Origin of the sequence: Sphingomonas palmae (genome assembly GCF_900109565.1) — a bacterium.
Classification (GTDB): domain Bacteria; phylum Pseudomonadota; class Alphaproteobacteria; order Sphingomonadales; family Sphingomonadaceae; genus Sphingomonas; species Sphingomonas palmae.
The window spans coordinates 112,570-224,629 of sequence record NZ_FNZZ01000004.1 but is presented as its reverse complement, the minus strand read 5'-3'; the positions used below and the strand labels follow the sequence as shown (position 1 = coordinate 224,629).

Annotated in this window: 114 protein-coding genes and 1 tRNA gene (2 of these 115 running past the window's edge); 55 read left to right on the top strand and 60 right to left on the bottom strand. The window is 68.1% G+C overall.

Features of this window, described 5'->3' with window-relative positions:
* The 6 genes from BMW51_RS11230 to BMW51_RS11205 all read left to right on the top strand — a co-directional run.
* Positions 1-970: the 3' portion of a glycosyl transferase family protein gene (locus BMW51_RS11230; RefSeq protein ID WP_093006419.1), read on the top strand. 407 nt of this gene lie to the left of the window's left edge; 970 of the gene's 1,377 nt are visible here — the last part of the coding sequence; its start codon lies off the left edge, out of view; its stop codon occupies positions 968-970.
* Positions 967-2,043: a hypothetical protein gene (locus tag BMW51_RS11225; RefSeq protein WP_093006418.1), complete on the top strand. Its 1,077-nt coding sequence runs from the start codon at positions 967-969 to the stop codon at positions 2,041-2,043. Before BMW51_RS11230 ends, BMW51_RS11225 begins: the two co-directional genes overlap by 4 nt.
* Positions 2,044-2,109: 66 nt before the next feature.
* Positions 2,110-3,024 carry a sulfite exporter TauE/SafE family protein gene (locus tag BMW51_RS11220; protein ID WP_093006417.1) on the top strand — a complete coding sequence of 305 codons (915 nt, stop codon included), beginning with the start codon at positions 2,110-2,112 and terminating at the stop codon, positions 3,022-3,024.
* 50 nt (positions 3,025-3,074) lie between these two features.
* Positions 3,075-3,794, top strand: coding sequence for a TIGR02186 family protein (locus tag BMW51_RS11215; RefSeq protein ID WP_093006836.1), 720 nt, complete (start codon positions 3,075-3,077; stop codon positions 3,792-3,794).
* Positions 3,795-3,881: 87 nt separating this feature from the next.
* Positions 3,882-5,540 carry an ATP-binding protein gene (locus tag BMW51_RS11210; protein WP_093006416.1) on the top strand — a complete coding sequence of 553 codons (1,659 nt, stop codon included), beginning with the start codon at positions 3,882-3,884 and terminating at the stop codon, positions 5,538-5,540.
* A 655-nt stretch (positions 5,541-6,195) separates the two neighbouring features.
* A complete protein-coding gene (locus BMW51_RS11205) occupies positions 6,196-7,131 on the top strand; it encodes a ribose-phosphate pyrophosphokinase (protein ID WP_093006415.1) in 936 nt (311 codons plus the stop codon).
* Positions 7,132-7,393: 262 nt separating this feature from the next.
* On the opposite strand, the gene BMW51_RS11200 is transcribed toward BMW51_RS11205, so the two are convergent.
* Positions 7,394-7,720, bottom strand: a complete 327-nt coding sequence (locus BMW51_RS11200) for a PilZ domain-containing protein (RefSeq protein WP_245708449.1) — start codon at positions 7,718-7,720, stop codon at positions 7,394-7,396.
* A 24-nt stretch (positions 7,721-7,744) separates the two neighbouring features.
* Complete coding sequence (locus BMW51_RS11195) at positions 7,745-8,269, bottom strand: sterol desaturase family protein (RefSeq protein ID WP_093006414.1); 525 nt, start codon at positions 8,267-8,269, stop codon at positions 7,745-7,747.
* Positions 8,270-8,322: 53 nt separating this feature from the next.
* Here BMW51_RS11195 and BMW51_RS11190 point away from each other — a divergent pair, with 53 nt between their 5' ends.
* The 3 genes from BMW51_RS11190 to BMW51_RS11180 all read left to right on the top strand — a co-directional run bounded on the left by BMW51_RS11190 (position 8,323) and on the right by BMW51_RS11180 (position 12,418).
* Positions 8,323-9,924, top strand: coding sequence for a lysine--tRNA ligase (locus tag BMW51_RS11190; protein WP_093006413.1), 1,602 nt, complete (start codon positions 8,323-8,325; stop codon positions 9,922-9,924).
* A 156-nt stretch (positions 9,925-10,080) separates the two neighbouring features.
* Positions 10,081-11,277, top strand: coding sequence for an MFS transporter (locus tag BMW51_RS11185; RefSeq protein WP_093006412.1), 1,197 nt, complete (start codon positions 10,081-10,083; stop codon positions 11,275-11,277).
* A 136-nt stretch (positions 11,278-11,413) separates the two neighbouring features.
* On the top strand, positions 11,414-12,418 hold the full coding sequence (locus tag BMW51_RS11180) for a histone deacetylase family protein (protein WP_093006411.1): 1,005 nt from the start codon (positions 11,414-11,416) through the stop codon (positions 12,416-12,418).
* Between the two features lie 7 nt (positions 12,419-12,425).
* Here the strand turns inward: BMW51_RS11180 and BMW51_RS11175 are convergent, their stop codons facing one another.
* From BMW51_RS11175 to BMW51_RS11160, 5 genes are read right to left on the bottom strand one after another with little or no spacing between them, the layout of a single operon-like run.
* A complete protein-coding gene (locus tag BMW51_RS11175; RefSeq protein WP_093006410.1) occupies positions 12,426-12,704 on the bottom strand; it encodes an acylphosphatase in 279 nt (92 codons plus the stop codon).
* Complete coding sequence (locus BMW51_RS16120) at positions 12,701-12,847, bottom strand: hypothetical protein (RefSeq protein ID WP_177171637.1); 147 nt, start codon at positions 12,845-12,847, stop codon at positions 12,701-12,703. The genes BMW51_RS11175 and BMW51_RS16120 overlap by 4 nt, the downstream gene beginning before the upstream one ends.
* Positions 12,848-12,894: 47 nt before the next feature.
* Positions 12,895-13,545, bottom strand: coding sequence for a peptidylprolyl isomerase (locus BMW51_RS11170; RefSeq protein WP_093006409.1), 651 nt, complete (start codon positions 13,543-13,545; stop codon positions 12,895-12,897).
* Positions 13,546-13,582: 37 nt separating this feature from the next.
* Entirely contained in the window at positions 13,583-14,698 is a 1,116-nt protein-coding gene (locus BMW51_RS11165) for an alpha/beta fold hydrolase (RefSeq protein ID WP_093006408.1), read from the bottom strand.
* 42 nt (positions 14,699-14,740) lie between these two features.
* Positions 14,741-16,264, bottom strand: coding sequence for a peptide chain release factor 3 (locus tag BMW51_RS11160; RefSeq protein ID WP_093006407.1), 1,524 nt, complete (start codon positions 16,262-16,264; stop codon positions 14,741-14,743).
* Positions 16,265-16,394: 130 nt separating this feature from the next.
* Here BMW51_RS11160 and BMW51_RS11155 point away from each other — a divergent pair, with 130 nt between their 5' ends.
* The 3 genes from BMW51_RS11155 to BMW51_RS11145 are packed head-to-tail and all read left to right on the top strand — an operon-like array spanning position 16,395 to position 18,626.
* On the top strand, positions 16,395-16,574 hold the full coding sequence (locus BMW51_RS11155; protein WP_093006406.1) for a hypothetical protein: 180 nt from the start codon (positions 16,395-16,397) through the stop codon (positions 16,572-16,574).
* Complete coding sequence (locus BMW51_RS11150) at positions 16,559-17,578, top strand: ferritin-like domain-containing protein (protein WP_093006404.1); 1,020 nt, start codon at positions 16,559-16,561, stop codon at positions 17,576-17,578. Before BMW51_RS11155 ends, BMW51_RS11150 begins: the two co-directional genes overlap by 16 nt.
* 13 nt (positions 17,579-17,591) lie before the next feature.
* On the top strand, positions 17,592-18,626 hold the full coding sequence (locus tag BMW51_RS11145) for a ferritin-like domain-containing protein (RefSeq protein ID WP_093006402.1): 1,035 nt from the start codon (positions 17,592-17,594) through the stop codon (positions 18,624-18,626).
* A gap of 340 nt (positions 18,627-18,966) precedes the next feature.
* On the opposite strand, the gene BMW51_RS11140 is transcribed toward BMW51_RS11145, so the two are convergent.
* From BMW51_RS11140 to BMW51_RS11130, 3 genes are read right to left on the bottom strand one after another with little or no spacing between them, the layout of a single operon-like run.
* Positions 18,967-20,694, bottom strand: coding sequence for a flotillin family protein (locus tag BMW51_RS11140; protein ID WP_093006400.1), 1,728 nt, complete (start codon positions 20,692-20,694; stop codon positions 18,967-18,969).
* A gap of 31 nt (positions 20,695-20,725) precedes the next feature.
* On the bottom strand, positions 20,726-21,340 hold the full coding sequence (locus BMW51_RS11135; protein ID WP_093006398.1) for an OB-fold-containig protein: 615 nt from the start codon (positions 21,338-21,340) through the stop codon (positions 20,726-20,728).
* A 31-nt stretch (positions 21,341-21,371) separates the two neighbouring features.
* Entirely contained in the window at positions 21,372-22,784 is a 1,413-nt protein-coding gene (locus tag BMW51_RS11130) for a glycoside hydrolase family 47 protein (protein WP_245708447.1), read from the bottom strand.
* 140 nt (positions 22,785-22,924) lie between these two features.
* Between BMW51_RS11130 and BMW51_RS11125 the strand changes: the two genes are divergently transcribed.
* Positions 22,925-23,779 carry a serine hydrolase gene (locus BMW51_RS11125; protein ID WP_245708446.1) on the top strand — a complete coding sequence of 285 codons (855 nt, stop codon included), beginning with the start codon at positions 22,925-22,927 and terminating at the stop codon, positions 23,777-23,779.
* Positions 23,780-23,899: 120 nt separating this feature from the next.
* Here the strand turns inward: BMW51_RS11125 and BMW51_RS11120 are convergent.
* Positions 23,900-23,973, bottom strand: a tRNA-Gln gene (locus BMW51_RS11120).
* Between the two features lie 159 nt (positions 23,974-24,132).
* Here BMW51_RS11120 and BMW51_RS11115 point away from each other — a divergent pair.
* The 6 genes from BMW51_RS11115 to BMW51_RS11090 all read left to right on the top strand — a co-directional run bounded on the left by BMW51_RS11115 (position 24,133) and on the right by BMW51_RS11090 (position 29,628).
* The gene (locus tag BMW51_RS11115) at positions 24,133-25,170 is read left to right on the top strand and encodes a Ppx/GppA phosphatase family protein (RefSeq protein ID WP_177171655.1); all 1,038 of its coding nucleotides are present in this window, start codon (positions 24,133-24,135) and stop codon (positions 25,168-25,170) included.
* Positions 25,171-25,174: 4 nt separating this feature from the next.
* A complete protein-coding gene (locus BMW51_RS11110) occupies positions 25,175-25,876 on the top strand; it encodes an RlmE family RNA methyltransferase (protein WP_093006396.1) in 702 nt (233 codons plus the stop codon).
* 153 nt (positions 25,877-26,029) lie between these two features.
* Positions 26,030-28,114: a sensor histidine kinase gene (locus BMW51_RS11105; RefSeq protein WP_093006394.1), complete on the top strand. Its 2,085-nt coding sequence runs from the start codon at positions 26,030-26,032 to the stop codon at positions 28,112-28,114.
* Positions 28,111-28,422: a hypothetical protein gene (locus BMW51_RS11100; protein ID WP_093006392.1), complete on the top strand. Its 312-nt coding sequence runs from the start codon at positions 28,111-28,113 to the stop codon at positions 28,420-28,422. Before BMW51_RS11105 ends, BMW51_RS11100 begins: the two co-directional genes overlap by 4 nt.
* On the top strand, positions 28,419-29,135 hold the full coding sequence (locus tag BMW51_RS11095) for a Crp/Fnr family transcriptional regulator (RefSeq protein ID WP_093006390.1): 717 nt from the start codon (positions 28,419-28,421) through the stop codon (positions 29,133-29,135). Before BMW51_RS11100 ends, BMW51_RS11095 begins: the two co-directional genes overlap by 4 nt.
* 82 nt (positions 29,136-29,217) lie before the next feature.
* Positions 29,218-29,628: a hypothetical protein gene (locus tag BMW51_RS11090; RefSeq protein WP_093006388.1), complete on the top strand. Its 411-nt coding sequence runs from the start codon at positions 29,218-29,220 to the stop codon at positions 29,626-29,628.
* Positions 29,629-29,631: 3 nt separating this feature from the next.
* Here the strand turns inward: BMW51_RS11090 and BMW51_RS11085 are convergent, their stop codons facing one another.
* Positions 29,632-30,234: a TlpA family protein disulfide reductase gene (locus tag BMW51_RS11085; RefSeq protein WP_093006386.1), complete on the bottom strand. Its 603-nt coding sequence runs from the start codon at positions 30,232-30,234 to the stop codon at positions 29,632-29,634.
* A gap of 16 nt (positions 30,235-30,250) precedes the next feature.
* Here BMW51_RS11085 and argH point away from each other — a divergent pair, with 16 nt between their 5' ends.
* Genes argH through BMW51_RS11060 form a run of 5 tightly spaced genes read left to right on the top strand, consistent with a single transcriptional unit; the run spans position 30,251 to position 34,856 of the window.
* Positions 30,251-31,618: an argininosuccinate lyase gene (argH, locus tag BMW51_RS11080; protein ID WP_093006384.1), complete on the top strand. Its 1,368-nt coding sequence runs from the start codon at positions 30,251-30,253 to the stop codon at positions 31,616-31,618.
* A complete protein-coding gene (locus BMW51_RS11075; RefSeq protein WP_093006382.1) occupies positions 31,615-31,851 on the top strand; it encodes a hypothetical protein in 237 nt (78 codons plus the stop codon). Before argH ends, BMW51_RS11075 begins: the two co-directional genes overlap by 4 nt.
* Complete coding sequence (gene lysA, locus BMW51_RS11070) at positions 31,848-33,104, top strand: diaminopimelate decarboxylase (protein ID WP_093006380.1); 1,257 nt, start codon at positions 31,848-31,850, stop codon at positions 33,102-33,104. Before BMW51_RS11075 ends, lysA begins: the two co-directional genes overlap by 4 nt.
* 16 nt (positions 33,105-33,120) lie before the next feature.
* Positions 33,121-33,891, top strand: coding sequence for a precorrin-2 dehydrogenase/sirohydrochlorin ferrochelatase family protein (locus BMW51_RS11065; RefSeq protein ID WP_093006378.1), 771 nt, complete (start codon positions 33,121-33,123; stop codon positions 33,889-33,891).
* Entirely contained in the window at positions 33,888-34,856 is a 969-nt protein-coding gene (locus tag BMW51_RS11060) for a CorA family divalent cation transporter (protein ID WP_093006376.1), read from the top strand. The genes BMW51_RS11065 and BMW51_RS11060 overlap by 4 nt, the downstream gene beginning before the upstream one ends.
* Before the next feature lie 9 nt (positions 34,857-34,865).
* Here the strand turns inward: BMW51_RS11060 and BMW51_RS11055 are convergent, their stop codons facing one another.
* The 20 genes from BMW51_RS11055 to BMW51_RS10960 form a co-directional block, all read right to left on the bottom strand.
* Positions 34,866-35,879: an AI-2E family transporter gene (locus BMW51_RS11055; RefSeq protein WP_093006374.1), complete on the bottom strand. Its 1,014-nt coding sequence runs from the start codon at positions 35,877-35,879 to the stop codon at positions 34,866-34,868.
* Entirely contained in the window at positions 35,876-36,778 is a 903-nt protein-coding gene (locus BMW51_RS11050; RefSeq protein WP_093006372.1) for a YihY/virulence factor BrkB family protein, read from the bottom strand. Before BMW51_RS11050 ends, BMW51_RS11055 begins: the two co-directional genes overlap by 4 nt.
* A gap of 152 nt (positions 36,779-36,930) precedes the next feature.
* Positions 36,931-37,329 (bottom strand): flagellar export chaperone FliS, encoded by a 399-nt coding sequence (locus tag BMW51_RS11045; RefSeq protein ID WP_093006370.1) that lies wholly within the window; start codon positions 37,327-37,329, stop codon positions 36,931-36,933.
* A gap of 1 nt (position 37,330) precedes the next feature.
* Complete coding sequence (gene fliD / locus BMW51_RS11040; protein ID WP_093006368.1) at positions 37,331-38,863, bottom strand: flagellar filament capping protein FliD; 1,533 nt, start codon at positions 38,861-38,863, stop codon at positions 37,331-37,333.
* A 36-nt stretch (positions 38,864-38,899) separates the two neighbouring features.
* On the bottom strand, positions 38,900-40,024 hold the full coding sequence (locus BMW51_RS11035; protein WP_093006366.1) for an EscU/YscU/HrcU family type III secretion system export apparatus switch protein: 1,125 nt from the start codon (positions 40,022-40,024) through the stop codon (positions 38,900-38,902).
* Positions 40,024-40,797, bottom strand: coding sequence for a flagellar biosynthetic protein FliR (gene fliR, locus BMW51_RS11030; RefSeq protein WP_026326139.1), 774 nt, complete (start codon positions 40,795-40,797; stop codon positions 40,024-40,026). The genes BMW51_RS11035 and fliR overlap by 1 nt, the downstream gene beginning before the upstream one ends.
* Before the next feature lie 214 nt (positions 40,798-41,011).
* Positions 41,012-41,293, bottom strand: a complete 282-nt coding sequence (gene fliQ, locus BMW51_RS11025) for a flagellar biosynthesis protein FliQ (RefSeq protein WP_093006364.1) — start codon at positions 41,291-41,293, stop codon at positions 41,012-41,014.
* A gap of 43 nt (positions 41,294-41,336) precedes the next feature.
* Positions 41,337-42,233, bottom strand: coding sequence for a flagellar type III secretion system pore protein FliP (fliP, locus tag BMW51_RS11020; protein WP_093006362.1), 897 nt, complete (start codon positions 42,231-42,233; stop codon positions 41,337-41,339).
* Complete coding sequence (locus BMW51_RS11015) at positions 42,230-42,574, bottom strand: flagellar biosynthetic protein FliO (protein WP_093006361.1); 345 nt, start codon at positions 42,572-42,574, stop codon at positions 42,230-42,232. The genes fliP and BMW51_RS11015 overlap by 4 nt, the downstream gene beginning before the upstream one ends.
* Before the next feature lie 12 nt (positions 42,575-42,586).
* The gene (gene fliN / locus BMW51_RS11010; RefSeq protein ID WP_093006359.1) at positions 42,587-42,877 is read right to left on the bottom strand and encodes a flagellar motor switch protein FliN; all 291 of its coding nucleotides are present in this window, start codon (positions 42,875-42,877) and stop codon (positions 42,587-42,589) included.
* Entirely contained in the window at positions 42,874-43,836 is a 963-nt protein-coding gene (locus tag BMW51_RS11005; RefSeq protein WP_093006357.1) for a flagellar motor switch protein FliM, read from the bottom strand. Before BMW51_RS11005 ends, fliN begins: the two co-directional genes overlap by 4 nt.
* Before the next feature lie 6 nt (positions 43,837-43,842).
* Positions 43,843-44,481, bottom strand: a complete 639-nt coding sequence (locus BMW51_RS11000) for a flagellar basal body-associated FliL family protein (RefSeq protein WP_093006355.1) — start codon at positions 44,479-44,481, stop codon at positions 43,843-43,845.
* 14 nt (positions 44,482-44,495) lie between these two features.
* Positions 44,496-47,018 carry a flagellar hook-length control protein FliK gene (locus BMW51_RS10995; protein WP_093006353.1) on the bottom strand — a complete coding sequence of 841 codons (2,523 nt, stop codon included), beginning with the start codon at positions 47,016-47,018 and terminating at the stop codon, positions 44,496-44,498.
* 44 nt (positions 47,019-47,062) lie between these two features.
* Positions 47,063-47,488, bottom strand: coding sequence for a hypothetical protein (locus tag BMW51_RS10990; RefSeq protein ID WP_093006351.1), 426 nt, complete (start codon positions 47,486-47,488; stop codon positions 47,063-47,065).
* 2 nt (positions 47,489-47,490) lie between these two features.
* Positions 47,491-48,810: a FliI/YscN family ATPase gene (locus BMW51_RS10985; RefSeq protein WP_093006349.1), complete on the bottom strand. Its 1,320-nt coding sequence runs from the start codon at positions 48,808-48,810 to the stop codon at positions 47,491-47,493.
* Between the two features lie 15 nt (positions 48,811-48,825).
* The gene (locus BMW51_RS10980; protein ID WP_093006347.1) at positions 48,826-49,587 is read right to left on the bottom strand and encodes a FliH/SctL family protein; all 762 of its coding nucleotides are present in this window, start codon (positions 49,585-49,587) and stop codon (positions 48,826-48,828) included.
* Between the two features lie 37 nt (positions 49,588-49,624).
* The gene (gene fliG / locus BMW51_RS10975) at positions 49,625-50,647 is read right to left on the bottom strand and encodes a flagellar motor switch protein FliG (RefSeq protein WP_093006345.1); all 1,023 of its coding nucleotides are present in this window, start codon (positions 50,645-50,647) and stop codon (positions 49,625-49,627) included.
* Positions 50,644-52,341, bottom strand: coding sequence for a flagellar basal-body MS-ring/collar protein FliF (gene fliF, locus BMW51_RS10970; protein ID WP_093006343.1), 1,698 nt, complete (start codon positions 52,339-52,341; stop codon positions 50,644-50,646). Before fliF ends, fliG begins: the two co-directional genes overlap by 4 nt.
* A 1-nt stretch (position 52,342) precedes the next feature.
* Complete coding sequence (gene fliE / locus BMW51_RS10965; RefSeq protein ID WP_093006341.1) at positions 52,343-52,702, bottom strand: flagellar hook-basal body complex protein FliE; 360 nt, start codon at positions 52,700-52,702, stop codon at positions 52,343-52,345.
* Positions 52,699-53,997 (bottom strand): sigma-54 interaction domain-containing protein, encoded by a 1,299-nt coding sequence (locus tag BMW51_RS10960; protein ID WP_093006339.1) that lies wholly within the window; start codon positions 53,995-53,997, stop codon positions 52,699-52,701. Before BMW51_RS10960 ends, fliE begins: the two co-directional genes overlap by 4 nt.
* Positions 53,998-54,284: 287 nt before the next feature.
* Here BMW51_RS10960 and BMW51_RS10955 point away from each other — a divergent pair, with 287 nt between their 5' ends.
* A complete protein-coding gene (locus BMW51_RS10955) occupies positions 54,285-55,415 on the top strand; it encodes a flagellin N-terminal helical domain-containing protein (protein WP_093006337.1) in 1,131 nt (376 codons plus the stop codon).
* A gap of 287 nt (positions 55,416-55,702) precedes the next feature.
* Here the strand turns inward: BMW51_RS10955 and BMW51_RS16115 are convergent, their stop codons facing one another.
* The 9 genes from BMW51_RS16115 to BMW51_RS10915 all read right to left on the bottom strand — a co-directional run bounded on the left by BMW51_RS16115 (position 55,703) and on the right by BMW51_RS10915 (position 62,252).
* Complete coding sequence (locus BMW51_RS16115) at positions 55,703-55,879, bottom strand: hypothetical protein (RefSeq protein WP_177171636.1); 177 nt, start codon at positions 55,877-55,879, stop codon at positions 55,703-55,705.
* A 100-nt stretch (positions 55,880-55,979) separates the two neighbouring features.
* The gene (locus BMW51_RS10950) at positions 55,980-56,756 is read right to left on the bottom strand and encodes a sigma-70 family RNA polymerase sigma factor (RefSeq protein ID WP_093006335.1); all 777 of its coding nucleotides are present in this window, start codon (positions 56,754-56,756) and stop codon (positions 55,980-55,982) included.
* Positions 56,753-58,843, bottom strand: a complete 2,091-nt coding sequence (gene flhA / locus BMW51_RS10945; protein WP_093006333.1) for a flagellar biosynthesis protein FlhA — start codon at positions 58,841-58,843, stop codon at positions 56,753-56,755. The genes BMW51_RS10950 and flhA overlap by 4 nt, the downstream gene beginning before the upstream one ends.
* A 1-nt stretch (position 58,844) precedes the next feature.
* Positions 58,845-59,723: a lytic transglycosylase domain-containing protein gene (locus tag BMW51_RS10940; RefSeq protein WP_093006826.1), complete on the bottom strand. Its 879-nt coding sequence runs from the start codon at positions 59,721-59,723 to the stop codon at positions 58,845-58,847.
* 82 nt (positions 59,724-59,805) lie between these two features.
* Entirely contained in the window at positions 59,806-60,117 is a 312-nt protein-coding gene (locus BMW51_RS10935) for a flagellar protein FlgN (protein WP_093006332.1), read from the bottom strand.
* Positions 60,104-60,394, bottom strand: a complete 291-nt coding sequence (locus tag BMW51_RS10930) for a flagellar biosynthesis anti-sigma factor FlgM (RefSeq protein ID WP_093006330.1) — start codon at positions 60,392-60,394, stop codon at positions 60,104-60,106. The genes BMW51_RS10935 and BMW51_RS10930 overlap by 14 nt, the downstream gene beginning before the upstream one ends.
* 69 nt (positions 60,395-60,463) lie before the next feature.
* On the bottom strand, positions 60,464-60,973 hold the full coding sequence (locus tag BMW51_RS10925; protein WP_093006328.1) for a flagella basal body P-ring formation protein FlgA: 510 nt from the start codon (positions 60,971-60,973) through the stop codon (positions 60,464-60,466).
* Complete coding sequence (locus BMW51_RS10920; RefSeq protein WP_143051852.1) at positions 60,970-61,500, bottom strand: OmpA family protein; 531 nt, start codon at positions 61,498-61,500, stop codon at positions 60,970-60,972. Before BMW51_RS10920 ends, BMW51_RS10925 begins: the two co-directional genes overlap by 4 nt.
* An 8-nt stretch (positions 61,501-61,508) precedes the next feature.
* On the bottom strand, positions 61,509-62,252 hold the full coding sequence (locus BMW51_RS10915; RefSeq protein WP_425440988.1) for a MotA/TolQ/ExbB proton channel family protein: 744 nt from the start codon (positions 62,250-62,252) through the stop codon (positions 61,509-61,511).
* 166 nt (positions 62,253-62,418) lie between these two features.
* Here BMW51_RS10915 and flgB point away from each other — a divergent pair, with 166 nt between their 5' ends.
* The 15 genes from flgB (at position 62,419) to BMW51_RS10840 (ending at position 75,174) form a co-directional block, all read left to right on the top strand.
* Complete coding sequence (gene flgB / locus BMW51_RS10910) at positions 62,419-62,769, top strand: flagellar basal body rod protein FlgB (protein ID WP_093006324.1); 351 nt, start codon at positions 62,419-62,421, stop codon at positions 62,767-62,769.
* Between the two features lie 4 nt (positions 62,770-62,773).
* On the top strand, positions 62,774-63,181 hold the full coding sequence (gene flgC, locus BMW51_RS10905; RefSeq protein ID WP_019517543.1) for a flagellar basal body rod protein FlgC: 408 nt from the start codon (positions 62,774-62,776) through the stop codon (positions 63,179-63,181).
* 2 nt (positions 63,182-63,183) lie between these two features.
* Positions 63,184-63,849: a flagellar hook assembly protein FlgD gene (locus BMW51_RS10900; protein ID WP_093006322.1), complete on the top strand. Its 666-nt coding sequence runs from the start codon at positions 63,184-63,186 to the stop codon at positions 63,847-63,849.
* A 31-nt stretch (positions 63,850-63,880) separates the two neighbouring features.
* Complete coding sequence (locus BMW51_RS10895; protein ID WP_093006320.1) at positions 63,881-65,128, top strand: flagellar hook protein FlgE; 1,248 nt, start codon at positions 63,881-63,883, stop codon at positions 65,126-65,128.
* A 38-nt stretch (positions 65,129-65,166) separates the two neighbouring features.
* Complete coding sequence (locus BMW51_RS10890; RefSeq protein WP_093006318.1) at positions 65,167-65,919, top strand: flagellar basal body rod protein FlgF; 753 nt, start codon at positions 65,167-65,169, stop codon at positions 65,917-65,919.
* A gap of 60 nt (positions 65,920-65,979) precedes the next feature.
* The gene (gene flgG / locus BMW51_RS10885) at positions 65,980-66,768 is read left to right on the top strand and encodes a flagellar basal-body rod protein FlgG (protein ID WP_093006316.1); all 789 of its coding nucleotides are present in this window, start codon (positions 65,980-65,982) and stop codon (positions 66,766-66,768) included.
* Between the two features lie 14 nt (positions 66,769-66,782).
* Entirely contained in the window at positions 66,783-67,508 is a 726-nt protein-coding gene (locus tag BMW51_RS10880) for a flagellar basal body L-ring protein FlgH (RefSeq protein WP_093006314.1), read from the top strand.
* Positions 67,509-67,572: 64 nt separating this feature from the next.
* A complete protein-coding gene (locus BMW51_RS10875) occupies positions 67,573-68,697 on the top strand; it encodes a flagellar basal body P-ring protein FlgI (protein ID WP_093006312.1) in 1,125 nt (374 codons plus the stop codon).
* Positions 68,694-69,035, top strand: coding sequence for a rod-binding protein (locus tag BMW51_RS10870; protein ID WP_093006310.1), 342 nt, complete (start codon positions 68,694-68,696; stop codon positions 69,033-69,035). The genes BMW51_RS10875 and BMW51_RS10870 overlap by 4 nt, the downstream gene beginning before the upstream one ends.
* Positions 69,032-70,366: a flagellar hook-associated protein FlgK gene (gene flgK / locus BMW51_RS10865; protein WP_093006308.1), complete on the top strand. Its 1,335-nt coding sequence runs from the start codon at positions 69,032-69,034 to the stop codon at positions 70,364-70,366. Before BMW51_RS10870 ends, flgK begins: the two co-directional genes overlap by 4 nt.
* Positions 70,366-71,295 (top strand): flagellin N-terminal helical domain-containing protein, encoded by a 930-nt coding sequence (locus tag BMW51_RS10860; protein WP_093006306.1) that lies wholly within the window; start codon positions 70,366-70,368, stop codon positions 71,293-71,295. The genes flgK and BMW51_RS10860 overlap by 1 nt, the downstream gene beginning before the upstream one ends.
* A gap of 96 nt (positions 71,296-71,391) precedes the next feature.
* Positions 71,392-72,255: a flagellar motor stator protein MotA gene (gene motA, locus BMW51_RS10855; protein WP_019517553.1), complete on the top strand. Its 864-nt coding sequence runs from the start codon at positions 71,392-71,394 to the stop codon at positions 72,253-72,255.
* Position 72,256: 1 nt separating this feature from the next.
* Positions 72,257-73,162: a flagellar motor protein MotB gene (locus BMW51_RS10850; protein WP_093006304.1), complete on the top strand. Its 906-nt coding sequence runs from the start codon at positions 72,257-72,259 to the stop codon at positions 73,160-73,162.
* Positions 73,163-73,423: 261 nt separating this feature from the next.
* The gene (locus BMW51_RS16360; protein WP_093006302.1) at positions 73,424-74,245 is read left to right on the top strand and encodes a cold-shock protein; all 822 of its coding nucleotides are present in this window, start codon (positions 73,424-73,426) and stop codon (positions 74,243-74,245) included.
* Positions 74,246-74,334: 89 nt separating this feature from the next.
* Positions 74,335-75,174: a glutaminyl-peptide cyclotransferase gene (locus tag BMW51_RS10840; RefSeq protein WP_177171635.1), complete on the top strand. Its 840-nt coding sequence runs from the start codon at positions 74,335-74,337 to the stop codon at positions 75,172-75,174.
* Between the two features lie 138 nt (positions 75,175-75,312).
* Here the strand turns inward: BMW51_RS10840 and BMW51_RS10835 are convergent, their stop codons facing one another.
* The 4 genes from BMW51_RS10835 to BMW51_RS10820 all read right to left on the bottom strand — a co-directional run bounded on the left by BMW51_RS10835 (position 75,313) and on the right by BMW51_RS10820 (position 77,902).
* Positions 75,313-76,662, bottom strand: a complete 1,350-nt coding sequence (locus tag BMW51_RS10835) for an ammonium transporter (RefSeq protein WP_093006300.1) — start codon at positions 76,660-76,662, stop codon at positions 75,313-75,315.
* A 13-nt stretch (positions 76,663-76,675) separates the two neighbouring features.
* Positions 76,676-77,014, bottom strand: coding sequence for a P-II family nitrogen regulator (locus BMW51_RS10830; protein WP_093006298.1), 339 nt, complete (start codon positions 77,012-77,014; stop codon positions 76,676-76,678).
* Positions 77,015-77,156: 142 nt separating this feature from the next.
* The gene (locus BMW51_RS10825; RefSeq protein ID WP_093006296.1) at positions 77,157-77,357 is read right to left on the bottom strand and encodes a putative signal transducing protein; all 201 of its coding nucleotides are present in this window, start codon (positions 77,355-77,357) and stop codon (positions 77,157-77,159) included.
* Complete coding sequence (locus BMW51_RS10820) at positions 77,357-77,902, bottom strand: pyridoxamine 5'-phosphate oxidase family protein (RefSeq protein ID WP_245708444.1); 546 nt, start codon at positions 77,900-77,902, stop codon at positions 77,357-77,359. Before BMW51_RS10820 ends, BMW51_RS10825 begins: the two co-directional genes overlap by 1 nt.
* Positions 77,903-77,952: 50 nt before the next feature.
* Between BMW51_RS10820 and BMW51_RS10815 the strand changes: the two genes are divergently transcribed.
* A complete protein-coding gene (locus tag BMW51_RS10815) occupies positions 77,953-78,198 on the top strand; it encodes a type II toxin-antitoxin system CcdA family antitoxin (RefSeq protein ID WP_093006292.1) in 246 nt (81 codons plus the stop codon).
* Entirely contained in the window at positions 78,198-78,494 is a 297-nt protein-coding gene (locus BMW51_RS10810; RefSeq protein ID WP_093006290.1) for a CcdB family protein, read from the top strand. The genes BMW51_RS10815 and BMW51_RS10810 overlap by 1 nt, the downstream gene beginning before the upstream one ends.
* Positions 78,495-78,498: 4 nt before the next feature.
* Here the strand turns inward: BMW51_RS10810 and tldD are convergent, their stop codons facing one another.
* A complete protein-coding gene (gene tldD, locus BMW51_RS10805) occupies positions 78,499-79,926 on the bottom strand; it encodes a metalloprotease TldD (protein ID WP_093006288.1) in 1,428 nt (475 codons plus the stop codon).
* Positions 79,927-79,986: 60 nt separating this feature from the next.
* Complete coding sequence (locus tag BMW51_RS10800) at positions 79,987-80,229, bottom strand: zinc-finger domain-containing protein (protein ID WP_093006286.1); 243 nt, start codon at positions 80,227-80,229, stop codon at positions 79,987-79,989.
* A gap of 80 nt (positions 80,230-80,309) precedes the next feature.
* Between BMW51_RS10800 and BMW51_RS10795 the strand changes: the two genes are divergently transcribed.
* From BMW51_RS10795 to BMW51_RS10775, 5 genes are all read left to right on the top strand, one after another.
* Entirely contained in the window at positions 80,310-81,257 is a 948-nt protein-coding gene (locus BMW51_RS10795) for an ABC transporter ATP-binding protein (RefSeq protein ID WP_093006284.1), read from the top strand.
* A gap of 149 nt (positions 81,258-81,406) precedes the next feature.
* Complete coding sequence (gene nadB, locus BMW51_RS10790; protein ID WP_093006282.1) at positions 81,407-83,005, top strand: L-aspartate oxidase; 1,599 nt, start codon at positions 81,407-81,409, stop codon at positions 83,003-83,005.
* Positions 83,006-83,176: 171 nt separating this feature from the next.
* On the top strand, positions 83,177-84,322 hold the full coding sequence (locus BMW51_RS10785) for a serine hydrolase (RefSeq protein WP_093006280.1): 1,146 nt from the start codon (positions 83,177-83,179) through the stop codon (positions 84,320-84,322).
* Between the two features lie 98 nt (positions 84,323-84,420).
* Positions 84,421-87,204, top strand: coding sequence for a DNA polymerase I (gene polA, locus BMW51_RS10780; RefSeq protein WP_093006278.1), 2,784 nt, complete (start codon positions 84,421-84,423; stop codon positions 87,202-87,204).
* Positions 87,201-88,739: a lipopolysaccharide biosynthesis protein gene (locus BMW51_RS10775; protein WP_093006276.1), complete on the top strand. Its 1,539-nt coding sequence runs from the start codon at positions 87,201-87,203 to the stop codon at positions 88,737-88,739. Before polA ends, BMW51_RS10775 begins: the two co-directional genes overlap by 4 nt.
* 6 nt (positions 88,740-88,745) lie before the next feature.
* Here BMW51_RS10775 and purH read toward each other — a convergent pair whose 3' ends face one another.
* The 4 genes from purH to BMW51_RS10755 form a co-directional block, all read right to left on the bottom strand.
* Positions 88,746-90,317, bottom strand: coding sequence for a bifunctional phosphoribosylaminoimidazolecarboxamide formyltransferase/IMP cyclohydrolase (gene purH / locus BMW51_RS10770; protein WP_093006274.1), 1,572 nt, complete (start codon positions 90,315-90,317; stop codon positions 88,746-88,748).
* A 61-nt stretch (positions 90,318-90,378) separates the two neighbouring features.
* Positions 90,379-92,118 (bottom strand): heparinase II/III family protein, encoded by a 1,740-nt coding sequence (locus BMW51_RS10765; protein ID WP_093006272.1) that lies wholly within the window; start codon positions 92,116-92,118, stop codon positions 90,379-90,381.
* Positions 92,115-92,777 (bottom strand): ribulose-phosphate 3-epimerase, encoded by a 663-nt coding sequence (gene rpe, locus BMW51_RS10760; RefSeq protein WP_093006270.1) that lies wholly within the window; start codon positions 92,775-92,777, stop codon positions 92,115-92,117. Before rpe ends, BMW51_RS10765 begins: the two co-directional genes overlap by 4 nt.
* 25 nt (positions 92,778-92,802) lie before the next feature.
* Positions 92,803-94,074, bottom strand: a complete 1,272-nt coding sequence (locus BMW51_RS10755; protein ID WP_093006268.1) for an RsmB/NOP family class I SAM-dependent RNA methyltransferase — start codon at positions 94,072-94,074, stop codon at positions 92,803-92,805.
* A gap of 99 nt (positions 94,075-94,173) precedes the next feature.
* Between BMW51_RS10755 and BMW51_RS10750 the strand changes: the two genes are divergently transcribed.
* The 3 genes from BMW51_RS10750 to tal all read left to right on the top strand — a co-directional run bounded on the left by BMW51_RS10750 (position 94,174) and on the right by tal (position 97,728).
* Positions 94,174-94,335, top strand: coding sequence for a DUF1674 domain-containing protein (locus BMW51_RS10750; protein WP_093006820.1), 162 nt, complete (start codon positions 94,174-94,176; stop codon positions 94,333-94,335).
* 122 nt (positions 94,336-94,457) lie between these two features.
* Positions 94,458-96,536, top strand: a complete 2,079-nt coding sequence (gene tkt, locus BMW51_RS10745) for a transketolase (protein ID WP_093006266.1) — start codon at positions 94,458-94,460, stop codon at positions 96,534-96,536.
* A gap of 88 nt (positions 96,537-96,624) precedes the next feature.
* Positions 96,625-97,728, top strand: coding sequence for a transaldolase (gene tal, locus BMW51_RS10740; RefSeq protein WP_093006264.1), 1,104 nt, complete (start codon positions 96,625-96,627; stop codon positions 97,726-97,728).
* Positions 97,729-97,731: 3 nt separating this feature from the next.
* Here the strand turns inward: tal and wecB are convergent, their stop codons facing one another.
* From wecB to wecC, 3 genes are all read right to left on the bottom strand, one after another.
* Positions 97,732-98,895 carry a non-hydrolyzing UDP-N-acetylglucosamine 2-epimerase gene (gene wecB / locus BMW51_RS10735; protein ID WP_093006262.1) on the bottom strand — a complete coding sequence of 388 codons (1,164 nt, stop codon included), beginning with the start codon at positions 98,893-98,895 and terminating at the stop codon, positions 97,732-97,734.
* Positions 98,896-98,971: 76 nt separating this feature from the next.
* Complete coding sequence (locus BMW51_RS10730; RefSeq protein ID WP_093006260.1) at positions 98,972-99,976, bottom strand: GDP-mannose 4,6-dehydratase; 1,005 nt, start codon at positions 99,974-99,976, stop codon at positions 98,972-98,974.
* 58 nt (positions 99,977-100,034) lie between these two features.
* Positions 100,035-101,333 (bottom strand): UDP-N-acetyl-D-mannosamine dehydrogenase, encoded by a 1,299-nt coding sequence (gene wecC / locus BMW51_RS10725; RefSeq protein ID WP_093006258.1) that lies wholly within the window; start codon positions 101,331-101,333, stop codon positions 100,035-100,037.
* A gap of 469 nt (positions 101,334-101,802) precedes the next feature.
* Here wecC and BMW51_RS10720 point away from each other — a divergent pair, with 469 nt between their 5' ends.
* Entirely contained in the window at positions 101,803-103,563 is a 1,761-nt protein-coding gene (locus BMW51_RS10720; protein ID WP_093006256.1) for a DUF885 domain-containing protein, read from the top strand.
* A 138-nt stretch (positions 103,564-103,701) separates the two neighbouring features.
* Here the strand turns inward: BMW51_RS10720 and rpsD are convergent, their stop codons facing one another.
* Positions 103,702-104,316, bottom strand: a complete 615-nt coding sequence (gene rpsD / locus BMW51_RS10715; RefSeq protein ID WP_093006254.1) for a 30S ribosomal protein S4 — start codon at positions 104,314-104,316, stop codon at positions 103,702-103,704.
* A 225-nt stretch (positions 104,317-104,541) separates the two neighbouring features.
* Positions 104,542-104,751 carry a hypothetical protein gene (locus BMW51_RS10710; protein WP_093006252.1) on the bottom strand — a complete coding sequence of 70 codons (210 nt, stop codon included), beginning with the start codon at positions 104,749-104,751 and terminating at the stop codon, positions 104,542-104,544.
* Positions 104,752-104,874: 123 nt separating this feature from the next.
* Here BMW51_RS10710 and BMW51_RS10705 point away from each other — a divergent pair, with 123 nt between their 5' ends.
* The 3 genes from BMW51_RS10705 to BMW51_RS10695 are packed head-to-tail and all read left to right on the top strand — an operon-like array spanning position 104,875 to position 108,713.
* Positions 104,875-105,189, top strand: a complete 315-nt coding sequence (locus BMW51_RS10705; RefSeq protein WP_093006250.1) for a chorismate mutase — start codon at positions 104,875-104,877, stop codon at positions 105,187-105,189.
* 24 nt (positions 105,190-105,213) lie between these two features.
* Positions 105,214-107,673 carry a DegT/DnrJ/EryC1/StrS family aminotransferase gene (locus BMW51_RS10700; protein ID WP_093006248.1) on the top strand — a complete coding sequence of 820 codons (2,460 nt, stop codon included), beginning with the start codon at positions 105,214-105,216 and terminating at the stop codon, positions 107,671-107,673.
* The gene (locus tag BMW51_RS10695; RefSeq protein WP_093006246.1) at positions 107,670-108,713 is read left to right on the top strand and encodes a glycosyltransferase family 2 protein; all 1,044 of its coding nucleotides are present in this window, start codon (positions 107,670-107,672) and stop codon (positions 108,711-108,713) included. The genes BMW51_RS10700 and BMW51_RS10695 overlap by 4 nt, the downstream gene beginning before the upstream one ends.
* A 44-nt stretch (positions 108,714-108,757) precedes the next feature.
* Here BMW51_RS10695 and BMW51_RS10690 read toward each other — a convergent pair whose 3' ends face one another.
* Entirely contained in the window at positions 108,758-109,501 is a 744-nt protein-coding gene (locus BMW51_RS10690) for a murein L,D-transpeptidase catalytic domain family protein (RefSeq protein ID WP_245708439.1), read from the bottom strand.
* Between the two features lie 180 nt (positions 109,502-109,681).
* Between BMW51_RS10690 and BMW51_RS10685 the strand changes: the two genes are divergently transcribed.
* Complete coding sequence (locus BMW51_RS10685) at positions 109,682-110,305, top strand: L,D-transpeptidase family protein (protein ID WP_093006816.1); 624 nt, start codon at positions 109,682-109,684, stop codon at positions 110,303-110,305.
* Positions 110,306-110,344: 39 nt separating this feature from the next.
* On the opposite strand, the gene BMW51_RS10680 is transcribed toward BMW51_RS10685, so the two are convergent.
* The 3 genes from BMW51_RS10680 to kynU form a co-directional block, all read right to left on the bottom strand.
* The gene (locus tag BMW51_RS10680; RefSeq protein ID WP_177171633.1) at positions 110,345-111,010 is read right to left on the bottom strand and encodes an energy transducer TonB; all 666 of its coding nucleotides are present in this window, start codon (positions 111,008-111,010) and stop codon (positions 110,345-110,347) included.
* 117 nt (positions 111,011-111,127) lie between these two features.
* The gene (kynA, locus tag BMW51_RS10675; RefSeq protein WP_093006242.1) at positions 111,128-111,964 is read right to left on the bottom strand and encodes a tryptophan 2,3-dioxygenase; all 837 of its coding nucleotides are present in this window, start codon (positions 111,962-111,964) and stop codon (positions 111,128-111,130) included.
* Positions 111,961-112,060: the 3' portion of a kynureninase gene (gene kynU / locus BMW51_RS10670; protein WP_093006240.1), read on the bottom strand. Its footprint extends 1,106 nt past the window's final position; the window shows 100 of its 1,206 coding nt (coding positions 1,107-1,206); its start codon lies off the right edge, out of view; its stop codon occupies positions 111,961-111,963. The genes kynA and kynU overlap by 4 nt, the downstream gene beginning before the upstream one ends.

Genomic DNA, 112,060 nt, shown 5'->3' with positions numbered 1-112,060 from the left:
CAACACGCTATGGCGCGCGCTGGTCGTGGACGATGCCGCGGCGGGCACAACCACGCGCGCGGTCATCCTGCACGACGCGGAGGATGTGCTCCACCCGGCCGAACTGCGCGTGGTCGAGCATCATCTGGCAAGCCACGCGCTGGTGCAGCTGCCCGTCGTCCCGTTGATCGATCCCGCCTCGCCGATGGTGACCGGGCACTACGCCGATGAGTTCGCGCTGGCGCACGCGATCGCGCTGCCGGTGCGCACCGCGCTGGGCGCGGCGATGCCGCTCGCAGGGGTCGGCTGCGCGATCCGCCGCGATGCGCTCGACCGGCTGGCGGCGCAGACCGGCGATGCGCCGTTCGAGCCGGCGAGCCTGACCGAGGATTACGAGCTGGGCCTGCGCGTCGCCGAGTTGGGCCTTCGCAGCTGCTTCGTGCGCGTCCGCGATGCCTACGGCGCGCTGGTCGCGATTCGCGCCTTCTTTCCCGATACGATCCGCGCCGCCGTGGTGCAGAAGGCCCGCTGGATGACGGGCATCGCGCTCGCCGGCTGGGATCGTACCGGCTGGGGCGGAAGCAAGCGCGCGGCGGAGCTGTGGATGCGGATGCGCGATCGTCGCGCGCCGCTGGCGGTGCTGACGCTCGCCGCCGGTTACCTCGCACTCGTCGCCTGGAGTGCGTCGATGCTGGGGCACCTGCTGATCGGCGACGCGCCGCCGGGCGTGACCGATCTGCTCGCCGCCCTGCTGTCGATCAACGCGGTGCTGCTCGCGTGGCGGCTACTGGTGCGCGCGCGCGCGACCGCGCACGAACATGGCTGGCGCGAGGGAGTACGTTCGGTGCCGCGCGCGGTGCTGGGCAACATCATCGCGCTGCTCGCCGCCAGGCGCGCGGTGGTGCGCTACGCCGGAATGCTCGCGGGCCGTGCGCCGCGCTGGGACAAGACCGTGCACCGCTTCCCCGACGTGCTGCCGACCGCCGGGTGACCGCTACCGCGCCGGTAGCACGCGGCGTGGTGGCGCGCGGGTTCGGTGGCGACGGGCGACCGCTGCGGTTCCTGATGATCGTGGTGGGCGGCTGGACCGGCGCGCGGATCGCGCTGCTGTTGGGTGACCCAATGGCCGAGCGGACGGTGGCCGCGCGCGGCGGGCGGCCGGTCGGGACCGGTGCGGTCGCGACGTTCAGGCCGGCTTCACCTCTGATCCCAGTCGTGCGTCTGATCGCGCATGGCGGCGTTGCGCCTCGACCAACAATCACGCCGCGGGTGTGGCTGGCCACACCGTCTGATCGCGTTACTTTGGCAATTGATACGGCATCGATGCCGATTGCCGGCACCGTCCAAGCTGCTGCCCTTGTCCCGTCACCAATCGAGCATGCGCTCCCCACCGGCGATGATGCAGCGAGACCGGTCGCCCCAGCGCTCCCCGCGCGAACGCGCTGGTCGGGCAGCGCATGGGCGCTGGTGCGCGGCAGCGGCGACGCGGGCGGCGTGGCGACACCGCAGCTGGGCGGCGGACAGGTCGGTGCGCGGGTCGCGTACCGGCTGGATGCGCGCGGGCGGCTTGCCGCAGTCGCGCGCGTTGCCGCGGCACTCGGCACGCGGCAGCAGGAGGGGGCGTTTGGGATCGAGTGGCAATCGACGAGGTTGCCAGTCCGCATCGTCGCCGAACAGCGTGTCGGCATCTCCAATCTTCGCGGCGGACCCGCGCTCGGGTTGATCGGCGGAGTCAGCGCGCTGCCGCTCGGCGCCGGTTTTCACGCCGATGGCTACGTGCAGGCAGGCGTAGTCGCGCGTAGCCAAGCCGACGCGTACGTCGACGGCGCGTTGGTCGCGACCCGCACCATCGCTGCGCGTGGACGCACGCGCGTCGAACTCGGGCTGGGTGCGTGGGGCGCGGCACAGCGCGGCGCGGCGCGGCTGGATGTCGGCCCCTCGGCGGTGCTCGTGCTTCCGGTCGCGCGGCAGGCGTTGCGCATCGGCGTGCAGTGGCGTGAGCGGGTTGCCGGCCACGCGCGGCCGGGGTCGGGCGCGGTGCTGTCGCTCGGCGCCGACTTCTGACGGGCAGCTGCGTGAGCGGGCACGCACTGCTTTCGCGCAGCGTGCGAAACGACTAACCCTGCGAACATGGACGTCTACCTGCCGATCGCGAACCTGTCGGTGAACGCGCTGGTGATGATCGCGCTGGGGGCGGGTGTCGGGCTCTTGTCGGGCATGTTCGGGGTCGGCGGCGGGTTCCTGACCACGCCGCTGCTGATCGTCTACGGCATCCCGCCGACCGTCGCGGCGGCATCATCGGCGAGCCAGGTGACGGGTGCGAGCGTGTCGGGCGTGTTCGCGCATTTTCGCCGCGGCGGCGTCGACGTGAAGATGGGCACGATCCTGGTCGCGGGCGGTGTCGGCGGCACGATGGCGGGCGCGTTCGTGTTCCGGTTCCTGCAGGCATCGGGGCAGATCGATACGGTGATCGGCATCATCTACGTCGTGCTGCTCGGCTGGATCGGCACGCTGATGGCGACGGAGGCGATCCGCTCGATTCGCGTGCTGCACGGCGCGGCGGCACCGCGGCCCAGGCGGCGGCGGCACCATCCGCTGGTCGCCAGCCTGCCGTGGCGGACGCGCTTCTACGCCTCGGGGCTCTACATCTCGCCGCTCGCCCCGTTGCTGCTCGGCTTCGGGATCGGCATGCTGACGGTGCTGCTGGGTGTCGGCGGCGGGTTCATCCTGGTGCCCGCGATGATCTACCTGCTCGGCATGGCGACCGCGGTGGTCGTCGGCACCTCGCTGTTCCAGACATTGTTCGTGACTATGATCGCGACGATGGTTCACGCGACGACGACCAAGGCGGTCGACATCGTGCTTGCTGGACTGCTGCTGATCGGATCAGTCGTCGGCGCGCAGGTCGGTGCGCGCTTCGCCAATCGCGCGCGGCCCGAATATCTGCGCCTGGCACTCGCGGTCGTCGTGCTGCTGGTGTGCCTGCGCGTCGCACTCGGGCTGGCGTGGCGGCCGGATGAAATCTACACCGTCGAGTTATCGTGAGGCGCGCGCGTTTCGCATCTGTCGCATTGCTGCTCGCCGCGCCGCTGCTGATGGCGCAGGCGAAGCCGACGCTGGTCCCCGACGTGTCGCAGCGCGATATCGAGATCAAGTACAGCTTCACCGGCGCCGAGCTGCTGCTGTTCGGTGCGATCATCTATCCGGGCGGTCGCCTGCCCGAGCCGGGGCATCGCACCGATGTCGTGATCGTCCTGAAAGGCCCGGCGCAGTCGATCGTCATTCGCGAAAAGGAGAAGGTTGCCGGCATCTGGGTCAATGCGGAGGCGCTGCGCTATCGCTCGGCACCGTCCTTCTACGCGATCGCCTCGTCGCGCCCGATCGACAAGCTGGTCGATGAACGCACCCGCGCGATCTACGAACTGGGGCTGGGCAGCCTGCAACTCTCGCCGGCGTCGAACGCGCCCGCGGCGGTGCAGGACCGTTTCACCGCCGGGCTGGTCGAGCAGCGTCGCCGCACCGGGCTGTTCGTCGAGGCGCCGGGCGCGGTCGAGATTACCGGGGGCGTGCTCTACCGCGCGCGCCTGACCATCCCCGCGCGCGTGCCGACCGGGCGCTTCACCGCCGAAACCTTCCTGATCCGCGACGGGCGCGTGCTCGCCGCCGCGGTGCGCGACATCGACGTGCGCAAGACCGGGTTCGAACGCTTCGTGACCCGCGCCGCCGATCGCCACGCGATCCTCTACGGCCTGACCGCGGTCGCGCTGTCGGCGCTGCTCGGCTGGGGCGCGGGGCGAATCGCGCGCAGGACGTAAGCCACGGAGATCAGCTCCGTTTCGGACACGATCACGCAAAATTTACACTATCGGCTTACCACTGCTCGCCATGAACGGCGTGCCTGCATGAACGATCAACCCGCATCGCATTTCTTCGCTGCCGCGGTGGCGCAGGCGAGTGTCTGCGCGGCCGCGGAGCCGATCGGCTATGTGCTCGAGGTCGCGGGCGCGCGCAGCGAAATGGTGCTCGACCTCGCCGCGCTGACGCCGCTGTCGCAGCACGCCGACCCTGTGCTCGCAACCGCGGGGCAGGTCGGCGGACAGATCAAGGTGCGCGTCGGCTCGACCTGGCTGCTCGCCAGCATCCGCTCGCTCAAACTCGCACCCGGTGGCGCGGGGCAGGTCGTCGCCGCGGTCGACTTCGTCGGCGAGGGCGACGAGGAGCAGCTGACCGGCCGTTTGTACCAGTTTCGCCGCGGCGTCACCCGCTATCCCATGCCGGGCAGCGAGGTGTTCCCCGTCACCGGCGACGATCTGGCGCAGGTCTATGCCGCCGACGAGCGTGCGGTGGTCGAGGTCGGGCACGTCTACCCGACCGACAACGTCCGCGGCGCGCTCTACGTCGACGCGATGCTGGGCAAGCATTTCGCGCTGCTCGGCTCGACCGGTACCGGCAAGTCGACCTCGGCGGCGCTGATCCTGCACCGCATCTGCGCGCTGGCGCCGCAGGGCCATATCGTGATGATCGACCCGCACGGCGAGTATGGCGCGGCGTTCCGCGGCAACGGTGCGCTGTACGACGTCAACAACCTGCAGATGCCGTATTGGCTGATGAATTTCGAGGAGCATTGCGAGGTGCTGCTCACCTCCAGCGGTGCCGACCGGCAGGTCGACGCCGACATCCTCGCCAAATGCCTGCTCGCCGCGCGCGCCAAGGGGCGCTTGGGGCAGGAGATCCCCAAGCTGACCGTCGACGCACCGGTGCCGTATCTGCTCAGCGACCTCTTGCAGCTGATCCAGCAGGAGATGGGCAAGATGGACCGCGCCGGCTCAACCGCGCCTTACCTGCGATTGAAGACCAAGATCGAGGAGATCAAGGCCGACCCGCGCTTCGGCTTCATGTTCTCCGGCATGCTCGTCGCCGACACGATGGCGGCGTTCGTGTCGCGCATCTTTCGCCTGCCGGGCGACGGCAAGCCGATCTCGATCATCGACGTGTCGGGCGTGCCGAGCGAGATCACCGCGGTCGTGGTCGCGGTGCTGAGCCGGATGGTATTCGACTTCGCGATCTGGTCGCGCAACGAGCCGCAGCGCCCGATCCTGCTCGTCTGCGAGGAGGCGCACCGCTACGTGCCGTCCGACCGCGACCGGCAGAGCGCAGTGTCGCGCATCCTCGGCCGGATCGCCAAGGAAGGCCGCAAATACGGCGTTTCGCTCGGCCTCATCACGCAGCGCCCGTCGGACCTGGCCGAGGGCGTGCTGTCGCAGTGCGGTACGATCATCGCGATGCGGCTCAACAACGAGCGCGATCAGGCGTTCGTCCGCGCCGCGATGCCCGAAGGCGCGCGCGGCTTCCTCGATTCGATCCCGGCGCTCAGGAACCGCGAGTGCATCATCTGCGGCGAGGGCGTCTCGATCCCGATGCGCATCGCGCTCGACACGCTCGAGCCCGCGAAGCGTCCGGCGTCGGCGGACCCGAGCTTCACCGAGCTATGGCGCGAATCGGGCGACGAGGATCAGATCGTCCAGCGCACCATCCAACGCTGGCGCGCGCAGGGGCGGTGAACAGGTTGGTGGTCCGGGCGTGCTTGTCTAGCGGATAGCGAATGTCGGATGTAAGATGTCACCTGATAAAGCGCTATGTACAATAGTCAGAGGTAATAGCTTTCCTTCTTGGATCATAAAAGAAGACATAAAACGCGCATCCGGTTGCGCTTGCCGAGTACATAACCGGCAACTTATCGGCTGTAACTAGGTAGTCTCCGGGCGTAAATGTCCATTTATATCTAGTATCTACCTTGTCTCTTTCTCTGTTTTTCGTGGCCAGGAAAACTCCAATTATCTGCCTGCTGCCAGCTCGTGTAACTGAGCTGTAAAATCTTGCTCTCTCAAGCAAATGGACCTTTTGATTTTGGTAAGTTGAACGTCCAGCTACCTTGATTTTTATATCACGCATATCGTTGCGCGTAGGCGGTCTCGTTGCACTGGAGTTCGAATCTCGTAAGCCTTGGCTGACCTGGAGCGATGCGAATAGACCCGTTACTATGACTTGCCACATCCCGTCAGCGTAGCTGGTATGCGAATGATTGCAATTGCGCGATAGCAGACATCAACTGCCTCCATCTGCGCCAGATGGTTGGGCCGCCGCCAAGGTACCGCACGCACCCATTGCCATCGCGTCCACGGGGGCTAAAGCCGGCGCGCGAAAGGGTATTCGACCATGAAGCTGTTGACGGGCAATTCCAACCTGCCGCTCGCCACCGCGATCTCGGACTATCTCGAGGTGCCGCTGACCGAGGCGCTGGTGCGCCGCTTCGCCGACGAGGAGATCTTCGTCGAGATCATGGAAAATGTTCGCGGCGAGGACGTGTTCCTGCTCCAGTCGACCAGCTATCCCGCGAACGACAATCTAATGGAGCTGCTAATTATGATCGACGCGTGCAAGCGCGCGTCGGCCAAGCGGATCACCGCGGTGCTGCCTTATTTCGGCTACGCGCGGCAGGACCGCAAACCCGGGCCGCGCACGCCGATCTCAGCCAAGCTCGTCGCCAATCTGATCACCACCGCGGGCGCCAACCGAGTTTTGTCGGTCGACCTCCACGCCGGGCAGATCCAGGGCTTCTTCGACATCCCCACCGACAATCTCTTCGCCGCGCCGGTGATGAGCGCGGACATCCGCACGCGTTTTGGCGACAAGAACCTGATGGTGGTCTCGCCCGACGTCGGCGGTGTCGTGCGTGCGCGCGCCTTGTCGAAGCGGCTCGACAACGCCCCGCTCGCGATCGTCGATAAGCGGCGTGAGCGCGCGGGCGAATCGGAGGTGATGAACATCATCGGCGATGTTGAAGGGCGCTTCTGCGTGCTGATCGACGATATCGTCGATTCGGCCGGCACGCTCTGCAACGCGGCGGCGGCGCTGCGTGAGGCGGGGGCGGAGGATGTCGTCGCCTATGTCACGCACGGCGTGCTGTCGGGCGGCGCGGTGGCCCGCGTCGAGGGGTCGGCGCTGCGCGAGCTGGTGATCACCGATTCGATCGGCAACCACGAGTCGATCGGGAAGGCCGCGAAGATCCGCCACCTGACGATCGCGCCGTTGCTCGCCGAGGCGATCAAGCGGATTGCGGATGAGACGAGTGTCAGTAGCTTGTTTGACTGACGGCGGCAGGCGCGGCCACGTCCGCGCCGGTGCGCGCAGCGCAGCCGCCGGCACGGCCGGCGGACAGGCGCAAGCCTGATCCGACCGACGACGCGGGCTTTGCCCGCGTGGGCCTTCTTCTCGCTTACCCCACCGTGAGGTGCGCTTGAGAGAAGGGTAAAAAGAAACGCGGGCAAAGCCCGCGTCCTCGGCCAGGTTCGGCTGCGCCGCCCCGCAGGCAGGGCGAGCGGTTCGCTGCGCGAACAGCGCGACGCGGTCGCGCTTACCGCTCGCCGAGCGCCACGATATGCTCCAGCACCGCGGGGTGCAGCGGCTTCGAGAAAGCGCAGCCGTAACGGAACTTGTCCCGCCACGCGACCACCGCCTCTAGCGCGGCGAGGCCAGGCAGCGTCAGCCACACCGTCGTCCCCGGCCACAGCGTGAAACTCGTCTGCGCGCGAAAGCCAGTAGCCGACAGGTCGACCACGTCGATCTCGAATCGCGTGTTGCCGCGGTCGCGCAGGTGCGCCTTCATCTTCACCGCGCGACGCAGCGAGTGGCGATGTTCCTCCAACTCGGAAGGCGCGGGGATCGGGATGGCGGGTTCCATGCCGCCGTCATGCGCCGCTAAGGGTTAATCTTCGGCAAAGATCGACGCGTGCGGCACGGTCGACTGGCGCAATCCCTTGCGTCCGCGCCGCTTCAACTCGGCTTTCAGGTCCTCGGGGCGCGGCGCGACGATGAAGCCGAAGCTGACATTGCCTTCGCGCGTCTCGACCACGTGGTGCAATCGGTGCGCCTGCACGATCCGCTTCATGTACGCGCCCTTGGGCAGGTAGCGCGTCGGCACGCGGCGATGCACGATCACGTCGTGGAAACCGAAATAGATCATGCCGTAGGCAGCGACGCCTGCGCCGATCCACACGAACCCCGGCCACCAGCCGTAATGCAGCGCGCCATAGATCATCGCGATCGAGGGCACCGCAAAGATCACGGCGTAGAGATCGTTCAGTTCCCAATGCCCGTCGCGCGCACGGTGGTGGCTCTTGTGCAGGAACCAGCCGGGTCCGTGCATCACCCAGCGATGCATCGCGTAGGCGAAACCCTCCATCAGCACGACGGTGACGAGGAACAGGAGAAGCGCGGACCACCAAGCCATTGTGTTCGCGCATATAGCGCTCGCGCGACCTTATCGCTACGTCGCACCGCACCATGAACGACGAACTGCGAACCGCCGCCCTAGAGTCCAAGGCCTGGCCGTACGAGGAGGCACGCAAGCTCCTCAAACGCTATCCCAACGGCAAGCCCGGTGGCGAAGCGGTGCTGTTCGAAACCGGCTACGGTCCCTCGGGACTGCCGCATATCGGTACGTTCAACGAAGTGCTGCGCACGACAATGGTGCGCCAGGCATTCCATGCGCTGTCGGATCAACCCACGCGGCTGGTCGCATTCAGCGACGACATGGATGGCCTGCGCAAGGTGCCCGACAACGTGCCGAACGGCGCGATGCTGGCGGAGCACCTCGGCAAGCCGCTGACGCGCATCCCCGATCCGTTCGGCAAGTTCGACAACTTCGCCGCGCACAACAACGCGATGCTGCGCGAGTTTCTCGATCGTTTCGGGTTCGATTACGAGTTCGTCTCCTCGACCGATTACTACACGCAAGGCCGCTTCGACGAGGCGCTGAGGGGTGTGCTGCGCCACTATCAGGGCGTGATGGACGTGATGCTGCCGACGCTCCGCGCCGAGCGCCGCGCGACCTACTCGCCGATTCTGCCGATCAGCCAGGTGAGCGGCATCGTGCTCCAGGTGCCGGTCGAGGTGATCGACGCGGAGGCGGGGACGATCGCCTTCACCGATCCGGCAACGGGCGAGCGCGTCGAACAGAGCGCGCTCGGCGGCATGTCGAAGCTGCAGTGGAAGGTTGACTGGGCGATGCGCTGGGTCGCGCTCGGCGTCGATTACGAGATGGCGGGCAAGGACCTGATCGATTCGGTCACGCAGTCGTCCAAGATCGCGCGCGTGCTCGGCGGGCGCCCGCCCGAGGGCTTCAACTACGAGATGTTCCTCGACGAGAATGGCGAGAAGATTTCCAAGTCGAAGGGCAACGGTCTCAGCCTCGAGCAATGGCTGACCTACGGACCCGAGGAAAGCCTCGCCTTCTACGCCTACCGCGAGCCGAAGAAGGCCAAGCAGCTCCACATGGGCGTGATCCCGCGCGCGGTGGACGAATATTGGCAGTTCCGCGGCAATTACGCGGGTCAGGCGATCAAGGAACGGCTCGGCAACCCGGTCCACCACATCCACGATGGCAAGCTGCCCGAGGGCGAGCTGCCGGTCACGTTCGGGCTGCTGCTCAACCTCGTCGGCGTGATGGGCGAGGGCGCGACGCCCGATCAGGTCTGGGCCTATCTCGCCAATTACGTCCCCGACGCGTCGGCGGCGCGCTATCCCGAGCTCGACCGGCTGATCGGCCACGCGCTCGCCTATCACCGTGACTTCATCGCGCCAACGCTCAAGCGCCGCGCGCCCGAGGGCGTGGAGGTCGAGGCGTTGCAGCGCCTCGACGCCGCGCTCGCTGCGCTGCCGGCGGATGCGAGCGCGGAGGACATCCAGAACGAGGTCTACGAAATCGGCAAGACCGGCGGGTTCGACTCGCTGCGCGACTGGTTCAAGGCCTTGTACGAGACGCTGCTGGGATCGTCGCAGGGGCCGCGGATGGGCAGCTTCATCAAGCTGTACGGGGTGGAGAACAGCCGCAAACTAATCGGTGAGGCCGTAGGCGCGGCAACGTCCGCGCCGGTGCGCGCATAGCGGCGCGACGGCCGAGCCGGCCGGCGGGTCGGCACCAGCCGAACCCGTCCGACGACGCGGGCTTTGCCCGCGGCGGCCTCGCCACGAAAGAACTACGTCCTCAGCAAACCGCAGCTATCTTGCACCTCGTCGCCACAACCCGCATCTGATGCTGCAATGCAGCAACATACACCCACCTCAACGCTGAAACCCGCCGCGCCCGTCGGCGTCGTCCATCTGGCACTCGCGGTCGGCGGCTTCGCGATCGGCACGACCGAGTTCGCGGCAATGAGCCTAGAGCCCGATCTGGCGCGCGGGCTGGCGGTCGACGCGCCCGCGGTCGGACACCTGATCAGCGCCTATGCACTGGGCGTCGTCGTCGGTGCGCCGGTGCTCGCGGTGGCACTGGCCAAGCTGCCGCGCCGCACCGCGCTGATCATCCTGATGCTGATGTTCGCGGTCGGCAACGCGCTCTCGGCGATGGCACCGGGATACGACGCGATGCTCGCCTTCCGCTTTCTCGCCGGGCTGCCGCACGGCGCCTATTTCGGGGTCGCCGCGCTCGTCGCCGCGTCGTTGATGCCCGAGCGGCGCACGACCGCGATCGGGCGCGTGATGCTGGGGCTGACGGTCGCCACGATCGTCGGCGTGCCGCTCGCCAAGATGCTCGGGCAATGGCTCAGCTGGCGCTACGTCTTCGGCGTGGTCGCGGGGCTGGCGCTCACCACCGCCGCGCTGGTCGCCGCCTTCGCGCCGCACGACCGGCCCGACCGCGATGCCAGCCCGCTGCGCGAACTCGCCGCGCTGCGTAATGGGCAGGTGTGGCTGACGCTCGCGATCGGCGCGATCGGGTTCGGCGGACTGTTCGCGGTCTACACCTATCTCGCCTCGACGCTGACCGAGGTCACGGGCGCGTCGAACGCAGTCGTGCCGCTGGTGCTGGCGGTCTTCGGCGTCGGCATGACCGCGGGCAATCTGTTCGTGCCGCGTTTCGCCGACCGCGCGCTGATGCCGACCGCGGGCGTGCTGCTGCTATGGTCGGCCGCGGTGCTCGCACTCTATCCGTGGGCGAGCGGCAACCTCGCCGCGATCACCGCCTGCGTGTTCGCGATTGGCTGCGGCGGGGCGCTCGCCACCGTGCTCCAGACGCGGCTGATGGACGTGGCGGGCGGTGCGCAGGGTCTTGCCGCCGCGCTCAACCATTCCGCCTTCAACGTCGCCAACGCGATCGGCCCGTGGGCAGGTGGCCTCGCGATCGCGGGCGGCTACGGCTGGGCGTCGACCGGCTATGTCGGCAGTGCGCTGGCGCTCGGCGGACTCGCGATCTGGGCGCTAACGCTCGCGGTCGAGCGACGTCGGATAGCAGTCGCCTGAGACAGATGTCCTACGCGGCGCGTGCGTGGCATGGTGGTGCCATGACCCTCATTCGCCCCGCCGAACGTCGCACCCCTCGCGCACACATGCGTAGGGGTGTGACCTTAGTGACCTTCCAGCCGCGCGCAGCCCGCGCGTGAGGCGCTTCTTCTCGCCCGCGCAAGTCCGCCACGCGCCCGCGCAGGAACTGCACAACGGCGCCTTCACCGACTACGCCGAGAAGCCGTCGCGTGCGCAGGCGATCCTCGATGCGATCGGCGGCGCGGAGGAGCCACACGACCACGGTGTCCAGCCGATCGAGGCCGTGCACGATCCCGACTATCTCGCCTTCCTGCGCGACGCCGCGCACTTGTGGAAGGAAGCGGGGCGCGTCGGTGAGGCGATCCCCTACGCCTTCCCGATCGTCGGCCGCCGCCCGCTCGCGCTGTCACGAATCGACGCGTTGCTCGGCCGCTACGCGTTCGATGCGACCACGCCGCTGACGACACAGACCTGGGCGGCGGGATACGCCAGCGCGCAATCGGCGCTCGCCGCGACGCACGCGGTGATGGCGGGCGATCGCGCCGCTTTCGCGCTCTGCCGCCCGCCCGGCCACCATGCGGGGCGCGATTATTGCGGCGGTTACTGCCACATCAACGTGGCGGCAGTCGCAGCGCAGGCGGCGCGTGAGGCCGGCATTGCAAAGGTCGCGGTACTCGACATCGACTATCACCACGGCAACGGCACGCAGGATATCTTCTGGGAACGCGGCGACGTCTTCTACGCCTCAATCCACGCCGATCCGGCGACCGATTACCCTTTCTACTGGGGCCATGCCGATGAGGTCGGCGAGGGCGCGGGCGAGGGCACGACGCTCAACCTGCCCTTGCCGCAGGGCACGTGCCTCGACGCGTTCCGCGCCGCGCAAGGAGCGGCGCTGGAGGCGATCGCGCACTTCGGTGCCGAGCTGCTCCTCGTCAGCTTCGGCGCCGACACGTGGGAGGGCGATCCGATCAGCAGCTTTCGCCTGCGCACCGACGATTACCCGCTGCTCGCGCGCGACATCGCCTCGGCCGGGCTGCCGACCGCGATCGTGATGGAGGGCGGCTACGCGATCGACGCGCTGGGGCACAATGTCGCGGCGTTCCTGTCGGGGTTCTGACGCGCGGTCAGACGGTCGCGCGCTTCACGAAACCGTCGAGCCGATCGCCCGACACGTCCTCGCTAACCGCGACGTCGTCGACGCGCGACGCGGGCGAGCCCTGCCGCACCCGCGCGATCATCGCCTCGACCATCTCGGTCGCGCCCGCGACGACCATCTCGACCGAACCATCGGCGCGGTTGCGCACCCAGCCGTCGAGCCCGAGCGCGCGAGCCTGTCCGGCCGTCCAGTCGCGGAAGAACACGCCCTGCACCCGGCCGGTCACGACCAGCCGGCGGCGGATCACTCGACCTGGTCGCCGCTCGCGGGCTCGGGATAATCCTCGGGCTTGGTCTGGCCCTGGTTCTTCACCGCCTGCTCGTCCTCGACCGAGCGCACCTTGTCGTCGCGCTCGAAATCACCGCCGGGCTTGTTGGGTTGGTCGGGCATCGCATCGTCTCCTTCGCCCGCCTCAACGAGCCGTAGTCCGCGAAGGTTCAGCCATCACGCCGCCGCTCGATCAGCCACGGCCGCGGGCGTCCGGTGGGCTGCGGCTTGCCGTCGAGCCTGACCGCGCGGTTGACGCGCACCGGGCGCAGCATCAGCGTGCCGCGCATCTGCCCGCCGACCGGCTCGGCCAGGATGCGCCGCACCGTCGCCTGTCCGCCGACGACGCGACCGAAGGCGGCGTAGCCCGGATTGCTCGGGCTCCAGTCCATCGACGGCAGCGCGCCTACGGTAATGAAGAAATTGCCGTTGGCCGACCCCGGCGGCCCCATCCGCGCCATCGAGATTGTCATGTCGAGGTGCTTGATCCCGGTCTTCTTGGTCGATTCGTGCGGGATGGTGTCGAGGAAACGGCGCGCGTCGGTGCGGATGCCGCCCTGGATGAAGCCGTAGCGCGGGTCGCGCTTGTTCTTCGCGGTGCGGTAGAACGACACGCCGTCGAACCGCCCGTCGTCGACGTAGCGCAGGAAATTGGCGGTGGTCGCCGGCGCCTTCTTCGCCGCCAGCGCGATCACCATCGGGCCGTCCGCGGTTTCCAGCCGCACCCGCACCCACCCCGGCGTCGCACGATCGGCACGTTGCGCGGTAGCAGGGGCGACGAGCAGGGGCGTGAGCAGGGCGGCGGCGAGGAAGCGGATCATGGTCGCCGCGGTAGAAGTCGCGCCATCGTGCCGCAAGCTACTCGGTCCGCTTCAACAGTGCGGCGAGGTCGCCTTCCCAGAACTTCGCCCAGGTATGCGTACCGTGGCCGCGCGTCTCCGGCGTCTCCGCGATCAGCCGGAACGTGGCATCCTTCATCCGCTTCACGCCCTCCGCCGGGTAGGTGAACCCGCGCGGGTTGATGAAATCGTCGGCCGAGTTGATCCACACGGTCGGCGCGGTGATCGCCTCCAGCCGCGGCCACGGATCGTAGTTCCGCGACGCGTCGAGCTGGTAGATCAGGTCGTTGGCGTCGATCCCCTTGATCGACGCCGCCACCCGCTCGCGCGCGTAGGTCACCGCGGAGTCGCGCGTCGGGTAATTGGCCTGGATCCACAAGGGCGCGCCGCCCGCGACGAACAGCAGCGACGCCGCCCCGCGAATACCCTGCGCCGGCTCCGCGGTGTACTTGCCCGCCATCCACGCCGGATCGCTGGTGATCGCGTCGATCGCGAGCTGCCGCCACATGCGGTTCAATCCCGCGATCGGCACCACCTCGCACCCCAGCGGCATCAGCGCGCGCGCGAACGTCGGGTATGTCTCGCCCCAGACGAAGGCGTGCATGCACCCCATCGACGTGCCCATGATCAGCCGCATCCGCTTGATGCCCAGCCCTTGCGTCAGCAGCCGGTGCTGCGCCGCCACCATGTCGTCGTAATCGTATTTCGGGAATGCCATCCGCATGCCGTCAGAGGGCTTGGACGACCCGCCGTGCCCGATATTGTCGGGCAGGATGATCCAGTAGCGGCGGATGTCGAGCGGCTGGCCGGGGCCGTAGAGCCGGTCGGCGAACTGGGGTTGGAGGAACTGCTTGCCCGTGCCGCCGGTGCCGTGAAGCACCATCACCGCATTGTCGATCTCACCCGCGGCATTGCGGTGCGGGGTGCCGAGCGTCGTGTAATGGAGCCTGAGCGCGCGCAACCGCTCGCCCGAGCGGAAGGCGAAGTCGTGCAGCATGTAGTCGGCCTCGCGCGTCGGCCATCTGCCCGTGGTCGCCGGCGTGCTGGCGGCGCGGGTCGCGATCGGCGCGGCGGGTGTGGCCTGCGGTGATGGGGTCAGCGCCTGGACGGCGGCGAGCAGGAGCGAGAGCAGCATGGCGCCATGCTACACGCCCGCCGGGCAAGCACCAGTGGCGTCCTAACGTTCGCGCGTCGCGTTGAAGCGGACCTTGGGATAGCGATCGGCAACGTAGCCGATCTCCCACGCGCTTTTTGCCAGGAACACCGGATTGCCGTCGCGGTCCTTCGCCATCGCGCCGCGATTGAGGTCGGCGAAGGCTTTCAGGTCCGCCGCCTCGCCCGTCACCCAGCGCGCGGTGTCGAACGGCGCGGGTTCCAGCCCGGCGGCGACCTTGTACTCCGCCTCCAACCGGCTGATCAGCACCTCGAGCTGCAGCTGCCCGACGACGCCGACGATCCAGTTCGACCCGATCTCGGGATAAAAGACCTGCGTCACGCCCTCCTCGGCCATGTCGTCCAGCGCCTTGCGCAGCTGCTTGGTCTTGGTCGGGTCCTTGAGCGCGACGCGGCGCAGGATCTCGGGCGCGAAATTGGGCAGGCCGGTAAAGCGGATGTCGGCGCGTTCCGACAAGGTATCGCCGACGCGCAGCGTGCCGTGATTGGGGATGCCGATGATGTCACCGGGGAACGCCTCGTCCGCAACCTCCCGGTTCTGCGCGAAGAACAGGATCGGCGAGTGGACCGCGATCGGCTTGCCGTGGCCGGTCGGCGTCAGCTTCATGCCGCGCTTGAACGTGCCCGAGCACAGCCGCATGAATGCGATCCGGTCGCGGTGGTTGGGGTCCATGTTGGCCTGCACCTTGAAGACGAACCCGGTCACTTCGTCCGCGTTGGGCGCGATCGGCGCGGGCTCGGCCGGCTGCGGACGCGGAGGCGGCGCGTGGCGCGCGAGCGCGTCGATCAGCTCGGCAACGCCGAAGTCCTTCAACGCCGATCCGAAATAGACCGGGGTCAGGTCTCCGTTGCGGTATGCCTCGGCGTCGAAGGGTGCGTACCCCGCCTGCGCCAGCTCGACTTCCTCCGCGAACCGCTCGGGCAGCGTCACGTCGGTGTCGACCTTGCCCTGGAAATTGCGGCTGTCGCCCTCGGGTCGGCTGACGCCGCCCGTCTCCAGGTCGAGCACGCCCTCGAACTCGCCGCCCATGCCGATCGGCCAGCTCATCGGTGCCACGTCGAGCGCCAGGATGTCGGCGATCTCGTCGAGCAGCTCGAACACCGGGCGGCCTTCGCGGTCGACCTTGTTGACGAAGGTGATGATCGGCACGCTGCGCAGCCGGCACACCTCGAACAATTTGCGCGTCTGCGCCTCGATCCCGCGCGCCGCGTCGATGACCATGACCGCGGAATCGACCGCGGTCAGCGTGCGATAGGTATCCTCCGAGAAATCCTCGTGCCCCGGCGTGTCGAGCAGGTTGAAGGTGATCCCGTCCCGCTCGAATGTCATGACGGACGAGGTGACCGAGATGCCGCGCTGCTGCTCGATCTTCATCCAGTCCGAGCGCGCGCGCCGGTTCGCGCCGCGTGCCTTCACCTCGCCCGCCAGGTGGATCGCACCGCCGGCCACGAGCAGCTTCTCGGTCAGCGTCGTCTTGCCGGCGTCGGGGTGGGAGATGATCGCGAAAGTACGGCGGGGCGAAGTCATGGTGATCCTGGATGAACGTCACCGGCACGGTCGGCCTGACAGGCGGACGGACGCGGTGGTGAAGGCGCGCGCTTAGCAGCAACTCGGGGGCGAGAACAGCCGCGAGCAATCGCGGGCAAGAGCGCGATCAATGATCGAGATCAGTACAAAATATGGCGTTCTGACAGCGGTTTACGACCAGATCGGCGCCTCTTTCTCCTCTGCCCGCGCGTTGGGGCGGATGATCGGTGTCGTCCTGCCGCGGTCAAGCGTGATCGTGAGCGTGCGAGCCGGCGCAGGTGAGGAGACACCGAAATGGCCGATAGTGTAGAGTTGATCGAGGCGCTCGATCGACGCGTGAAACGTCGCGAGGAGCGGCGAGAGTTCTTCCGCCACGCGCTTAGCGTCGGTGCGCTGACCGCGGGCGGCGCGGCGATGATGGGCTTCTCGACGCAGGCGACGGCGCAGACCGCGGCGCCCAGCGACACCGACATCCTCAATTTCGCACTCAATCTCGAATATCTCGAGGCGCAATTCTACACCTATGCGGTGACGGGGGCGGGTCTTCCCGCCGCGCAATTGACCGGAACGGGCACGCAAGGTGCGGTGACGGGCGGGCGCCAGGCCAACCTGACCGATCGAACCGTGATCCAGTACGCGCGCGAGATCGCAGCGGACGAGGCCGCGCACGTCGCCTCGTTGCGCAGCGCGCTCGGCACGGTCGCGGTGGCGCAACCCGCAATCAACATATCGGGCGCGGCAGGCGGGCCCTTCACCGCGGCGGCGACCGCCGCGGGGATCGACTTGTCGGCGAGCGGCGGCGTGTTCGACCCTTATGCCAGCGACGATAATTTCCTGCTCGGCGCATACATCTTCGAGGACGTGGGCGTCACCGCCTATCAGGGCGCGTCGCCGCTGATCAGCAACGTTGACATCCTCGATGCGGCGGCGGGTATCCTGGCAGCCGAAGCATTTCACGCCGGGATCATCCGCGGTGCGCTCTACGCGCGCGGTGTCGCCACGCCCGCACTGCGCACCAACGCCGACAAGATTTCCGACGCGCGCGACACGCTCGACGGCAATCGCAACTCGGCCTCCGGTGCACTGCCGACGATCGTCGCCGACGACGATCAGGGTATCTCGCCCGTCACGATCAACGGGCAGACCGCGTCCAACTTCGTGCCGACCGATACGAACGGCCGCACGTTCAGCCGCACCCCCGAACAGGTGCATAACATCGTCTACCTGACCCGCAATCAGGTTACCGCCGGCGGCTTCTTCCCCAATGGCACCAACAACCCCAACCCGGCGCTGACGCGTTCGGGCGCGAACTGAGGGAGGCGTTCAGATGAGCAACGAAACCAGCTTCGTCGACATGATCGAGCGCACCGAGCATCAGCGCAGCGCCCGTCGCAACTTCATCCGCCTGTGCGGCGGCGCCGCGGTGATGACCGGCGGCCTGTCACTGCTCGCCGCGTGCGACGAGGACGACAATTACGCGCCGACGCCGCAACCGACCCCGACACCTACGCCCACATCGGGTACGGTGGCCGACAATGATGTCCTGAATTTCGCGCTCCAGCTCGAATATCTGGAGGCGAACTATTACGCTTACGCCACCACGGGTCAGGGGATCGCGGCCAGCCTGCAGACGGGTGCGGGCACGCAGGGCAGCGTGATCACCGGATCGGGCACGGGTGCGGCACGGCAGGTGAACTTCACCGACCAGGTGCTGGCACAATATGCGCGCGAGATCGCGGCCGACGAGATCGCGCACGTGACCTTTCTTCGCACCACGCTCGGCAGTGCGGCGGTCGCGCAACCGTCGATCAACCTGTCGGGGTCGGCGAGCGTGACGACGCCGGGCGGTACGGCCGTTGGCGCCTTTACCGCCGCGGCACGTGCGGCGGGCGTCATCGGCGCTAGCGACACGTTCGATCCCTTCGCTAGTGACGAGAACTTCCTGATCGGTTCGTACCTGCTGACCGACGTGGGCGTCACCGCCTATCGCGGCTCGGCGCGGTTGATCACCAACAAGGCCTATATCGAAGCGGCGGCAGGCATCCTGACGACCGAATGCTACCACGACGGCGTGATCCGCTCCGCCTTGTGGCAGCGCGGGCTTGCCGCGCCAACGATCTACACGCGCATCCAGCAGATCTCGGACGCGCGCGACGGTCTCGACGGCGCGACCGACACCGACCAGGGGATCGGCGATGCCAGCGCCGCCAACCTGGTGCCGACCAACTCGGACGGTCTGGTGCTCGGCCGCACGCCGCAGCAGGTGCTGAACGTCGTCTACCAGAACCGCACGGCGGTGAACGCGGGCGGCTTCTACCCGGCGGGCGTCAACGGCAACGTGCGGACCTCGGGCGCCAACTGAGTTAGCCCGCCTGAACCAATCGCGTCCGCGCTTACGCGCGGGCGCGGTTTCGCGTGAAAGCGCCCGCTCAGCCGCGCAACAATGCGGCGGCGAGCGCGATCATGCCGAACACCGCCACGAACAGCAGCACCAGCACGACCCGGATCGCGCGTTGAATCTTGGGATCATTGGCCACGCGCAAGGCTATCGACGCTCCAACGCGCGGGCTCAAGCGGCAAGTTCCGACGGTGGCGCCGGCACTCTGAACTAGCCGATCGCATTTGGACGCAAGCGACGTCTTGGTCAGAGCGAGCGGACGATGCAGGCAGCAAAGCGCCCGATCGGATGGAGCGAGCCCGACCTATGCGGCCTCGTTCACCACCCCCGCTGCTCCGTTCGGCGGTGCCTTCTTCGATGCGGCGCCAATCTCGCTGCCGGCGCGGGTGCCCGAGAGCATGCCGTTCAGCGAACCGCCCGCGATCCCGAGTTCGGCCATCAGCCCGTCGATCAGCGGCCCACCGACGCGGTAGCGCATCGCTGCGGCGACGGCGGCGTCGGCCAGATTGCCCTGTCCACCACCGGTTCCGGCATCGCCGCCGGGCGCGTCGCCATGCAGGCCGCGTGCGTCGACGATGCTGATACGGTCGATGTTCTCGATCGGCTTGCCCGCGGCAGCGATGATCGCGGGCAGCGCCTCCAGCATCGCCTTGCGGACGAGCAACGCGGTCTGCGCGTCGCTCAGGATATTGGTGGCTTCATTGATCGAGGCCTGACCCGCCGCGTCGACGCGGAACGCCGCCTCGCGTCCCTCGGCCCTCGCCTTTTCCGCATCGGCCTCGGCCGTCGCCTCGGTGCGCAACGCGCTGGCGCGAGCCTCGGCGGCTTCCTTTTCCGCGGAAGCGGCGACGGTGATCTGTACCGCTTCTTCCTGCGCGCGCTGCGTCGCGGCAATGACGGCGACGTTCTTGTTGCGGTTGGCGATCTCGGTCGCCTTGGCGGTGGCGACGCTTTCCTCCGCGCGGACAGCCAGCGCGCGTGCCTCGTTGGCCGCCGCCGTCGCGGTCGATTCCTCCTCCGACTTCTGCGCGGTCTGCACCGCGGTGGTGATGCGCGCGATCTCGATCGTGCGGTCGCGCTCGATCGTTGCGGTCTGGATCGCGCCGTCGCGCGCGATCGTCGCGGTCTTGATCACCTTGTCCGCCTCGGTCTGCGCGACCGTCTGCGCCTGCGTCGCGGTGATGCGCGCGATTTCGGCGAGGCGGGTCTGCTCCGCCTCGGCGGTCGCAATCGCGGTCGCCTGTTCGGCGCGGCGCGCGGACAAGGTCTGTTCCTGCAACAGCCGCGCCTGCTCGGCCGCCTGCGCGATCTCGAGTGACTGGTTGTTCGCCTCCAGGTTGCGCTGTTCGATCGCGACACGGTTGGTCGCGACGATGTCGTTGCGGGTCTTCTTGCGCTCCTCGATCGTGCGGGTGAGCACAGTCAGCCCTTCGGCATCGAAGGCGTTGTTCTCGTTGAAATGCTCGAACGCTGTCTGGTCGAAATGGGTGATCGACACCGATTCGAGATGAAAGCCGTTCATGTCGAGGTCGGTAAGCAGCGCTTCCTGCACCTTCTGGATGAAGTCGGCGCGATTGGCGTGAAGGTGCTCCATCGTCATCGTCGCGGCAACCGAACGCAGCGCGGAGACGAGCTTGCCGTCGAGCAGCGATTTGACCGCATCCGGATTGTTGACCGAATCGCCCAGCGTCTGCGCCGCCGCCGCGATCGACTCGGCATCGGGCTTCACCTTGATATGGAAAAGCCCGACCACGTCGACGCGCAGCTTGTCGAGCGTGATCAGCGCGTCCTTGTTGAGCCGCGATACCTCGAGCTTCACCGTCGTCAGGCGGACCTGCATCAGTTCGTGGAGGACCGGAATGACCATGATGCCGCCGTTCAGCACGACCTTTTCGCCGCTGAAGCCGGTGCGGATGAGCGCCACATCCTTGGTCGCGCGCCGGTAGAGGCGGGTCAGGATAATGCCGATGATGACGAAGGCGAGCAGGACGATGCCCGCGTAGATCAGCACGTTCAGAAGCGATGCAGGCATATGTCCCCCCGGTTAGCCTGCCGTTTGTCTATCAGATCGATTGAAGAAGCCTATCGTCTTCCGGCAGCACGAAGAACAGTTTTCCCTCGCGACGGACGAGCAGGGCACGCTCTCCGGCCTTGATGACCGTCCGGTCGTCGTGCGGCTCGACCATGACGATATGCGCCTGCCCGTGTTCGTCGACGACCTTTGCCCGCGCTGGCACGCCGCGCCGCGCCGCGCCCTCCAGGATCGTGCCGCGGCGACGCAGCAGATCGTCGGTCGAGATCACGCTCGTCTCGAACCCTGGCATGATGCGCGCCAGGCCATTCGCGACGACGGTGTTCAGCGCGCCACCCGCGATCAGCGCGCCGACCGCGGCCAGCGGCCAGCCGAGTGGCGCGCCCGTCAGCGCCGATGCACCCTGCTGGAGCGCGACCCCGACCAGGGTGAAACACCCGAGCAGCGATATGAGCCAGATCAGGATCGGCAACTCGCCGCTCAGCCCAAGCCAGTCAAGCACGCCGTCATGCCCCTCGATACCATCCGCGCCGACATCGAGATGGCCGAACCCCAGACCGATCGCCTCGATCAGTCCTATGCCGATCATGACGACGAACGCGATCGCGAAGGGCAGATAGGCCGGGGTCAGGAAGACGGCGAGCATCCGCTGCGACTATCATGCGCCCGGTACGATGTCAGGACGATCGGCGCCTTGCACCTTGTGCCTCATCGCGGCGGAAACCTTTGAGCACGTTGCCCTCGGTCGAGAGATAATTGTCGCGGTAGTCGAACCGCGGCGTGTCCGAGAACAGCAGATAATAATATTTCATCTGCTCGGACCACCAATAGCCCGGGCAGTGATCGGCCTGACGCTTAGGCGAGGCGGTCACGTCGGCGAGGTCGGTGTAGCCGAACGGCGCCCTGTTCCACCGTTTCATCGCTTCGAAATGCAGGCGACCAATCTCGCGCCAGCGTGGATCGCGGTCGATCAGCCACAGGTTGAATGCCGCGTCGACCAGCTCGGGCCGCAACGCGTTGGTGACCTGCGTCGGCTTCGCGGCGGCATAGTCATAGCCTTCGGGCAGGACGCCGTAGCGCGCCTGCACCTTCGCCCAGCTCTCCGTGTACGCAGCACCCTGCCGGAACGCGCCGCCTTGCCCCAGCAGGCCGCCGTAGAAGGAGGCGAGTTCGTCCTGCTCCGTGCTGACAACCGCTCCCGTCTCGAAATCGACGTCGGCGATCCACAAATTGCCGTCCTTCCACACCTGTTGGTGCTTCAGAATGGCGGCGGTGCACGTGTCGTACATCCGCTTGCACGCCGCATCGCCGAACAGCTGCCAACCGTCCCACAGATATTCGAAGAAGCTGTCGCAATAGGAGCCGACCGTAGCGGTGCGCGACTGCCATTCGCCGGTCAGCACGTTGATCTTGGTCGCGACCAGATCGAGCGGCGAGCGGCGCTCGAACACCGCCACCATCGCGCGGCGCGCGGCGGCGGTGTATCTCGGATCGCCGGTCAGCCGGCTGAGCGTCCCCCATTCGGGAAGATAGGTGGCGATGTCGGCGGGGCTGGTGACGGGCTCACGCGGTACGCCGGTTCTCAGATTGACGAAACGGTAGGGCATGCCGGTCGGCGTCGCGAACGCCGGGAGCAGCCGATCGGCCAGGTCGCGCGCCTTGGCGAGCAGGACCGCGTCGCCGCAGGCGAGATGCGCGGAGAGCAGCCCGCCGACCAGCCGGATCGAGGTCTCGAACACCGACACCTCGCCGTCCACGTCCGCGTCGAAGCTGGCCTTCACCCAATCGACACCGTCCTGGAACCGCGTGTCCAGGCCCATCAGCCACAAGGTGTCGAGCGCCTCGATCAGGCTGAGCCCGAGATGGTGCGTCTTGAGCGGAAAGCTGGAGAAGGTGCCGCTGACCGGCTTGATCTCGTCCTTGCCCCAGGCGCGCTGCCGATACTGGTCCCACGCCCATGCCATCTGCGACCTGACATCATCGGCCAGCGCGTGCCAGTCCGTGCCCGCGTTCGCTTCGGCCCTGCCGGAAACACCGGCGGCCACCAGCCCGGCGGGGATGCCTAGAATCGTTCGCCTGCTGATGTTCACGTGATCGCCCCTTTTCGATGCTTCATCATGACGGTGAGCGGCAGGGGCGTCCATCGCGGCGTTCCCGCGCGAACGCTTTCGCCAAACCGAAAACGAGCGGTTTGCTTGAGGTCGGCGCTCGCGGTAAATCGCGTCCGATCATGCGCTTCGCCCTGCTTCGCCTCCTCCTCGCCGGCATGGCCGCCAGCTTCCTCTTGCCGACACCCGCATCGGCCACCTCGGCCGATCTCGTGCGATTGGAAAGCGAGCTCAGGGCATTGGTGGGCGGGCGCTCGGGCGAATATGGCATCGCCGCGCTCGATCTGCGCGACGGGTCGAACGTCGCGGTGAACGGCCATCTACCCTTCGCAATGGCGAGTACCGTCAAGCTCGCGATCGCCGCCGTCTATTTGTCCGAGGTTGATGCCGGTCGCCGTACCCTCTCCAACATGGTCGCCGGCCGCCCAGCGAGCCGGGTAATGGAACTGATGATCGTGCGCAGCGACAATCAGGCCGCCGACCAGCTTCTCGCCGCGGTCGGCGGTCCCGTGGTCGTGCAGCAATGGCTCAACGCGCACGGCTTCTCCGGCATCCGCGTCGACCGGACCATCGCGCAATTGCTCCGCGAGCGCGGCCATCTGGCCGATGTGAAGGACGTCGCCACGCCCACCGCGATGGTCGCGTTCCTCAGCAGGCTGGAGGACGCGACGGTCCTGACCGCGCGTAGCGGTGCCTATCTGTTCGACCTGATGCGCCGCTGCGCGACCGGCACGCGGCGCATCCGCGCACTGCTGCCGCCGGGCACGACCGTGGAGGACAAGACGGGGACGCTCGACGGCGTCACCAACGATGTCGGGTTCATCACCATGCCCGACGGCCACCGCGTCGCGATCGCGATCTTCGCGCGCGGCGGTCGCGACCGTCAGCCCGGCATCGCCGCAGTCGCGCGCCTCGTCTACGACCGCTTCGCCGACAGCACGCGCAACGCGCTGTCTGTTTTTATGCAGCTGCGGTGATCGGAAGCGATCCGACGCGCTTCGGGTGATTTGCGCGAGCTTTCGAGCCGCGATGCCCCTGAACGCCTTGCCGTCAGTCTAGCGCGAAATGTGGAAAGCGCCTGTCACGCGACAGGGAATTGGATGCCCGACAAGGACTCGAACCTTGATTGACGGAGTCAGAGTCCGCTCTCTTACCATTAGAGGATCGGGCAACGAGGGCGCGTCTCTATGCCGGGTCTTCGCGACTGTCAACGCCCATTTTGCCATGCCGCTTGCCGTGCTCAACCCGCGCTGCTAGCCTGCGCTCCAAGCACCGGCGGATCGCTGTTCGAGCGGTTTCGTGACGGAAGAAAAAAGTGAGATTGACGGCAATGGTGGAAATTCCCGCCGAATTGCCGCGCCGGCGGGACTCCGCTCCCGCCCGTTCGGCAAGGCAGCAACCGGCGAACCCGCGCAGCGGCTTTGCACGGCATTACGCCGCGCTCGACCTTGGCACCAACAATTGCCGGCTGCTGATCGCGCGTCCGCAGGGCGAGGGGTTCGCGGTGGTCGACGCCTTCTCGCGCATCGTCCGGCTGGGTGAGGGGCTCGCCTCGTCGGGAAAGCTGTCGGACGAGGCGATCGAGCGCACGATCGCGGCGCTGAAGGTCTGTTCGGACAAGCTCCGCCGCCGCAACGTGACGCTGGCGCGCTCGGTCGCGACCGAGGCGTGCCGCCGCGCGTCGAACGGCCACGACTTCATCGCGCGTGCCTATGACGAGACGGGCATCCATCTCGACATCATCTCCGCTGAGGAAGAAGCGCGCTTAGCGGTGCTCGGCTGCCACGCGCTGCTCGAACCCGGAACCGGCCCCGCGCTGGTGTTCGATATTGGCGGTGGGTCGACCGAACTGGTGCTGATCGACACGCGCGGCACCGTGCCGACGGTCAAGGACTGGCATTCGGCACCCTGGGGTGTCGTGTCGCTGACCGAGAGCGCGGGCGGCGGCGACAGCGCAGCCGAGCGTGCGGCGAGCTACGCCCGGATGCGCGCGCTGGTGCGCGACAGCTTCGCCCCCTTCGCGGCGCGACTGCCCTCGCCCGGCGAGCGCCCCCGCCTGCTCGGCACCAGCGGCACCGTGACGACGCTGGCGAGCGTCCACCTCGAGCTGGAGCGATACGATCGCGCCAAGGTCGACGGGCTGATCGCGCCCGCCGCGGCGATGCGGCGGATCAGTCAGGATCTCGCCGGCATGTCGATCAGCGAACGCGCGCGGTTCCCGTGCATCGGCCGCGAGCGCGCCGATCTGGTGGTGGCGGGCTGCGCGATCCTCGAGGGCATCCTTGACCTGTGGCCGGCCGAGCGGCTGGGCATCGCCGATCGCGGCATTCGCGAGGGCATCCTGCGGCGATTGATGGAAGCACGCTGAGTTTATGTCGAGAGGAGGATCAGGCGGTCGCACCCGCGTCCGCACCGCGCGTGGGCGCAGCGCGCAGTCGACGCGCTGGCTGGAGCGCCAGCTGAACGACCCTTATGTCCGCAAGGCCAAGGCGGAAGGATATCGCAGCCGCGCGGCGTACAAGCTGCTCGAGCTCGACGAGCGGTTCGGTTTCCTGCGCGGGCAGAAGAAAATCATCGACCTCGGCATAGCGCCGGGCGGGTGGAGCCAGGTGGTCAAGCGCCGCACCCCCGCCGCGGCCGTGGTCGGGATCGACCTGCTGCCGGTCGACCCGATTGACGGCGTGACGATCCTGCAAATGGACTTCATGGACGATGCCGCGCCCGATCAATTGACCGAGGCGCTGGGCGGCGCCGCCGACCTCGTCCTGTCCGACATGGCGGCGAACACCGTCGGCCACCAGCAGACCGATCACCTGCGCACGATGGCACTGGTCGAGGCCGGGCTCGCCTTCGCGATCGACGTGCTGCGCCCGGGCGGCGCCTATGTCGCCAAGGTGTTCGCGGGCGGTGCCGATGCCGATCTGGTCGCGGAGATGAAGCGCAACTTCACCACCGTGAAGCACGCCAAGCCCCCCGCCAGCCGCAAGGATTCGTCCGAATGGTACGTGATCGCGCAGGGGTTCAAGGGACGCGCGGGCGCGGCCGAGCAGGTGACGGACGACGCCGACGCGTGACGCGCGTGCATCCGGTATGCGATTCGGGCGTTTGGTTCACGTTCTGATCGACTCTGCGACCGGTCCTTCGCGGTGATCGGTCCGGGCTTATCTGCGTAACCGCGCCGGAACAGCTGTCCGGTACCCAACCCGCTCGCTGAGGAGGGTGGCCGTATGAGGCCTGAAACGCTTAGTGAAGGTCAGGAGTCGGACGGTGCCGAGGCGCTCGCCGCGGCGCGGCTGGGAATCGCGCCGGCGCGGTTCAGCACCGCCAGCGACAAGGCCGGGCTCGACGCCTTGTGCCGCTTCGCCGCCGAAGCCTATCTCGACAACCCGCTGCCCGCAATGTTCAAGGAACGGTTGTTCGTGCGCCTGTCGCAGGCAGCCGGGGTGCGATACTGCCTGGTGCGTCACCTCAGCCGGTTGGTTGGCAACGGCTTCCCTGCCGGTGACCGCCACGTCGTTCCCGACGAGCCCGCGTCCGCGGCGGCATTGCTCGCGCGGCCGTTCTTCGACGAGGCCGATGTCGAGGCGCTGACCACCGCGATCCGCGTACAGGACTATTCGCCTGAACTGCCGCTTGTGGGATCGGAAGCTGAGGGCGTGTTGATCGACGCACTCGCCTGCACCTTCACCCATCCGCGCACCGCCGTGCCGGTGGCGGAGGCGCTGACCGACGCGGTCGGCGCGACCCGGTACGCGCAGATGGTGGCGCTGTTGTCCTACGTGCGCGCCGAGCATTTCTGGGCGCTGGCGCACGCGGAGCTGTCGTGCGCCGACGATCTGGCGCTGATCGAGCGCTGCTCCCCCGCGTTGGCGGCGCTGATCGATGGCGCGAGCGGCGCCTCGCAGCAGGCATCTGAAGCGCGACACGGTGAGACGCGCGCGCGCGGTGCGGACGAGCTGCAACGGCTGCTCGATTACACCGCGTTCGGCATCATGGCGCTGACCCGCGACGGTGTGCTGGTCGAGGCGAACGATCGCATGCTGACAAAGGTCGGGCGAGAGCGCGATGAGCTGATCGCCGGAACGCTCGACTGGGTCGGACTGATCGCGCCCGAGCACGCGGCGGAAAGCCGGCGCCATTTCACCGCCTTTGCCGCCACCGGCAAGGTGGGGCCGTTCGAGACGCAGTTCCTGCTGCCCGACGGTTCGCGCAAATGGGTGCTGATCGCGGGGCGCGAGCTGGTCGACGGAACGCTGGTCGCGTTCGCGATCGACGTCGACGCGGGCAAGCGCGCCGAGGCTGCGCTGGCGGAGAGCGAAGCGCGCCACCGCGCGCTCATCGAGGGTATTCCGCAGCTGGTCTGGCGCGCGGTTGACGGCGGCGAGTGGACCTGGTCGAGCCCGCAGTGGAGTGAATTCACCGGCCTGACCGCGCGCGACAGCTTGGGCTTCGGCTGGGAGGCAGCGGTGCATCCGAGCGACCGGGCGGCCGCGCGCGCGTTCTGGCAGACGGCGGAGCGGACCGGGCGGCTGGAGATGGAAAGCCGCATCCTCCACGCCGCAACCGGCGAGTATCGCTGGTTCGCGACCCGCGCGACCCCGGTGCGCGACGATGCGGGGGCGATCACCGAGTGGCTCGGCACCTCTACCGACGTTCACGATCTGCGCACGATGCAGGAACGCTACGTCCGGCTCGCCGCCGAATTGCAGCATCGCGCGCGCAACATCCTGTCGGTCATTCGCTCGGTGTTCATCCGCACGGCCGACACGACCGCGGATCGCGCGGACATGATCGACCATTTTCGAGGGCGGCTCGACGCACTGGCGCGCACGCAGGTGACCGCCACGCGCCATCCGGACGGCGTCGCCGACCTGGAGACGCTGGTGCGCGATGAATTGATTGGCGTCGGACTGGGCGATGCAGAGCGCGTGACGATTACCGGCCCGGACGTCGCGCTGCCGCTCGCGCTCTCCGAGCCGATGGGGCTGGCGGTACACGAGCTGACCACCAACGCGGTGAAGTTCGGCGCGCTGAAATCCAACGGCGGCACGCTCAATATCCGCTGGCGCTTTGACATGGATCATAGCGGCGCGCGAGCGCTGGATTTTACATGGCAGGAAAGCGGCGTTCCCGCGCTGGCAACCAACCCCAATCGCGACGGCTTCGGGCGTGAGGTAATCGAGCAGATGCTGCCCGAGCGACACGGCGCGACGACCAGCCTGTCGTTCCAGGGTGGCGGCGTGCAATGCTCGATCCGCCTGCCGCTGCCGCACGGCGAGGGGTTATATAGCGTGCTCGGAGGCGTGACATGAACGAATGGCTGATCGGGGCGCGCACGCAGATGGTAGAGGACGAGTTCCCGAGCGCGTCCGTACCGATGCGGCCTGTCACGCGGGCAAATGGGACCTTCGCCATTGACGTGAAGCCAACATTCGTCACCTCAGCGGCGATCGGTGGTCGCTTCGCCGCAACGCAGGTTCCGCATCGCTCCAACCTGCGTTATGCCCTTACGTCACGACCTGATCGTAGCCCCGCACCGGCGCGTTCGACCGGGCTGTATTCGCGAGCGTTCACGACCGATACGATTTCCGCAACGCGCGGGCAGGGAGGCACCATATGATCAACGCCCGCCGCAACAGCGAAGAAGGGTCGACCGCGCGCTCGCGCCTGTCGCGGCTCGCGCCGCTCGACGCGGACGCGGTGCGTCTGCTGGAGGAAGCAGCGCGCACATCCTACGCCTTGCGTGCGCGTCAGGAGCTCCTTTCAGCCGGAAGTTCGATCGAGGCGCCGCTCATCCTGCTCGACGGCTGGGCGGCGCGCGCGCGCATCCTGCCCGATGGGCGGCGGCAGATCGTCAGCCTGCTGGTACCCGGCGACGTCACGGGGGTGAGCGACCTGCCCGAACCGCTGTCGAGCGCGACGATTGTGGCGCTGACGCCGGTGCATGTCTGTGCCGCCCCGCCGCGCGGCGCATCGGCCGCGCTCGACCTCGCTTATGCCGTCAGCCGCGCACACGATGAGGCGTTCCTGCTCGCGCAGATCACGCGGCTTGGCCGGATGAACGCGCAGGAGCGGATCATGGACCTGCTGCTCGAACTGCGCGACCGCCTCGATCTCGCCGGGCTGGTTCGCGACAACAGCTTCGACGTGCCGTTGACGCAGGAAACCATGTCGGACGCGCTCGGCCTGACCCCGGTCCACGTCAACCGCATGCTCCAGGCCGCGCGCAAGGCGGGGGATCTGGTGTGGACGGGCAAGCGGATCACGCTCAGCGATCCGGCGCGCTCGGCGCGCGAGCTCGGCCGCGTACCGTTGCGCGTCCGCGCGGGCTGACGCGACGGTCGAACGGCGCGCGGTCGCGGAAACCCTTTCGGCCGCTCGACGATTGATGGAGGCACGAAGGAGTTCTCGCGTCATGCTCAAGCCCGCCATCCTCGCCGCGATCGGTGCCGTCGCGCTCGCCGGCTGTCAGGAACAGATCGACCGTCAGGCGGATCGCCAGGCCGATCGGATCGGCAATGCGATGGCGGATGACGTCAACGATGCCGCCGCCAACGTATCGGGCAGCCTCGACAATCTGAGCGACGCGATCCGTGGTCAGGCGAACCGCGTCGGCGCGCGCGCAGTCGACGAGGCAGCGAACCAGACCAGCCGCGCGGCGAACGACCTCGCCGATCAGATCCGCCGCCACGGCGACCGCGCGGTCGACGACATGGGCGCCGCGCTGCAGGGAGCAGGCGCCTCGCTGCGCGACCGCGACGCGCCACGCGAACCGGTCGACGATCGCGGCTACGACAACGCCAACGGCCGCGACGAGCGGCGCTGAACTTTAGACCTCGTTGAGCAACGCGCGCGATTCGGCGCTCGCCCAGTCGCGCTCGCCGATGACGCGCCACACCTCGCGCCCGCGCTTGTCGTACAGGATCGTGGTCGGCAAATTGGCGTTCAGCGCCAGGCTGAGTCCCAATTGCGGATCGTACATCGGCTCGATCGCCGACAGGTGACGGTCTGCGAAGAAGGCGCGCGCCTTTTTCGGGTCCATGTCCTCGCTCACTGCGACGACGCGGATCCGGCCTGAGGTGGCCTTCGCCGCGGCGTCGAGCGTCGGCATTTCCTTCACGCACGGCGCGCACCACGTTGCCCACAGATTGACCAGCGTCGGCTTGCCGCCGAACGCCTTGACCGTCAGCGGCTTGCCCGCGGCGTTCGCGAAAGCGGCGGCGGGAGCCGCCTCGCCCTTGTGGCTGCGGTCGACCGCGCCCGCCTTCGCCGCCGGTGCGGTCGAGGGCGGCGCTTCGTCGGCGCTCGGGGTGCTGACCTGCGCCGCTGTCTGATTCGCCGCCGCTTGCCCGTTATCGGATGCGGGCTTATCGCAGCCCGCGATCGTCGTCGCGATCCCGAGGAGAAGTACGATCGCCGAGCGCGCTGACATGAGTGGTTCCAATCAGATGTGGGGCGGTCGGTTCGCCGAAGGGCCTGCCGCCGTCATGCGCGAGATAAATGCCTCCATCCCCTTCGACAAGCGAATGTGGCGGCAGGATATCGCGGGCAGCCGCGCGCATGTCGCGATGCTGGGTGCGCAGGGCATCGTCGCTCCTGAGGACGCCGCCGCGATTGCCGCCGGGCTCGACCAGGTCGCCGCGGGCTACGAGGCCGACGGCGTGCCGGTCGATCTCGCGCTCGAGGACATTCACATGGCGACCGAGGCGCGGCTCGCCGACGCGATCGGCCCTGTCGCCGGCCGGCTCCACACCGCGCGTAGCCGCAACGACCAGGTCGCGACCGATTTCAAGCTCTGGGTGCGCGACGCGACCGATCAGGTGCTCGCCGCACTCTCCGCACTCGACACCGCACTGCTCGCGCGCGCGGAGGAGCACGCCGACAGCGTGATGCCGGGCTTCACCCACCTGCAATCGGCGCAGCCCGTCACGCTCGGCCATCACCTGATGGCGTATCACGAGATGATCGCGCGCGACGCGAGCCGTTTCGCCGACAATCGCGCGCGCGCCAACCTGTGTCCCTTGGGCTCCGCCGCGCTGGCGGGCACCGGCTTCCCGGTCGATCGTCACGCCACCGCCGCGGCACTCGGGTTCGACGCGCCGACGCGCAACTCGCTCGACGCGGTCAGCGACCGCGATTTCGCGCTCGACTACCTGATGGCGGCGAGCCAGTGCGCGCTCCACCTCTCGCGTCTGGCCGAAGAATTCGTGCTGTGGGCGTCGCAGCCGTTCGGCTTCGTCAGCCTGAGCGACCAATGGTCGACCGGCAGCTCGATCATGCCGCAGAAGCGCAACCCGGACGCCGCCGAGCTGGTGCGCGGCCATGCCGGGCGGATCACCGGCTGCCTCGTCAGCCTGATGGTGACGATGAAGGGCCTGCCGCTGGCCTATTCAAAGGACATGCAGGACGACAAGCCGCCGGTGTTCGAGGCGCACGACCTCCTCGGCCTGTGCCTGGCGGCGATGACCGGCATGGTCGAGAGCGTCACCTTCCGCACCGACCGGATGCGTGGCCTAGCGGAGAGCGGGTTCGCGACCGCGACCGACCTCGCCGACTGGCTGGTGCGCGAGGGCGACGTGCCGTTCCGCGAGGCGCACCACATCACCGGCCGCGCGGTCGCGCGCGCGGAAGCGCTCGGCGTCACGCTCGACCGCGTGCCGCTCGCCGATCTGCAGGCGATCGACGCGCGCATCGACGCGCGGGTGTTCGACGTATTGTCGGTCGATGCGTCGGTCGCCAGCCGCACCAGCTTCGGCGGCACTGCGCCCGCCAACGTGCGCGCCGCGATCCGGGCCGCGCGGGGAGAGAAGGCATGAAGGCTGTTCTGCTGATCGCTGCCGCGCTGCCGCTCGCGGCCTGCGGCTCGACCGAGGCGCTCAAACCCGCACCCGGCGCGTCGCTGCCCGTTGCGCCGCGCGGGGCGACCGAGAAACCGAGCGTCGCGCAACTGCTCACGCCGTCGGTGCAGGCGCGCCCGACCCGCAGCAACGAACTGTTGACCCAGTCCAAGCCCCGCAAGCCCGACGAGTTCGACCTGCCCCCGCAATGACCCAATTCCATTATTACAACGGCTCCTTGTGGTGCGAGGGCGTGCCGCTGTCGCGCATCGCGGACGAGGTCGGCTCGCCCGTCTACGTCTATTCCGCCGCGGCGTTTCGCGATCACGCGCGCACCTTTCGTGACGCTCTGTCGGGGGTGCCGCGCAAACACCTCGCCTACGCGATCAAGGCCAATCCGAATATCGCGGTGCTGCGCCTGCTAGCGGCCGAAGGGTACGGCGCGGACGTCGTCTCGGGCGGCGAGATGGCGCGCGCGCTCGCGGCGGGGATGCCGGCCGCCGACATCGTCTTCTCGGGCGTCGGCAAGACGCCGGCCGAGCTGACGCGCGGACTCGATGCCGGAATCGGGCAGTTCAACATCGAGTTGGAGGAGGAGGGCGTCGTCCTCGCCCGCCTCGCCGCCGCGCGCGGGGTGACCGCGCGCGCGGTGCTGCGCGTCAACCCGGACGTGGACGCGGGCACGCACGCCAAGATCTCGACCGGCCGCAAGGAGAACAAGTTCGGCGTGCCGATCGATCAGGCCGCGGCGATGTTCGCGCGGCTGTCGGCGCTGCCCGGGCTCGACCTCCAAGGCGTCGCGATCCACATCGGCAGCCAGTTGTTCGACCTCGCGCCGCTCGAAGCGGCGTACCTGCGCGTCAAGGCACTGGTCGACGAGCTGCGCAGCGCCGGCCACCGCATTACGCGCGTCGATCTCGGCGGCGGTCTCGGGGTCGCCTACAAGGCCGACGATCGACCGACGCCGCCGGCCGATTACGGCGCGATGGTGGAGCGGGTGACGCGCGGCTGGGATGTCGAGCTGATGTTCGAACCCGGCCGCGTCATCGCGGCGAACGCGGGCGTGCTGCTGACGCGCGTCATCTGGGTCAAGCCCGGTGTGGTGAACCCCTACGTCATCGTCGACGCGGCGATGAACGACCTCGCCCGACCCGCGCTCTACGACGCGTGGCACGATTTCGCCGCTGTCCAGCCTTCGGGCGAGCGCATGACCGCCAATATTGCCGGGCCGGTGTGCGAGACTGGCGACACCTTCGCGATGGCGCGCGAGATCGACCGCGTCGCGAGCGGCGATCTCGCCGTCTTCCACAGCGCGGGCGCGTATGGCGCGACGATGGCGTCGACCTACAACAGCCGCGCACTCGTGCCCGAGGTGCTGGTCGACGGCGATCGCTACGCCGTGGTCGCCGATCGTATCGCCGCTGAGACGATCCTGGCCGCCGAGCGCGTGCCCGAATGGCTGTGATCTTCGGAGCGTTTGGGTGAGCGACTGGCCCGCGCTGCCGATCTTCGTTCGCCTGTCCGGCCGCGCGGTCGTGCTGGTGGGCGAGGGTGAAGCCGCCGACGCCAAGCGCCGGCTGCTCGAACGCGCCGGCGCGGTAATCGTGGGGGAGGACCGTGCGGACGAAGCGCGGCTGGCGGTGGTCGCCGATAACGAGCCCGCCGCGCACCGGCTCAAGCAGCGCGGCCTGCTCGTCAACGTCGTCGACCGGCCGGCGCTGTGCGATTTCACGCTGCCCGCGATCGTCGACCGCGCGCCGGTGCTTGTCGCGGTCGGTACCGGCGGCGTGTCGGCCGGGCTCGCCGCCGCGGTGCGCCAGCGGCTGGAGGCGATCCTGCCCGCGGGGCTCGGACGGCTTGCCGAGGCGCTGCACGCCGCGCGCGATGCCTTGCGCGCGCGCTACCCCGACACGCCCGATCGCCGCCGCGCGATCGGCGCGGCGCTGGCATCGGGCGGCGCGCTCGATCCTTTGCGCGACCACGACAGCGGCGACGTGGTCGCGCGGATCACGGCTGGAGCCAGCGCCCGTGTCGAGCACGTCCGGCTGCGTTCGCGCGATCCCGACGACCTCACCCTTCGCGAGGCCCGCTGGCTGGCGCAGGCCGACCGCGTCACCCACCGTGACGATGTGCCGACGGCGGTGCTCGACCGCGCTCGTGCCGACGCCGTACGCGAGGGAACCGATGCCGTACCAGTCGATAGCGCGGACGGACTGACCGTCGATGTCGCCTGGCAGGAGGGTGCGGCGTGACCGGCTTCGCGTATCGGATCAGCGACGGCCACGCCGAGCCGGTCGAGGTCGGGGAAGCGCTCGGGTGCGGTGCGCCCTTCGTCTGGGTGCACCTGTCGACGACGACCGAGCACGCGCAGACGTGGCTGCGCGAGCGCGCCAGGCTGGAGCCGTTCACGGTCGACGCGCTGACCGCGAACGAGACGCGCCCGCGCTGCGAGAAGATGGGCGACAGCGCGTTCCTCAACCTGCGCGGCCGCACCGACGAGGAACTCGACTCCTCCGACATGCTCGCCTCGATCCGCATCTGGGCCGCGAAGGGTCGGGTCGTGTCGGTCACGCGCAAGAAGCTCGTTGCGCTGGGTGCCGTGATCGAGGAGGTGAAGACCGGCGCGATCCGCGACCCCGGCGACCTGCTGACCGCCTTCGCGACGGAGATCACGGAGGACCTCGATCCTGTCGTCGCCGACCTGGGCGACTGGCTCGACGATTGCGAGCAGAAGCTTGATGTAAAGCAGATCTTCGCGCTGCGCCGCGGCGTCACGCGCGTGCGATCGGAGGCGATCAATTATCGCCGATTCCTGAACCCGCAGCGGATTGCGCTGGAACGCCTCGCCACGCTGCCGGGCGACTGGCTGGGCGATGACGACCGCGCGCATCTGTCCGCCGCCGCCGACCGCGCCGCGCGCATGGCGGAGGAGGTCGAGGCGATCCGCGAACGCGCCAGCGTGGTGCACGAATCGCTCACCGACCTGCGCGCCGAACAGCTCGATTCGCGCAGCCTGGTGATCGCGATCGCGGCGATGGTGTTCCTGCCGCTGACCTTCATCACCGGGCTGTACGGCATGAACGTCGACGGATTGTGGTTCGCGCACGAACCCTGGGCGTTCGACGCGATCGTCGGGCTGTGCGTGGTGATCGCGGTCGGCACGACGCTGTTCTTCGTCCGCCACCGCTGGATCGGGCGCGGCACCGGCGCGGAGTGATCCGCGCGGTTACGACGACAGCAGCTTCGCGATCCAGCGGCTGCGCTCGAACTGGCTGCACACGATCGCGATTGCCGCGGTCAGCGGCACCGCGATCAGCGCGCCGGCGATCCCCCACACCCAGCTCCAGAACGTCATTGCGACGATGATCGCCAGCGGGGAGAGCGACAGCTGCTTGCCCTGCATGATCGGGTAGACGACGTTGCTGATCGTCAGCTGCAGCACCACGAACCCGGCGAATACCAGCGCGGGCATCTGCCATCCGCCGAACTGGATGAACGCGAAGATCACCGGCGGCACGATCCCGACGATGTTGCCGATCACCGGCACGAAATTGAGCAGGAAGTTGAGGATGCCCCAGACCAGTGCGAGCTCCAGCCCGGTCATCCATGACCAGGCGGCGGATGCGACACCGGTCAGGATGCTGGTCGCGAGCGTGGTGCCCAGATAGCGGCGGATCTGGCGCGAAATCTCCTCACCGACCTCCAGCATGTCGCGCCGCGCGTGACCGTCGAACATCTCGTACAGCTTGCGCCGGAGCCGCGGTACCTCAGGCAGGCCGAGCACCACGACGATGCCGATGAACCCGACATAGGTGACGAACGCGTACACGCCGCTCGCCAGCATCTGCAGCACGCCCATGATCCGCTGTCGGTCGATGGTGCCGTTCAAGGGCACTCCGTGCTCGGACGCTGCTCGCGCCATCCGCGCATAGGCCCCCTCAAGCGTGCTCCACTGCGACGACAGCGCCGTGAACACCTGCCCGATCGACAGGTACACCGCCGCCGCGAACGCGCCCAGGATGCCGACCAGCGCCAGCATCGTCAGCGTATAGGCGAGCCACGAGGGCATGAACTTCACCAGCCAATGTTTGAGCGGCCACAAGGCGGCAACGATGATCGCGGCGAAGGCGACCGGCATCACCACCGCGAACGCACCGCGCAGCGCGGCGATCAGCAGGATTGCGGTGATGATGCTGAGCAGCCGGTTGCGGTACCGGTTCTGTGTCGCAAGGTCGCTCATGTCCGTCCCATCCCCTCTCGTGCGCGGATCGCCTCGGCGTTCAATCGCGCGCCCAGCAGCAGCGTCCACGCGGACACCAGCAGCCACAGCATCAGCACCGCGACTGCCGACAGCGAGCCGTAGGTGTTGTCGAACCGCGCGACGTGCGAAACATAGCCGCGGAACGCGAGCGTCGCGGCCAGCCACATCGCCACGCCCGCGATCGTGCCCGGCAGCGCGCGTCGCCACGGCACCGGTCCCGATGCCGCAGCATAGCGGTAGATCAGGATCAGCGCGCCGCCCGCACCCAGCGTCATCGACCCGAACAGGATCGCGGTCGACACCAATTGTGCCCCCGGCAGGCCGTCGGGCACGTAGCTCTGCAACAGTGCGAGGACGGAGAGCGAAACCAGCGCGGTCAGCACGACGCCCGCGCAGCCGAGCACCAGCAGCGTCGACACGACCTGTCGTCGCCATCCGCGCCGCTCGCGCTCGTTCCAGTAAGCCAGGTTGATGCCGTGCAGCATCGAACGCCCCGCACGCCGCGCGCTGAACAACGCGACGCCGAGCGAGGCGACCAGCGTCACGATCCCGCGCTGGTCGAGCACCGGGGAGACGTGCAGGCTGCGCACCACGATCCGCTGCGCGTCGGGTGGCAGGATCGCGGTCAATTGCGCCAGATTGGCGGCAACCGTCGGCTGCGGCACGAACAGCCCGTAGGTCGCCGCGATCAGTCCGACCAGCGGAACGAGTGCCAGAAACGCCGCAAAGGCGATCGAACTCGCGGCAATGCCGAAATCGTCGCGCACTGCACTGCGGACAGTACGCGCCGCGATGACGACCCAGTGCGCGGCCACACGCATCGCGACATGATCGCGCATGCGGCGAAGCGCGCGCAGATCAGCGATGGCGGCTTCCATGCGCCTCCCGCGCACCGGACGAGCAGCGGTCAGGCTTCCGGTTCACGCCGCGCAGCGCACTGTTTGTCATCGGGGACGCATCTCACCGCGCTAACCGCGCGACGAGGCTCCGCGGTTCCCATTCGCATCGCCGATGCGAACGCGGGACCGGGTCAGGCGGCGCGCGCCTGTTTCCACGCCTGCGCGATCTCGTCCAATTCGTCGGCGACGTGGCGGAACGGCGCGCCCGAATGCCCGATGCTCGCATCGACGACGCGGCGCCGCGCCCCGGCGTAGATCCGCGCGAGCGTGGTCGACACTTCGCCGCCGCGCTCGAAATCCAAGCCGTTCTCCAGCGCGAACAGGATCGCGGTGGCGCGCGTCACACGCTCGCTCTTGACCGCGTAGCGTCCGTTCTCCGCCGCCCAGGCGGAGGTACGCAGCGCCGCGATCAGTTCCTCGTACAACAATTGGACGAGCGCGGGGCCGTCCGCGACCGCGGTGCGGCCGGCAAGATCGATCTCGCGGTACGTGCGCGCCGGATCGCGCAGCAGGGCGGAAGCATAGGCCATGTCAGTCCGCCTTCGACCACTGGTCGATCTGCTGCTGCATGAACGACTGCGTCGCCTTGTAGGCGGACACGCGCGCGTTCATGCTCGAGAATTGCTGCGTCAGCCGCGTTGTCATCGCGGTCGCCTGATCGGTCAGCTTGTCCTGCGCTTCGGTGACGCTCGCCTGCGATTTCAGGTAATTGCTGCTCGACGCGCCAAGTCCGTACAGCGAGCTCGTCGCGTTGAACTGGATCGACTGCATCGCGGCGAAGATGCCATTCGACGTGCCGTAGGAGAACATCGCCTCGATCGCGTCGGGGTTGGCAGTCATCGCGGTGTTGAGCGCGGTCGAGTCGACCTCCAGCAATCCCTCGCGCGTGGTGCGCACGCCGATCCCGCCGAGCGTGTTGGGCGTGCCCGGCGCGGCATTGCTGCTCAACGCGCGGCTCGTCAGCCCCTGCAGGTTGCGCAGCAGCGCCTTCGCCGCCGGATCGGCGCGCAGCGCGCCCGTGATCGGGTTGGTCTCGTCCTTGATGGTCTGGACGATGCCGTTGTAGGTATCGACCAGATCGTTGACCGCGTTGGTCAGCGCGGCAGTGGGGCGGGTCGCGGTCAGCGTCGTCGTGCCGACCGCGGTCAGCGTCAACTTAGCGCCCGCGATCAGATCGCTCACCTCGTTGGTCGCGCGCTCCACCGGCACGCCGTCCATCGTCAGCTGTGCGTTCTGCGACTTGCTCGAGATCGTCATGGCCGAGGAGTTGCTGGCGCCCACGCCCACGTCGAAGCTGGCGAGATCGCTGTCCTTGTCCGCGGCGGTCAGCGAGAATGCCTGCGCCGCACCGGTCGGGCCTTTCAGCGACAGGTACGCGCCGCCGTCGGCGTCGGTGACGACCGACGCGGTCACGCCCGAGTTCGCCGCGTTGATCGCCGCCGCGATGCCCGGCAGCGTGTTGTTGCTGGCGTCGATCTTGATCGAAAACGACTTGCCGCCCGACAAGTCGGTCATCTTCTCCGGACCCGGAGGCGTCTTGTCGTCGCCCGCCGGAACGTTGGCGTAGGTGGCGGTGCCGGTCGTCAGCGTCAGCGTGCCTGTCGCAAAGGTCTTGGTGCCGGGCGAGGGCACCTTGGTGCTGACCGCGGTCTGCGCGGTGGCGAGCTGGGTCACCTTGATCGTCGCGTTCAATCCGGCCAGCTTGCCCCCGGTCTGCACGCTCGCCGATAGTACGTTCGAGTTCGACACAACCGGCTGCGACGACAGTGTTCCGCCCTTAACCAGGTTTTCCAGCGCCTTGGTGAAATCGGTGATGTTGCTCTTGAGCGTCGAAACTGCCGAAATCTGCGACGAGATCGTGTCGAGCTTGCTCGACAACTGCCCCTTCTTGGCGGCGAATTGCGCCTCGACCAGCGAGGTGACCAGGCTGGTCGTGTCGACCCCCGACCCGGTGCCCAGCGAGGTCAGCAGCGAATTGGTCGCCGAAGTCACGACGTTCGCCGTCGACTTCGTCGCGGTAGGCGTGGGCGTCGGCGTGCTGCTGGTGTTGGCGATCGTGGTCATGGCTGTCCTGATGAAACGACCGCTGGGGCGCGATCTTTAGCGCTGCTGGATGCCGTTCTCGTCGAAGCGCGCGGTATCGGGCACGTCGATCGGCGGCTGCGTGCCGCCAGCCGCTGCGTTGACGCCGAACACGAACGCCAGCACGGTAGCGATCGCGAGGTAAAGGTCGTCGCGCACCTCCTGCCCCTCGCGGCTGGTGTAATAGACCGCGCGGGCAAGCGCCGGATATTCGAGCACCTGCAGGCCCCGCTCGCCCGCCAGCTCGCGGATCGCCAGCGCGGTCGCGCCGCGGCCCTTGGCGACCACCACCGGCACCTGATCGCGCCCGCGATCGTAGCGTAGCGCGACCGCGAAATGGGTCGGGTTGGTCAGCACGACATGCGCCTCGCCCACCGCCTTGCGCACACCGCCCGACAGCATCGCGCGCGCCTGCGCGCGCTGATGCCCCTTCATCTCGGCGTTGCCCTCGCTCTCCTTGTGCTCGTCCTTGACCTCCTGCTTGGTCATGCGCAGCTTGCCGAGCAGCTGGATGATCTGGAGCGGCACGTCGAGCATCGCGATCCCGACCAGCCCCATCGCCATTACCAGCAGCACACCGGTCAGCGTCGATCCCAGCGACGAGATCGCCTGGTTGATGTTGGAATAGGCAAGCCCGAAGCTCGACTTAGACACGCCCCACAGCATGTAGGCGCCGATGCTGCCGAGCAGGATGACCTTGAGCAGCGACTTGCCGAGCTCGGTCCAGCCGTTCATCCCGAAGATGCGTTTCAGCCCCGACGCCGGGTTGAGCCGCCCGCCCTTGGGTGCGAGCACCGAGGCGTTGAACGACAGGCTACCCAGAGCAGCCTGGCTGAGCACCGCCGCCGCCATCGTGATCGCGAACAGGGTAGCCAGCGCGGGCGCGAGCTTCCATCCCGCCTGCACTAGCGGGCGCCACGGCTGGAAATCCTCCACGTCGCCGCGATCGAAGGTGAAGCTCGCCGCCATCACCGCCTTGCACGCCGCGATCAGCTGGGGGCCGAAGAAGATCATCCACGCGACGCCCGCCAGCACGACGAGCGCCGTGGCCAGATCCTGCGACTTGAGAACGTCGCCCTTCTCTCGCGCGTCCTTCTTACGCTTGGCGGTTGGGGCTTCTGTCTTGTCGCCACCCTCCGACATCAGGCGAGCACCAGGCTCTGCGCCGCGGCGAGCGCTTCACGCACGATGACCTGCAGGTAATCGCCCATCGCCGGAAACGCGATCGCGATCGAGACGACGCCGACCGCGAGGCTCGCGGGCAGGCCGATCGCGAACAGGTTGAGCGCGGGCGCCGAGCGCGACAGCATCCCCATCACGAGGTTTAGGCACAGCAGCAGGAACCCCACCGGCAGCGCCAGCAGCAGTCCGGCCAGGAACGCGTAGCCGCCGAACAGCGCGATGTCGCGCATCTGCCCCGCCGCCAGCCACGCTGCACCCGGCGGCAGCGCGCGGTAGCTGCGCACGATCATGTCGACCAGCACCAGATGCCCGTCGAGCGACAGGAACAGCAAAGTCAGCATGATCGACAGGAACTGGCCGATCGCAGGGCTCGAGCGGCCCGAGTTGGGGTCGATCATGTTGGCGAACCCGATCCCCATCGCGCCGCCGATGATCTCACCCGCGATCAATGGCGCGGCGAACGCGATCTGGAGCACGAAGCCAAGCGCGAGCCCGACCAGCGCCTCCGCCACGACCGACAGGATGGTGGTGAGCGTGAAGATCTCCGCCGGCGGCTGGATTGCGTTGGTACCGAGCACCAGCACCGCGATCGCTCCCGACAGTGCGACGCGGACGGGCAGGGGGACCGAAACGTTGCCGAACACAGGCGCCGCGATCAGCGCCGCACCGACGCGCACCATCACGAACAGCAGCGCCCATAGCTGCGGTTCGATGGCGAGGCCGAAACCTAGCACCGCGCAGCTCGCGAGAGCGCGCGTGCCGCGCGCCACGCTAGCAAGCGCGGGCGGCAGGCGCGAAGCGCTTGTCCGACGACGCGGCTTTGCCGCGGCGTGATTACGACCGTGCGAAGAACCCCGTCGCGGCAAAGCCGCGTCGTCGGACGGGGCATCCGCCCCGCCGGCCGGGCTTGTGCCGGACGCGCGGGCGTGGCCGCGCTGGCACTGCGCCTCACCTCACTAAATCCGGGATACGCGCGAAGATCTCGGTCGTGAAATCGCTCAGCAACCCCAGGATCATCGCGCCGAAGATCATGATCGACACCGCGACCACGATCAGCTTGGGCACGAACGACAGGGTCTGCTCCTGTATCGAGGTCGCCGCCTGCACCATGCCGAGGATCAGCCCGGACAGCAGCGCCGGGATCAGGATCGGCGCGGCGGCGAGCGCGAGCACCCACATCGTCTGGTTGGCGATCGTGAGAAAATAATCGGCGTCGGCGAGGGGCTGCATCGGGTGTGTTCCGCGAGAAAGGTCGTGAAGGGAAGGGCGCGCGTCAGGTCGCGAACGAGTTGGCGAGGCTACCCATCGTCAGCGCCCAGCCGTCGACCAGCACGAACAGCAGCAGCTTGAACGGCAGCGAGATGATCGTCGGCGACAGCATCATCATGCCCAGCGCCATCAACACCGTTGCCACCACCAGGTCGATGACGATGAACGGCAGAAACACGAGAAAGCCGATCTGGAACGCGGTCTTGAGCTCGCTGGTCACGAACGCAGGGAGCAGCACCGAGTAGGGAATATCGCGCGGGCTAGCGTAGGGGCCCGATTTCGCCATCTCGGCGAACATCGTCACGTCCTTGACCCGCGTCTGCTTGGCCATGAAATCGTGCAGCGGCGCGCCCGCGGTCGAGATCAGCTGCGTGCCGTTCAGCCGGCCGGCGGCGTAGGGCTGGATCGCAGTCGTGTTGATCTGGTTCACCACCGGCGCCATCACGAAGAAGCTGAGGAACAGCGACAGACCGATCAGCACCTGATTGGGCGGGGTCTGCTGCAACCCCATCGCCTGCCTCAGGATCGACAGCACGATGATGATCCGCGTGAAGCTGGTCATCATCAGCACGATGCCGGGCAGCACCGTGAGCAGACCCATGATGATGAGGACCTGCAACGACAGCGACAGCGAACCGCCGCCCGGCGTCGCATTCGCATCGCCGCGCGACAGCTGCCCCAGCGCGCGGTCGATCGCGTCGCCGACACCCGGCGCGGGCGCCGCGGGTGCGCCAGTTGGCGGCGTAACCTGCGCGAAGGCGGGAACCGCGATGCACAACATGATGACGATGGCGGCGAGCGCCAGGACGAGGCGGACCCAGCCGTGCGAGGCCTGCGCGCGCGGTGCGACCGGCGCGATCAGCGCGGGGCCGCGCCCGGTGCGGGTAACGGTGATGCTCACGCGCGCGACCCTTTGGTCAGGCTGGCGAGCGCGTCGCGGAACGACGGCGTCGGAGCGGGCGCGGGCACGAAATCATCGGACGCCGACACGACGCCACCCTTGTCGACCAGCGTGACGCCGGTACGCGCGACCGAGACGAGCAGGCGACGACCCTCGAACTCGACCACCGCCAGCTTGACGCCGGGCGAGATCATCATCGTTTCGCGCACCGCGATCGTCCGCGTCGCGGCCGCGCCCGGCATCCGCGTCTCGAGCTTGCGCCACAGGTACAGCGAACCGATCATCAGCCCACATACCAGCGGCAAGAGCACGATCAGCTTGAGCACGTAGGTCCACATCATGGCGGGCGAGCCTCAGCCGCGCTTCTCGGGCGAGACGAGCTCGAGCAGCTTGACGCCGAACCGCTCGCCCACCGTCACCACCTCGCCGCGGCCGATCAGCGTGCCGTTGACGAACACGTCGAGCAATTCACCCGCCTGGCGGTCGAGCTCGATCACGCTGCCTTCGCTCAGTGCCAGCAGCTCGCGCAGCGCGAGCGTGGTCGATCCGATCTCGACCGTCAGCTTGACGTCGACGTCCTGCAGCAGCCGCAAATTGGCGGCGACGGCCGAGTCCACCGCGAAATCGGCGGTCATGTCGTTCATGCGATAGGTCCTTCAAGCTTGGAAATGCGGATCGCGGCGCGACCGTTGGAGGTGCCGACAGTGCCCGTGCCGATGCAGTTGCTGCCGACCACGATCGGCACGTCGTTGTTGAACGCGATCGGGATCACGTCGCCGGGTTTCAGGTCCATCAACCGGTGCAAGGGGAGCACCGGCTCGGCCAGCACCGAGCGGACGGGCATGCGCACCGTCATCGCGGCGCGGGTCAGCCCCATCTGCCACTCGGCGTCGGCCTCGGCGGGCTTGGCGACGACCTTGCCGGTCAGCACCTGGGTAAAGGGTTTCAGCGCGGTCACGGGATAGAGCAGGTCGACGAACACCGGCTTGGCATCCTCGCCGGCCACGCCGAAGCGGGTGACGACGACGACCTCGTCGCCTTCGATGCCCGACACATGCGCCGCATTGGTCTCGCAGCTGCCGACCGAGAAGGCCGCACGCGCGACCGGCTCCCACGTCAGCTCCAGCTGGTCGGCGATGCCCGCGCCCAGCCGCGTCACCAGCGCCTCGGCGGCGGGCGACAGGTCGGTCGCGGCCACCGGCGCGTTGCCGGTGCCGCCAAAGAAGATGTCGAGCAGCCCGACGACGAACGCGCCGTCGAACGCGCACAGCATGACGCGCCCGTCCATCCCCATCGGCAGCCACGCGGTCAGCGCGTCGCCGCGCTCCGCCCGGTAATCGGCGAAGCGGACGACTTCGAGCGGCTCGGCCCAGCAGCGCGCTTCGACCCGCATGTAGCCCTCGAACACTGGGCGCAGGTTGCGCGCCAGGCGAGCCGACAGGTGCTGCAGCGTATGAAGGTCGCCGAAGGGGTGGAGCTTGCTCTGCCCCAGCAGCCCCGCGTCCGCCTGGCCCGCGTCGCGCGTCCGCTCGCGCCGTTCGGACGCGGTACGACCGCCCTTGCGAGCGGCGGGTGATTCGGGGGTTGCGGGCCTGTTAACCATGCCCGTTCACTGAACAACGAAATTGGTAAAGTAGACGTTACTAACGCCGCCGAATCCTTCCTTTTGTTCGAGCACGCCATTGATCGCGGCGACCAGCCGGCGTGCCAGCTGCTGCTTGCCCTGGCTGGTGAACACCTGCTCCTCGGTCGTGTCGCCCAGCGCCATCAGCACCGCGGAGCGGATCGCGATGTCGTTGGTCTTCATGTGCTCGATGACCTTGTCGTCGTACGGCGTCGAGATCGCGACGCCGACCTGAACGAAGTGCGTCGAGTCCTGCAGGTTGGAGGTGAACTCCTTTTCCAGCGGGTAGTAATTGGACGCGAACTTGTCGCCCGCCATGCTCTCGGGCGTGGGAAGCCCGCCGTGGCTGCTGCTCGCGGCTTCCTCAGCCCCGCCGCCGTGGCCGCCTTCGCCCTCGCCGCCGGCGCCCGCGCGCTTCTGCTCGGACTTGGGCACCAGGTGCGGCTTGTTCGGATCTTCCTTCGCCGCGCCGTGTGCGCCGCCCGCCATGCCGCTGCTGGCGGCGTACAGCCCGGCCCCGACGCCGCCGCCGACCAGCACGCCGACGCCCAGCACGAGCCCCAGTATCTTTACCAGCTTGCCCTTCTTCTTGGGCGCGGGCGCGGCTTCTGCCTTGTCACTCATCGATCAGGTCCTTTTCAGGCAATGCGTTGGTCGGTGTCGTCCGTCGCGCCGTGCTCGGCGCTGCGCGGACGGGTGGGAAAGGAGGTGGCAGGCGCCTGCTGCCGCGGTGCGTCGCCGCCGCCGCTGCTGTTCCCGGGGCCGGGCTGCTGGCCCGCGCCGCCGGCGTTGCCGCCGCTCAGCTGCAGTTTCACGCCGCGCGCGTCGGCGAGCTCGGTCAATCGCGGCTGCGCCTCGGCGAGCAACTGACGCGTCTGCGCCTGCTCGGCGGTGATCTGCACCTGCACCTGATCGCCGTCGCGCTTCAGCGACACGTCGATCGTGCCCAGCATGTCCGGCGACAGCCGCAGGCGCGTGTCGTTCTCCGCCGCCATGTCGCGCAAGGTCACGATCCGCTCGATCATCGCCGCGGGCCAGTGCTCGTGCCGCAGGTCGAGCGCGCCCTGCTGCACCGCGCCCGCGGCGGCGATGCCAGGGATCGCGGGCGCGAGCGGCGCGGATACGGGCGCGGGATCGCGCGACTGGCGCGTGTCCTGCTCACCGAGCGCACGGTGGATCGCGGCGGCAAAGACCTGCGCGGCTGGCGCGCTGGTTGGACGTAGCGGCGCGGCGGGCAACTCGGGCGCGGGGCGTAGCGGTAGCGCAATCGGTGCTGCCTCGCGCGCAGTCGCGCCGGGTGCGGTCTCAAGGTGCGAACCCGACTGTTCGTTGGCAGCGGGCGTGGCGAGGGTGAAGGCGTTTGCGATCGGCACGGAAGCTGCGCTTGCGGCGGGTGCTTGGATCGGCGTGGCGAGCGACACTGCTGCGTCGCTCGACGGTGCGGGAGAGGGGATCGTCGGCGCGGTCGCCCCAATCGCCAGCGGCATCGACGAACCTGCCGCCTGATTAAGTATCGGCGAGACCCCATCAGGCGCGATCGTGGTCGAGCTCACGACGCCGCGCACGGTCCCCGTCGGTGCGGCTGCGGCGGGAGCATGCGACAGCACGGGCGAGAGCCCAATCGATCGATCGCCGGCACTGATCGCGGAAGCCATTTGGGACACTGCGGCGACCGGCAGCGGCACGCCGCCGATCAGCGACACGCGCGAGTCGGCGCCTGCGACGAGGGTCTTTCCGCTCGCCTGATCGCGTTCGTCACGTCGCAGAGCCGGGCGCGAGCCGCGAATGCGCGATGGTTCGGGCACAATGGCTGAACGAGACGCATCGGCGACGCTGCCGGCGGTGGCTGCCGCCGACGCGGGGGCTTGAACCACGCCGCGAATGCTCGCCTCCTCTGCACCGACGCGCAGCGATACCGCGGGCTCGCTCCCCTGCTGGGGAGTACCGACTGACAACGGCAACATCCTCGATGTCGCGCGAGGCGATGCAGTGCGACCTGCCACTGCGGCATCGGTAGGGGCGACCGTAGCGGGCGCAGCCCCGATCGCTGGAGAAGTTATGCCCGCTTCGCCCGACAACGGTGCGGCGGCGTTGCTGACCACGTCCGAAGGTCTGTCGTTCGGCTCCGACTTGAGGGTCGCGCCCGTCTGCGATGCCGGTTGCAGCAAGGCATGATCGGCGTTCGACGTGGCGGTATGAGCAAGCCCGGCACCGGGCAGCTCCGCTACCGCATCGAGAGAAGCGGACGCGGTCGGCCCACTGGTCGGAACGGTACGCGTGAACGTGTAGCTTTGGTGCTTCGGTGCCGTTGTGAGGGCAAAGGGCTCCGTCGCCTCATCCGCAACAACGGTGCGCGGCAGCGTTGCATGTGCCGGCTGTGGCGTAGCGGCAAGGGCGATGGATGCGCCTTCGTCGGCGGCCAGTGCAGGACGCACGAACGTGATCGGCCCCGATCGCGGAGCCGGAAGCGTCGCGTGCAACTCCTCAGGTTGCTCGATCGGAGCCGTCGACGCCTGACGCGGTGACAAGACGATCGGCATCGCCGCGGGTGGCATGATGGGCGGCGGCATCACGCCGGCGCGCTGATCGATGCCCAGCTGCTGCGGATCGCCGACTGCATCATCGTCAGCGGGTTGAGGCGCCGCATCGCTGGCCGAGGTGTCAGCGAGGACCGAGCCTTCGCGCGCGCCAGTCAATGCCGGCGTCGTAGCGTGGCGAAGAGCGGACGCAGCGATCGGTAGCGCAATCGCACTCGCTCCCACGTCCATCGATGTCGCAGGCTTGGTACCGGCTTGGCCCTCCGCATGCGGCAACACCGCCGACACGATTGTCGCACGCGCGGACGGGAGAAGCCTCGCACTTCCCGCCGTGAGCGGCGACGAGACCACCATCTCACGTGCGACCTGATCACTAGAATCACCAACCTCCGCCAACGTGGGGTCGAGCCAGGCGAGCGCGTCCGCGTCGACCGTGGCAACCGGCAGCGCATTGCCGCTGCCGGCGATTGCTTGCCGCCCGCTCGCAGCGGGAACAACCGCCACGTTCATCGCCTGCGCCACGCCGAGGTCAGGAAACGGCGCGAGCGTCGTCACCCCGATCGGCGCGGACGCGCCCGGTAGGGTGACGGCAGTGGTCGACAGCAGGCTGGCAATTGCGGTCATGGAGGCTACGTGAACTCACCGGCAAGAGGGTACCGGTGATGAGATCAGCAAGGATCGTGCCGGTTCTTCCGCGGCGTACCCGGCAGGTCCTGTAGTGCACGCAGCTCGGCCTCGATCAGCGCTTGCTGGCCGCGCTCGATCAGCTTCTCGATCGCGCTCTGGTCGCGCTTGGCCGATTGCGTCGCGGCGATGGTGCGCTCGGCCGCCTGCTCGGCGGTGCGGACGCGGTTATTAGCCGCCTCGGCGGAGCGGTGCAGCCGTTCACGATAGTGTGCGCTCGCCGCCAGTGCCATCGCGCCCGCCTCGATCCGCGTCGGCGCGACCGCGGCGGCGAGCTGCGCGATGCGGCCCGCCAGCGCCTGCTCGCTCGCCACCTGCTCGCGCGCGCGCGCCTCGTCGGCCTGTGCCAACCCCAGCTGCAGGGTGCGGACGCGGTGAACGCGCGCGAGGCGTTTGGGGTCGAGCGCCACGCTCAGGCGTCGCCGAACACGCCGGTCAACTCGGCGACCGCGTCGGCCAAATTGACCGACTGGTCGGTATCCTGCCGCACGAATTCCATCACCGCGGGATGATAGGCGATCGCGGCGTCGATCGCGGGATCGCTGCCCGACCGGTACGCGCCCATCAGCACCAGGTCGCGGTTCTGCTCGTAGGTCGCCAGATGCCGCCTGAGCGCGCGCGCCGCTGATAGGTGCGGCCGCTCGGCGATGTCGGTCATCACGCGGCTGACCGATTTGGAGATGTCGATCGCGGGATAGACGCCGGCCTCCGCCAGCGCGCGCGTCAGCACGATATGCCCGTCGAGGATCGACCGCGCCGAATCGACGACGGGGTCGTTGCCGTCGTCGCCGTCCGCCAGCACGGTGTAGATCGCGGTGATCGCGCCGCCGGTGTTGACGTCCGATCCCGCGCGTTCGATCAGATTGGGCAGCATCGCGATGGCGGACGGTGGATAGCCGCGCGCCGACGCCGGCTCGCCCAGCGCCAATCCGATCTCGCGCCCGGCGTGCGCGACGCGGGTGAGCGAGTCGATGATCAGCAGCACGTTCTTGCCCTCGGCACGGAACGCCTCGGCAATAGCAGTGGCGCGCAGTGCGCCGCGGATGCGCAGCACCGGCGAGTGGTTCGCCGGTACCGCGACCACGACCGAGCGCGCGCGCGCCTCGCCCGCGACCTTGGTCTCGAGGAAATCGGCGACCTCGCGGCTGCGTTCGCCGATCAGCCCGATGACGATCACGTCGGCCTGCGCCGCACGCACCATCATGCCGAGCAGCACCGACTTGCCCACGCCCGAACCGGCCATGATGCCGACGCGCTGCCCCTGACCGATCGTCAGGAGGCCGTTGATCGCGCGCACGCCGACGTCGAGCGGCTCGAGCACGCGTCCGCGGTCGAGCGGCGACTGCATGTGCCCCGCGAGCGGCCATTTGCCGGCGCCGCGGATCGGGCCCAGCCCGTCGATCGGCTTGCCCGCGCCATCGACGACGCGGCCGAGCAACGCCGCGCCCACCTCCGCCTCGCCCGCCGGCCCGCTCGGGCGCACCGGCGCCTGCGGCAGGAGGGGGGCAGGGCCGCCCAGGTTCATCATCAGCGTGCGGCCGTTGCGGAAACCGATCACTTCGGCCTCGACGTGGTCGCCGACCCGACAGACGGTCCCGACCGGCAGCGACAGGCCGACCGCCTCCATCAGCAACCCGTCGTAGGACGACAGCCGTCCCGACACGCGCGCGCGCGGCGCGAAATCGGCGTTGGCGATCGTGTCGAGATAATCGCCCGAGAAACGGTTGAGCATGAGTGTGTCGGCCGATCAGGCGTGGGTGGGGAGCGCGACGCGGTCGATCGCGGCGGTCAGCTGGTCGAGCCACATCGCCGGCCCGTCCTCGACGATCGTCGACGCGGCCTCCAGCACGAAGCTGCCGCGCGCCACCTGTTCGTCGCCGACCGCGAACACGGTCGCGGGCAGATGTCCGTCGAGCAGCGCCACGTCATCGGGGTGGACGCGCAGCATCGCCGACTCGCTCGCATCCGCCAACAGATCGGTCGCCGCCTCGACGCGTCGCGCCAGCAGCTCGGCGGAGACGCCCGCCTCACCGATCACGCGCGACACGAGCGTCATCACGGTCGCACGCAAACGTCCGGCGAGCAGGTCGCGGTCGAACCCGCCCGCCTGCGCCAGCGCGGCGGCGAGCCCGGTCAGCATCGCACCATCGCGCGCCGCAGTCGCCTCCATCTCGGCACGCGCCGCGGCGACGCCCTCGGCGTATCCCTGCTCGCGCGCGGTCTCGACGGGATCGATGAAGGGCGTCGGCTCGGCGTCTGCGTCCATCGGATCCCAGCCCGCGGTCGGATCAGTGTCGCGGTCTGCGGGTGAGAAGTGCTGCGGCGCGGGCGCGCCCGCCGGTGCGGGTGAGAAATGCTTCGGCCCGCCGCCGAACGCTTCCTCGATCCGCGCGATCAGCTCTGCGGGGGTAAAGCCGGAGGCGCGCGTCGCGTGCGCGTCGGCCAGCGCCATCGCGGCGGCGTCGCGGCGCGCGGGGAAACCGACGACGAAACCGCCAGCATCCGCCATCGATGACCTCGCTTCTTTTTGGGCGTTGAACACCAGCTCAGACATAATCGTCGTCGCCCGCGCCCATCTGGATCGTGCCGTCCTTGGCAAGGTTGCGTGCGACCTGGATCATCGCCTTCTGCGCTTCCAGCACGTCGGTCAGCTTCATCGGCCCGCGCGCTTCCATCTCGTCGCGGATGCCGTCTGCGGCGCGCGCGGACATGCAGCCGAGGAAGCGGTTGCGCGCGATCTCGTCGACGCCCTTCAGCGCGCGCGTCAGCACGTCGCCGTCGACGTTGCGGATCAGCGTGCCCAGGTTCTTGTCGTCCATGTCGAGCAGGTTGTCGAAGACGAACATCGCCTCCTCGATCTGCTTCGCGACATCGCGGTCGAGCTTGAACAGCTTGGGCATGACGCGCTGTTCGGTCGCCTTGCGCGCACCCTGCAGCAGCTTCGCCGCCTCGCGCGTGCCGCCCAGTTGCAACCCTTGCGCCGGACCGCGACCCGACCGCGTCGCGGTGCGGTTGGCGATCATCTGGCGCAGCGTCTCGACCGCCTCGGGCGTGATCGGGCCGAGCTTCGCAATCCGGTGCAGAATGTCGGGCTGCACCGCGTCGGGCAGCAGTTCGAGCACCTGGCTGCCGACCGCGGGATCGAGATTGGCGATCAGCACCGCGGCGATCTGCGGATGCTCCTTTTCCAGCATCTGTGCGATTTCGGGCGCGTCCAACCAGTCGAGCAGCTCGATCTCGCACGCGGCCTCGGCCGGCGTGATGCGCGCGAGCACGCTTTCCGCCTTCTCGGGGCCGAGCGCGCGATTCATGACCGCTGCGACGTGCGGGCGCGGATCGAACGCAATCCCGTTGCGCTCACGCGCGCGGCCGACGAAATCGTCGAGCACCAGCTCGACATCGTCCTCGCTCACATCGGCGACCGCGAACATCGCGCTGCCCAGGCGGCGGACTTCCTCCGGCTCCAGCTTCTGCAGGATCGCGGCGGCTTCTTCCTCGCCCACCAGCATCATCAGCACCGCGGCGCGCTCGACGCCCGTGAAGTGGCGCATCGGCAATTGCTCGCTCATGACTTCGCGTCCGCCATGATCATGTCACGCACCGCGAGCGCGGCGCGCGCGGGATTGTCGCGGGTGAACCCGCGAACCGCGCCGATCTTCTCCTCGTAGCTGCGGCTGGCGGCGATCTGCTCCAGGCTGACCGGCGGCGCGACGCTGATCGCGGGATTGCCGTCGGCATCGACCGCAGGCAGCGGATTGCCGTCCGCGTCGAGCGTGGCCGGCGCGGCGAGCGCGGGCGTCGCCTCCTCGCGCTTCTTCATCAGCACCTTGGCGATCGGACGCACGCCCAGCAGCAGGACGAGCAGCGCGATGACGATCGCAGTCAGGTTGCGCGCCAGCACGGGCAGCCAGCTGTTGTCGTACCACGCCGGGCCGTCCTTCGCCGCCTCATCGGCGCCGGCGAACTTGCGGCTGATAACGGTCACCTGATCCTGGCGATTGCCATCGAAGCCGACCGCCGACTTTACCAGGCTGTCGATCTGCCCCAACTCCATCGCGGTACGGCGACCCTTCTCGGGATCTCGCAGCAACACCGCGACGGAGAGGCGCTTGATGCTGCCTGGCGCCGCGCGCGTCACCGACACTTCCTTGCCGAGATCATAGGCGCGCTGGAACGAGTCGGACTGCTTGTTCGCGTCGGGGGCAGGGCCGCCCGCGACCGGTGCACCCGCGGGCGTGCCGGGGTTGCCGGTCGCCGGCTGCGGCGTCGACAGCTGCGACGCGGGCGGGGGCGTGTTGCTCAGCGCACCGGGGATACCGCCCGGCGCCTGCGTGTTCGCCTGATTGCCGGTCCAGTTGCCCGTCTCGGCGCGCAGCGCGCCCTGCTTCTCGTAGCTCTCGCGCGTCGCGCTGGTCTCGTCCATGTTGACGTCGGCCTGCACCTCCGCGGTGAAATTGCCCGCGCCGACCAGCGGGGTCAGCAGAGCGTTCAGCTGCTGGCGCACCTTGTCCTCGACCTGCCGCTGCACGCGCAGCCGCGCGTCGCCGCTGTCGTTTGCACCGTCGCCCGACTTGCTCAGCAACGCGCCGAGCTGATCGACCACCGTGACCGCGTCGGGCTTCATTCCCGGCACCGACGAGGCGACGAGGTTAACGATCGACGATACCTGCGCGTCCGACAACGACCGCCCGGCCTGCAATTTGATGACGACCGATGCCGAGGGTGCGGCATTGTCGCGCACGAACACGGTCGACTCGGGTACCGCCAGGTGGACGCGCGCTTCCGCAACCGCGTCGATCTCCTGGATCGAGCGGGCGAGTTCGGTCTCGCGCGCCTGGCGCAACCGCTCGCCCTCGACCGCGCGGCTGACGCCCATCGGCAATTGGTCGAGGATCGCGTAGCCGCCCGGTGCGGCCTTGGGCAGCCCCTGTCCCGCGAGCAGCAGCCGCGCCTTGGAATAATCCTCCTCGTTGACGGTCAGCGTACCCGCGCCGTCGTCGATATGGCTAGGGATATTGGCGGCAGTCAGCGCGCTCGTCACTGCCGCCTTGTCCGCGTCGGGGAGCCCCGCGAACAGCGTCTTCTGCGGCGGCGTCGACAAGGCCGACCAGGCGAGCCCGGCCGCGCCGATCAGCCCGACCATCAGCGCCATCGGGCCTGCGCGGCGGACCGCGGGCTGCGCGAGCGCGCCCTGGATCTGCCGCAGCGGGTTGGCGAACTTCTCGGGCACGAGGTTTGTGGAGGGCGCGAGTGCGTTGCTCATGTCAGACCGGCATGCTCATGATGTCCTTGTAGGCGGACAAGATCTTGTTCCTGACCTGCATCGTCGCCTCGAAGCCGACCGATGCCTCCTGACGCGCGAGCATCACCTTGGCGATGTCGATCGTCTCGCCGCGCTCATACTGCTCCGACAGCGCGCTCGCGCGCTGCTGGCCGTCGTTCACCTTGGCGAGCGCGTTCTGCATCGTGTCGGCGAAGCTGGTCGGCGCGGCCGCCGTCGCGCTGTCGACCGCGGGCGCCGCCGCGGCGGTGTTCGCGCGCTGCAACGCGCTGTTGCGCTCCAGGATCTGCGCGCGCAGCGCCATCACCCGGTCGACGCCGCCGACGCCCCCGATCGCGCTCATGCGCCGACGACCCGGAGCGTGGCGGAGGCGAGGTCGTCACCCTGCTCGCGCGCCTTGGCCAGGCGATAGCGCAGCGTGCGCTCGGAAATGCCGAGGCGCTTCGCCGTCTCGATCCGGCTTCCGCCGCACGCCGCCAGCGTTTCGCGGATCTTGGCGAACTCGGACAGCTGCACGACCTGTCCCAGCGTCGCGGGCTCGTCGACCTGCTCGACTGCGGGAAGCGAAATCGCGGCGGGTGCCGCGACCGGGCGATCGAACAGGATATGGCTCGCCTCGATCCGGTCGGCGTTGCCGGCGAACAGCAAAGCGCGCTGGATCACATTCTCCAGCTCGCGCACGTTGCCGGGCCAGTCGTGCGCCAAGAGCGCGGCGATCGCGTCATCCGACGGCCACGGCACCGTCGAGCGCGTGCCGGCGTGGCGCAGGATCATCGTCGCGGCGAGTGCGGGGATGTCCTGCGGCCGCTCGGCCAGCGCCTTGGTGGTCAGCGGGAACACCGACAGGCGGTAGTAGAGATCGGCGCGGAAGCGGCCCGCGGCGACCTCGGCCTGCAGGTCGCGGTTAGCGCAGGCGATGACGCGCACGTCGACCGGGACGGGCTGCGTCGCGCCGATCGGCACCACCTCGCGCTCCTGCAGCACACGCAAGAGCTTGGCCTGCAAGCCGATCGGCATCTCCGCAATCTCATCGAGCAGGATCGTGCCGCCGTGCGCCGCGCGAAAGAATCCGTCGCCCGCCGCGGTCGCGCCGGTGAAGCTGCCCTTGACGTGCCCGAACAGCATCGCCTCCAGCATTGTTTCCGGCAGCGCGGCGCAGTTGAGCGCGACGAACGGGCCGTTGGCCCTCGCGGAGTTCGCGTGGATCGTGCGCGCCAGCACTTCCTTGCCGGTGCCGGTCGGCCCGTTGATCAGGACGGTGATATCGGCTTCCGCGACACGCTCGGCGAGTGCCAGCAACGCCAGGCTCTCGGGGTCGGCGGCGGTCGGCAGCTCGGGCCCGCCGATCAGCGCGCGCGCGAACGCGTTGCCAACCGCAGCATCGCCGTGCGCGTAGCTGATCCGCGCCGGCTGCCCGTCGCGGAATGGCTGAACGCCGGGTGTCTCGCCCGCTTCCGGCCGCGCGACGATCAGCGTGCGCGAAGGCACCGCCATCGCCTCGCCCTCGGCGACCAGATGCCCGGCACCCGCCTGCGCGCGGCCACCCGGTAGCTCCACCGCGAACCCCTGCGCGCGCAAGGACGACACGAGCGTCAGATGCTCGTTCATCACTCTCGCCGACGGCACGATCGAACGCATGAAAATCGATTCCCTAGTTGATGACCTCCTTTTGCCGCCGAATTGGTTAACGCCGGGTATCGTTGCCGCCCGAGCGGCAGATATTTTCCGGGCGCGCCCACACGAGCACGCGCGGGGTGTATCTACACACGGGCAAGGGCGCGCGAGGCGGCGTGCCGACCGCGAAAGCCGCCCGAAATTTCTCGCGAAAAGTCGCTTAAGCCCGCCGCCGGGCGGTCGTTTGATGCGGTGACGGCCCGACGAAACGTGAAGCGGGCCCGGCAATCTCGATTGAAGGGGACTTCACCGTGACCGTAATCAACACCAACACCTCCGCCATGCGCGCCACCAACGCCTCGATGAGCGCGTCCGCTTCGCTGTCGACCGCGATGGAGCGCCTGTCGACCGGCAAGCGCATCAACTCGGCCAAGGACGACGCCGCCGGCCTCGCCATCTCGCAGTCGATGACCGCGCAGATCCGCGGCCTGAGCCAGGGGATCCGCAACGCCAACGACGGCATCAGCCTGGCGCAGACTGCCGACGGCGCGCTGAACGAAGTCAGCAACATGCTGCAGCGCGTTCGCGAACTGGCGGTGCAGTCGGCATCGGGTACCTACAGCGCCTCGGACCGTGACGCGCTCCAGGCCGAAGTGTCGGCGCTCGGCTCGCAGATCACCGACGTGATCAAGAACACGAAGTTCAACGGCGTCTCGCTGTTCGACTCGGCCGGTGGATCGAAGACCATCAACATCCAGACCGGTTCGGACAGCGGCAGCCAGATCGGCATCACGATCAAGGGTCTCGACGTTACGAGCCTCTCCAGCAGCCTTCGCGTCAACCTCGACTCAGGTAACAACGCTGATGTCGCGGCGGCAAAGACCGCAGTGACGGGCGCGCAGACGACCTACAACAACGATCTGAAGACCTATGCCGAAAAGCAGAAGGCTTACGACGATGCGTATGCGGCGGATCCGTCATCTGCGGCTACGACCACGGCGAAGGGTGAGCTGGATGACGCGCGCGAGGCGGTGTACGGTGCGGGCGATAAGAGCAGCGCGACCGCCGGCAACGCGAACTACATGGGCTCCGCGGCTGCTCTCGAAGTCGCACGCCGTGACCTTGAGACGACCTCGGCCTCGTTCAACGACGAAGCGGTAGCCAATACCAACAACACGATCGACACTGTCGACGCGGCGCTGACCGACCTAAGCGCGGTGCGCGGCGGGCTGGGTGCGGCGCAGAACCGCCTCACCTCGGTGGTCAACAACGCGACCTCGAACGTCACTAACCTGACGGACGCCAAGAGCCGGATCGAGGACGCGGACTTCTCGACCGAGTCGACCGCGCTCGCCAAGGCGCAGATCCTGTCGCAGGCATCGACCGCGATGCTGGCGCAGGCCAACCAGTCGGCGCAGGGTGTGCTCAAGCTGCTCGGCTAACCCCGAGCCAGCCTTCGGGTGAAACGAAGCCCCGGCGGTCACGCGGCCGCCGGGGCTTTCGCTTGTCTGCAGCACAAGCGGCGCTGTCCTACGCGCGCGCGGTACGCCAGGGCGCCACTCAGCTGCTCTTTAACATCGCTATATCCGCCCGCGCGCAGCCGCGCGCGCCCGCGCACATGCGTAGGGCTGTGACCTTCGGGACTTTCCGCGACCTTTCACGCGTGCCGCCGATGACGGACGCGGCAGTCAGTCAACTTGCCGCGACGACGCTCGTCTCGACCGGTTAGCTACTCGCCGCCCTGCACGGTCAGGTCGTCGGTATCCATGTCGGTGCCATCATCGTGCGCGGCCGTGTCGTCGTCGTCCTCGGCCGGGCGTCGCTCCGCCTCGTGGCCGAGCGGCACACCGCTCGCGTCCACGTCGCCGATCGGCTGCTCGGGGTCGGGGCTACGCTGGTCGGTCATCTGATCTCTCCTTCGCACGTTGAACGCACCGCGCGCGCAAAAGAAACCCCGCCGGCGCTTGGGGCGCGGGCGGGGCAGGTCGGGAGAAGTCAGGGCAGCGTCAGCGGCGCAGCATCGCCCTCTTGAGCTTGGCATGCGCGGCGGCCTTGATCTGGCACACGCGCGCGGCACCGACACCCAGCACCTGGCCGATCTCGTCCAGGTTCAGTTCCTCGACGTGGTAGAGCTGGATCACCAGCTGCTCGCGCTCGGGCAGGCTGGCGATCGCCGCGATCAGCGTGTCGCGCTGCTCGGCCTCGGCCAGTTGCGTGAAGGCGTCGGGCTCGTCGCTCGCGAACCACGGCTGGTCGTCGGCGTAGACCTCGTCGATCGACTCGTACTTGACCGCGTCGGCGCTGGCATAGTCGCTGCGCAGCTTCTCGACCGAAACGCCCAGCCGATCGGCCAGTTCGCGCTCGACCGGTGCGCGGCCGAGTTCGGTCGACAGCTGGTTGGTCGCACGCGCGAACTCGCGCCGGCGGCGGATCGCGCCGCGCGTCATTGCGGCGTGGCGGCGCAGCTCGTCGATCATGCTGCCGCGCAGCCGCGTGGTCAGATATTGCTTGAACGTCACCTGGCCGCGATCCTCGAACGACGCCGCCGCCTCGACCAGCGCGACCAGCCCGACCTGGATCAGATCCTCGACCTCGACCGCGGTCGAGACCGAGCCGTGGACGTGCCACGCGATCCGCCGGACGAGCGGCAGGTGCGCCTGCACCAGCGCCGCGTCGTCGCGCGCGCGTACGCGCGGACTATAGGTGAGCGGGCTGGAGGTGAGGGCAGGCGTCGCGACGGGCTGCGCGTCGGCAAACGTGCTCCGCATCGGCTCGGCGCTCATGCGGCGAGCGCCTGCTGATGGCCGACGTGCGCGGGCTGTGCCGCCCCGCCGATCACGGCGACGACCTCGACGGCCTTGTCCTCGGGTACTTCGAAGAAGCTCATGACAGGGGTATCCGGCAGAACGGTTCGGACGAGTTTGCGGACAGCCACGCGGATCGCGGGCTGGACGACGAGTGCGAAGGGCTTCGCCTCCGCGATCATCGGCTGCGCTGCGGCCTGCAGCGCGTCGACGATGCGGCGGCCGAGATCGGGCTCGATCACGTGACGGCGCGACGGGTCGGCGCGGACGGCCTGCCCGAGCAATTGCTCGAGCCCACCCTCCAGCGTCATGACGCGCAGCGGCTCGCGCACGCCCGCCAATTTCTGGATGATGAGGCCACCCAGCAGCGGCCGTGCCAGCTCGACGATCTCCTCGGCATTGGCGCTGTGCTGCGCCGAGGCCGAGATCGCGGCCGCAATGCGGCGGAATTCCTTCAAGGTGACGCCTTCGGCCAGCAGCGCGCGCAGCACCGCGGTCAGCGTGGTGAGCGGCAGCGGGTTGGGCGACAGCGACGCGACCAGCTGCGGCGAGCGTTCCTTCAATCCATCGAGCAGCGCCTGCACCTCGTCCGCACCCAGCAGGTCGGATGAATTCGCGCCGAGTGCGTGGTTCAGATGCGTCGCGATCACGGTGCCCGCGTCGACCACCAGATAGCCCTGACCGGTCGCGGCATCCGCGTCGCCAGGCGCGATCCAGGTCGCGTCAAGCCCGAAGGTCGGATCCTTCGCCTTCTTGCCCAGCAGCTCACCAAAACCCTGGCCGGTGTCGAGCGCGAGCATCTCGTCGGGCGACACCTGATCCTCGCCGACGCACACGCCGCCCAGCATCAGGCGATAGGTGTAGGGCGCGAGGTTGATGTCGTCGCGAACGCGGACCTGCGGCACGACGAAGCCGAGCTCTTTCGACAGCTGGCGCCGCACGCCGGTGATCCGCGCCATCAGCGGCGCACCGCGGCGCTCGTCGACCAGCGGGACGAGGCCGTAACCGATATCGAGGTTGACCATCATGCCCTCGGTCACCTCGTCCCAGCCGATCTTCGACAGATCGGGTGCCTCGGCGACGGGCGCGGGTTCGGCGGGGGCGGGGCGCTTGGCGATCTGGTGGAGCTTCCACGCGGCGAATCCGGCGATCGCGGCGATCGGCAGGATGACGAGGTGCGGCATGCCCGGAAGGATGCCGAGCAAAGTCAGGATCGCGGCGACCGGAGTCCAGGTGCGCGCCGATCCGAACTGGCTGCCGATCTGGCCCGCCAGGTCCTTCTCCGACTTGACGCGGGTCACGATCGACGCGGCGGCGATCGACAGGAGCAGCGCGGGCACCTGCGCGACCAGCGCGTCGCCGATCGCGAGCATGGTATAGGTCTGCGCCGCCTTGGCGATGCCGAGCCCGTGGCTGACCGGACCCAGGATCAGGCCGCCGACGATGTTGGCGGCGAGGATCAAGAGTCCTGCGACCGCGTCGCCCTTCACGAACTTCGACGAACCGTCCATCGATCCGTAGAATTCGGCCTCGGTCGCGACATCGACGCGGCGCTTCTTCGCTTCGTCAGGCGTGATGAGGCCGGCGTTCAGGTCGGCGTCGATCGCCATCTGCTTGCCGGGCAGCGCGTCGAGCGTGAAGCGCGCCGACACTTCGGACACGCGGCCCGCGCCCTTGGTGACGACGATCAGGTTGATGATGACGATGATCGCGAACACGAACAGGCCGACGACATAGTCGCCCCCGATCACGAAGGTGCCGAACGCCTCGATCACGTGACCCGCGGCTGACTCGCCCTCGTGCCCGTGGACCAGCACGACGCGGGTCGACGCGACGTTCAGGCCGAGCCGGAACAGCGTCGCGAACAGCAGGACGGTCGGAAACGCGGAGAAGTCGAGCGGCTTCTCGGCGTTCAGCGCGACCATCAGCACCGCCAGGCTGATCGTGATGTTCATGATGAAGAAGATGTCGAGCATGGCGGCCGGGATCGGCACCACCATCAGCACGACGAGCAGCAGGATCGCGGCGGGTAGCGCCGCTTGGCGCGCGTTGGCGAGCAGCTTCATGTCAGCGGCCTCCCATCGACGCGAGCATCAGATAGGCGAGCCGCGCATTATCGGGGCTGGGGCGCAGCAGCGACGCTTGGCTCGCCGTCTGGCCCTTGATCTGGCCCCCCAATTGCCCGAGCGTCGAACGCGCCCATGACAGCGCATCGCTCGCGCTCTCGCCGGCGCCGGTCACGACCGTCGCGTCGTCGCCCATTCCCAGCGCCTGCGCGGCGAACTGCATCGTCGACAGGCCGCCGGTGGAGGCGACGCCGCTGCCCGACGCGTCGGCGCCGTCGCCCAGCTTGCTGGCAAAGCGCTCGTACACCTGCGACAGCGACCGCGCGCTGCCATCGCTCGAATAGAAGACACCGCGGTTGGCGCGCGCGGCGGCGGGGAACAGGCTCGCGGCATCGCGGCCTGGATTGCTCGCCATCGCCGACAGGAACTGCTTGGCGCCGCCCAATCCCAGGAAGTGCGCCATGTAGAGGTCGGTGCCGGTCGCGGTGCGCCCGGTCGCGCCCTCGATCGCGGCCTTGTTGTCGCTGGCGTGCTCCGCCGCCATCAGGCTGGCGACCTCGGGATCGTTGCGAAGCCCCAGCACCGCCTGGCGGTTGCCGCCGGCGACGACGTAGCGCCCGCCGACCTTCTGAATGCTGTCGGCTGCCCAGCTGAGCCCGTGCTCGCCGCCGTGCTGCTTCATGACCGCCAGCCAGCTCTGTTCGATGAACTGGTACAGCCCGGTCGCCGACGAGGTGCCCGCGCGCGCGTTGGCATTGAAGCCGCTTTCCAGCTTCGCCTGACCCATCAGGTAATCGAAGTTGATGCCGGTGCGCGCCGACGCCCGCTGAATCGCGGAGGTGACGCGCTGGCTCGCACTGGTGATCGCGGAAACGGTCATGCTGATCTGAAAAGGCCCTGTTACGAGCCGGTCGATCAGCAAGGGGCGTGCCAAGCGCGTTCACGCGCCCCGGCAGCGTGCGTCAGGCGTAGGCGAGCTTGCCGCGGCCGTAGGCGCCGGCACTGTCACCGGACAGGACTTGCAGGCGGCGGCGAACATTTGCCGCCATCAGATTGACGTAGATGCGGCAGGTGTCGTTCAGCCGGTCGGCTTCTTCCGCCAACCCGCGCAGTTCGGGCGTCGCGGGACCGTCGCCCAGCGCCTGCAGCGTCTCGATCGCGCGCAGCTTGCCGCTGGTCGCGCGTTCCAGGCCCGCGACATCGTTGGTCTTCAGCGCGGAAATCTCGGCGTGAAGCGCGTCGATCACGCGGACCAGGGCATCACGACGCGTCATGCGACATCCACTCGTACTTGGCGGCGATCAGCGCGTCGGCGACGCTCGCGGGGGAGAGCGGAAAACGCCCGTTCTCGACCGCTTCCTTGATCAGCGCGATCCGCGTCACGTCCATCGGCGCGGAAGCGGCCATCACACGCGCGAGCGTGGGTGCGGCGGCGGCGGGCGTCTGTGCAGGCGCGGTCGTCACTGGGGGCGCGGCATTCGCCACCCGCGTGACTGCGCCGATGCGCAAATCGTTTGCCTTGATCGTCGTCGGTTTGACCGATTCCACCATGTCCGCACCTGTTGGTTGTCGCTGACATGCAGGGAAACGGCCGTTGCGTGGAGGACTTTAGGAGTTTTTTCACTCGCTCCAGCCGGGCAGCGTCGCGCGGCCCGCGTCGACCGCGACAGCCTGTACCGGACGCGGCGTGCCGTCGACGCGTACCATGAAGCGCGCACCGGGCGCTGCATCGGCGATCGCGACCCCCTCGCGCGTGATCGAGAAGCCTTCGGACCCCGCCTCGATCGTGACGGGATCGCCGCGGCGGATGACGGGCGGCGCGGTCTTGGGCGTCATCGCCGCGCCCGCGTTCATCACGGCCGGTGTTGCCGACGCAGCGCGCGGCGGCGCGAGCACGGGAACGAAGATGCGCCAGTCGGGACCGGCGCAGGACACCACCACCGCGTCATGCGCGTCGCTGCGCCACGAAAGCGCGACGGTCGGGCATTGCGCCAGCCGCAGCCTGGGATCGACCGGCGCGCGCGCGCCGCCCTCGCTACCGACCGGATGCGCCGTGAAGGCGGCAACGGCGCGGTCGAGCGAGCCGGTGTCCTGGAATGACGCGGCGGCGAGAAGCGAGAGAATGATCATCGTGTTCCTTCCTCGCCGACGAAGGCGAGCGTGATGAGGACCTGGCGTGCGGGGCGAGTCCCTGCGTCAGCGTTGGAGATTTGCGTGCGCTCGATCGGTACGCCGGCCGCTGACAGCGCAGCGGCGACCGCGCGCGCACGGTCGGTCGCGAGCAGCGCGGCGCTGCCGGTGGCAGGGTCGACGTCGCTCGTGCTGTCGTCGGTCGCGCCGCTCACGCGCAAGGCGACGCGCGGATCGCGGAGTTCGGTTCGCGCCCAGGCGACGAGCGCGTTTGTGTCGGTCGGCACGCGCGCCGAACCGCGCTCGAACCCGGGCACGATCTGCGCCGCGACCGCGAGTGGTGGCGGCTCGACGCCCAGCCCGGCCGACACCGCACGCGCGATCACGCGCGGGTCGAGCTGCCGATTGGCCTCGAGCAGCACGAAAAAGCCGACCAGCAGCAGCGCCAGATCGGCGAGCGTCATCAGCCACAACGGGCGCGACGGCGTGAGCTCGGAAAGTTCGTCGTCGAATGCCGTTTGAGACATCTGCACGCTCACGCCGCATTCGCCCGGATCGCGGTGACGCCGCTCGCGCGCGGTGCCTCGCGCACGGCAAGCGCGACCAGTGGCGCGACCAGCCGCTGCCGCTCGGCCGCCTCGACCCGCGCCGCGGCGCGAAGCCGCGCGGCGATCGGCAGGGCGATCAGATTGGCGACCAGCGCGCCGTACAGCGTGGCGAGCAGCGCAATCGCCATCGCCCCGCCGATCGCGGCGGGATCGCTCATCCGCGTGAACATGACGACCAGCCCCACGATCGTCCCGACCATCCCCATCGCCGGCGCTGCCTCCGCCGCACCCGCCCAGCAATCGGCGGCGGCGAGATGGCGCTCGATCCGCGCGCGGCGGCGCGCGTCGAGCTCGGCCGCGATCACCTCCGGCGCGAGGCCGTCGACCACGCCCGCGATTCCTGCGGCGACATCGGCGTCGGCGATGACGCTGCGGTCGAGCGCCATCGCGCCGTGCCGCCTGGCGATACGGTCCTGCGCGGTGATCTGTTCGAGCAAGGAGGTGGCGGAAAAGCGTCGCCGCGTCAGCACGCCGAGCGCCGCGACCGCGCGCCGAAGGTCGGCGAACGGTGTGCGCAGCGCGGTGGCGAGCGCGGTGCCGCCGATCACGATGGCGAGTGCCAGCGGGTCGAGAAAGGTGCCGGGTGTCATCGCGCTCGCCTGTGCAAGGCGCGGGCCAAGTGCGTCCGGCAGCGCGACACGCTCGGCAAATGCGCGCCAGGCTACCGGCACTGCCGGGGGCGGCAAGGGCGATTGCCGGCAACCGGCAAGGCTTTGCCGCCTGCCCACGGCGAAGACCGGGCATCGCAGTTCACGCGCTGTAGCCGGAAAAACTGGCACGCGCCTTGCTGATGTTCCCGCGAGCGCCTCGTTCGGCGCATCGCAGGAGGCAGTAAACATGGCTGGCGACAGTCTGTTCGGGGTACACGGATCGGCGCTGGAGGTGCGGGCGCAGCGCATGGGCGTGCTCGCGTCCAACATCGCCAACGCCTCGACACCGGGCTTCAAGGCGCGCGACGTCGACTGGAAGTCGGCGCTGGCGAGCGCGACCGCGACCGGCAACGTCGACGCGGGCATCACCGCGCAAACCAAGTACCGCGTGCCAAGCCAGCCGAGCATGGACGGCAACACGGTCGAACTCGCCTCGGAACAGACCGCCTTCGCCGAAAACGCGGTTCAGTATCAGACGACGCTGTCGTTCCTGAACGGGCGCATCGGCCAGATCACCCGCGCGCTGAAGGGGGAATAAGCACGTGAGCACACCCGTCACCATCTTCCAGACCGCCGGCCGCGCGATGTCCGCGCAGCTGACGCGAATGAACACCAGCGCCTCGAACCTGGCGAACGCCGGCAACGTCGCCGGGTCGGCCGATGCCGCCTACAAGACGATCAAGCCCGTGTTCCGCACCAGCTTCGACGCCGCGTCAGGTCTTTCGACGGTCGATGTCGAGCGCATCGTCACCGCGGGCGAGACGCCGACGAAGCGCTACGACCCCGCCAACCCGATGGCCGACAAGGACGGCAACGTGTTCGAGGCCGCGGTCGATGAATCGCGCGAGCTCGTCGACATGATGGAATCGGCGCGCACCTACCAGAACAACGTCGAGGTGATGCAGACTGCCAAGTCGCTCATCATCGACACCCTCAAGCTGGGTCGCTGACGATGACAACGATCACCAACACCACCGGCACCGCCGTCGCGACCAGCGCCAACAAGGCGCTGACCGGCGCGAAGACGACGCTCGACCAGGGCGACTTCCTGAAGCTGATGACCGCGCAGATGAAGAACCAGGATCCGTTCAACCCGGTCGACAACACGCAGATGGTTGCGCAGATGGCGCAATTCTCCTCGCTGGCCGGCATCACGCAGATGTCGACGACGCTGCAGGCGATCTCGGACAAGCTCGGCGCGACGACGACCGCCGACGCGGTCAGCTATATCGGAAAGACCGTGCTGACGCCGGGCACGACCGCCTACGCGCGCACGACCGGCGGGGTCGCGGGCGCGATCGAGCTGGGCGGCGCGGCGAGCGACGTCGGCGTCACGATCACCGACGCGAACGGCATGGTGCTGAAGAACCTGTCGCTTGGGCCGCAGACCGGCGGCACCATCAGCTACGACTGGAACGGCAAGACCGACGCCGGCGAGGATGCGGGCTCAGGACCGTTCACCGTCAGCGTCGCGGCGTCGAACGGCGGGCAGTTCGTGTCCGCCACCAACCTCGTCTGGGCGCCGGTCCAGTCCGTTTCCACCGCCACCGGCCAGACCGTGCTGACCGCACCGGGTCTGGGCGAAATTCCTGCCAGCGCCGTTCGCCAGATCGGCTGATCACCTTCATCTCTTCCTCGGAGTAACCCTCATGTCCTTCTACACCTCGCTCTCGGGCCTGCAGGCCGCTCAGACCGATCTCTCGACGATCAGCCACAACCTCGCCAACGTGTCGACCAACGGGTTCAAGAAGTCGCGCAGCGAGTTCGCCGACGTGATGGCGTCGAACTTCACCTCCGACCCGCGCCGCATGGTCGGCTCGGGCGCGGTGCTGCAGCAGAACCGCCAGCAGTTCAGCGAGGGCAGCCTGCAGACGACGGGCAATTCGCTCGATCTGACGATTTCGGGCGACGGCTTCTTCGCGGTGAAGATGCCCAACGCGGTCGGCACGCAGGCGTACACGCGCAACGGCGCCTTCTCACTCGGCACCGATCGCTTCATCACCGATACGCAGGGCAGCCGCCTGCAGGCCTATGCGGTCGAGACCGACGGCACCGTGCCCGCCAACAGCAAGCTGGGCGACGTGCAGGTCCCGCTGACCAGCGGGGAAGCGACGCCGACCACCGCGGTGACGCTTAAGATGCAGATGAACGCGGCAGCATCCGTTCCGACCGTCACGCCGTTCAACGCCGCCGATCCGTCGAGCTACAACACTGCGACCAGCACCTCGATCATCGACGATCAGGGCAAGGTGACGACGCTGACCAACTATTTTGTGAAGGACACGCCCACCGATCCGTCGGGTGCGACATCGTGGACGATGTACAGCTACGCGACCGGCGTGGGTCTGAACAACGGTAACGGCACCAAGGTCACGTTCGACGGCGACGGCAACATGACCGCACCGCAGGGCGCAACCGCGCTCAATTTCAATCCGCCCGCCGGCGGCACCGCGCGCGCGATCACGTTCGACCTGTCGGGCAGCACCGCCGCCAAGCAGCCGTTCGCGGTCGCGTCGCGCACGCAGGACGGTGTCGCCAAGGGTGAGTTCTCGGGCGTCGCGGTCGACGAGAGCGGCGTCATCACCGCCAGCTACTCGAACGGCGACAGCGTCAAGCTCGGCAAGGTCGCGCTCGCCAACTTCGTCAATCCCACGGGGTTGAAGCAGAACGGCGGCAATTACTGGACCTCGACCGGCCTGTCGGGCACCGCCACGATGGGAACGTCGAACGAGAACGGCTACGGCAAGCTGATGTCGGGCACGATCGAGGGATCGAACGTCGACATCACCGAGGAGCTGGTCAACCTGATCGCGGCGCAGCGCAACTTCCAAGCGAACTCGAAGGCGCTCGATACCGCAAGCCAGATCTCGCAGACCATCTTCAACATCCGCGCATAATCGAGCCGGGCCAAGAACAAGGATTGGGAGCAGGATAGGTGGACAAGCTCGTCTATACCGCGGCGACGGGCCTGCGCGCGCAGATGGCGGCGCAGGCGGCGATCGCCAACAACATGGCGAACGCGTCCACCACCGGCTTCCGTGCCGACCGCGTCGTGTTCGACCGCATCACGCTGTCGGACGGCACGCAGACGTTGTCGGCACGTCAGCCGACCGCGGAAGAGGTGACCGACGCCGACCGTACGCCCGGCGCACTCCAGCAGACCGGACGCAACCTCGACGTCGCGATGACGGGCAACGACACCTGGATGAGCGTGCAGGCCGCCGACGGCAGCGAGGCGTACACGCGTCGCGGCGACCTGTCCGTGACGCAGTCGGGTACGCTCCAGACCGGCGACGGCTATCTGGTGATGGGACAGTCGGGGCCGATCACGATCCCGCCGTACCAGTCGCTGTCGATCGCCAGTGACGGCTCGATCTCGATCGTACCCTTGGGCGCCGCCGCGACCGAGACGACCGTTATCGACAAGATCAAGCTGGTGTCGGACAAGGGCTCGACCACGGTAAAGGGGCTCGACAACCTCTTGCACGTCAAGGGCGGCGGCAACCTGCCCGAGAACCTCGATGCCAAACTCGCCTCGGGCGCGCTCGAGGGGTCGAACGTCGACATGACCAAGGCGCTGGTCGACATGATCGAGAACCAGCGCAGCTACGAAGTGCAGGCGAACCTGCTGAAGGAAGCCAAGTCGATGGACGAGTCGAGCGCGTCGCTGATGCGGCTGCCGACCTGACGCGACGCTCCCACCGCTGACCCGCCCGAACCGACCAGATAACCGAACAGGAACCGCCTCATGACCACCGCCGCCATGCACATCGCGCGCACCGGGCTCGACGCCCAGGACATGCGGATGCGCGTCATCTCGAACAACCTCGCGAACGTGAACACGACCGGCTACAAGCGCGACCGCGCGGCGTTCGAGACGCTGTCGTACCAGGTCGTGACCGCCGCAGGCGCGGCGTCGAGTGCGGAGAGCAAGTACGCGACGGGGTTGAACCTCGGCACCGGCGTGCGCGTGCAGGGCACCGCGCGCATGGACACGCAGGGTGCGACGCAGCAGACCGGCAACTCGCTCGACATGATGCTCGACGGCGACGGCTATTTTCAGGTCCAGCTGCCCGGCGGCGAGCTCGGCTACACCCGCGCGGGCAATTTCTCGCGCTCGCCCGAGGGGCAGCTGATCACCAGCGAGGGCTATCAGGTGATGCCCGGCATCAACATTCCGCCCAACGCGACGCAGGTGACGATCGGCTTGGACGGCACCGTGTCGGCGACGGTTCCGGGGCAGACCGATGCGCAGAACCTCGGGCAGATCCAGGTCGCGAGCTTCCCCAACGCGGCGGGGCTGCAGAGCACCGGCGACAATTACCTGCGCGAGACCGCATCGTCGGGCGCCGCCAACCTGGGCGTCGCGGGTGAGGACGGCCGCGGCAAGGTGCGTCAGGGCGCATTGGAGGCATCCAACGTCAACGTGGTCGAGGAACTGGTCGACATGATCGAGACGCAGCGCGCGTACGAGGTCAATTCGAAGATGATCTCGGCGACCGACGAGATGCTCAAATACGTCAACCAGAACATCTGACGCGGAAACAGACGATGGCCAGCCGCATGCCCCATTCCTTTTCCGCGCACTGGATCGAGCTCGCGCTCGGTGCCACCGCCGCAGCGCTCGTCGCCGCCGCGGTCGTGCCGTCGTCGGCCGATGCGAAGCTATTCGGCTCGAAGAAGCCGGCGGAGGATTTCACCGCGGTGCGCGCGCCGATGGTACCCGCCACGCCGCCGCCCGCCGACGGCGCGATCTTCCACGTCGCGGAAGGATACGGCGCCTTGACCGAGGGTTGGCGCGCGCGCCGCGTCGGCGACCCGCTGACGATCGTCTTGGTCGAGCGGACGGCGGCGTCGAAGACCGCCTCGTCGAAGCTCGACTCGACCGGTGCCGGCGGGCTGACCCCGCCCGCCACCGGGCCGCTGTCGTTCATCGATCCGAATTCGATCCGCGCCAGCGGCAATCGCAACTTCAACGGTGCAGGCAGCGCCGATCAGGCCAATTCGCTGTCGGGCGAGGTCTCGGTCACGGTGGCGCAGGTCTACCCCAACGGCACGATGCTGGTGCAGGGACAGAAGCGCGTGACGCTCAACCGCGGCGACGAATATGTGCAGATCAAGGGGCTGGTGCGCACCGCCGACGTCGACATCAACAATCGCGTCCTGTCCACCCGCGTCGCCGACGCGCAGATCGCCTACACCGGCAAGGGCGATGTCGCCCGCGCCAGCCGACAGGGCTGGCTGTCGCGCTTCTTCAGCGTGATCTCGCCGTTCTGATCGGCCCGATCACACGCACTGCGTTAGCGTCGCGGTAACCATGCCTCGCCTAGGTTCGCTGATCATGAAGACCTTCTCCCTTCTTCGCTCGCTCATCGTTCGCGCGGGCATTGCCCTTGCCGCCTTGTCGGCGTTCGCCGCGCCGGCGCAGGCCGACCGCATCAAGGACCTGGGCGGATTCCAGGGCATCCGCTCGAACCAGCTGACCGGCTACGGCATCGTCGTCGGCCTGCCCGGCACGGGGGACGACAACCTCGAATATACCGTGCAGTCGGTAAAGGCGGTCGCGTCGCGCTTCGGGCTGCAGCTGCCGCCGAACGTCAACCCGGGGTTGAAGAACGCCGCGGTGGTGATGATCACCGCCGAGCTGCCGCCGTTCGCGAAACCGGGGCAGCGGATCGACATCACCGTCGCGTCGATGGGCAAGGCCAAGTCGCTTCGCGGCGGCAGCCTGGTGCTGGCGCCTTTGCTGGGCGCCGACGGGCAGATCTACGCGATGGCGCAGGGCAATCTCGCGGTCGGTGGCCTGGGAGCGGAGGGCGCGGACGGCTCGAAGATCGTCATCAACGTCCCCTCGACCGGCCGCATCCCCGAGGGAGCAACGGTAGAGCGCGCGGTCGCGACCGGGTTCGCCGACACGCCGTTCCTGACCTACAATCTGCAGCGCGCCGATTTCACCACCGCGCAGAACGTCGCGGCAGCCATCAACCAGCGTCTGGGCTTCGGCACCGCGCAGGCGATCGACGCGGTCTCGGTCGCGGTGCGCGCGCCGGTCGGCGCCGACATCCGCGCCGGACTGATGAGCCAGATCGAGAACCTCGACGTCGCCAGTGCCGAGCCGCCCGCCAAGGTGATCGTCAACGCGCGCACCGGCACGGTCGTCATCAACTCCGCCGTACGCGTCGGCGCCGCTGCCGTCACGCACGGCAAGCTGACGGTCCGCATCGACGAGAATCAGCGCATCAGCCAGCCCGCACCGTTCAGCCAGGGCCAGACCGCGCTCGAGCGCAAGTCGGGCGTCTCGGTCGACGAGGAGCGCAAGCCGATGTTCCTCCTCAATCCCGGCCCCAAGCTCGCCGACGTGGTGAAGGCGGTGAACGCGATCGGCGCCAGCCCCGCGGACCTCGTCGCGATCCTGGAGGCGCTGAAAGAAGCCGGCGCATTGAAAGCGGAGTTGATCGTCCTGTGACCGACACCCCGAATATTGCTGGCGCCACTGCGTCGCTCACACCGACCAGCGCCACCGGCACGTTCGCGCGCGCGAACACCAAGGAGAACCTCGCCAAGGCGGGACAGCAGTTCGAATCGGTGTTCACCGGCATGATGCTGAAATCGATGCGGCAGGCGAAACTCGCCGACCCGTTGTTTGACAGCAAGGCGCTCGACACCTTCCGCGACATGCAGGATCAGAAGACGGTGCAATCGATGGCCGAGCACACGCCGCTCGGCATCGGCCGTGCGATGACCGAATTCCTGGGGCGCGGGCAACCGAATCTTAACGAGGGCGGTGGCAAACCGGCCGAATGAGCGATCTCCTCTCCATCGGCGCCAGCGGCGTTCGCGCGTTTCAGGGCGCGCTGACGACGACGTCGGAGAATATCGCCAATTCGGGTACGGTCGGCTACGCGCGCCGCACCGCGCAGATGGCCGAGGTTTCGGCCGCGGGGATCAAGGGCGTCAACGGCTACGGCGTCCTCGTCACGGGCACGCAGCGTGCGGCCGACTCGATCCGCTCGGCCGCGGTCCGCAGCGCCGGGGCCGACCTGTCGCGCACGCAAGCGGGCTCGGCATGGCTCGACCGCATCCAAACCGCGATGACCGGCGCCGACGTGTCGGGTCGCCTTTCCAGTTTCTACACTTCGGCGACCGCGCTCGCCGCCGACCCGGCCTCGGGCGCGCAGCGCAGCGTGATGCTCGAGAATGCGCAGAGCGTCGCCTCGAGCTTCGCCGCGACCGGCGCCGCGCTCAGCCAGGTCGTCACCGACCTCGACCAGACCGCCGACGGCGACGCCGCGACGCTGTCCAATCTCGCGAGCGCGCTCGCCAAGGTGAACGACGGGCTCGGCCGGGCAGGGGCGGGCACCGCCTCGGCGGCGAACCTCGCCGATCAGCGCGACCAGCTGCTCGAACAGATGAGCGCTTTGTCCGACGTGTCGGCGACCTTCGACGCCGCCGGACGCGCCACCGTTCGTGTCGGCGGAGAGGTCGGGCCGACGCTCGTCTCGGGCCGCGACGCCGGCATCGTCTCCTACGCGCGTAGCCCGGAGGGCAACGTTACCTTCACCGTCACGCGCGGCAAGGATGCGCAGACGTTTCAGCCGAGCGGCGGCTCGCTCGCCGGCATCGCTGACGCGGCGCAGCGGATCGTCGATACGCGCGGGCTGGTCGCCGACACTGCACGCGACTTCGCCGACAGCGTCAACGCGGTCCAGGCCGAGGGCGTCGACCTCAACAACGCCGCAGGCCAGCCGATCTTCGCCTATGACGCGGCCGATCCGACGCGGATGAGCGTCGCGATGACCGATCCCGCCGGCATTGCTGCCGCCGCCGTTGGTGGTGGCACGCGCGACGGCAGCAACCTCGCCAAATTGCAGGCAGCGCGCGCCAGCGGCAATTTCGAGGGCGGGATCACCGGCCTCGTCGCCGGCAACGCCGCCGCGATCGCCAACCGCCGCATCGTCGGCGACGCGCAGAACGCGATCCTGTCGGGCGCGACGACCGCGCGCGATCAGATCAGCGCGGTCAACCTCGACGATGAGGCGGTGCAGCTGCTGCGCTTTCAACAGGCCTATCAGGCGTCCAGCCGCGTCATCTCGGTCGCGAAGGACGTGTTCCAGTCGCTGATGGAGATCCGCTGATGTCGGTCAGTTTCGCCACCAGCGGCTTCTACGGCCGCTCCGCCAGCGCGATGAACGCGCTCACCGCGCGCGCCGAGGCGCTGCAGACGCAGGTCTCGACCGGCAAGAAACTTCAGGCACCGTCCGACGACGCGGTCGCGTACCAGCGGTTGCAGGGCATGCGGGTCGCAGGCGCGAACGACGCCGCCTTTGGCGCAAACGTCAAGATCGCGCAGGGCGTGCTCGCCTCCGCCGACTCGACGCTCGGCAGCATCGGCGACCAGCTACAGAAGGCGACCGAGCTCGCGGTGCAGGCCGGCAACGGTACCTTGTCGAAGGACGCGAAGCAGGCGATCGCGACGCAGTTGAAGGACGTGCTCGCCAGCATCGTCGGTCTCGCCAATGCGAAGGACGCGCGCGGTGCGCCGCTGTTCGGCGGCTCCGAAGCGGCGGTCGCGGGGCAGGCGGAAACGCCCGCCGTCACGCAGACCGCTACCGGCGCGCTCACCTTCGCGGCCGGGCAGCCGTCCGCGATCCCGATCGGTGAGGGTCAGACCGTGCAGCCGAGCGTCGCCGCGCGCGACGTGCTCAAGATCAAGGACGACGGTACCACCACCGGGCGCGACATCGGCGAGGTCATCACCTCGATGATCGCGACGCTGGAGGCAGGCGGGACGCTGTCGGACGCGGACAACGCCGATCTGTCGGCAATCTCGGCGCAGACGACGCAGGCGCAGGCCTCGGTCGGTGCGCGTGCGGTCCGCGTCGATTTGCAGGCGGCCTATTTCACGCAAGTGGGGACCGATCGCGAGGCCGCGCGCTCCGACATGGAAGACGTCGACGTGACCACCGCGATCACCGAGTTGCAGAAGACGATGACGATCCTGTCGGCGACGCAGGCGAGCTTCTCGAAGCTGTCGCAGCTCTCGCTGTTCGACTACATTCGCTAAAGGTCGAACGCGCGCGCTATTTTACGCCGCCGCGCTTAACCACTTCGCTACCACCTGCCGGTTAACCATGCGGTCGAATAACCCAGGGAATCGCGCATGTTCGCCGGCATCGGCCTCGTTGTCCTCCTCGTCATGGTGTTCGGTGGTTTCGCGATCACCGGCGGCGCACTCGGCCCCGTGTTCGAGGCGATCCCGCACGAAATGCTCATCATCGGCGGCGCGGCGGCGGGCGCGCTCATCATCGGCAATTCCGGCAAGGAATTGAAGGCGATGGGCGGCGGGCTCGCCAAGGTATTCAAGGGCCCGAAGTACAAGAAGCAGGACTATCTCGACGTCATCTTCCTGGTGTCGAAATTAATGAAGATGCTCCGGATGGAAGGGCCGATCGCGCTCGAGCCGCACGTCGAGGACCCGAGCTCCTCCGCGGTGTTCGCCGAATATCCCAAGCTGTTAAAGGACCACACGCTCGTCAACCTGATCGCCGACACGCTCCGGCTCGTCGTCGTCTCGTCGGGCACGCTCGACGTCCACGCGGTCGAGGACGTGATGGATAACGCGATCAAGACCCACCACCACGAGGTCGAGGGGCCGCACACGACGCTCTCCAGCCTGGCGGACGCGCTGCCGGCACTCGGCATCGTCGCCGCGGTGCTCGGCATCGTGAAAACGATGGGCTCGATCGACAAGCCGCCTTCGATTTTGGGCGGGATGATCGGCTCGGCACTTGTCGGCACCTTCATGGGCGTGCTGCTCGCCTACGGCATCGTCTCGCCGCTCGCGGGCCGGTTGAAGCAGGTGATCGACGCCGACGCCGCGATCTACCACGTGGTCAAGCAGATCATCATCGCCTCGCTCCACGGTCACCCGCAGCCGCTGGTGATCGAGGCGGCGCGCTCGGGCATCCAGCACAAGAACCAGCCCGGCTTCGCCGAAGTGTTCGACGGCCTGCGCGGCAAGTAAGATGGCGCGCGCACCCCACGGCACCAACGTGCCGCCCAAGATCATCGTCAAGAAGATCTACATCGAGGGTCACGGCGGTCACCACGGCGGCGCGTGGAAGGTCGCCTACGCCGATTTCGTCACCGCGATGATGGCGTTCTTTCTGCTGCTCTGGCTGCTCGGCGCCACCACGGAAAAGCAGCGCAAGGGTATCGCCGACTATTTCGCGCCGACGCTGATCGACAACAAGTCGCTGGGTGTCGGCGGCATCGGCCCGTTCGGCGGCGAATCGATCATGTCGCAAAACAAGCTCGGCCCGCAGGCGGGGCAGTCGAGCATGCAGGCGATCGCGACGGTTGTCCGCTCGGAGGGCGGCGCGCAGAGCGGCTACGGTCCCAAGGGATCGCTGCGCAGCGCCCCGCGCGAGGCGATGCTGGAGGATCAGAAGAACTTCGCCAAGCTGAAGCGCGAGGTCATGCAGCGCATGGCGAAGAAGGCCGACATCGCGAAGCTCGCCAAGCACATCCGCTTCACCATGACGCCCGACGGCATGCGGATCGACCTGATCGACGACGCCGATTACTCGATGTTCGCGCTCGGCACGACCGCGCTCGACGCGCGCGCGTCCGAACTGATCGGCACCGTCGCGACCGGCATCGCCGCGACCGGCAACCCGATCATGATTCGCGGCCACACCGACAGCCTGCCCTACGGCGATCCGCGCGCGATGAACAACTGGATGCTCTCCTCGGGCCGTGCGGAGGCGACCAGGCGCCGCCTAGCGCTCGCCGGCATACCGGAAGCGCGCTTCAACCGGATCGAGGGCGTCGCCGACCGCGAGCCGATGATCGCCAAGGATCCGGGCGACCCGCGCAACCGCCGCGTCGCAATCACGCTGCTGTACCGCGCCGGCACCTTCGGGTCCTGAGCCAGCGCCCGCGACTCGTCGGCGGGGCTGGGCGAGCGCGTTGATGGCGCCTGCGCTGCGACGTGCGCGACTTGCGGCAGATTTGGCACATTGTGCTTTTTTTGTGGCGAAGACTGCACAAAACGATTCGCACCGCCTTCCGCGATAGGTTATGCGATGGGCAAGGCGCCTATTCGATCGCGCCCCGAAAGCCGCGTTCGCCGTCCTGCGCGTGGTTTTCGAAATGGATGCGACGGGCGGACCGGGAAGTTGAACAGGTTTATGGGTTACGACAAGGGCGGCCGCGGTGCACGCGGTGGGCGTGGACGCGACAAGCGCGACGGTTTCGGCGGTGACGATTTCGGCGGCGGCTTCGGCGGCGGCGGTTTCGACGGCGGTGATCGTGGCGGCTTCGGCGGCGGCGGCTTTGGCGGTGGTGGCGGCGGCTTCGGCGGCGGCAATCGCGGCGGCTTCGGCGGCGGTGGCTTCGGCGGCGGCGGCGGCGGTGGTTTCCGCGGCGGCGGTGGCGGCTTCGGTGGTGGCGGCGGCGGTGGTCGCGGTATGCCCCCGCAGGTCGTCGGCGAGGGCACCGGCGTGGTCAAGTTCTTCAACGCGCAGAAGGGCTTCGGCTTCGTCGTGCGCGATGACGGCGGCGAGGACGTGTTCGTGCACATCTCGGCGGTCGAGCAGGCGGGCCTGTCGGGCCTGGCCGAGGGTCAGCCGCTCGGCTTCACGCTCGTCGACCGCGGTGGCCGCATCTCGGCGACCGACCTCAAGATCGACGGCGAGCCGATGCCGGTGCAGGATCGTGCGCCGCGTGACGGCGGCTTCGGTGGCGCACCGGGTGGCCCGCGCGGTGGCCAGGGTGGCCCGCAGCGCTCGCTGACCGGCGAGAAGGCGACCGGCACCGTCAAGTTCTTCAACGCGATGAAGGGCTTCGGCTTCATTCAGCGCGACGACGGCCAGCCCGACGCGTTCGTGCACATCTCGGCGGTTGAGCGCGCCGGTATGCCGACGCTCAACGAAGGCGACCGGCTCAGCTTCGAGATCGAGGTCGATCGTCGCGGCAAGTACGCAGCGGTGAACCTCGCCCCGAACAGCTGATCGTTCGATCAGGTGAGACAGGGACGGCCCGTTCGGCACCACGCCGGGCGGGCCGTTCTCGTTCAGACAGCATTGAGTAGGTGGCACGCATGACGCTGCGTTGGATGATCTTGCCCACGGTCGCGCTCGCTGCCGCCGGTGCGGCCGCAATCACGCTGCGCGCACCCGATGCGCCCGCGACACCGCAGGCGGCACCCGCGACCGCAGCACCCGCGACACAGCCCGACGCGCGCCCGCCGCTGCTCACCCCCATTATCGTCGCGCGCACGCCGCACGATGCAAAGGCATTTATCGAAGGCCTCGTCTGGCACGACGGTGCCTTATACGAGAGCGTCGGGCTCGAAGGGCGCTCCGACGTGCGCCGCGTCGATCTGGCGACGGGCAAGGTGCAGCAGCGCGCCGTTATCCCGCCCGCGCAGTTCGGCGAGGGGCTGGCCGCCTACAAGGACCGGCTGGTCAGCCTGACGTGGCACGACGGCATCGCGCATCTGTGGTCGGCGCGCAACTTGAAGCCGCTCGGCACCGCGCGCTACACCGGCGAGGGCTGGGGGCTGACCAGCGACGGGCGCTCGCTGATCCGTTCCGATGGGTCCGCCACGCTCACCTTCCACAATCCTGCCACGCTCGCGGTCGAGCGCCGCCTCGACGTCACGCTGAACGGCCGCGCGATCACGCAGCTCAACGAACTTGAGTGGGTCGACGGACAGATTCTCGCTAACGTGTGGCACGCACCATTCCTCGTTCGGATCGACCCCGCCAGCGGTCACGTCACCGCAATCGTCGACCTGCGCGCCATCGTCGCCGAGGTGGGCGCGACCGATCCAGAGGCGGTCGCCAACGGCATCGCATGGGATGCGGGCAAGCGGCGCCTGTTCGTGACCGGCAAGCTGTGGCCGACGATGTTCGAGATCACGCTGCCGAAGAACTGAGCGTCGCGCCTCCGGCCCGGCACGGCTGGGCAGGCTGCGAAAAAAGAGCCCGGTACGTTTCCGCACCGGGCCATAGGTGTTTGTCCGCAGGAGGAACATCGTGATGGGGGCGAGCCACCGGCCCGCACCCGAAAGTCGTCAGTAATTGTAGGCGCGCTCGCCATGCTCGCCGAGGTCGAGACCCTCGCGCTCGACATCGGCGGCGACCCGCAGGCCGGTCAGTGCACGCGCGGCGAACATCGCGATCGCGGTGCCGACGCCGGTCCAGACGATCGTGGTCAACACCGCCTCGATCTGCACGATCAGCTGGTGCGCCATGTCGTAGTCGGGCTTGCCCGGCCCGCCGAGCGACGGCGCGTAGACGATCGCGGTGCCGATCGCGCCGACGATGCCGCCGATGCCGTGGACGCCAAAGGCGTCGAGCGCGTCGTCGTAGCCGAGCTTGGGCTTCACCACCGACACCGCGTAGAAGCAGATCACCGAGGCGACCGCACCCAAGACAATGGCGCCGAACGGGCCCGAGTTGCCCGCCGCCGGCGTCACCGCAACCAGCCCCGCGACCACCCCCGAGCAGAAGCCCAGCGCCGATCCCTTGTGGCCGTTGATTCGCTCGGCGAGCATCCAGAACAGCGCACCCGAGGCAGTCGCGACGAAGGTGTTGATCATCGCCAGCCCCGCCGACCCGTTCGCTTCAAGCGCGGACCCGGCGTTGAACCCAAACCAGCCGACCCACAGCAGCCCGGTGCCGATGCCCGTCATCGTCAGCGAGTGCGGCACGATCCGCTCGGTCGGATAGCCGATCCGCTTGCCCAAGATCAGCGCGGCGACCAGCGAGGCGACGCCCGCGTTGATGTGCACCACGGTGCCGCCGGCGAAGTCGAGCGCCCCCATCTTGAAGAACAGCCCGCCCGACGCCCACACCATGTGCGCGATCGGAAAATAGACGATCGTCAGCCAGATCGCGGCGAACGCCATCACTGCGGAGAACTTGATCCGCTCGACCACCGATCCCAGCACCAGCGCGACGGTGATCGCGGCAAAGGTCATCTGGAAACAGACAAAGACATATTCGGGGATCGCCACGCCCGCAGTGAAGGTGGCCGCAGTGCTCTCCGACGTGACGCCGTTCAGGAACGCCTTGCCCAGCCCCGACACGAAGTCGTTGCCGCCGTCGCCGAACGCGAGCGTGTAGCCCCACATCACCCAGATCAGCATCGCGAGGCACGCGACCGCGCCGATCTGCGTCATGGTCGACAGCATGTTCTTGGTGCGCGTCAGCCCGCCGTAGAACAGCGCCAGACCCGGCAGGATCATCATCATGACCAGCAGCGTGCTGGTCAGCATCCACGCGGTGTCGCCCTTGTTGACGGTCGCGCTCGCCGCAGCGGCGGGCGCCTGCAGTGCGGCATCCTGCGCCCAGGCGGGCAGCGCCGCCAGCAACGCCATGCCCGCGCCAGCGAAACTCAGTCGTTCAATCGATCGCTTCATTCCCCAACCCCCGTCAGAGTGCGGTGTCGTCGGTTTCGCCGGTGCGGATGCGCACCGCCTGGCCGACCTCGAGCACGAAGATCTTGCCGTCGCCGATCGCGCCGGTGTTGGCCGACGCCTGCACCGCCTCGACCACGCGGTCCGCCATGCCGCTCTCGCACACGACCTCAATCTTGATTTTGGGCACCATGTTGGTGCTGTATTCGGCGCCGCGGTAGATCTCGGTCTGGCCCTTCTGCCGCCCGAACCCCTTGACCTCGGATACCGTCATGCCCGCCACGCCGATCGCGGTCAGCGCCTCGCGCACCTCGTCGAGCTTGAACGGTTTGATGATGGCAATGACCAGCTTCATCGCGCCCCCTTCCCTATAGCGGGAGGGTGCTTTGCAGGTAGTGTGCCAAACCGCCGCAAGAGGGTCGCGGCATCAAATTGCTATCGAAAACTACGCTGGTGCAGCAATAAACAGGCAGTTCGCTGCTTAATCTGCCTAATAATCAGGCAGGATCAATCAGTCGGCTCGCTCGTGAAAGATCATCCTCATCCACCATCACGCGCGCGGGGATCAGCAGCCAGCTGCCATCCGCGATCGACGCACCGGTGTCGAACGCAACCGCGTCGATCCCCTCGGACTCGAGCCGACCGACGATGATGTTGGCTAGGTTGCGGTCGAAGCGACCGAGTTCGACCAGCGCCATTACGCGGGGACCGTTGGGTTGCGCACCGGCAGACCGTCGATGCTGCGGGTGCGCTGCGCGTATTTGGCGAAGCGGGTCTGGTCGTCGTGCGTCGCGTGATATTTGTTGAGCGTCTCGCGCGTGCGCTCGAACGCCATGTACGGCACGCCCCAGCCGCACGAGGTCTGCACCTGCTCGACATCAACGACGAAGATCTGCCGCGTGCCAGGCAGTAGCGTGAAGTCGGCAGCGAGCGCCGACCATCCCTCGTCCTGCGGCAGCACTGGTCGTCCGCGCCCGTAGATGCGCAGGATCAGCGCGGGATTGTCGAATGCGCAGAACATGATCGTAATGCGTCCGTCGGCGAGCAGGTGCGCGTTGGTCTCGTTCCCCGATCCCGCGACATCGAGATAGGCGACGGTGCGCTCATCGAGCACGCGGAAGCTGTCCATCCCCTTGGGGCTCAAGTTCACGCGCGCGTCCTTCGCGGCGGTCGCGACGAAGAACACCGGCTGCTTCGCAACGAACGCGCGGTGCTCGGGAGTGAGCGCGGGGAAGAACTCCATGACATATGCCTCGCGTTGACGCGCATGGATGATGCGCATAGCTTGGGTGGATGAGACACGATCCGATCAGCTCCGGCAAGCGCAAAGCGGTCAATCTCTCGATCGATAGCGGCGTCATCGCCGCGGCGCGCGAGGCCGGGATCAACCTGTCGCAGACCTGCGAGGCGGCGCTACGCACCGCCGCCAAGGCCGAACGTGATCGCCAGTGGGCCGAGGACAACCGCGAGTGGATCGAGGCCAACAACGCCTGGGTCGAGAAAAACGGACTGCCGCTCGAGAAATACCGCCTGTTCTGATGGCGCGCTTGGACGTCTATCCGGCGCCGGAGGGCGGGTACTGGCTGGATTGCCAGTCCGATCAGTTCGGTGCGCTGAACAGCCGTTTCATTGCGCCACTGGTCGAGGAAAGCGAGCGCCCAGCGGGTGACGCACGCCTAACGCCTATCTTCGAGATCGACGGTACCACTTATACGATGCAGACCCACCTGTCCGGTGCTGTTGCGGCGCGTCTGCTGCGAGAGCCCGTCGCCAACCTGGTCGAACACGAGTACGCGATCGGCGCTGCGCTCGACCTGCTGCTCGGCCGCTACTGACCGCTCACGCGGTCGCAGTACCGCCGACCGTCAATCCGCCGATCAGCAGCGTCGGCTGACCCACGCCCGCGGGCACGCTCTGCCCGCCCTTGCCGCACATGCCGATCCCCTCGTCGAGCGCGAAGTCGTTGCCGACACCCTCGACCTTGGTCAGCACGCTCGGCCCGTCGCCGATCAGCGTCGCGCCCTTGATCGGCGCGCCGATGCGCCCGTTCTCGACCAGATACGCCTCGGTGCACGAGAAGACGAACTTGCCCGACACGATGTCGACCTGCCCGCCGCCGAACGACTGCGCGAAGATGCCGCGCTTGACGCGGGCCAGCAGCTCGGCGGGATCGTCCTTGCCCGCCTTCATGAAGGTGTTGGTCATGCGCGGCATCGGCGCGTGCGCGAAGCTCTCGCGGCGGCCGTTTCCGGTCGGTTCGACCCCCATCAGCCGCGCGTTGAGCCGGTCCTGCATATAGCCCTTGAGGAACCCGTCCTCGATCAGGATCGTCTCGCTCGTCGGCGTGCCCTCGTCGTCGATCGACAGCGACCCACGACGGTCGGCGATCGAGCCGTCGTCGACCACGGTGACGCCGCGCGCCGCAACCTGTTCGCCGATCCTCCCTGAGAAGGCGCTGGTGCCCTTGCGATTGAAGTCGCCCTCCAGCCCGTGGCCGATCGCCTCGTGGAGCACGATGCCCGGCCAGCCCGGCCCCAAGAGCACGGTCATCTCACCCGCGGGTGCCGCGACCGAGTCGAGATTGACCAGCGCCTGGCGCAGTGCCTCGTCCACCGCGCGGTTCCATTCCGCCGGCTCGAACAGCCGATCGTAAAGATAGCGTCCGCCCATGCCGAACGTGCCCGTCTCGCGCCGGCCGTTCTGCTCGACCACGATCGACACGTTCAACCGCACCAGCGGCCGCACATCGGTCGCGACGAAGCCATCGGCGCGGACGATCTCGACCACGCTCCACGTGCCGCTCAAGCCCACCGACACCTGCGCGACGCGCGGGTCGCGCGCGCGGGCCGCGGCGTCGATCGTCTGGCAGAGGTTCACCTTGTCGGCGAAGGGGACGAGGTCGAGAGGATCGGCGTCGGTGTAAAGGTGGAGGTTGGTGCTGCGCGGCGGCTGCGCCTTCGCGCCAGCGGAAGGATCGATCAGCGCCATCGTCTCCGCGGCGCGCTTGATCGCGGCCTCGCTCAACTCGTTGGCGTGCGCAAAGGCGGTCATCTCGCCCGACACCGCGCGCAGGCCGAAGCCTGCATTGGTGTCGTAACTCGCGGTCTTCAGCCGCCCATCATCGAACCCGAACGCCTCGGCCTTGCGGTACTGGAGGTAGAGCTCACCGTCGTCGGCCTTCGCCAGCGCGTCGGCGGTCAGCGCCCTGGCCGCGTCGGGGTCGAGCGAGTCGCGGTACAGGAAAGAGCGGGGATCGAGTGCGGTCATGCCACCCTAGATAGGACGGCCCGCCGCGTTGGCAAAGCCGCCCCGCTCACTCGACCGCCCTCAGTGAACGTCGGGGCTGGCGCCTTCAGAGATGTCGGGCAGCGTCGACTGGTCGACCCCGTCCGCCGCGCCGCCGATCAGCACGAAGCGCCGGTCGCAATAACCGCAGTCGACGTAGCCGTGCTCGTCGATCTGCAGGTAGATGCGCGGGTGGCCGAGCGCCGCACCGCCGGGAATGTCGCTCGCGCCATCACAGGCGACGCGGGGTTGCGAGACACGGACGACTTCGAGCGGCGGATGCATGACCTGCGCGTTAGCAAGCACGCGCGCGACTCGCAATCATCGCCTAGCGCGCAGCCGATGATCGGCGTACCGCGCGGGGCATGAGCACCGAAGCCGCGATCTCGATCCAGAACCTGTGCAAGACCTACGCCGCCGCCGGCCCCGGCGCAGTGGCGAAGCGCGCGCTCGACGGCGTGACCTTCGACGTGCCGCGCGGCAGCGTGTTCGGGCTGCTCGGCCCCAACGGCGCGGGCAAGTCGACGCTGATCAACATCCTGGCGGGGCTCGTCAACAAGACCAGCGGCACCGCCTCGATCTGGGGCTTCGACATCGACGCGCATCCGCGCAACGCGAAGGCGTCGATCGGCATCGTCAACCAGGAGATTCTGTTCGACCCCTTCTTCACGCCGATCGAGACGCTGGAGATCCAGGCCGGGCTCTACGGCGTACCCAAGTCGCAGCGCCGCTCGATGGAGCTGCTGCGCGCGGTCCACCTGGAGGACAAGGCCAAGGCGTACGCGCGCACGCTGTCGGGCGGCATGAAGCGGCGGCTGATGGTCGCCAAGGCGATGGTCCACCAACCGCCGGTGCTCGTGCTCGACGAGCCGACCGCGGGCGTCGACATCGAACTGCGCCAGCAGCTGTGGACCTATGTCCGCAGCCTCAACGACGCAGGCGTCACCGTGGTGCTGACGACGCACTATCTCGAGGAAGCCGAGGAACTGTGCGACCGCATCGCGATCATTAACGGCGGCCGCGTCATCGCCAATGAACCCACCGCCGAACTGGTGGGCAAGGCACAGGAGAAGGTGGTCGCAGTGACCGTCGATCGCGAAGTCGCCGACCTGCCCGACGCGTCATGCTTCGAAAAGATCGTGCTCAAGGGCACGCGCACGCTCGAGATTACCTATTCGAAGGACCGCGTGAACGCGGGCGAGGTGCTCGCCGCGGTTCAGCGCGACGGTCTCGGCATCGTCGACGTGACGACGAAGGAAGCCGATCTGGAGGACGTGTTCCTCAGCCTCACGCGCGCCGCCAACGCCGGGTAAGCAGTGCGACGCGGCGGGACTGTCCTAAGCCGCGGGCATCGTGCACATAGCGCCGCGATGGACCGATCCGCCCCTTGCTCGCACGCACGCCCGCGCACGCACGCGAGTCAGTGCGACCTTAGTGACCTTCCGGCGCATACGGTGACCGCGTGAGCAGCGCGATCAGCGACGTGCTGATCGTCGGCTCGGGCGCCGCCGGGCTGACCGCCGCGCTGAACCTCGCCGACCGCTTCCGCGTCACCGTGCTGGCGAAGGGCGCGCTCAACGAAGGCTCGACCGCCTGGGCGCAGGGCGGGATCGCCGCGGTGCTCGAACCTGGCGACACCTTCGCCAACCACGTCGAGGATACAATGGTCGCGGGGGCAGGGCTTAACGACCGCGACGTGGTCGAATTCGTCGTCGGCGAGGCACCGCAGGCGATCGCGCGGCTGCGCGCGCTCGGCGTGCCGTTCGCGGAAGCGGAGCCGAGAGGCTCCGGGACGCTCCACCTGACGCGCGAGGGCGGGCACTCGCATCGCCGGATCGTCCACGTCGCGGATGCGACCGGCTGGGCGGTGCAGGAGGCGCTGCAACGCGCGGCGGAGGCGCATCCCAACATCACGCTGCTGCCCGACCGGTGTGCGATCGATCTCGCCACCAGTCGGCACGAAGAGCGCTACTCGGGCGCGGGCAACGTCTGGGGCGTCTACGCGCTCGACCGCGCGTCGGGCACCGTCGAGCTCCACACTGCGCGCGCGACGATCCTGGCGACCGGCGGAGCGGGGCGCACCTATCTGTTCTCCACCGCGCCGCGCGGCGCGACCGGGGACGGCATCGCGATGGCGTGGCGCGCGGGCTGCCGCATCTCCAACATGGAGATGATGCAGTTCCACCCGACCTGCCTCTACAATCTCGAGGTCAAGAACTTCCTCATCACCGAGGCGGTGCGCGGAGAGAACGGGCGGCTGATCAACCCGGCGACGGGCAAGCGTTTCATGGCCTATTACGACGCCGATCGGATGGAGCTCGCGCCGCGCGACGTGGTAGCGCGCGCGATCGACGCCGAGATCAAGCGCTACGGCCTCGATTACGTCCACCTAGACATCAGCCATCAGCCCGCCGACTTCGTCCGCGCGCACTTCCCCAACATCCATGAAAAGCTGCTGGGGCTGGGCATCGACATGACGACGCAAGCCATTCCGGTCGTGCCGGCGCAGCATTACACCTGCGGCGGGATCGTCGTCGACCGCGACGGACGCACCGACCTGCCCGGGCTCTACGCCGCGGGCGAATGTACCGAGAGCGGCTTGCACGGCGCCAACCGTCTCGCGTCCAACTCGCTGCTCGAATGCTTCGTCTTCGGCGAGGCCGCGGCACGCCACATCGCCGAATGCTGGGACACGCTGCCGTCGGTGCCCGCGATCCGCGCGTGGGATGAAAGCCGCGTCACCGACTCCGACGAGGAGGTCGTGATCAAGCAGAACTGGACCGAGATCCGCCGCTTCATGTGGAATTACGTCGGGATCGTGCGCACCACCAAGCGGTTGCAGCGTGCCAAGCGCCGCATCGACCTGCTGACGCAGGAGGTCGAGGAGCATTACGGTCATTTCCGCGTCACCGCCGACCTGATCGAACTGCGCAACCTGATTCAGACCGCCGACCTGATCGTCCGCTCCGCTCTCCACCGTCACGAGAGCCGCGGGCTGCACTTCACGCTCGATTACCCTGACATGCTGCCGGACGCGATCGACACCGTGCTGGTGCCGTGAAAAGCGTGTCGTGGCAGGCGCTTGCAGTGAGGCCATCCTTGTCTGCCCGTCGTGCCGTCACAACATCTCGTCGCAGCGACGAGGGTGATGGTCGCAGACCGGCGGCCCGAGCATTGCCGTTTGGCGCGGCCTCGTCTCAACAAGGCGGCAGCGGGCGAGGTGCGGGTACGAATGCGTAACGGCGTGTTGTTGGGATTGGCGGGCGTGCTGGCGCTGGTGGTGGCGTGCAGCGGTGGGGTGGTGCCCAATCCCGGCGCCAATTACGGCGGCCGCGCGCCGCTCGCCGCCGGAACGCAGGACGCCAATGGGCCGATCGTCAGCCTTCCCGTACCCGTCGCGCGTCCGCTGCCGGTCACCAACGCTGCGCCTGCCGGGCTGCGCGCCGAGGTCGACCGGCTGATCGGCGAATTCCCCGGCAAGGCGGGCGCCGCGATCCGCGCGGTCGACGACGGCTGGACCGTTCAGCGCGGCGGAGCACTCAGCCTGCCGCAGCAGAGCGTCAGCAAATTGTGGGTGGCAATGACCGTGCTGTCGCAGCGCGATGCCGGCAAGCTGCGGCTCGACGATCCCGTGCTCGTCACCACGAACGACCTGACGCTGTTCCACCAGCCGATCGCGAGCCTCGTGCGCGGCGAAGGCTATCAGACCACGGTAATGGGCCTGCTGACGCGCGCGCTGACGCAGAGCGACAACACCGCCAACGACCGGCTGCTGAGGCTCGTCGGCGGCCCTTCGGCGGTGCGCGCCTTCATCGCCGAGCACCAATTGGGTGCGATCCGCTTCGGCCCGGGCGAGCGCCTGCTCCAGAGCGGCACCGCCGGGCTCACCTGGAACCAGTCGATGGCAATGGGGCGCGGGTTCGAGGCGGCGCGCGCGCGACTGGCACCCGAGGTGCGTGCCGCGGCGATGCAGCGCTACATCGACAATCCGCCCGACGGCGCCGCGCCGCTCGCGATCGCCGACGCGCTCGCGCGGCTGGCGCGCGGCGACCTGCTGAGCGAGACCTCGACCCGCGTCATGCTCGACACGATGGGTGCCTCGGTTACGGGCCGCGCGCGCCTGCGCGCCGCACTGCCTAGCGGATGGACGATCGCGCACAAGACCGGCACCGGGCAGGAGCTCGCCGGGCGCAATGCCGGCTTCAACGACGTCGGACTGCTGACCGCACCCGATGGCAAGCGCTACGCGGTCGCGGTGATGATCGGCGACACGCGCGCGCCGATGCGCGTGCGCCAGCAACTGATCCAGAACGTCGCCGCCGCGCTGACCGGCGGGCACGCGGGCGGCACCGTCGGCGAGGACGCGAGCGACGGCTGAGTGCCTGATGGCGCAGGCGTTGCGCTTTCGCCACGCCGCGTGATCGAAGCGCAGCGCGGCGGTTTCGCACCGGCCTGAAACCGCCTAAGCCAGCGGTCATGCCGCATCTCTATCTCGTCGACGGTTCGGGCTATATCTTCCGCGCCTATCACCGTCTGCCGCCGCTCACCAACAAGCACGGCGAGCCGGCCGGCGCGGTTTACGGCTACGCCTCGATGCTGTGGCGGCTGGCGGACGACCTGCACAAGGCCGACGGGCCGACGCACATGGCGGTGATCCTCGACAAATCCTCGGTCACCTTCCGCAACGAGATGTACGATCAGTACAAGGCGCACCGTCCGCCGCCGCCCGAGGACCTCGTTCCGCAATTCCCGATGATCCGCGATGCGACGCGCGCCTTCTCCTTGCCGTGCATCGAGGAGCAGGGCTGGGAGGCCGACGACCTGATCGCCAGCTACGCCAAGGCGGCGCTCGCGCAAGGCTGGCAGGTGACGATCGTAAGTTCCGACAAGGACCTGATGCAGTTGGTCGAGGACGGCAGCCTCGACATGCTCGACACGATGAACAATCGCCGGTTGATGGCAGCCGACGTCGAGGCGAAGTTCGGCGTGCCGCCGGCCAAGGTTGGCGAGGTGCTCGCGCTGATGGGGGACTCGGTCGACAACGTGCCTGGCGTCCCCGGCGTCGGTCCGAAAACTGCGGCCAAGCTGATCCAGGAGTTCGGCGACGTCGAGGGCGTGCTCGCCGCCGCACCCGAGATGAAGAAGAGCAAGTTGAAGGACAATCTGCTCGAACACGCCGACAATGCACGACTGTCCAGGCGACTGGTCGAGCTCGCCTGCGACGTGCCGCTGCCCGAACCGCTCGAGGATCTGGCGCTCAAGGGCATTCCCGAGGCGCCGCTGCGCGCGTTTCTCGAACATCACGGCTTCAAGTCTTTGCTGTCGCGGCTCGGTCAGGTCGCCGACGCGCCAACGCCCGAGGCGAAGGTGCCGGGCGTCGCGTTCGACGACGAGCCGGCATGCGACCACGACGGCTACGAAACGGTGGTCGACGAGGCCAAGCTCGACGAATGGATCGCCGCCGCGCGATCTCAGGGCTGGCTCGCGCTCGATACCGAGACGACTGGCAAAGACCCGATGGCGGCTCACCTCGTCGGCATTTCGATAGCGCTTGCACCCAACCGCGCCTGCTACGTGCCCGTCGCACACGGCGGTAGCGACATGTTCGCCGAGCGTCCGGCGCAGCTCGACGCCGCACTGGTGCTGGGCAAGCTCAAATCGCTCTTGGAGGACGCAGGCGTCCTCAAGGTCGGACATAATTTCAAATACGATCTGATCATCTTTAACCGCGCCTATGCCGCCGCCGGGTTGGGCGAGGTGACGATTGCGCCGCTAGACGACACGATCGTGATGAGCTTCGACCTCGACGCAGGGCTTCACGGCCACGGGATGGACGAACTCGCAGCCACCCACCTCCAGCATTCGTGCATCGCCTACAAGGACGTGGTCGGCACCGGCAAGAAGGCGCTCGGCTTCCACGAGGTCGATCTGAAGGCGGCGACCCGCTACGCCGCGGAGGACGCCGACGTGACGCTCAGGCTTTGGCGCCGGTTCAAGCCGCGACTTCCAGCCGAGAGCGCCACCCGCGTCTACGAGATGGTCGACCGCCCGCTCGTCCCCGTGATCGCGCGAATGGAGCAGCGTGGCATCCTGGTCGACCGCGACCGGCTCGCGGCGCTGTCGGCCGACTTTTCCGAGCAGATCGCCGGGCTGGAGACGGTGATCCACGATCTTGCCGGCGGTCCGTTCACGATAGGCAGCCCCAAGCAATTGGGCGACGTGCTGTTCGAGCGGCTGGGTTTGAAGGGCGGGCGCAAGGGCAAGAGCGGGGTTTACTCGACCGACGTCAACGAACTCGAACGCCTCGCCGCCGACAAGGAGTCGGCGGGCGCGGAGATCGCGCGCAAGGTGCTCGACTGGCGCGGCCTGACCAAGCTCAAGAACACCTACACCGACACACTGCAGGAACAGATCAACGCCGATACCGGCCGCGTACACACCAGCTACTCGCTGACCGGCGCGCAGACCGGGCGGCTGTCCTCGTCCGACCCCAACCTCCAGAACATCCCGATCCGGCAGGAGGTCGGCCGCCAGATCCGCGACGCATTCGTGGCACGGCCCGGCTACGTCATCCTCGCTGCCGACTATTCGCAGATTGAGCTGCGCCTCGCCGCGCACATGGCCGACGTGCCCGCGCTCAAACACGCGTTCGCGAACGGCGACGATATCCACAGCCTGACCGCGCAGGAACTGTTCGGCGAGGTGACGCGCGACAATCGCGCGCGCGCCAAGACGATCAACTTCGCGATCCTCTACGGTATCAGCCGCTGGGGGCTCGCCGGCCGGCTCGATATCACGGCGGACGAGGCGCAAGGAATGATCGACCGCTATTTCGATCGCTTCCCCGGCATCAACCGCTACATCGCCGAAACGCTGACGGGGGTTCGTGAGCGCGGCTTCACCACGACCTTGTTTGGGCGCAAGACGCACTTCCCGCGCATTCGCAGCAAGGTGCAGAACGAGCGTCAGGGGGCAGAGCGCGCCGCGATCAACGCGCCGATCCAGGGCACCAGTGCCGACATCATCAAGCGCGCGATGGTGCGAATGGAGCCCGCACTCGCCGCCGCCGGGCTGACGGGCACGCACATGCTGCTGCAGGTCCACGACGAACTGGTGTTCGAGGTCGCCGATGCGGAGGTCGAGGCGGCGCGCGAGGTGATCGAGCGCGTCATGGCCACCGCGGCCGAGCCTGCGGTCAAACTCGACGTGCCGCTGGGTGTCGAGATCGGCACGGGGGCGAGCTGGGGGGCAGCGCATTGACGAGCGTCGCCGGCGCCGTACCGGCCGAGCAGAAGGACATCGCCGCACTCGCCAAGGGCGGGCGCACCAACGTCGCGGGGTTCGTGCTGCGGCTGGGCGCGCGCATCCCGTTCCTGTTCATCGCCGGGCACCTCTACGGCGCGGCGCTGGTCGGCCGGTTCGCGATCGCGGTGGTGGTGGTCGAACTCGCCGCGCTGGTGGCAACGCTGGGGTTGAAGCGCGGGCTCGCGCAGGCGCTGAGCAGCACCGACCGCCCGCACAATGCGGTCGTCGCCGACGCACTGACGGTCGCCTTGATCGTCTCGCTGTGCGCTAGCGCGCTGCTGTGCGCGTTTCCGCAGCTGATGTACCCGAGCAGCTGGATCACCGGGCTCGATCGCTTTTTCCCGCTCATTATCCTCGCGCCCGCGCTCTCCGACGTGAGTCTCGCCGCGCTCGCCTACCGCCACGACGTGAAAGCGAGCGTCACCGCACGCGCGGTGGTGGAGCCTTGGACGCTGTCGGGTGCGGCCTATGCCTTCTCCTTCTTCACGCTGCGCGACGGGCTGATCCTGTCCTACGTCGCGTCGATGACCGCGGCGCTGATCGCCAGCATCGTGCCGCTGGTGCGCAGCTACGGTATCCCGACCGGCTGGTCGCCGCACCTTCGCGGGCTTTTCCAGCTCGCCCGCGCCAATGCGCCGCTCGCCGGTGCCGACGCGTTGGAGTGGGGCAGCCGCAACGTCGACCGCATCGTGCTGGGCGTGCTGTTCGCGCCGGGCGTCGTCGGTATCTATTACATGGCGCAGCAGGTCGCGAGCCTGCCGCAGAAGCTGAAGACCAGCTTCGACCCGATTTTGGGTCCCGTTGTGACGCAGAGCCTCGCGCGGCGCGATTATGGTGCGATCGCGCGACAGGTGCGGCAGGTCGCCTTCTGGATCATCGCGGCGCAATTATGCCTCGCGCTGATGGCGTCGATCCCGCGCAAGGCGGTGATGGCATCGGTCGGCGCGCAGTTCGAGAGCGGGGCGGCGGCGCTGGTGTTCCTGCTGTTCGCAGAGGTATTCGCCTCGACGGGCGCGGTCAGCGAGTCCGCGCTCGTCTACATGGCGCGGCACCGCAATCTGGTGATCTCGGCGACGATGCTGGGGGTACAGGTCGCGCTGTCGTTCGCGTTCATCCTCGGCATGCGTGCACTCGGCTTTGGGTTGACCGAGCAAGCTGCGGGCGCACCGGTCGCGCTGATGGTGACGCTGTTGCTGACCTCGGTCATCAAGGCGCGTGAGCTCCGGCGGATGCTGGGTACATCGGTGTCGCCGATGCGCTGGCCGCTCGCCTGGGCGGCGATAGCGGCGGGGCTGGTGGGCGGTGCCTTCACGCTGCTGCCGCCGGGCTACCGCGCGGTCCAGCTCGCAGTCGGCATTCCGGCGACCGCCGCAGTCTATTTGTGGATGATCTGGCGCTACGCATTCGGCCCGGAGGATCGCGCGCTCTTTACCAAGATGCCCAAAGCCGAAGAGGCCACCCTGCCGAAGGAGGGCGGCTTCACCAGTTGATCGACATCAGTGCCGGAAGTGGCGCATGCCGGTGAACACCATCGCCAGCCCCGCTGCGTCGGCGGCAGCGATTACCTCGTCGTCGCGGATCGATCCGCCGGGCTGGATAACCGCCGTGGCGCCCGCCTCGACCGCCGCCATCAATCCATCGGCAAAGGGGAAGAACGCGTCGGAGGCGACCGCCGAGCCGATCGTGCGCGGCTCGTTCCAGCCCGCCTTCTCGGCCGCGTCCTTGGCCTTCCACGCCGCGATCCGCGCCGATTCCAGCCGGTTCATCTGCCCGGCGCCGACGCCTGCGGTGGCGCCGTCCTTGGCGTAGACGATCGCGTTCGACTTGACGTGCTTGGCGATCGTCCAGGCGAAGCGGCAGTCTGCCAGTTCCTGCGCGGTCGGCTGGCGCCTGGTCACGACCTTCATCATGTTGTCGTTGAGGACACCATTGTCGCGGCCCTGCACCAGCCAGCCGCCCGCGATCGACTTGGCGAACAACCCGCCACGCGCCGCATCGGGCAGGTCGCCGGTCAGCAGCAGCCGCAGGTTCTTCTTGGCGGCGAACAGCGCGATCGCCTCCTCGTCGGCGTCGGGTGCCACCACCACCTCGGTAAAGATGCCGGTGATCGCCTTCGCAGTCGCCGCATCGAGCGGACGGTTGAGCGCGATGATGCCGCCAAACGCCGACACGGTGTCGCACGCGAACGCCTGAGCGTAGGCCTCCTCCAACGTGGCAGCCGTCGCGACGCCGCAGGGGTTGGCGTGCTTGATGATCACGCAGGTCGGCGCGGCGTCGCGGAACTCCGCCACCAGCTCGAGCGCCGCATCGGCGTCGTTGTAATTGTTGTAGGACAGCGCCTTACCCTGCACCTGTCGTGCCTGTCCGACGCCGCGCACACCGTTGCCCGCGGCGTAGAAGGCGGCGGCCTGGTGCGGGTTTTCACCGTAGCGCAACGGATCGCCCTCGCGACGCAGCGTCAGCGGCAACACGTCGGGGAAGGGCGCGCCCTGGTCGACCTGCCCGAACCAGCGCGCGATCGCACCGTCGTACGCCGCGGTCAGCGCGAATGCCTTCGCCGCCAACCGCTTCCGATCATCGAGGCTCGTCTCGCCCGTCGCCACCAGCGCGTAGTCCGCCGGGTCGGTCACGATCGCGACGTAGGCGTGGTTCTTCGCCGCGGAGCGCACCATGCTCGGCCCGCCGATGTCGATGTTCTCGACCACCTCGTCGCGCTCAGCCCCCTTCGCGACCGTCGCCTCGAAGGGGTAGAGGTTGACGACCACAAGGTCGATCGCACCGATATTGTGCTCCTGCATCGAGGCGGCGTGCGCCGCATCGTCGCGCACCGCCAGCAGCCCGCCGTGCACCATCGGGTGCAATGTCTTGACGCGCCCGTCCATCATCTCGGGGAAGCCGGTCAGATCGGAGATGTCGCGCACGTCGAGCCCAGCGTCGCGCAGCGCCTTGGCGGTGCCGCCGGTTGAGACGAGTTCGACCCCCTTGTCGGCGAGCGCGCGGGCGAGGTCGACCACCCCGGTCTTATCGGAGACGGAGAGAAGCGCGCGCTTGATCGTGATGCTGGTCATGGCTGTACTCATGGTTTGAGGCGCGCCTTGGCCGCTCGGCGGGCGCGCTTCAAGGGCAAGTTCACCGCGCGCGCTTGAAGACCCAACTGACGCTCGCGCCGCCCGGGTCAGCGCTGCCGCCCGCCACGATCTGCCTGGTCGGCACGACCTGACCCTCGGGATCGATCCACACGCTTTCCTCGATCACCACGGTCGCGCCGCCCGCGCGGAAGTGCCACGTCATGCCGCCCGACGTCATCAGCGTCGCCCCCTGCGCGTCGGCGCTCGCCAGCACCTCGACGCCCGAACCCAGGTGAAAGCGGATCGCGAACGGTACCTGTCCGCGCGACGGCCGCTTGCCCGTCGGCACCAGCGAATCGTCGCCGCGCAACTCAAGCCCGTCGGCGGCCATCGTCAGCGTGCGATGATGGCGAAAGCCGAAGCGTCGGGCGTAGCCGTCGTGACGCGCCTCGATCCGGCTGCCCGCGTCCGATTCCTGCCGCGACAGGTCGACCTCGCTCACGCCGCGCCCGAGCGCGCCATCGGGCAGCAGCGCGGTCGAGTTGCTGTCGGCGAGCACCAGCGTCGAATGCGCGGCGGTGGATCGCAGCCCCGCCGACAGCCCGGCGTCCGGGATCATCCCCGCACCGCCGCAATTGACGACGACACGTTGCTCGCCATCCGAGAGTTCGAACGCCAGTGTCGACGCGCACGCGCCTGCCGCACTCGGCGCGGTGGGCGGGGGCGCCGCGTCCATCACAAGCACGCTGCGTGCCGCCGCGATGCGTTGATAGCCACGGTTGCTCGCCTGCCGCAGCGGGCGGCGCACCACGCGGCTGGCATGCAGCACCGCCTGCACCTCGTCTGCGGCGACTGGCCCGGTCCCCTGCCAGCTGGACAGGCCCGCGTCGCCCATCATCGTGCCGAGCATCGCCGACACCATCCGCGCCAGCACCTGTGCGACCCCCTCGGGCAGGTCGAGCCGCCGCGCGTCATAGGCGGCGCGCAGGCAGGCGAGCAGTTCGATCGCGTCCAGCTGGTCGCGCGGGCTCCGGCTGGCGATGCCGCCATCGCTGCCGACCGATAGCGCCAGTGCGCGCTCCAGCCCCGTCTCGCCGATCGCGCGCCGCGGGTCGCCACCGGGGATCAGCAGCCCGGCCGCGACGACGCCGCACCAGGACGCGATCCGCCGCACGCCCACGGGCGTCTTGTCTGCGGTGCGGTCGAGGTGGCGTGCGCCGCGCGCGATCGCGCTCAGCACGCTGCTGCGATAGATCAGGTCGGTCGACGACAGCAGCAGCGGCGCGTGCGCGGTCCACATCAGCATGCGGCGACCCCACAGATCGGGCCGCCAGCCGCGCTCGGTCACGCGCTCGCCATGCACCGCGAGCCAGCGCTGCGTCAGGATCTCCGCCGTGCGTGTCGCGGCGGCGCGATCAGGCGCCGCCCACAGGTCGCGCAGCCACGCGAAGCTTTGCGCGTGATCGTCGAACGCGGCGCTGCCGATGCTCGACGCGAACGTCACCTCGTCGAGCGCGCGGAACTCGGTGCGCCACGCCAGCCAACCCGCGGTCAGCGCCTCGCCATATTCCGCGCTGCCGGCGATCGGATCGGCCGGCACGGCAAGCAGCTTGCGCGGATAGCGGCCTTTCAGCCGCATGTCGTGGATCGGGGTGCGCCACGTCAGCCGGTCGAAATAGTCCGCGACGCGCTGGCCGAGTGACGCATTTCCCTCACCCACAGCGCGCACCATGCGGTGGCCCGCGTCGATCGTGTCGCGCGCGCCGCCGTCCCGCTGTTCGTCGACGCCGCCGTCGTTCATTCGCCGCGGATCGCCCGGATGTTGGCCGCGTAGGCCTCGGGTCCGCCGCGGAAGGTGGCAGTGCCCGCGACCAATGCGTCGGCGCCCGCGTCGATCGCGCGCCGCGCAGTGTCGGGGTCGATCCCGCCGTCGACCTCCAGGTCGATGTCGCGGCCCGTCGCATCGATCATCTTGCGGATCGCCGCGATCTTTCTCAGCTGGCTATCGATGAAATGCTGTCCACCGAAACCCGGGTTGACGCTCATCACCAGCACGAGGTCGACCATGTCGAGCAGGTAATCGAGCATCTTCGCGGGCGTCCCCGGGCAGAGCACCACGCCCGCGCGCTTGCCCAGCGACTTGATGTGCTGGAGCGAGCGGTGGATGTGCGGCCCGGCCTCGGGATGGACGGTAATCGTGTCCGCGCCGGCCTCGGCAAATGCGTCCAAGTAGGCGTCGATGGGCGAGATCATCAGGTGGACGTCGAACGGCTTGGTCGTGTGCGGGCGGATCGCCTTCACCACCGCGGGCCCCATCGAGATGTTGGGGACGAAATGCCCGTCCATCACGTCAATGTGGATCCAGTCGGCACCCGCGGCATCGATCGCGCGCACTTCCTCGCCCAGCTTGGAAAAGTCGGCGGACAGGATCGAGGGCGCGATGCGGACGGCTTTCTGCATCGCGCAGCCCTAGCGTGCGTCCGCGCTATCCGCCAGCGCGCCGCAAGCGTGCGACGAAGAACCCGTCGCAGTTGCCCTCGTCACTGAGCATGGTCGGTAGCGTGCGGACATAGCCGCTCGCGTGTGCGCTGATCCCGGCGGGCAGTTCGTCGCTTCGTGGCGGCTCGATCGCATAGTCGTCATGCGTGGCAAGGAAGCGGTCAAGCTGCGCCTCGCCTTCGTCCGGCTCGAGCGAGCAGGTGGCGTAGACGAGCACGCCGCCGGGCTTCACCCAATCGGCCGCGCGGTCGAAGATGCGCGCCTGCAACGCCGCGGCCTCCGCGATCACCGCCGGATGCGCGCGGTAGAGCACGTCGGGGTGGCGGCGGAAGATGCCGGTGGCGCTGCACGGGGCGTCGATCAGTACCGCGTCGGCGGGAGTGGCCGGCGCCCAATCGAGCACGTCGGCGATCACCGTGTCGAACGACAGCCCGGTGCGCGCGCGGTTCTGCGCCAGCCGTTCGGCGCGGGTTTGCGATACGTCGACTGCCTCGACCTGCCAGCCGGCGGCGGCGAGTTGCAACGTCTTTCCGCCGGGCGCGGCGCACAGGTCGAGTGCATGGCCCGTGCCGCGCCCGATCAGCCGCGCAGGGATCGAGGCCGCGACATCCTGCACCCACCAGCCACCCTCGGCGTAGCCCGCCAGCGTCGGCACATCGCCCCCCTCGACCCGGACGTGACCGGGAGCGAGCGACACGCCGTCGGGGTGCACCACATTGCCACCGCGCAGCGTCAGGTCGAGCGGGGGCGGAGCGGCGATCGCGCGCGCAGCAGCGGCGACCATCGCCTCACCCCAGTTCGCCCGCCAGCGCTCCGCCACGTGCGCGGGCAGTGTCGGCTGCCCGGGCAGGCTCGCGTTCTGTCGCATCAGCGTGCCGAACACGCCGTGGACCAGGCGCTTCGGACCGCCGTCGATCAGCGGCAGCACGGTTGCGATCGCGGCATGCGGCGGCGTGCCGAGCGACAGCGCCTGGACGAGCGCGATGCGCAGCACGAAGCGCGCTTTGGCATCGTCGGGCAGGCGCTGCCGCGTCGCGGAGTCGATCAACGCGTCGAGGTCCGGCAACCGCCGGAGCGTCTCGGCCGCGATCGCGTGCGCGAGCCCGCGGTCGGGGCCGCCGTGGAGCGCACGCGTGGCGAGTGGCAGCGCGGCATCGAGCGCCTCGCCGCGCCGCAGCACCGCGTCGAGCAGGCGGAGCGCGGCACGCCGAGGCGCGGTGCCGAGCGGCTCGCCCGCGCGCGTCATGTCGCGGGCCATCAGCCGCGTGCTTCGTCGGAAAGGGCGATCGTCTTGAAGCCGTTCATGCCGGCCCATATGTCGCGTGGGCACCACGCGCACAATCCGAAAGGCCGGTTCATGGGAAAGCGACCCGACAACGTGAAGGCGCCCGAATATCTGACGCCCAACACGCCCGTTCCCGCGCCCGAGCCGATGCAGCGGCCGGCGGAAGACCCGCTCGGCCGCGATCCGGTTCGTTACGGCGATTGGGAAAAGAAGGGCATTGCGATCGACTTCTGAACCGCCACGCTGACACCGTTACGGCTATGGAACAAGGCGGGGCGAGCGTTTAAGGCGGCGGACATTCGGCAACCGGGCGCGCATCGGTGCGTTCGCGCTTCAACCCGACAAGAGGCTCCCCGATGACTGACACCGCTACCGCCCCCGCCGCCAAGGCCACGGACCTGCACGAGGACGGCAGCCCCGCGCGGCTGCAGATCGACACGATCCGCACGCTGTCGATGGACGCGGTGCAGAAGGCGAATTCGGGCCATCCGGGCACGCCGATGGCATTGGCGCCTGTGGGGTGGACCGTGTGGAACAACTATCTGCGCTACGATCCCGGCGCGCCGCAGTGGCCCAACCGTGACCGCTTCGTGCTCTCCGTCGGCCATGCCTCGATGCTGCTCTACGCGCTGCTGCACTTGGCAGGGGTCGAGGAGGTCGATGCCGATGGCAAGAAGACCGGTAATCCCGCGATCAGCCTCGACGACATCAAGCAGTTCCGACAGCTGTCGTCGAAGACGCCGGGGCACCCCGAATATCGCCATACGACAGGGGTGGAGACGACGACGGGCCCGCTCGGGCAGGGGTGCGGCAACTCGGTCGGCATGGCGATTGCGGAGCGCTGGCTCGCCGCGCGCTACAACAAGCCAGACTTCACACTGTTCGATCACGATGTCTATGTGCTGTGCGGCGACGGCGACATGATGGAGGGCGTCAGTGCCGAGGCGGCGAGCATTGCCGGCCACCTGAAACTCTCCAACCTGTGCTGGATCTACGACAGCAACCACATCTCGATCGAGGGCGCGACCGACCTCGCCTTTGATGAGGACGTCGGCAAGCGTTTCGAGGCCTATGGCTGGAACGTCATGCACGTGAACGATGTCAACGACATCCACGCGATGAACGCCGCGCTCGACACGTTCAAGGCGACGAACGACAAACCCACCTTCATCGTCGCGCATTCGGTGATCGGCTGGGGCAGCCCCAAGGCAGGCAGCGAGAAGGCGCACGGCGAGCCGCTGGGCGCGGAGGCGATCGCCGAGACCAAGAAGGCCTATGGCTGGCCGGAGAAGGATTTCTACGTTCCCGCCGACGCCAAAACGGCGTTCGAGCAGGCAGTGCGCGGTCGAGGGAGCAAGCTGCGCGAGGAATGGGAGGCGCTGCTCGCCAAATACACCGAGCGGTTCCCGACGGAAGCGGCCGAATTGAAGCTGCTGCTCGCCGACGAGCTGCCAGAAGGCTGGGAGGATGCGATCCCGACCTTCGACGCGGACGAAAAGGGTCTCGCCAGCCGCGATTCGAGTGGCAAGGTGCTGAACGCGATCGTGAAAAAGGTGCCGTGGCTGCTCGGCGGCTCGGCCGATCTCGCGCCCTCGACCAAGACCGACATCAAGGAAGCCGGCTCGTTCGAGGCGAATGATTATGGCGGCACCAACTTCCACTTCGGCGTGCGCGAACACGGCATGGGTGCGGTGGTGAACGGCATGGCGCTGTCGCACCTGCGCGCCTACGGCTCCACCTTCCTCGTCTTCATCGATTATATGCGCGCGCCCGTGCGCCTGTCAGCGATCATGGAGATCGGCTCGGTGTGGGTCTACACGCACGATTCGATCGGCGTGGGTGAGGACGGCCCGACGCACCAGCCGATCGAGCAGCTCGCGACGATGCGCGCGATTCCCGGGCTCGACACGATCCGTCCCGGTGACGCGAACGAGGTCGCCGAGGCGTGGCGCGCGCTGCTTAAGGATGGCAGCACGCCCGCCGCGCTGGTGCTCTCGCGCCAGCCGCTGCCGACGCTCGACCGTTCGAAATACGCCAGTGCCGCGGGTGTCGCGCAGGGCGGCTACGTGCTTGCCGACAGCGAGAACCCGCAGGTCATCCTGATCGCGACCGGATCCGAAGTGTCGCTGGCGATTAAGGCGTATGAGCAGTTGAAGGCCGAGGGCGTCGCCGCCCGCGTCGTGTCGATGCCGAGCTGGTACCGCTACGAGAAGCAGGACCAGGCCTACAAGGAGAGCGTGCTGCCGAAGTCGGTCAAGGCACGCGTCGCGATCGAGATGGCCGGCGAGATCGGCTGGGATCGCTACGTTGGCTACGAGGGGCGCACGATCACGATGTCGACCTTCGGCGCATCGGCCCCGATTGCCAAGCTGCAGGACAAATACGGCTTCACGGTCGAGAACGTGGTGAAGGTCGCCAAGGACGTAATGGGCTGACCCGGATCAGCGCGCCGCTGCGACAGGCGGCGCGCATCACCATATCGTCTTCACACGTTCCGCCCACCGGCGACCAGAGGATCAAGGCATGAGCAAGCTCGAACAACTCCGCGACATTGGCCAGGCGCCGTGGCTCGACTTCGTCGACCGCAAGTTCCTAGATGCTGGTGGTCTGAAGAAGCTGGTTGACGAGGACGGCGTGACCGGCGTCACCTCCAACCCGACGATCTTCGAAAAGGCGATGGGATCGGGCGATGCCTACGCCGAGGGGTTTGCCGAGTTCGACCAGGCCAATCCGGGTGCCGAGCCGATGGCGCGGTATGAGAGCCAAGCGATCAAGGACATTCAGGCAGCGTGTGACGTGCTGCGCCCGGTCTACGATCGGCTCTCGGGCAAGGACGGCTACGTCAGCCTCGAGGTTTCGCCCTATCTCGCGCTCAAGGGACCCGAGACGGCGGCAGAAGCCGAGCGGCTGTGGAAGGCGGTCGACCGTCCCAACCTGATGATCAAGATACCCGGCACCGACGACGGGGTCCGCGCGATTCGCGACACGATCGCCAAGGGGATCAACGTCAACGTGACGCTGCTGTTCTCGGTCGAGGCGTACAAGAAGGTCGCGCACGCCTATGTCGAGGGGCTGGAAGAACGTGTGTCGAAAGACATGGGCGTCGACCATATCGCCAGCGTCGCGAGCTTCTTTGTCAGCCGCATCGACGGCAAGATCGACGACAAGATCGATGCCGGTCAGGGTGGCGACGAGGCCAAGGCGCTGAAGGGCAAGGTCGCGATCGCCAACGCGAAGCTCGCCTACGCTTGGTATCAGGAGTTCATCGCCTCCGATCGCTGGCAGAAGCTTGCCGCCAAGGGCGCGCAGCCGCAGCGATTGCTGTGGGCGTCGACGGGCACGAAGAACCCCGACTATCCCGACACACTCTACGTCGACACGCTGATCGGCCCCGACACGGTCAACACCATGCCGCCCAAGACGATGGACGCGTTTCGCGACCACGGCACCGTCAAGGTCACGCTGATCGAAGATGTCGACGGCGCACGCAAGGTGATCGCAGATGCGGATCGGCTCGGGCTCGATCTGGATGGGGTCACGAAGACGCTGGTGGACGAAGGCGTAGCGAGCTTCACCAAGTCGTTCGACGACCTGCTCGCCGCGATCGGCAAGCAGAAGGCAGCCTGAGTCTCACGCGCTCGCGCGGTAGCTCGTCTCGTCGCGTGCTGCCGCCCAGCCAACCAATGCGTCGATGATCCGCGGCACGGCGTGTCCGTCGCCGTATGGATTGTGGACGCCGCTCATCGCCGCATAGGCGTGCGCGTCGGTCAGCAGGCGCGTCACCTCGCGCACGATCGCTTCCTCGTCCGTGCCGACCAGCCGCACCGTCCCCGCATCGACCGCCTCGGGCCGCTCGGTCGTGTCGCGCATGACGAGCACCGGCTTGCCGAGCGACGGCGCCTCCTCCTGAATGCCGCCCGAATCGGTCAGCACCAACGTCGCGGCGTCGAGCATCGCGACGAAGGGCAGATAGTCGAGCGGCGCGATCAGGCGGATGTTGGCTAGGCCGCTCAGCAGCCGATTGACCGGCTCCTGCACATTGGGGTTTAGGTGAACCGGATAGACGAAATCGACGTTCGGGAACGCCCGCGCGAGGCGCGCGAGCGCGGCGCAGATACGCTCAAACCCGGCGCCGAAATTCTCGCGCCGGTGCCCGGTCACCAGCACCATGCGCCGGCCGGGTGCGGGCAGCGGCAGGTCGGCGGTCACCTGCGCGTAGAGCGAGGCATCGCCGCGCAGCTTCGCGACGACGGTCAGCAGCGCGTCGATGACGGTATTGCCCGTTACCGTGATGATCCGCGGATCGATCCCCTCGGCGCGCAGATTTTGCGCCGACCGCATTGTCGGCGCGAAGTGAAGCGCGGCGAGGGCGCCGGTCAGCTTGCGGTTCGCCTCCTCGGGCCAGGGCGCGTAGAGGTCGCCGGTACGCAGCCCCGCCTCGACGTGTGCGACCGGAATACGGTGCCAATAGGCTGACAATGATGCGGCGAGCGTGGTCAGCGTGTCGCCGTGGACCAGCACGATGTCGGGCGTCTCGCGCGCGAACACCTCCGCCATCCCCGACAGCATCGCGGTCGCGACCCCGGTCAAATCCTGTCCCGGCCGCATCACGGCGAGATCGTGGTCGGCGGAGAGATCGAACAACCGCATGACCTGATCGAGCATTTCGCGGTGCTGCCCGGTCACGCACACCCTGGCGTCGAAGCGCGCGTCGGCGGCGAGCGCGATTGCCAGCGGCGCCATCTTGATCGCTTCGGGCCGGGTGCCGAACACCGACAGAACCTTGATCGTCACTGCAACCCCGCTTGATCGTTCGCGTGCCAGCTTACCCCGGCAGGCTTAACGAAGCGGTTATCGTGCCACGGTGCGATCAGCCGTCAATCGCGTGATAGTCGCGAAACCAGTCGACGAAGCGCGGGATGCCGACGTCGATCGACGTCGTCGGCGCGTAACCGAGATCGCGGTTGATCGCGGAAATGTCCGCGAAGGTGCGATGAACATCGCCGGGCTGCATCGGTTGATAGTCGCGGATCGCGGTGCGCCCGGTCGCCTGTTCGAGCACGTCGATCATGCGGCCGAGCTGCTCGGCATTGTTGTTGCCGATATTGTAGAGCCGGTGCGGCGCGACGCTGCCGCCGGCCTTAAGTTCGCCGTCATCCGTCGGCGGGTGATCGAGGCAGGAAACAACGCCCGAGACGATGTCGTCGATGAAGGTGAAGTCGCGCTGCATGTCGCCGTTGTTGAACACCTTGATTGGACGACCCGCGAACATCGCCTCGGTGAACAGCCATAGCGCCATGTCGGGGCGCCCCCATGGGCCGTACACGGTGAAGAAGCGTAGACCCGTCTGCGGCAGGCGATAGAGATGCGCGTAGGTCTCGCTCATCAACTCGTCCGCCTTCTTGGTCGCGGCATAGAGCGAGACGGGATGGTCGACGCGGTCCTCGACCGCGAACGGCATCTTGGTGTTGCCGCCGTAGACCGATGAGGAGGAGGCGTAGACCAGATGCGCGACACGGCGATGACGCGCGACCTCGAGCAGGTTGAGGTGGCCGACGAGATTCGCCTGCACATAGGCGTGCGGGTTCTCGATCGAGTAGCGCACACCCGGCTGCGCGCCCAGGTGAACGATGCGGTCGAACTCGTACGGTTGGAGCGCCTCGGTCAGCGCGGCCATGTCGGCGAAGTCGATCCGGATAAAGGTGAAGCGGTCCCCGTGCCGCGCGGTCAATTGCGCCAGCCGCGCGTGCTTGAGCGCGGGCGCGTAATAATCGTTGATCACGTCGATGCCGATCACGCGGTCGCCGCGCGCGAGCAGCCGCTCGGCCACATGCATCCCGATGAACCCGGCCGCGCCGGTCACCAATGTCGTCATCTGTCGTTCCCTTGCGGACCGCGCTAATCTTAGCGTGCTTCTCGATCGCTCGCAGCGGCTAACTGGCGAGCCGCATCGCTCGGCTGTCGGCGACCGCGGGCTGGTCGGGCCAGATGCCTCGTGTGTCGTAGACGTGCTTGTCGCAGCGTTCCTCAAGCGGGACCGAGCGGAAGAGGTCATGGTCGACCAGCGCGATCATCACGCCGGCGCGTTCCAGCGCGTCGTCGAGGTCGACCAGCGTCGCGCCAGTGCCGTCGAACGCGGACGGCAGCGTGTCGGCATAAGGCTCGACGATCTGCACGCGCGATCCGAACCGCTGCGCGAGCGCCACCGCGACCTTGAGCGCGGGGCTCTCGCGGAAATCGTCGATGTTCGCCTTGAACGCGAGGCCCAGGCACGCGACCGGCACCCCCGGATGCGCCGCAATCAGCGCCGACGCGCGCGCGATGACGTGGTCGCACTTGGCATCGTTGACCTCACGCGCGGTGCGGATCAGCTGCGTGTCGTCCGGCGCGCCGTGGACGAGGAACCACGGATCGACCGCGATGCAGTGGCCGCCGACGCCAGGGCCGGGCTGCAGGATGTTGACGCGCGGGTGGCGGTTGGCGAGACGGATCACTTCCCACACGTCGACGCCCAGCGTTTCCGCCACGCGCGACAGTTCGTTGGCGAACGCGATGTTGACGTCGCGGAATGCGTTCTCGGTCAGCTTAGTCATTTCCGCTGCACGCGCCGTCGTAGTGACGCAGGCGCCGCGTACGAAGCGGCGGTAGAAGTGGAGCGCGCGCCTGGCGCAGCGCGGGGTGATCCCGCCGATCACGCGGTCGTTGTCGATCAATTCCACCAGGATGCGCCCGGGCAGCACGCGCTCCGGGCAATAGGCAATCGCGACATCGGCGTGCCCGCCGCTGCTGCGACCCGGCACCTTGAGGTCGGGGCGCAACTCGGCGATGAAGTCGCGTACCTGCTCGGTCGTGCCGACGGGCGAGGTCGATTCGAGGATGACGGTGTCGCCGACCTTCAGCACGGTCGCGACCGCGGTGGCTGCTTTCAGTACGTAACCGACGTCGGGTACGTGATCGGCCCCGAACGGCGTCGGCACTGCGATGACGAACACGTCGGCCGGCTCGATCTGCGTCGAGGCGCGCAAGCTGCCGCGCGCGACCACGCCCGATACGAGTCCGTCGAGATCGACCTCCTCGATATGGACGCGGCCCGAGTTGACCGTCTCGACCACGTGCGGCGACACGTCGATGCCCAGCACCTGCGCGCCCGTTCGCGCGATCACCGCCGCGGTCGGCAGGCCGATATAGCCCAACCCTAATACGCAGACCTTCAGTTCCGTTCCGCCGAGCACGAGCTACCTCTTTCCTCCACGCCCGCGGCGAGCGGCGGACAGGTTGGCGTGGGTCATGCCGCACAAGTGGTTGCGTTTTCGGTAACGCCGACCTCCTGAAGTATGCGGCATCAAGTCAGGTGCGGTCCGCACGATAAAGGAACTTTAACGGGGTTGAAGCGTACTATTGTTACTATGACAAAAGACCAAATAAATGAGAGAGGATCTGTCATCTACGCTGAAAAGATGCCGCCGATGACAGGAGTCGCGATAGGGTTGGCACTCTGCCTCCCCTTTTGGGCAATCGTTGCCGCGGTGATCACCTAAACGGCCAAGTTGCTCAAAACGTCAGAGGCTACTCTGTTTTTGAAAGGCAATGCGAGACACTGTTCTTCGCTTCCTCCGACCCTCCCTGATGTTGCCGGCCGCCTACGCATCGGACTAAACTCCGACCTAACGGCGCGCTGTCGTGCAGTCATGAGCGGGGTGGATGGTGAAGAAGCATTGGGCGATCATCGCGGGTGTGTCGTTGCTGGCCCCAACCTCACTGACCGCGCAACCCGTTGTAGCGACAACGCCCACGCCAGCCGACCGTCAGCTCAAGGCTATCTACGATGCGGAGTGGGTCTGGCGACAGCGCGAATTCGCGCAGGTCAGCGACGGTCTGCGCAGCGAGAGCGACGATCATTTTCCGGCGGTCACCCCTGCCGACTGGGCGCGGCGTCGCGCCTATTGGCAGGACGTACTGACGCGGATCACTGCAATCCCCGCGGCCGAACTCTCACCCGAGGAACGGTTGAACGCTGCCGTACTCACCGAGTCGCTGCGCGCCGAGGTCGCCAACATCGACTTCCGCACCTATGAGGCGCCGCTCAACAGCGACAGCTACTTCTGGGGCGAGGTGAAGCCCTATGCCGCGCTGGAGAACGCGGACGACTATCGCCGCTACATTGGACGGCTGCGCGACGTGCCACGCTGGTTCGACGGCAACATCGCCAACATGCGCGCGGGGCTCGCGCGCGGGTTCACGCCACCGCGCGTGACGCTCGCGGGGCGCGACAAGACGATCGAAGCGTACACGATGACGGGTGCGGCCAACCCGTTGTTCGATCCGTTCAAGGAGATGCCCGCCTCGATCCCGGCCGCCGAGCAGGCGCAATTGCGGGCACAGGCGCAGGCCGCGATCGACACGCGGGCAGCGCCCGCTTACGCGAAGCTGCTCGTCTTCTTCCGCGGCAGCTATGTGCCGGGTGCGCGAACGACGCTGTCGGCGGCGGCATTGCCCAACGGCGCCGCTTTTTATCGCAGCCAGATTCGGGAATATACGACACTGGACCTCTCGCCCGAGCAGATCTACCGCATCGGCCTTTCCGAAGTCGCGCGGATCGACCGCGACATGAAGGCGACGATCGCTGAGACCGGGTTCAAGGGCACGTTTCCCGAGTTCCTCGCCTTCCTGCGCAGCGATCCCCGATTCTATGCCAAGACGCCCGACGAGCTGCTCGGCTTCTCCGCGCTGGTTGCCAAGCGGATGGACGGGCGGTTGAAGGACGTGTTCACGACGCTGCCGCGCTATCGCTTCACGATTCAGGCGGTGCCCGAAGCGATCGCGCCGGTCTATACCTCGGGTCGCGGTGGCTTGGCCGCGTGCCTGATGAATACCTATGATCTGAAGTCGCGCCCGCTCTACAATCTCGTCTCGCTGACGCTGCACGAGTGCGTGCCGGGGCACAGCCACCAGGCGGCGATGGCGCTGGAAGCGCCCGACCGGCCCGCGTTTCGTCGGCAAACCTATTTTTCCGGCTACGGTGAGGGGTGGGGGCTGTATTCCGAGTGGCTCGGCACCAAACTCGGCATGTACCGCACGCCGTACGAGGAGTTCGGGCGCGAGACGTTCGAGATGTGGCGCGCCGCGCGGCTGGTGATCGACACGGGGCTGCATTCGATGGGTTGGACGCGCGCGCAGGCGATCGACTATCTTGCCTCGCACACTGCGCTGGCGAAGCTCGACGTCGAGATCGAGGTTGATCGCTACATCAGCTGGCCGGGGCAGGCACTCGCCTATAAGCTGGGCGAGATGAAGATGCGTGAGCTGCGCGCGAAGGCAGAGGCGGAGCTGGGACTGCGCTTCGACCAGCGGCGTTTTCACGACACGCTGCTGAACATGGGGTCGGTGCCGCTGCCGACGATGGAGGCGGAGATGCTGCGCTGGATCGCGGCGGAGAAGGCTAGGCCAGCGTCGGCTGGCTGAGCCAACACGCGCTTAAACGAAGAAGGGCGGCCCCGCGGGACCGCCCTTTTCTTTATCGGGACCGCCGCGGGCGGAGCCCGCGTCGTCGGTCGGGGCTTTAGCCCCGCCGGCCGGCCGAATTTGCTGTTCGCTACTCGCTTATCGCGAGTAGAACTCGACCACCAAATTCGGCTCCATCTTCACCGGGTAGGGCACTTCGTCCAGCGTCGGCACGCGGATGAAGGTCACCTTGGCGTTGCCATCGGGCGCGACGTAATCGGGCACTTCGCGCTCGGCGAGCTGCTGCGCTTCGAGCACCAGCGCCATTTCCTGCGCCTTCGAACCCAGCGTGATCTCGTCGCTGACGTAGCAGCGGCGCGATGCGATGTTGCACTTCACGCCGTTGACGCGGACGTGACCGTGGCTGACCAGCTGGCGCGCGGCCCAGATCGTCGGCGCGAACTTCGCCCGGTAGACGATCATGTCGAGGCGACGCTCGAGCAGGCCGATCAGGTTCTGCGAGGTGTCGCCCTTCATGCGCGCGGCTTCCTCGTAGCAGTGCTTGAACTGCTTCTCGGTCACGTCGCCGTAATAGCCCTTGAGCTTCTGCTTCGCGCGCAGCTGGATGCCGAAGTCCGACACCTTGCCCTTGCGGCGCTGACCGTGCTGGCCGGGGCCGTACTCGCGCTTGTTGACCGGGCTCTTGGGACGGCCCCAGATGTTCTCGCCCAAACGGCGATCGAGCTTGTGCTTCGCGCTATGACGCTTCGACATATTCAATCCTTGGCAAATGCTAACGACGTGGCCTGCGCATCATCGTGGATGAAAGGCAGGGTTCTTCCCGGTCATCGCGCCGCGTCGTCACGATCGTGACGAAGCAGGCCCACCGCTTCACCGGGGTGCAGGGGCAATTGCGAAGGCGCGCGCTTAGCCGCGCGGGCGCGCCAGGTCAAGCAGCGGCCGGCCGCGCCGGTCTGAGCTGACCTCGCGCCAGCGACGTTAGTACTGTCGGCTGGTGCTCGACAAAGCGTCGCGGCCATCCTTCTCCTGCGCGGCCCAATCCTCGCGGCTGAGGCAGGTCTTCTTTCCCGGCAGGCGCGATCCCGGTTGCTGAACGCGCTTGCAGATCAGCTTCTCCTCGGTCGGGGCCGGCGGCGTCGGCTGAGCGGCGGGAACGGGGGCCTGGATCAGCGCGAGAGCGAGCAGCATGGTTGGTCTCCTAAAGGTGGTCACCGTGCGCGGACGCGGTCGGCAGGGTCAACGCCATTGTGCGACGCGTTCTTACATGTTCGTCGGCTGGACATCAATGGTCGCGAGCGGCACAGGCAACCCATGAACATCAAGCCCGGTCCCGAGTGCAGCACGATGGCGGAGGTGCGCGCCGGCGTCGATGCGCTCGACCGCGAACTGGTCGCGCTGCTGCGGCGGCGCTTCGACTACATGGACGCCGCCGCACGGATCAAACCGGAGCGGGCGGCGGTTCGCGACGAGGAGCGCAAGCAGCAGGTGATCGCGCAGGCGGTCGAGGCGGCTGCGGCGGTCGGGTTGCCCGTGCGGGAGATCGCGGCGCTGTGGGAGACGCTGGTCGAAGCCTCGATCGCGTATGAATTGGAAAAATTTGACGCGCGCGACGTAACCCGACGTTAGCGCGTTCGGGCGCAAGGCGGCAGCATGGACCTGCCGCTGATCGCCCCCAACCCGCCGCGCCTGTCGCAGCTGACCGAGGCGCTGTCGCGCGTCGAGGCGAGTGGTACCTACAGCAATCACGGACCGGAAGCGCGCGCGTTCGAGCGTGAAGTGACCGAGCGGCTGTTCGGTGGACGCGGCGCGACGCTGGCGGTCAACAATGCGACGACGGGCATGATGATCGCGCTGGCCGATGCGGTGGGCGCGCGCGGACGCGGGCGCATGGCGCTGATGCCCGGCTTCACCTTCGCGGCGACCGCCCAGGCGGCGTGGTGGGCGGGACTGGTGCCGCTCGTCTGCGATGTCGATCCGGACGATTGGAGCGCGTCGGCACGCGAGGAAGAGCGCTTGCTCCAGCGTCACGGCGCCGGGATCGCGGCGGTCGTGCCATACGCCACCTTCGGACACGCGATCGACCTCGACCGCTATCGCTGGATGGCGGCGCGGCACGGCGTCGCGGTGGTGGTGGACGCGGCCGCGTCGCTCGGCACCATCGACGCGGCGGGCGTGAACTTCGGCGCTGGTGCACCCTTTCCGGTCGTCTACTCGATGCATGCGACCAAGCCGTTCGCGGTGGCGGAAGGCGGGCTGATCCACTGCGGCGATGCCGGCGTGATCGAGCGGCTGCGCGCCGCGGCCAATTTCGGCTTCACGCAGCCTCGGATCGCCACCATCCCGGGCCTGAACGCCAAGCTGCCTGAGGTGCTGGCGGTGATGGCGCGCGCGAGGCTGGAGACGTTCGACGCGGTCAGCGCCAGCCGCGGCGCAGTGGTACGTGCGTATCGCGAGAACCTGAGCGATCGTCTCACGCTGCAGAGGGCGGCGCAGGGGGAGCAGGCGCACGGCTTCTTTCCAGTGCTGCTGCCGCGCGGATCCAACCGCGCTGGCGTAAGCGCGGCGCTGGCGCGCGAGGGAATCGGCGCCGGGGCGTATTTCAGCCCGCATCTGGGCGAGCAGCCGTGGGTGCGCGACGTCGCGATGATCGAGCCGTTGCCGGTGTGCGACGATGTGGGCGCGCGCGTGTTGTCGCTGCCCGTCACCGACACGATGACGCCGGCGGATGCGCATCGCATTGCATTGGCGCTGAACCGCATTGTCGCGGCCCCGCGCGTCGCGGCGGTGCCGCGCGCGATCGACCATCATGAAACGCTGGTAGTGGGGGGTGGCCCCGCGGGCACCGCGCTGCTGACCGCAACGGCAAAGGCGGGTGTGCTGCCGGCGCTGTCACGCGGCTTGGTGATCGTCGAGGCAGGCACGACGCTTGGGAGCGGGCGGCTCGGCAATTACGCGATTACCTCCGACTCGAGCGCGGACACCTTTCTGACCGCGGTCGCCAACAACCCGCATGCCGAGATCGCGGCACTGGTCGATCATCCGGCAACCGCACGAGTCGCGGCCTACCGCCACGGACTGGGCGTGCCGCTGGTCGAGGTCGGACCGATGCTCGACGCACTCGGCGATCGGCTGGCGCAGGTGGTGCGCAGCAACGGCGGGCAGGTGATGACCGGCCGGCGTGCCTTGTCGACAAGGCAGGAGGGCGGCGGCTGGTGCACGCGCATCGAGGATGTCGCGACCGGCACGATCACCGAGCACCGCGCGCGCCACGTCGTGATCGCGACCGGAGGGCATCAGCCGATCGATCGGCTGGCCGCGCAGGAGGTCGCAGGGGAGCCACTGTCCGCGCTGGCGGGCGGGCGACTGCTGCAATCGGACGCGGTGCTGAGCGTCGGGGGCACGCAGATGGTCGCCGACCTGATCGCCGACGCGCGCGATCCACGCATCGCGGTGATCGGCGGATCGACCAGCGCGCTGACGACGATTGTGGCGCTGTTGAAGGCGCCGCTGCCGCTCGGCGAGGGTGCGATCACGCTGCTGCACCGACGGCCGCTGAGACCCTTCTATCCCTCGGCTGCGGCGGCGCAGGAGGAAGGCTTTAGCGATTACGGGCCCGACGACATCTGCCCGGTGTCGGGCTTCGTCTATCGCCTGGCGGGGTTCCGGCTCGAGGCGCGCGATCTGGTGCAGCGGATGCTGGGCATCGACGGTCGCGTGCCCGATCCGCGCGTCCGGCTGCACCGCATCGGCGCCAACGAGGACGCGCGCGCCAGGGAAGTGATCGCGCAGGCCGACGTGGTGGTCGCCGCGCTCGGCTACCGCCCGCACGCGCTGCCGGTCCTCGACCGATCGGGCACGCCGATCGCGTTATCGGCGGACGTCGGCGGCGCGATGGTCGATCGCCACTGCCGTGTATGCGACGCCGCCGGTGCGCCGATCGCGGGGCTGTACGGGATCGGGCTCGCCGCGGGGTTCGTGCCCTGGGGCCGATTGGGCGGAGAGCCGAGCTTCCGCGGCCAGGCCAACGGATTGTGGCTGTGGCAGAACGACGTCGGCATGATGATCGTCGATCAGCTGCTCGGCACGCAGGCGAAGGCGTTGACGGGATGAGCGCGGCGCCGAACGTCAGTGTCATCATGGCGGCGTACAATGGTGCGCGGCTGATCGAGGAAACGCTGGCCAGCGTCGCGCGGCAGACGATGGGCGATTACGAGGTGATCGTCGTTGACGATTGCTCAAGCGACGACACGCGCGACGTGGTGGCCCGCTGGCCCGACCCGCGCGTGCGGCTGATCGCGCTGGCGCAGAACGGCGGTCCGGTGCGCGCGCGCAACCACGCGCTTGCGCACGCGCGCGGACGCTATATCGCAGCGCTCGACCAGGACGATCTGTGTCACCCGGAACGTTTCGCACGGCAGGTCGCGTTCATGGACGCGCACCGCCACGTCGCGCTAGCCGGCACGGCCACCCAGGTGCTGAGCGACAGCGGCATCGCACCCTCGCGTCAGTCGCCGGTCACGACGCCCGCGTCGGTCGGCTGGCTGCTGCGTTTTTCGAACCCGCTCGTCTGGTCGTCGGTGATGGTCCGCGGCGAAGTCGCGCGCGCGCTCGATCCGTTCACGCGCCCCGACATGCTTTATGCCGAGGATTTCGACCTCTACCACCGCGTCGCCGCACTGGGCCAGGTGGCGCGGATCGACGAGGCGCTGGTCACCTATCGCAGTCACGCCGGCGGGTGTTCGCAGCGGTACGAGGACATCATGCTGGCGAGCGCCGAGCGCGTGCTGGGCGAGAGCCTGAACGACACGTTCGGCGGCATGGCGCCCGCGGCGGCACGATTGTTCGTGCGGCACCTGATGCACGGCGAGCCGGTGCCGGACGGCGAGACGCTGGGGCGACTGGCGGCGCTGCTCGACCATGCGCGGCTGCGCTATCTCGCGACCGCGGCCGCGGATGCGCGTGACCGGCGGCTGATCGCGCGCGAGACGCGGCGGGTGTGGGCGCAGGTGGTTCGCGCCGGCCTGCGGCGGGGTACGATCGGTTTGCGCGACGCGATAGCGGCGGGTCCGGTCGCGACAGTCGCGCGCGTCGATCGGCTGGCATGGAGTCGCATGATCGGGCAGGTTCGCCCGTGGCTCGCCACCGGGTAGATGAGAAAGTTTACGCCCGAGCCCGGATGCTCAGGCGAGCGGAATCACACCTTGGCAGCGTAGATCATCCGGCCCGGGCCGAGCCGCTCGAACACCTCGGCGAGCTCGTTCTCGCCGACCGCGAAACAACCCTGGCTGCGCCCGAGCATGCCGCGTTCCGCCACCATCTCGCGATTGGCGTACCATGCCGCGTGCACGACGATCGCGCGGTCGAGCGCGTTGTTGTTGGTATGATCGAGACCGATCAGCCGCTGCGACTTGCCGTGCTTGCCGACATAATAGTCGCTGGTCAGGAAAGCGCCCTCGCACGACGCGTTGGAGCCGTTGGCGTTCGAGAAGCGCTGCAGGTAACCGGTATGCGCCGGGTCCGAACCGGAGCCATGCGCGACGAGCTTGGAGGTGGTGCGGCCGTCTTCGAGGTTGACGAGGTGGAAGCGCGGGCGGCCCGATGAGGCGGCGAAGTCCGCGATCGCGATGCGGTCGTGTCGCGCGACGCTGCTGCCGTGCTGCTGGAGCGCGGCCATCGCGCGGCGCATCAGCGCGGGACGAACGCTGCCGAGGCTGTTGGCGCTGTCGGCGGGGAAGGAGTCGGCGGTGAAGCCGCCCGCGCTATGCCCCTCGTACACGCCGGCGGGGAGCAACGACTGGGGAGCGCGACGCATACCGGCAGCCACGGCCGAAGGGATCATCATCGCCCCCGCGAACAGTCCGCCCGTCTTCAACAAGGCACGCCGAGATGCCACGGTGTCGCGCGTCAGCTCCATCTGATTGAATAATCCCTCACCCATTGCGAGGCCGTGTTACCACGATTCGCCTTAACGATCCGCTGTCTTTTCCGTATCTTAGGCGCCGATTGCGACATTCTGGCGCGGATTCCACACGACTCGTCGGCGTGGCACCAAATTCGCGTAAAGGAGTTATCAACCGTGCGAGCCGGCCGAGGTGGCCCAAACGACACGAGGATGACGATGCTGCGACGCGCCATGCTGATGGTCGCGCCGGTGATTGCCGGCGCCTGTTTTCCTTCCTTCGCCACGGCGCGGACGATGGACAGTCTGGCGCTGACCGAGGCGGCGGCGACGCTGTCGCCCAACCGCTATCTGTGGACCGATAACGAGGCGCAGGGACCGGTCAGCGTGCTGATCTCGATCCCCGACCAGCGCGCTTACGTCTTCCGCGGCGAAACGCTGATCGCGGCGTCGAGCGTGTCGACCGGCAAGGCGGGCAACGACACGCCGACCGGCAGTTTCACCATCCTGCAGAAGAACGCGAAGCACTTCTCCAACCTCTACGACAGCGCGCCGATGCCGTACATGCAGCGACTGACGTGGGACGGCGTTGCGCTCCACGCGGGGGCCAATCCGGGCTTCCCCGCCTCGCACGGCTGTATTCGCCTGCCGACCGCGTTCGCGAAGAAGCTGTTCGACATCACCAGCCTGGGTGCGACCGTCGAGGTGACCGACGAGGCCTATATCAGCGGCGTGGATGCGCCGAGCTACGCCAGCGCGGCACCGGTGCGCGACCACGAGGTGAGCGAGACGGCGCGCGCCAACGAGCGCGAGGGGATCGCGCAGGCAATGCGCGTCGACTGAGCCGCTTCCGCCGAGCACGTAGCGGAAGCGGCCGGTCGATCATCGCGGCAGTTGCCAGCGCACCCGGTCGCTGTAGCTGGTGGCGACCGCCGTGCCGGCATCGTTACGAGCGGGTTTGAAGCGGGCGCGACGCTGGTAGAGCCGGCAGGCCGCGGCATCGAGCGCGCTCGATCCGCTCGGCGCGGTCACCGAACACCCCGTCACGCGACCGTCCGCGCCGATCTGCACGGTGATGCCGGTCACGCCCTGCTCTTCGGCGCGCAGCGCGGCGGCGGGGTAGTCGTCGGTCGTGATCCAGGCGCCGCGATTGCCGATCACGCGAACGCCGCTAGCCTTGCTGATCGCGGGCGGGGCCGGTGGCGGCGCGACATCGACGCGCGCTGGTGGCAGCGGTGGCGCGGGCGTCGGGGCAAGATCGACGAAGACGGTGTCGCTCGCGGCGGGTGTCGGCACGCGCGGTTCGACCGCGGTGATCGTGGACGCGCTCGACGGTGCGGTCGCCGTCTGCTTGGGCGGCGGCGGTGCGTCGGGCGGTGGCGGCTCGTCGAGGGGCACGTTGGTGGTCGTCAGCGTGCGCGACACATCACGCACGAAACTGGTCGCCATGCCGGTGACGAAAGCGAAGCCGAGCAATCCGTGGATCACCGCGACACCGGCGATCGTGGCGATACGCCTGCTGCCCGCTGCCTGATCGGAATAGGCCATAAGACATCTCTCCTCGTTCGGAGCGCTGCCGCGGGCGTGGAACCGCCCAACGACGAACTCCGTCAGGGGAAGCTGCGCCTGTCGGCTCATGTTGATCAAGCGACTTAATCGGGCGTGCTACAGATGGGTGCGGACCTGCCAGAGCTCCGGAAACAGCTCGACCTCCAGCATCCGGCGCAGGTAGCTGACCCCGCCGGTGCCGCCGGTACCGCGCTTCAGCCCGATGACACGCTCGACGGTGGTGACGTGGTTGAAGCGCCAGCGGCGGAAGTAATCCTCCAGGTCGACCAATTTCTCCGCCAGTTCGTAGAGCGGCCAGTAGCGGGTGGGATCGCGGTAGATCGTCGCCCACGCATCGGTCACCGCCGAAACGGGTTTGCGCTCGTCATGCCAGTCGCGCGTCGGATCGGCGAGCAGCCCGCGCGCGTGGAGCAGCAGCAGTGCGGCGTCGTAGATGCTGGGGCTCGCCAGGATCTGCTCCAGCGTGGCGAGCGTGTCGGCGCGGTGACGATGCGGGTCCAGCATCGCGTGATGGCGATTGCCGCACAGGAACTCGATCGCGCGGTACTGCCACGACTGGAACCCCGACGATTGGCCCAGCGCGTCGCGGAAGGTGGTATATTCGCTCGGCGTCATGGTGCGCAGCACGTCCCACGCGCCGTTCAATTGTTCGAGGATGCGGCTGACGCGTGCGAGCATCTTGAACGCGTCGGGCAGTCGGTCAGCGAGGATCGCGTCGCGCGCGCTGGTGAGTTCGTGCACCGCCAGCTTCATCCAGAGCTCGCTGGTCTGATGCTGGATGATGAACAGCAGTTCGTCGTGCGCCGCTGAGCGCGGGTGCTGAGCGGTCAGCACGCGGTCGAGTGCGAGATAATCGGCATAGGCCATCTTGCCGGCGAAGTTCAGCTCGGCGCCCTGATGAGCTGGGGCGGCGTGCGGTGCGTCGTCGCTCACGTGACGGCCGCGCGGTGCTGATATTCGGGTGCCTCGTAGGCGCGGGTGTCGATCACGTCGGCGAGGATCGTGGCCGACTGCACCACCTCGGCCTCG

Bases quoted from the DNA above. Each gene is read 5' to 3' on its own strand.
- tldD (WP_093006288.1), bottom strand. From the start codon at position 79,926: ATGACCGCACTCGATCCCCGCTCTTTCCTGTACCGCGACTCGCTCGAC.
- tal (WP_093006264.1), top strand. From the start codon at position 96,625: ATGAGCAAGCTCGAACAACTCCGCGACATTGGCCAGGCGCCGTGGCTC.
- BMW51_RS10680 (WP_177171633.1), bottom strand. From the start codon at position 111,010: ATGGCCTATTCCGATCAGGCAGCGGGCAGCAGGCGTATCGCCACGATC.
- BMW51_RS10705 (WP_093006250.1), top strand. From the start codon at position 104,875: ATGAACATCAAGCCCGGTCCCGAGTGCAGCACGATGGCGGAGGTGCGC.
- BMW51_RS10835 (WP_093006300.1), bottom strand. From the start codon at position 76,662: ATGAAGCGATCGATTGAACGACTGAGTTTCGCTGGCGCGGGCATGGCG.
- BMW51_RS10695 (WP_093006246.1), top strand. From the start codon at position 107,670: ATGAGCGCGGCGCCGAACGTCAGTGTCATCATGGCGGCGTACAATGGT.
- motA (WP_019517553.1), top strand. From the start codon at position 71,392: ATGTTCGCCGGCATCGGCCTCGTTGTCCTCCTCGTCATGGTGTTCGGT.
- BMW51_RS11105 (WP_093006394.1), top strand. From the start codon at position 26,030: ATGAGGCCTGAAACGCTTAGTGAAGGTCAGGAGTCGGACGGTGCCGAG.
- BMW51_RS11125 (WP_245708446.1), top strand. From the start codon at position 22,925: ATGCGCTTCGCCCTGCTTCGCCTCCTCCTCGCCGGCATGGCCGCCAGC.
- BMW51_RS11150 (WP_093006404.1), top strand. From the start codon at position 16,559: ATGGCCGATAGTGTAGAGTTGATCGAGGCGCTCGATCGACGCGTGAAA.
- BMW51_RS11205 (WP_093006415.1), top strand. From the start codon at position 6,196: ATGAAGCTGTTGACGGGCAATTCCAACCTGCCGCTCGCCACCGCGATC.
- BMW51_RS10950 (WP_093006335.1), bottom strand. From the start codon at position 56,756: ATGAGCGCCGAGCCGATGCGGAGCACGTTTGCCGACGCGCAGCCCGTC.
- BMW51_RS10825 (WP_093006296.1), bottom strand. From the start codon at position 77,357: ATGGCGCTGGTCGAACTCGGTCGCTTCGACCGCAACCTAGCCAACATC.
- BMW51_RS10850 (WP_093006304.1), top strand. From the start codon at position 72,257: ATGGCGCGCGCACCCCACGGCACCAACGTGCCGCCCAAGATCATCGTC.
- BMW51_RS16115 (WP_177171636.1), bottom strand. From the start codon at position 55,879: ATGACCGACCAGCGTAGCCCCGACCCCGAGCAGCCGATCGGCGACGTG.
- purH (WP_093006274.1), bottom strand. From the start codon at position 90,317: ATGACCAGCATCACGATCAAGCGCGCGCTTCTCTCCGTCTCCGATAAG.
- BMW51_RS11160 (WP_093006407.1), bottom strand. From the start codon at position 16,264: ATGACTTCGCCCCGCCGTACTTTCGCGATCATCTCCCACCCCGACGCC.
- BMW51_RS10795 (WP_093006284.1), top strand. From the start codon at position 80,310: ATGAGCACCGAAGCCGCGATCTCGATCCAGAACCTGTGCAAGACCTAC.
- BMW51_RS11005 (WP_093006357.1), bottom strand. From the start codon at position 43,836: ATGGTTAACAGGCCCGCAACCCCCGAATCACCCGCCGCTCGCAAGGGC.
- BMW51_RS10900 (WP_093006322.1), top strand. From the start codon at position 63,184: ATGACAACGATCACCAACACCACCGGCACCGCCGTCGCGACCAGCGCC.
- BMW51_RS11110 (WP_093006396.1), top strand. From the start codon at position 25,175: ATGTCGAGAGGAGGATCAGGCGGTCGCACCCGCGTCCGCACCGCGCGT.
- BMW51_RS11220 (WP_093006417.1), top strand. From the start codon at position 2,110: ATGGACGTCTACCTGCCGATCGCGAACCTGTCGGTGAACGCGCTGGTG.
- BMW51_RS10720 (WP_093006256.1), top strand. From the start codon at position 101,803: ATGGTGAAGAAGCATTGGGCGATCATCGCGGGTGTGTCGTTGCTGGCC.
- BMW51_RS11075 (WP_093006382.1), top strand. From the start codon at position 31,615: ATGAAGGCTGTTCTGCTGATCGCTGCCGCGCTGCCGCTCGCGGCCTGC.
- BMW51_RS11145 (WP_093006402.1), top strand. From the start codon at position 17,592: ATGAGCAACGAAACCAGCTTCGTCGACATGATCGAGCGCACCGAGCAT.
- fliG (WP_093006345.1), bottom strand. From the start codon at position 50,647: ATGAGCGAGCAATTGCCGATGCGCCACTTCACGGGCGTCGAGCGCGCC.
- BMW51_RS11045 (WP_093006370.1), bottom strand. From the start codon at position 37,329: ATGGCCTATGCTTCCGCCCTGCTGCGCGATCCGGCGCGCACGTACCGC.
- BMW51_RS11170 (WP_093006409.1), bottom strand. From the start codon at position 13,545: ATGATCCGCTTCCTCGCCGCCGCCCTGCTCACGCCCCTGCTCGTCGCC.
- BMW51_RS10750 (WP_093006820.1), top strand. From the start codon at position 94,174: ATGGGAAAGCGACCCGACAACGTGAAGGCGCCCGAATATCTGACGCCC.
- BMW51_RS10895 (WP_093006320.1), top strand. From the start codon at position 63,881: ATGTCCTTCTACACCTCGCTCTCGGGCCTGCAGGCCGCTCAGACCGAT.
- BMW51_RS11035 (WP_093006366.1), bottom strand. From the start codon at position 40,024: ATGTCGGAGGGTGGCGACAAGACAGAAGCCCCAACCGCCAAGCGTAAG.
- BMW51_RS10710 (WP_093006252.1), bottom strand. From the start codon at position 104,751: ATGCTGCTCGCTCTCGCGCTGATCCAGGCCCCCGTTCCCGCCGCTCAG.
- BMW51_RS10995 (WP_093006353.1), bottom strand. From the start codon at position 47,018: ATGACCGCAATTGCCAGCCTGCTGTCGACCACTGCCGTCACCCTACCG.
- fliD (WP_093006368.1), bottom strand. From the start codon at position 38,863: ATGACCACGATCGCCAACACCAGCAGCACGCCGACGCCCACGCCTACC.
- argH (WP_093006384.1), top strand. From the start codon at position 30,251: ATGTGGGGCGGTCGGTTCGCCGAAGGGCCTGCCGCCGTCATGCGCGAG.
- BMW51_RS11085 (WP_093006386.1), bottom strand. From the start codon at position 30,234: ATGTCAGCGCGCTCGGCGATCGTACTTCTCCTCGGGATCGCGACGACG.
- BMW51_RS11185 (WP_093006412.1), top strand. From the start codon at position 10,081: ATGCAGCAACATACACCCACCTCAACGCTGAAACCCGCCGCGCCCGTC.
- BMW51_RS11140 (WP_093006400.1), bottom strand. From the start codon at position 20,694: ATGCCTGCATCGCTTCTGAACGTGCTGATCTACGCGGGCATCGTCCTG.
- fliQ (WP_093006364.1), bottom strand. From the start codon at position 41,293: ATGCAGCCCCTCGCCGACGCCGATTATTTTCTCACGATCGCCAACCAG.
- flgK (WP_093006308.1), top strand. From the start codon at position 69,032: ATGAGCGATCTCCTCTCCATCGGCGCCAGCGGCGTTCGCGCGTTTCAG.
- BMW51_RS10930 (WP_093006330.1), bottom strand. From the start codon at position 60,394: ATGGTGGAATCGGTCAAACCGACGACGATCAAGGCAAACGATTTGCGC.
- rpe (WP_093006270.1), bottom strand. From the start codon at position 92,777: ATGCAGAAAGCCGTCCGCATCGCGCCCTCGATCCTGTCCGCCGACTTT.
- BMW51_RS10685 (WP_093006816.1), top strand. From the start codon at position 109,682: ATGCTGCGACGCGCCATGCTGATGGTCGCGCCGGTGATTGCCGGCGCC.
- BMW51_RS10690 (WP_245708439.1), bottom strand. From the start codon at position 109,501: ATGGGTGAGGGATTATTCAATCAGATGGAGCTGACGCGCGACACCGTG.
- BMW51_RS10785 (WP_093006280.1), top strand. From the start codon at position 83,177: ATGCGTAACGGCGTGTTGTTGGGATTGGCGGGCGTGCTGGCGCTGGTG.
- BMW51_RS10730 (WP_093006260.1), bottom strand. From the start codon at position 99,976: ATGACGACATTGGTGACCGGCGCGGCCGGGTTCATCGGGATGCATGTG.
- BMW51_RS10765 (WP_093006272.1), bottom strand. From the start codon at position 92,118: ATGAACGACGGCGGCGTCGACGAACAGCGGGACGGCGGCGCGCGCGAC.
- BMW51_RS11055 (WP_093006374.1), bottom strand. From the start codon at position 35,879: ATGAGCGACCTTGCGACACAGAACCGGTACCGCAACCGGCTGCTCAGC.
- tkt (WP_093006266.1), top strand. From the start codon at position 94,458: ATGACTGACACCGCTACCGCCCCCGCCGCCAAGGCCACGGACCTGCAC.
- lysA (WP_093006380.1), top strand. From the start codon at position 31,848: ATGACCCAATTCCATTATTACAACGGCTCCTTGTGGTGCGAGGGCGTG.
- flgB (WP_093006324.1), top strand. From the start codon at position 62,419: ATGGCTGGCGACAGTCTGTTCGGGGTACACGGATCGGCGCTGGAGGTG.
- BMW51_RS11200 (WP_245708449.1), bottom strand. From the start codon at position 7,720: ATGGAACCCGCCATCCCGATCCCCGCGCCTTCCGAGTTGGAGGAACAT.
- flgG (WP_093006316.1), top strand. From the start codon at position 65,980: ATGACCACCGCCGCCATGCACATCGCGCGCACCGGGCTCGACGCCCAG.
- BMW51_RS11115 (WP_177171655.1), top strand. From the start codon at position 24,133: ATGGTGGAAATTCCCGCCGAATTGCCGCGCCGGCGGGACTCCGCTCCC.
- BMW51_RS10980 (WP_093006347.1), bottom strand. From the start codon at position 49,587: ATGGCGGATGCTGGCGGTTTCGTCGTCGGTTTCCCCGCGCGCCGCGAC.
- BMW51_RS10985 (WP_093006349.1), bottom strand. From the start codon at position 48,810: ATGCTCAACCGTTTCTCGGGCGATTATCTCGACACGATCGCCAACGCC.
- BMW51_RS16120 (WP_177171637.1), bottom strand. From the start codon at position 12,847: ATGCCCGACCAACCCAACAAGCCCGGCGGTGATTTCGAGCGCGACGAC.
- BMW51_RS10755 (WP_093006268.1), bottom strand. From the start codon at position 94,074: ATGGCCCGCGACATGACGCGCGCGGGCGAGCCGCTCGGCACCGCGCCT.
- BMW51_RS11135 (WP_093006398.1), bottom strand. From the start codon at position 21,340: ATGCTCGCCGTCTTCCTGACCCCGGCCTATCTGCCCTTCGCGATCGCG.
- BMW51_RS11100 (WP_093006392.1), top strand. From the start codon at position 28,111: ATGAACGAATGGCTGATCGGGGCGCGCACGCAGATGGTAGAGGACGAG.
- rpsD (WP_093006254.1), bottom strand. From the start codon at position 104,316: ATGTCGAAGCGTCATAGCGCGAAGCACAAGCTCGATCGCCGTTTGGGC.
- fliN (WP_093006359.1), bottom strand. From the start codon at position 42,877: ATGAACGACATGACCGCCGATTTCGCGGTGGACTCGGCCGTCGCCGCC.
- BMW51_RS10935 (WP_093006332.1), bottom strand. From the start codon at position 60,117: ATGACGCGTCGTGATGCCCTGGTCCGCGTGATCGACGCGCTTCACGCC.
- flhA (WP_093006333.1), bottom strand. From the start codon at position 58,843: ATGAAGCTGCTCGCCAACGCGCGCCAAGCGGCGCTACCCGCCGCGATC.
- BMW51_RS10840 (WP_177171635.1), top strand. From the start codon at position 74,335: ATGACGCTGCGTTGGATGATCTTGCCCACGGTCGCGCTCGCTGCCGCC.
- BMW51_RS10940 (WP_093006826.1), bottom strand. From the start codon at position 59,723: ATGACCGTTTCCGCGATCACCAGTGCGAGCCAGCGCGTCACCTCCGCG.
- BMW51_RS11000 (WP_093006355.1), bottom strand. From the start codon at position 44,481: ATGAGTGACAAGGCAGAAGCCGCGCCCGCGCCCAAGAAGAAGGGCAAG.
- BMW51_RS11190 (WP_093006413.1), top strand. From the start codon at position 8,323: ATGAACGACGAACTGCGAACCGCCGCCCTAGAGTCCAAGGCCTGGCCG.
- BMW51_RS11090 (WP_093006388.1), top strand. From the start codon at position 29,218: ATGCTCAAGCCCGCCATCCTCGCCGCGATCGGTGCCGTCGCGCTCGCC.
- BMW51_RS10810 (WP_093006290.1), top strand. From the start codon at position 78,198: ATGGCGCGCTTGGACGTCTATCCGGCGCCGGAGGGCGGGTACTGGCTG.
- BMW51_RS11210 (WP_093006416.1), top strand. From the start codon at position 3,882: ATGAACGATCAACCCGCATCGCATTTCTTCGCTGCCGCGGTGGCGCAG.
- BMW51_RS11195 (WP_093006414.1), bottom strand. From the start codon at position 8,269: ATGGCTTGGTGGTCCGCGCTTCTCCTGTTCCTCGTCACCGTCGTGCTG.
- BMW51_RS11155 (WP_093006406.1), top strand. From the start codon at position 16,395: ATGATCGAGATCAGTACAAAATATGGCGTTCTGACAGCGGTTTACGAC.
- BMW51_RS11015 (WP_093006361.1), bottom strand. From the start codon at position 42,574: ATGATGTGGACCTACGTGCTCAAGCTGATCGTGCTCTTGCCGCTGGTA.
- fliF (WP_093006343.1), bottom strand. From the start codon at position 52,341: ATGAGCAACGCACTCGCGCCCTCCACAAACCTCGTGCCCGAGAAGTTC.
- BMW51_RS10960 (WP_093006339.1), bottom strand. From the start codon at position 53,997: ATGCGTTCGATCGTGCCGTCGGCGAGAGTGATGAACGAGCATCTGACG.
- BMW51_RS10815 (WP_093006292.1), top strand. From the start codon at position 77,953: ATGAGACACGATCCGATCAGCTCCGGCAAGCGCAAAGCGGTCAATCTC.
- fliE (WP_093006341.1), bottom strand. From the start codon at position 52,702: ATGAGCGCGATCGGGGGCGTCGGCGGCGTCGACCGGGTGATGGCGCTG.
- BMW51_RS10880 (WP_093006314.1), top strand. From the start codon at position 66,783: ATGGCCAGCCGCATGCCCCATTCCTTTTCCGCGCACTGGATCGAGCTC.
- BMW51_RS11050 (WP_093006372.1), bottom strand. From the start codon at position 36,778: ATGGAAGCCGCCATCGCTGATCTGCGCGCGCTTCGCCGCATGCGCGAT.
- BMW51_RS16360 (WP_093006302.1), top strand. From the start codon at position 73,424: ATGGGTTACGACAAGGGCGGCCGCGGTGCACGCGGTGGGCGTGGACGC.
- BMW51_RS10920 (WP_143051852.1), bottom strand. From the start codon at position 61,500: ATGTCTCAAACGGCATTCGACGACGAACTTTCCGAGCTCACGCCGTCG.
- BMW51_RS11095 (WP_093006390.1), top strand. From the start codon at position 28,419: ATGATCAACGCCCGCCGCAACAGCGAAGAAGGGTCGACCGCGCGCTCG.
- polA (WP_093006278.1), top strand. From the start codon at position 84,421: ATGCCGCATCTCTATCTCGTCGACGGTTCGGGCTATATCTTCCGCGCC.
- BMW51_RS10875 (WP_093006312.1), top strand. From the start codon at position 67,573: ATGAAGACCTTCTCCCTTCTTCGCTCGCTCATCGTTCGCGCGGGCATT.
- BMW51_RS10830 (WP_093006298.1), bottom strand. From the start codon at position 77,014: ATGAAGCTGGTCATTGCCATCATCAAACCGTTCAAGCTCGACGAGGTG.
- BMW51_RS10820 (WP_245708444.1), bottom strand. From the start codon at position 77,902: ATGGAGTTCTTCCCCGCGCTCACTCCCGAGCACCGCGCGTTCGTTGCG.
- BMW51_RS11165 (WP_093006408.1), bottom strand. From the start codon at position 14,698: ATGCTGCTCTCGCTCCTGCTCGCCGCCGTCCAGGCGCTGACCCCATCA.
- BMW51_RS10800 (WP_093006286.1), bottom strand. From the start codon at position 80,229: ATGCATCCGCCGCTCGAAGTCGTCCGTGTCTCGCAACCCCGCGTCGCC.
- BMW51_RS10925 (WP_093006328.1), bottom strand. From the start codon at position 60,973: ATGATCATTCTCTCGCTTCTCGCCGCCGCGTCATTCCAGGACACCGGC.
- BMW51_RS11215 (WP_093006836.1), top strand. From the start codon at position 3,075: ATGGCGCAGGCGAAGCCGACGCTGGTCCCCGACGTGTCGCAGCGCGAT.
- BMW51_RS10860 (WP_093006306.1), top strand. From the start codon at position 70,366: ATGTCGGTCAGTTTCGCCACCAGCGGCTTCTACGGCCGCTCCGCCAGC.
- BMW51_RS10700 (WP_093006248.1), top strand. From the start codon at position 105,214: ATGGACCTGCCGCTGATCGCCCCCAACCCGCCGCGCCTGTCGCAGCTG.